The 109,080-nt window shown below is 74.8% G+C and carries 111 protein-coding genes and 1 pseudogene (2 of these 112 only partly in view); 54 read left to right on the forward strand and 58 right to left on the reverse strand.

Translation table 11 applies throughout. The features are described from left to right. Positions 1-769 carry the 5' portion of a DMT family transporter gene (locus ET526_RS00520; RefSeq protein WP_135465700.1) on the reverse strand. It extends 146 nt beyond the left edge of the window, so the window shows 769 of its 915 coding nt (coding positions 1-769); its start codon is at positions 767-769; its stop codon lies off the left edge, out of view. 47 nt (positions 770-816) lie between these two features. Continuing rightward, complete coding sequence (locus ET526_RS00525; protein WP_158295444.1) at positions 817-1,611, reverse strand: phosphodiesterase; 795 nt, start codon at positions 1,609-1,611, stop codon at positions 817-819. Between the two features lie 319 nt (positions 1,612-1,930). Here ET526_RS00525 and hemA point away from each other — a divergent pair, with 319 nt between their 5' ends. Beyond that, positions 1,931-3,163 carry a 5-aminolevulinate synthase gene (gene hemA, locus ET526_RS00530; protein ID WP_135465702.1) on the forward strand — a complete coding sequence of 411 codons (1,233 nt, stop codon included), beginning with the start codon at positions 1,931-1,933 and terminating at the stop codon, positions 3,161-3,163. 68 nt (positions 3,164-3,231) lie between these two features. Here the strand turns inward: hemA and ET526_RS00535 are convergent, their stop codons facing one another. Further along, the gene (locus ET526_RS00535; RefSeq protein WP_135465703.1) at positions 3,232-4,260 is read right to left on the reverse strand and encodes an NAD(P)/FAD-dependent oxidoreductase; all 1,029 of its coding nucleotides are present in this window, start codon (positions 4,258-4,260) and stop codon (positions 3,232-3,234) included. A 206-nt stretch (positions 4,261-4,466) separates the two neighbouring features. Here ET526_RS00535 and tsaE point away from each other — a divergent pair, with 206 nt between their 5' ends. The 7 genes from tsaE (at position 4,467) to ET526_RS00570 (ending at position 14,899) form a co-directional block, all read left to right on the forward strand. After that, on the forward strand, positions 4,467-4,928 hold the full coding sequence (gene tsaE, locus ET526_RS00540) for a tRNA (adenosine(37)-N6)-threonylcarbamoyltransferase complex ATPase subunit type 1 TsaE (RefSeq protein ID WP_135465704.1): 462 nt from the start codon (positions 4,467-4,469) through the stop codon (positions 4,926-4,928). Continuing rightward, positions 4,925-5,923 carry an aminoglycoside phosphotransferase family protein gene (locus tag ET526_RS00545; RefSeq protein WP_135465705.1) on the forward strand — a complete coding sequence of 333 codons (999 nt, stop codon included), beginning with the start codon at positions 4,925-4,927 and terminating at the stop codon, positions 5,921-5,923. Before tsaE ends, ET526_RS00545 begins: the two co-directional genes overlap by 4 nt. Continuing rightward, a complete protein-coding gene (locus ET526_RS00550; protein ID WP_135465706.1) occupies positions 5,920-6,648 on the forward strand; it encodes a nucleotidyltransferase family protein in 729 nt (242 codons plus the stop codon). The genes ET526_RS00545 and ET526_RS00550 overlap by 4 nt, the downstream gene beginning before the upstream one ends. After that, positions 6,648-9,797 carry a double-strand break repair protein AddB gene (gene addB / locus ET526_RS00555; protein ID WP_135465707.1) on the forward strand — a complete coding sequence of 1,050 codons (3,150 nt, stop codon included), beginning with the start codon at positions 6,648-6,650 and terminating at the stop codon, positions 9,795-9,797. The genes ET526_RS00550 and addB overlap by 1 nt, the downstream gene beginning before the upstream one ends. Then, a complete protein-coding gene (gene addA, locus ET526_RS00560) occupies positions 9,794-13,261 on the forward strand; it encodes a double-strand break repair helicase AddA (RefSeq protein ID WP_135465708.1) in 3,468 nt (1,155 codons plus the stop codon). The genes addB and addA overlap by 4 nt, the downstream gene beginning before the upstream one ends. Before the next feature lie 117 nt (positions 13,262-13,378). Then, positions 13,379-13,708: a thioredoxin TrxA gene (trxA, locus tag ET526_RS00565; RefSeq protein ID WP_135465709.1), complete on the forward strand. Its 330-nt coding sequence runs from the start codon at positions 13,379-13,381 to the stop codon at positions 13,706-13,708. Between the two features lie 54 nt (positions 13,709-13,762). After that, on the forward strand, positions 13,763-14,899 hold the full coding sequence (locus ET526_RS00570; protein ID WP_135465710.1) for a PQQ-dependent sugar dehydrogenase: 1,137 nt from the start codon (positions 13,763-13,765) through the stop codon (positions 14,897-14,899). A gap of 71 nt (positions 14,900-14,970) precedes the next feature. Here the strand turns inward: ET526_RS00570 and ET526_RS00575 are convergent, their stop codons facing one another. Then, on the reverse strand, positions 14,971-16,212 hold the full coding sequence (locus tag ET526_RS00575; RefSeq protein ID WP_135465711.1) for a hypothetical protein: 1,242 nt from the start codon (positions 16,210-16,212) through the stop codon (positions 14,971-14,973). A gap of 175 nt (positions 16,213-16,387) precedes the next feature. Between ET526_RS00575 and ET526_RS00580 the strand changes: the two genes are divergently transcribed. Genes ET526_RS00580 through ET526_RS00595 form a run of 4 tightly spaced genes read left to right on the forward strand, consistent with a single transcriptional unit; the run spans position 16,388 to position 20,046 of the window. Then, positions 16,388-17,506 (forward strand): ABC transporter permease, encoded by a 1,119-nt coding sequence (locus ET526_RS00580; RefSeq protein WP_135465712.1) that lies wholly within the window; start codon positions 16,388-16,390, stop codon positions 17,504-17,506. Beyond that, positions 17,506-18,264: an ABC transporter ATP-binding protein gene (locus ET526_RS00585; RefSeq protein WP_135465713.1), complete on the forward strand. Its 759-nt coding sequence runs from the start codon at positions 17,506-17,508 to the stop codon at positions 18,262-18,264. Before ET526_RS00580 ends, ET526_RS00585 begins: the two co-directional genes overlap by 1 nt. 37 nt (positions 18,265-18,301) lie before the next feature. Continuing rightward, entirely contained in the window at positions 18,302-19,414 is a 1,113-nt protein-coding gene (locus ET526_RS00590; protein ID WP_135465714.1) for an MlaD family protein, read from the forward strand. Then, positions 19,411-20,046, forward strand: coding sequence for an ABC-type transport auxiliary lipoprotein family protein (locus tag ET526_RS00595; RefSeq protein ID WP_135465715.1), 636 nt, complete (start codon positions 19,411-19,413; stop codon positions 20,044-20,046). The genes ET526_RS00590 and ET526_RS00595 overlap by 4 nt, the downstream gene beginning before the upstream one ends. Positions 20,047-20,298: 252 nt before the next feature. On the opposite strand, the gene ET526_RS00600 is transcribed toward ET526_RS00595, so the two are convergent. The 4 genes and pseudogenes from ET526_RS00600 to ET526_RS00610 form a co-directional block, all read right to left on the reverse strand. Then, a complete protein-coding gene (locus ET526_RS00600; protein ID WP_135465716.1) occupies positions 20,299-21,945 on the reverse strand; it encodes an alpha-amylase family glycosyl hydrolase in 1,647 nt (548 codons plus the stop codon). Between the two features lie 112 nt (positions 21,946-22,057). After that, positions 22,058-22,387: a cation transporter gene (locus ET526_RS22505; RefSeq protein WP_338025312.1), complete on the reverse strand. Its 330-nt coding sequence runs from the start codon at positions 22,385-22,387 to the stop codon at positions 22,058-22,060. Further along, positions 22,335-22,712, reverse strand: a pseudogene (locus tag ET526_RS21825) (MerR family transcriptional regulator); the annotation flags it as partial. The gene ET526_RS22505 and the pseudogene ET526_RS21825, both read right to left, overlap by 53 nt. Further along, a complete protein-coding gene (locus ET526_RS00610; protein ID WP_135465718.1) occupies positions 22,709-25,144 on the reverse strand; it encodes a heavy metal translocating P-type ATPase in 2,436 nt (811 codons plus the stop codon). The gene ET526_RS00610 and the pseudogene ET526_RS21825, both read right to left, overlap by 4 nt. Positions 25,145-25,275: 131 nt before the next feature. On the opposite strand from ET526_RS00610, the gene ET526_RS00615 reads away from it, so the two are divergent. Next, positions 25,276-26,304, forward strand: a complete 1,029-nt coding sequence (locus ET526_RS00615) for a trypsin-like peptidase domain-containing protein (RefSeq protein ID WP_240048194.1) — start codon at positions 25,276-25,278, stop codon at positions 26,302-26,304. A gap of 83 nt (positions 26,305-26,387) precedes the next feature. On the opposite strand, the gene ET526_RS00620 is transcribed toward ET526_RS00615, so the two are convergent. Together ET526_RS00620 and ET526_RS00625 are read right to left on the reverse strand one after the other, a co-directional pair. Beyond that, complete coding sequence (locus ET526_RS00620) at positions 26,388-26,849, reverse strand: DsrE family protein (RefSeq protein WP_135465720.1); 462 nt, start codon at positions 26,847-26,849, stop codon at positions 26,388-26,390. Then, a complete protein-coding gene (locus ET526_RS00625) occupies positions 26,846-28,426 on the reverse strand; it encodes a fused MFS/spermidine synthase (protein ID WP_135465721.1) in 1,581 nt (526 codons plus the stop codon). Before ET526_RS00625 ends, ET526_RS00620 begins: the two co-directional genes overlap by 4 nt. 56 nt (positions 28,427-28,482) lie before the next feature. On the opposite strand from ET526_RS00625, the gene ET526_RS00630 reads away from it, so the two are divergent. Continuing rightward, complete coding sequence (locus ET526_RS00630; RefSeq protein ID WP_135465722.1) at positions 28,483-29,058, forward strand: thioredoxin family protein; 576 nt, start codon at positions 28,483-28,485, stop codon at positions 29,056-29,058. 11 nt (positions 29,059-29,069) lie between these two features. Here the strand turns inward: ET526_RS00630 and ET526_RS00635 are convergent, their stop codons facing one another. From ET526_RS00635 to phnC, 14 genes are all read right to left on the reverse strand, one after another. Then, entirely contained in the window at positions 29,070-29,804 is a 735-nt protein-coding gene (locus ET526_RS00635; RefSeq protein WP_135465723.1) for a cytochrome c biogenesis CcdA family protein, read from the reverse strand. Between the two features lie 9 nt (positions 29,805-29,813). Further along, entirely contained in the window at positions 29,814-31,481 is a 1,668-nt protein-coding gene (soxB, locus tag ET526_RS00640; RefSeq protein WP_135465724.1) for a thiosulfohydrolase SoxB, read from the reverse strand. Between the two features lie 26 nt (positions 31,482-31,507). Beyond that, positions 31,508-32,335 (reverse strand): sulfur oxidation c-type cytochrome SoxA, encoded by an 828-nt coding sequence (gene soxA / locus ET526_RS00645; RefSeq protein ID WP_135465725.1) that lies wholly within the window; start codon positions 32,333-32,335, stop codon positions 31,508-31,510. An 8-nt stretch (positions 32,336-32,343) separates the two neighbouring features. Then, the gene (gene soxZ / locus ET526_RS00650) at positions 32,344-32,676 is read right to left on the reverse strand and encodes a thiosulfate oxidation carrier complex protein SoxZ (RefSeq protein ID WP_135465726.1); all 333 of its coding nucleotides are present in this window, start codon (positions 32,674-32,676) and stop codon (positions 32,344-32,346) included. A gap of 30 nt (positions 32,677-32,706) precedes the next feature. Beyond that, positions 32,707-33,171, reverse strand: a complete 465-nt coding sequence (locus ET526_RS00655; RefSeq protein WP_135465727.1) for a SoxY-related AACIE arm protein — start codon at positions 33,169-33,171, stop codon at positions 32,707-32,709. Between the two features lie 23 nt (positions 33,172-33,194). Continuing rightward, positions 33,195-33,656: a sulfur oxidation c-type cytochrome SoxX gene (gene soxX, locus ET526_RS00660; RefSeq protein ID WP_204623431.1), complete on the reverse strand. Its 462-nt coding sequence runs from the start codon at positions 33,654-33,656 to the stop codon at positions 33,195-33,197. Positions 33,657-33,676: 20 nt separating this feature from the next. Then, positions 33,677-34,543, reverse strand: a complete 867-nt coding sequence (locus ET526_RS21640) for an anti-sigma factor family protein (protein ID WP_204623432.1) — start codon at positions 34,541-34,543, stop codon at positions 33,677-33,679. Next, on the reverse strand, positions 34,540-35,082 hold the full coding sequence (locus ET526_RS00665; protein ID WP_135465729.1) for a sigma-70 family RNA polymerase sigma factor: 543 nt from the start codon (positions 35,080-35,082) through the stop codon (positions 34,540-34,542). Before ET526_RS00665 ends, ET526_RS21640 begins: the two co-directional genes overlap by 4 nt. A 107-nt stretch (positions 35,083-35,189) precedes the next feature. Next, the gene (locus tag ET526_RS00670; RefSeq protein WP_135465730.1) at positions 35,190-36,164 is read right to left on the reverse strand and encodes a Bug family tripartite tricarboxylate transporter substrate binding protein; all 975 of its coding nucleotides are present in this window, start codon (positions 36,162-36,164) and stop codon (positions 35,190-35,192) included. Positions 36,165-36,282: 118 nt separating this feature from the next. After that, positions 36,283-37,575, reverse strand: coding sequence for an HlyC/CorC family transporter (locus ET526_RS00675; protein ID WP_135465731.1), 1,293 nt, complete (start codon positions 37,573-37,575; stop codon positions 36,283-36,285). A 58-nt stretch (positions 37,576-37,633) separates the two neighbouring features. Next, the gene (gene phnE, locus ET526_RS00680; protein ID WP_135465732.1) at positions 37,634-38,470 is read right to left on the reverse strand and encodes a phosphonate ABC transporter, permease protein PhnE; all 837 of its coding nucleotides are present in this window, start codon (positions 38,468-38,470) and stop codon (positions 37,634-37,636) included. Next, entirely contained in the window at positions 38,467-39,345 is an 879-nt protein-coding gene (phnE, locus tag ET526_RS00685; protein ID WP_135465733.1) for a phosphonate ABC transporter, permease protein PhnE, read from the reverse strand. Before phnE (ET526_RS00685) ends, phnE (ET526_RS00680) begins: the two co-directional genes overlap by 4 nt. 8 nt (positions 39,346-39,353) lie before the next feature. Next, positions 39,354-40,331: a phosphate/phosphite/phosphonate ABC transporter substrate-binding protein gene (phnD, locus tag ET526_RS00690; protein WP_135465734.1), complete on the reverse strand. Its 978-nt coding sequence runs from the start codon at positions 40,329-40,331 to the stop codon at positions 39,354-39,356. A 76-nt stretch (positions 40,332-40,407) separates the two neighbouring features. Further along, on the reverse strand, positions 40,408-41,205 hold the full coding sequence (phnC, locus tag ET526_RS00695; protein WP_135465735.1) for a phosphonate ABC transporter ATP-binding protein: 798 nt from the start codon (positions 41,203-41,205) through the stop codon (positions 40,408-40,410). Between the two features lie 239 nt (positions 41,206-41,444). Between phnC and glpK the strand changes: the two genes are divergently transcribed. Genes glpK through ET526_RS00720 form a run of 5 tightly spaced genes read left to right on the forward strand, consistent with a single transcriptional unit; the run spans position 41,445 to position 46,977 of the window. Further along, a complete protein-coding gene (gene glpK / locus ET526_RS00700; RefSeq protein WP_135465736.1) occupies positions 41,445-42,956 on the forward strand; it encodes a glycerol kinase GlpK in 1,512 nt (503 codons plus the stop codon). Beyond that, positions 42,953-44,335 (forward strand): acyclic terpene utilization AtuA family protein, encoded by a 1,383-nt coding sequence (locus ET526_RS00705; protein WP_135465737.1) that lies wholly within the window; start codon positions 42,953-42,955, stop codon positions 44,333-44,335. Before glpK ends, ET526_RS00705 begins: the two co-directional genes overlap by 4 nt. Next, positions 44,332-44,697, forward strand: a complete 366-nt coding sequence (locus tag ET526_RS00710; protein WP_135465738.1) for an AtuA-related protein — start codon at positions 44,332-44,334, stop codon at positions 44,695-44,697. The genes ET526_RS00705 and ET526_RS00710 overlap by 4 nt, the downstream gene beginning before the upstream one ends. A gap of 57 nt (positions 44,698-44,754) precedes the next feature. Further along, positions 44,755-45,990, forward strand: coding sequence for a cytochrome P450 (locus ET526_RS00715; RefSeq protein ID WP_135465739.1), 1,236 nt, complete (start codon positions 44,755-44,757; stop codon positions 45,988-45,990). Positions 45,991-46,014: 24 nt separating this feature from the next. Further along, positions 46,015-46,977, forward strand: coding sequence for a Bug family tripartite tricarboxylate transporter substrate binding protein (locus ET526_RS00720; protein ID WP_135465740.1), 963 nt, complete (start codon positions 46,015-46,017; stop codon positions 46,975-46,977). 30 nt (positions 46,978-47,007) lie between these two features. Here ET526_RS00720 and ET526_RS00725 read toward each other — a convergent pair whose 3' ends face one another. Together ET526_RS00725 and ET526_RS00730 are read right to left on the reverse strand one after the other, a co-directional pair. Continuing rightward, complete coding sequence (locus tag ET526_RS00725) at positions 47,008-48,435, reverse strand: lactate utilization protein B (RefSeq protein ID WP_135465741.1); 1,428 nt, start codon at positions 48,433-48,435, stop codon at positions 47,008-47,010. 52 nt (positions 48,436-48,487) lie between these two features. Further along, positions 48,488-48,949: a MarR family winged helix-turn-helix transcriptional regulator gene (locus ET526_RS00730; protein WP_135465742.1), complete on the reverse strand. Its 462-nt coding sequence runs from the start codon at positions 48,947-48,949 to the stop codon at positions 48,488-48,490. 79 nt (positions 48,950-49,028) lie between these two features. Between ET526_RS00730 and ET526_RS00735 the strand changes: the two genes are divergently transcribed. The 3 genes from ET526_RS00735 to ET526_RS00745 all read left to right on the forward strand — a co-directional run bounded on the left by ET526_RS00735 (position 49,029) and on the right by ET526_RS00745 (position 51,236). Beyond that, positions 49,029-49,382 carry a DUF1428 domain-containing protein gene (locus ET526_RS00735; protein WP_135465743.1) on the forward strand — a complete coding sequence of 118 codons (354 nt, stop codon included), beginning with the start codon at positions 49,029-49,031 and terminating at the stop codon, positions 49,380-49,382. A gap of 38 nt (positions 49,383-49,420) precedes the next feature. Next, positions 49,421-49,903: a VOC family protein gene (locus ET526_RS00740; protein ID WP_135465744.1), complete on the forward strand. Its 483-nt coding sequence runs from the start codon at positions 49,421-49,423 to the stop codon at positions 49,901-49,903. Positions 49,904-49,985: 82 nt separating this feature from the next. Beyond that, the gene (locus ET526_RS00745; protein WP_204623433.1) at positions 49,986-51,236 is read left to right on the forward strand and encodes an alpha/beta fold hydrolase; all 1,251 of its coding nucleotides are present in this window, start codon (positions 49,986-49,988) and stop codon (positions 51,234-51,236) included. A 19-nt stretch (positions 51,237-51,255) separates the two neighbouring features. Here ET526_RS00745 and ET526_RS00750 read toward each other — a convergent pair whose 3' ends face one another. Then, positions 51,256-52,032, reverse strand: coding sequence for a 2-keto-4-pentenoate hydratase (locus ET526_RS00750; protein WP_135465745.1), 777 nt, complete (start codon positions 52,030-52,032; stop codon positions 51,256-51,258). Beyond that, positions 52,029-53,717, reverse strand: coding sequence for an acyl-CoA dehydrogenase family protein (locus ET526_RS00755; RefSeq protein WP_135465746.1), 1,689 nt, complete (start codon positions 53,715-53,717; stop codon positions 52,029-52,031). Before ET526_RS00755 ends, ET526_RS00750 begins: the two co-directional genes overlap by 4 nt. Before the next feature lie 120 nt (positions 53,718-53,837). Between ET526_RS00755 and ET526_RS00760 the strand changes: the two genes are divergently transcribed. Continuing rightward, on the forward strand, positions 53,838-54,788 hold the full coding sequence (locus ET526_RS00760; RefSeq protein WP_135465747.1) for an SMP-30/gluconolactonase/LRE family protein: 951 nt from the start codon (positions 53,838-53,840) through the stop codon (positions 54,786-54,788). Here the strand turns inward: ET526_RS00760 and ET526_RS22290 are convergent. Beyond that, entirely contained in the window at positions 54,775-56,358 is a 1,584-nt protein-coding gene (locus tag ET526_RS22290; protein ID WP_135465748.1) for a sensor histidine kinase, read from the reverse strand. The two genes, ET526_RS00760 and ET526_RS22290, sit on opposite strands and share 14 nt — an antisense overlap. A 124-nt stretch (positions 56,359-56,482) precedes the next feature. On the opposite strand from ET526_RS22290, the gene ET526_RS00770 reads away from it, so the two are divergent. The 5 genes from ET526_RS00770 to ET526_RS00790 all read left to right on the forward strand — a co-directional run bounded on the left by ET526_RS00770 (position 56,483) and on the right by ET526_RS00790 (position 59,926). Further along, positions 56,483-57,184: a LutC/YkgG family protein gene (locus ET526_RS00770; protein ID WP_135465749.1), complete on the forward strand. Its 702-nt coding sequence runs from the start codon at positions 56,483-56,485 to the stop codon at positions 57,182-57,184. Positions 57,185-57,194: 10 nt separating this feature from the next. Continuing rightward, the gene (locus tag ET526_RS00775; RefSeq protein ID WP_135465750.1) at positions 57,195-57,758 is read left to right on the forward strand and encodes a Smr/MutS family protein; all 564 of its coding nucleotides are present in this window, start codon (positions 57,195-57,197) and stop codon (positions 57,756-57,758) included. Continuing rightward, a complete protein-coding gene (locus ET526_RS00780) occupies positions 57,755-58,120 on the forward strand; it encodes a helix-turn-helix domain-containing protein (protein WP_135465751.1) in 366 nt (121 codons plus the stop codon). Before ET526_RS00775 ends, ET526_RS00780 begins: the two co-directional genes overlap by 4 nt. A 110-nt stretch (positions 58,121-58,230) precedes the next feature. Beyond that, positions 58,231-58,869: a lytic transglycosylase domain-containing protein gene (locus tag ET526_RS00785; protein ID WP_158295445.1), complete on the forward strand. Its 639-nt coding sequence runs from the start codon at positions 58,231-58,233 to the stop codon at positions 58,867-58,869. Positions 58,870-58,951: 82 nt separating this feature from the next. Further along, the gene (locus ET526_RS00790; protein WP_158295446.1) at positions 58,952-59,926 is read left to right on the forward strand and encodes a Bug family tripartite tricarboxylate transporter substrate binding protein; all 975 of its coding nucleotides are present in this window, start codon (positions 58,952-58,954) and stop codon (positions 59,924-59,926) included. A gap of 81 nt (positions 59,927-60,007) precedes the next feature. On the opposite strand, the gene ET526_RS00795 is transcribed toward ET526_RS00790, so the two are convergent. The 9 genes from ET526_RS00795 to ET526_RS00835 form a co-directional block, all read right to left on the reverse strand. Then, on the reverse strand, positions 60,008-60,688 hold the full coding sequence (locus ET526_RS00795; RefSeq protein ID WP_240048212.1) for a class I SAM-dependent methyltransferase: 681 nt from the start codon (positions 60,686-60,688) through the stop codon (positions 60,008-60,010). A 170-nt stretch (positions 60,689-60,858) separates the two neighbouring features. Then, positions 60,859-61,743 (reverse strand): DMT family transporter, encoded by an 885-nt coding sequence (locus ET526_RS00800; RefSeq protein WP_135465755.1) that lies wholly within the window; start codon positions 61,741-61,743, stop codon positions 60,859-60,861. Between the two features lie 87 nt (positions 61,744-61,830). Next, a complete protein-coding gene (locus ET526_RS00805) occupies positions 61,831-62,349 on the reverse strand; it encodes a GcrA family cell cycle regulator (RefSeq protein ID WP_135465756.1) in 519 nt (172 codons plus the stop codon). A gap of 480 nt (positions 62,350-62,829) precedes the next feature. Further along, entirely contained in the window at positions 62,830-63,792 is a 963-nt protein-coding gene (locus ET526_RS00810) for an acetamidase/formamidase family protein (protein ID WP_135465757.1), read from the reverse strand. Positions 63,793-63,926: 134 nt separating this feature from the next. After that, positions 63,927-64,913, reverse strand: coding sequence for a magnesium transporter CorA family protein (locus ET526_RS00815; RefSeq protein WP_135465758.1), 987 nt, complete (start codon positions 64,911-64,913; stop codon positions 63,927-63,929). 88 nt (positions 64,914-65,001) lie between these two features. Further along, positions 65,002-65,700, reverse strand: coding sequence for an acireductone synthase (gene mtnC / locus ET526_RS00820; protein WP_135465759.1), 699 nt, complete (start codon positions 65,698-65,700; stop codon positions 65,002-65,004). 25 nt (positions 65,701-65,725) lie between these two features. Beyond that, complete coding sequence (locus ET526_RS00825; protein WP_135465760.1) at positions 65,726-66,271, reverse strand: 1,2-dihydroxy-3-keto-5-methylthiopentene dioxygenase; 546 nt, start codon at positions 66,269-66,271, stop codon at positions 65,726-65,728. After that, positions 66,271-66,936 (reverse strand): methylthioribulose 1-phosphate dehydratase, encoded by a 666-nt coding sequence (locus ET526_RS00830; RefSeq protein ID WP_135465761.1) that lies wholly within the window; start codon positions 66,934-66,936, stop codon positions 66,271-66,273. Before ET526_RS00830 ends, ET526_RS00825 begins: the two co-directional genes overlap by 1 nt. 103 nt (positions 66,937-67,039) lie before the next feature. Then, the gene (locus ET526_RS00835; RefSeq protein WP_135465762.1) at positions 67,040-67,312 is read right to left on the reverse strand and encodes a twin-arginine translocase TatA/TatE family subunit; all 273 of its coding nucleotides are present in this window, start codon (positions 67,310-67,312) and stop codon (positions 67,040-67,042) included. A 351-nt stretch (positions 67,313-67,663) separates the two neighbouring features. Between ET526_RS00835 and ET526_RS00840 the strand changes: the two genes are divergently transcribed. Continuing rightward, a complete protein-coding gene (locus ET526_RS00840; RefSeq protein WP_408869750.1) occupies positions 67,664-68,650 on the forward strand; it encodes a TerC/Alx family metal homeostasis membrane protein in 987 nt (328 codons plus the stop codon). A gap of 49 nt (positions 68,651-68,699) precedes the next feature. Here ET526_RS00840 and ET526_RS00845 read toward each other — a convergent pair whose 3' ends face one another. Genes ET526_RS00845 through ET526_RS00860 form a run of 4 tightly spaced genes read right to left on the reverse strand, consistent with a single transcriptional unit; the run spans position 68,700 to position 72,293 of the window. Then, entirely contained in the window at positions 68,700-69,617 is a 918-nt protein-coding gene (locus ET526_RS00845; RefSeq protein WP_135465764.1) for a metal ABC transporter permease, read from the reverse strand. After that, the gene (locus tag ET526_RS00850; RefSeq protein ID WP_135465765.1) at positions 69,614-70,492 is read right to left on the reverse strand and encodes a metal ABC transporter permease; all 879 of its coding nucleotides are present in this window, start codon (positions 70,490-70,492) and stop codon (positions 69,614-69,616) included. Before ET526_RS00850 ends, ET526_RS00845 begins: the two co-directional genes overlap by 4 nt. Further along, positions 70,489-71,319 (reverse strand): metal ABC transporter ATP-binding protein, encoded by an 831-nt coding sequence (locus tag ET526_RS00855; protein WP_240048195.1) that lies wholly within the window; start codon positions 71,317-71,319, stop codon positions 70,489-70,491. Before ET526_RS00855 ends, ET526_RS00850 begins: the two co-directional genes overlap by 4 nt. Beyond that, on the reverse strand, positions 71,316-72,293 hold the full coding sequence (locus ET526_RS00860) for a metal ABC transporter solute-binding protein, Zn/Mn family (protein WP_135465766.1): 978 nt from the start codon (positions 72,291-72,293) through the stop codon (positions 71,316-71,318). The genes ET526_RS00855 and ET526_RS00860 overlap by 4 nt, the downstream gene beginning before the upstream one ends. Before the next feature lie 143 nt (positions 72,294-72,436). Between ET526_RS00860 and ET526_RS00865 the strand changes: the two genes are divergently transcribed. The 10 genes from ET526_RS00865 to ET526_RS00905 all read left to right on the forward strand — a co-directional run bounded on the left by ET526_RS00865 (position 72,437) and on the right by ET526_RS00905 (position 80,905). Next, on the forward strand, positions 72,437-72,757 hold the full coding sequence (locus ET526_RS00865) for an ArsR/SmtB family transcription factor (protein ID WP_135465767.1): 321 nt from the start codon (positions 72,437-72,439) through the stop codon (positions 72,755-72,757). Positions 72,758-73,011: 254 nt separating this feature from the next. Further along, complete coding sequence (coxB, locus tag ET526_RS00870) at positions 73,012-73,845, forward strand: cytochrome c oxidase subunit II (RefSeq protein WP_135465768.1); 834 nt, start codon at positions 73,012-73,014, stop codon at positions 73,843-73,845. Between the two features lie 47 nt (positions 73,846-73,892). Continuing rightward, positions 73,893-75,491: a cytochrome c oxidase subunit I gene (gene ctaD / locus ET526_RS00875; RefSeq protein WP_135465769.1), complete on the forward strand. Its 1,599-nt coding sequence runs from the start codon at positions 73,893-73,895 to the stop codon at positions 75,489-75,491. Between the two features lie 58 nt (positions 75,492-75,549). Beyond that, a complete protein-coding gene (locus tag ET526_RS00880; RefSeq protein WP_135465770.1) occupies positions 75,550-76,506 on the forward strand; it encodes a heme o synthase in 957 nt (318 codons plus the stop codon). After that, entirely contained in the window at positions 76,503-76,631 is a 129-nt protein-coding gene (locus ET526_RS22295; RefSeq protein ID WP_275668622.1) for a hypothetical protein, read from the forward strand. Before ET526_RS00880 ends, ET526_RS22295 begins: the two co-directional genes overlap by 4 nt. 41 nt (positions 76,632-76,672) lie before the next feature. Next, on the forward strand, positions 76,673-77,302 hold the full coding sequence (locus ET526_RS00885; RefSeq protein ID WP_135465771.1) for a cytochrome c oxidase assembly protein: 630 nt from the start codon (positions 76,673-76,675) through the stop codon (positions 77,300-77,302). A gap of 145 nt (positions 77,303-77,447) precedes the next feature. Then, positions 77,448-78,299, forward strand: a complete 852-nt coding sequence (locus ET526_RS00890) for a cytochrome c oxidase subunit 3 (RefSeq protein ID WP_135465772.1) — start codon at positions 77,448-77,450, stop codon at positions 78,297-78,299. A 37-nt stretch (positions 78,300-78,336) separates the two neighbouring features. After that, positions 78,337-78,699 carry a DUF983 domain-containing protein gene (locus ET526_RS00895; protein ID WP_204623435.1) on the forward strand — a complete coding sequence of 121 codons (363 nt, stop codon included), beginning with the start codon at positions 78,337-78,339 and terminating at the stop codon, positions 78,697-78,699. 5 nt (positions 78,700-78,704) lie between these two features. Beyond that, positions 78,705-79,427 (forward strand): SURF1 family protein, encoded by a 723-nt coding sequence (locus tag ET526_RS00900; protein ID WP_135465773.1) that lies wholly within the window; start codon positions 78,705-78,707, stop codon positions 79,425-79,427. Next, positions 79,424-80,905: a carboxypeptidase M32 gene (locus tag ET526_RS00905; protein ID WP_135465774.1), complete on the forward strand. Its 1,482-nt coding sequence runs from the start codon at positions 79,424-79,426 to the stop codon at positions 80,903-80,905. The genes ET526_RS00900 and ET526_RS00905 overlap by 4 nt, the downstream gene beginning before the upstream one ends. Positions 80,906-80,916: 11 nt before the next feature. Here ET526_RS00905 and ET526_RS00910 read toward each other — a convergent pair whose 3' ends face one another. Continuing rightward, on the reverse strand, positions 80,917-81,873 hold the full coding sequence (locus ET526_RS00910) for a threonine dehydratase (RefSeq protein WP_135465775.1): 957 nt from the start codon (positions 81,871-81,873) through the stop codon (positions 80,917-80,919). 74 nt (positions 81,874-81,947) lie between these two features. Between ET526_RS00910 and ET526_RS00915 the strand changes: the two genes are divergently transcribed. Beyond that, positions 81,948-82,508, forward strand: coding sequence for a hypothetical protein (locus ET526_RS00915; protein WP_135465776.1), 561 nt, complete (start codon positions 81,948-81,950; stop codon positions 82,506-82,508). A gap of 67 nt (positions 82,509-82,575) precedes the next feature. Here ET526_RS00915 and ET526_RS00920 read toward each other — a convergent pair whose 3' ends face one another. From ET526_RS00920 to groES, 3 genes are all read right to left on the reverse strand, one after another. Beyond that, positions 82,576-82,779: a cold-shock protein gene (locus tag ET526_RS00920; RefSeq protein WP_135465777.1), complete on the reverse strand. Its 204-nt coding sequence runs from the start codon at positions 82,777-82,779 to the stop codon at positions 82,576-82,578. A gap of 267 nt (positions 82,780-83,046) precedes the next feature. Continuing rightward, complete coding sequence (groL, locus tag ET526_RS00925; protein WP_135465778.1) at positions 83,047-84,681, reverse strand: chaperonin GroEL; 1,635 nt, start codon at positions 84,679-84,681, stop codon at positions 83,047-83,049. 105 nt (positions 84,682-84,786) lie between these two features. Next, positions 84,787-85,098 carry a co-chaperone GroES gene (gene groES / locus ET526_RS00930; protein WP_135465779.1) on the reverse strand — a complete coding sequence of 104 codons (312 nt, stop codon included), beginning with the start codon at positions 85,096-85,098 and terminating at the stop codon, positions 84,787-84,789. 371 nt (positions 85,099-85,469) lie between these two features. Here groES and ET526_RS00935 point away from each other — a divergent pair, with 371 nt between their 5' ends. Beyond that, a complete protein-coding gene (locus ET526_RS00935; protein ID WP_240048213.1) occupies positions 85,470-85,670 on the forward strand; it encodes an usg protein in 201 nt (66 codons plus the stop codon). A 27-nt stretch (positions 85,671-85,697) separates the two neighbouring features. Here ET526_RS00935 and ET526_RS00940 read toward each other — a convergent pair whose 3' ends face one another. After that, positions 85,698-86,423, reverse strand: coding sequence for a TVP38/TMEM64 family protein (locus ET526_RS00940; protein ID WP_135465780.1), 726 nt, complete (start codon positions 86,421-86,423; stop codon positions 85,698-85,700). Next, positions 86,420-87,226 (reverse strand): glycosyltransferase family 2 protein, encoded by an 807-nt coding sequence (locus ET526_RS00945; RefSeq protein WP_135465781.1) that lies wholly within the window; start codon positions 87,224-87,226, stop codon positions 86,420-86,422. The genes ET526_RS00940 and ET526_RS00945 overlap by 4 nt, the downstream gene beginning before the upstream one ends. 84 nt (positions 87,227-87,310) lie before the next feature. Here ET526_RS00945 and ET526_RS00950 point away from each other — a divergent pair, with 84 nt between their 5' ends. The 4 genes from ET526_RS00950 (at position 87,311) to ET526_RS00965 (ending at position 94,042) form a co-directional block, all read left to right on the forward strand. After that, entirely contained in the window at positions 87,311-88,399 is a 1,089-nt protein-coding gene (locus ET526_RS00950) for a COX15/CtaA family protein (RefSeq protein WP_135465782.1), read from the forward strand. A gap of 9 nt (positions 88,400-88,408) precedes the next feature. Next, positions 88,409-91,834: a PAS-domain containing protein gene (locus ET526_RS00955; protein ID WP_135465783.1), complete on the forward strand. Its 3,426-nt coding sequence runs from the start codon at positions 88,409-88,411 to the stop codon at positions 91,832-91,834. Between the two features lie 56 nt (positions 91,835-91,890). Beyond that, positions 91,891-93,327 carry a metalloprotease TldD gene (gene tldD, locus ET526_RS00960; protein WP_135465784.1) on the forward strand — a complete coding sequence of 479 codons (1,437 nt, stop codon included), beginning with the start codon at positions 91,891-91,893 and terminating at the stop codon, positions 93,325-93,327. Between the two features lie 73 nt (positions 93,328-93,400). Then, positions 93,401-94,042 (forward strand): glutathione S-transferase family protein, encoded by a 642-nt coding sequence (locus tag ET526_RS00965; RefSeq protein ID WP_135465785.1) that lies wholly within the window; start codon positions 93,401-93,403, stop codon positions 94,040-94,042. A 22-nt stretch (positions 94,043-94,064) separates the two neighbouring features. Here the strand turns inward: ET526_RS00965 and ET526_RS00970 are convergent, their stop codons facing one another. Together ET526_RS00970 and ET526_RS00975 are read right to left on the reverse strand one after the other, a co-directional pair. Further along, entirely contained in the window at positions 94,065-94,988 is a 924-nt protein-coding gene (locus ET526_RS00970) for a bifunctional riboflavin kinase/FAD synthetase (protein WP_135465786.1), read from the reverse strand. A 14-nt stretch (positions 94,989-95,002) separates the two neighbouring features. Then, positions 95,003-95,449 carry a MaoC family dehydratase gene (locus ET526_RS00975; RefSeq protein ID WP_135465787.1) on the reverse strand — a complete coding sequence of 149 codons (447 nt, stop codon included), beginning with the start codon at positions 95,447-95,449 and terminating at the stop codon, positions 95,003-95,005. Positions 95,450-95,569: 120 nt separating this feature from the next. On the opposite strand from ET526_RS00975, the gene ET526_RS00980 reads away from it, so the two are divergent. Beyond that, positions 95,570-96,703 carry a M20 family metallopeptidase gene (locus tag ET526_RS00980; protein WP_135465788.1) on the forward strand — a complete coding sequence of 378 codons (1,134 nt, stop codon included), beginning with the start codon at positions 95,570-95,572 and terminating at the stop codon, positions 96,701-96,703. 33 nt (positions 96,704-96,736) lie between these two features. On the opposite strand, the gene ET526_RS00985 is transcribed toward ET526_RS00980, so the two are convergent. After that, on the reverse strand, positions 96,737-97,468 hold the full coding sequence (locus ET526_RS00985; RefSeq protein WP_135465789.1) for a GntR family transcriptional regulator: 732 nt from the start codon (positions 97,466-97,468) through the stop codon (positions 96,737-96,739). Positions 97,469-97,728: 260 nt separating this feature from the next. Between ET526_RS00985 and ET526_RS00990 the strand changes: the two genes are divergently transcribed. The 5 genes from ET526_RS00990 to ET526_RS01010 are packed head-to-tail and all read left to right on the forward strand — an operon-like array spanning position 97,729 to position 99,915. Further along, entirely contained in the window at positions 97,729-98,460 is a 732-nt protein-coding gene (locus ET526_RS00990) for a TenA family transcriptional regulator (protein WP_135465790.1), read from the forward strand. A gap of 16 nt (positions 98,461-98,476) precedes the next feature. Next, positions 98,477-98,803: a 2Fe-2S iron-sulfur cluster-binding protein gene (locus tag ET526_RS00995; RefSeq protein ID WP_135465791.1), complete on the forward strand. Its 327-nt coding sequence runs from the start codon at positions 98,477-98,479 to the stop codon at positions 98,801-98,803. A 10-nt stretch (positions 98,804-98,813) separates the two neighbouring features. Continuing rightward, the gene (locus ET526_RS01000; RefSeq protein WP_135465792.1) at positions 98,814-99,116 is read left to right on the forward strand and encodes a ferredoxin; all 303 of its coding nucleotides are present in this window, start codon (positions 98,814-98,816) and stop codon (positions 99,114-99,116) included. Beyond that, entirely contained in the window at positions 99,113-99,439 is a 327-nt protein-coding gene (locus ET526_RS01005; protein WP_135465793.1) for a 2Fe-2S iron-sulfur cluster-binding protein, read from the forward strand. The genes ET526_RS01000 and ET526_RS01005 overlap by 4 nt, the downstream gene beginning before the upstream one ends. After that, entirely contained in the window at positions 99,436-99,915 is a 480-nt protein-coding gene (locus ET526_RS01010; RefSeq protein ID WP_135465794.1) for a GlcG/HbpS family heme-binding protein, read from the forward strand. Before ET526_RS01005 ends, ET526_RS01010 begins: the two co-directional genes overlap by 4 nt. A gap of 70 nt (positions 99,916-99,985) precedes the next feature. Here ET526_RS01010 and ET526_RS01015 read toward each other — a convergent pair whose 3' ends face one another. From ET526_RS01015 to ET526_RS01030, 4 genes are all read right to left on the reverse strand, one after another. Continuing rightward, complete coding sequence (locus ET526_RS01015; RefSeq protein ID WP_135465795.1) at positions 99,986-101,857, reverse strand: ABC transporter ATP-binding protein/permease; 1,872 nt, start codon at positions 101,855-101,857, stop codon at positions 99,986-99,988. Positions 101,858-101,864: 7 nt separating this feature from the next. Then, positions 101,865-102,533 carry a hypothetical protein gene (locus tag ET526_RS01020; protein WP_135465796.1) on the reverse strand — a complete coding sequence of 223 codons (669 nt, stop codon included), beginning with the start codon at positions 102,531-102,533 and terminating at the stop codon, positions 101,865-101,867. A gap of 12 nt (positions 102,534-102,545) precedes the next feature. Further along, the gene (locus ET526_RS01025) at positions 102,546-102,710 is read right to left on the reverse strand and encodes a DUF1328 domain-containing protein (RefSeq protein ID WP_135465797.1); all 165 of its coding nucleotides are present in this window, start codon (positions 102,708-102,710) and stop codon (positions 102,546-102,548) included. Between the two features lie 88 nt (positions 102,711-102,798). Continuing rightward, a complete protein-coding gene (locus ET526_RS01030; protein ID WP_135465798.1) occupies positions 102,799-103,548 on the reverse strand; it encodes a response regulator in 750 nt (249 codons plus the stop codon). Between the two features lie 68 nt (positions 103,549-103,616). On the opposite strand from ET526_RS01030, the gene ET526_RS01035 reads away from it, so the two are divergent. The 3 genes from ET526_RS01035 (at position 103,617) to ET526_RS01045 (ending at position 105,069) form a co-directional block, all read left to right on the forward strand. Next, a complete protein-coding gene (locus ET526_RS01035) occupies positions 103,617-104,123 on the forward strand; it encodes a sigma-70 family RNA polymerase sigma factor (protein WP_240048196.1) in 507 nt (168 codons plus the stop codon). A gap of 70 nt (positions 104,124-104,193) precedes the next feature. Continuing rightward, positions 104,194-104,799 carry a sigma-70 family RNA polymerase sigma factor gene (locus tag ET526_RS01040; protein WP_240048197.1) on the forward strand — a complete coding sequence of 202 codons (606 nt, stop codon included), beginning with the start codon at positions 104,194-104,196 and terminating at the stop codon, positions 104,797-104,799. A 6-nt stretch (positions 104,800-104,805) separates the two neighbouring features. Further along, positions 104,806-105,069, forward strand: a complete 264-nt coding sequence (locus ET526_RS01045) for a hypothetical protein (protein ID WP_135465800.1) — start codon at positions 104,806-104,808, stop codon at positions 105,067-105,069. Between the two features lie 42 nt (positions 105,070-105,111). Here the strand turns inward: ET526_RS01045 and ET526_RS01050 are convergent, their stop codons facing one another. From ET526_RS01050 to ET526_RS01060, 3 genes are all read right to left on the reverse strand, one after another. Further along, a complete protein-coding gene (locus ET526_RS01050; RefSeq protein WP_135465801.1) occupies positions 105,112-106,704 on the reverse strand; it encodes a 2-isopropylmalate synthase in 1,593 nt (530 codons plus the stop codon). A gap of 245 nt (positions 106,705-106,949) precedes the next feature. After that, positions 106,950-108,491 carry a sulfotransferase family protein gene (locus ET526_RS01055; RefSeq protein WP_240048214.1) on the reverse strand — a complete coding sequence of 514 codons (1,542 nt, stop codon included), beginning with the start codon at positions 108,489-108,491 and terminating at the stop codon, positions 106,950-106,952. A gap of 143 nt (positions 108,492-108,634) precedes the next feature. Continuing rightward, positions 108,635-109,080 carry the 3' portion of a tetratricopeptide repeat protein gene (locus ET526_RS01060; RefSeq protein WP_135465802.1) on the reverse strand. 1,402 nt of this gene lie beyond the right edge of the window, so 446 of the gene's 1,848 nt are visible here — the last part of the coding sequence; its start codon lies beyond the right edge, outside the window; its stop codon occupies positions 108,635-108,637.

Consider the following 109,080-nt stretch of genomic DNA (forward strand, 5'->3'; position numbering starts at 1 on the left):
CGACGGGAGCGAGGGCGAAGCCGGTGAACCAGCAGGCCGAGCCGCAGGCGGAGAGCGCGCCCACCTGCGCGCTGCTGCGCCAGGTGCGGAACACCGCCGGCACCTGCTCGGGCTCCCGCCACAGCAGCCAGCCGCCCTGCATCATCGTCTGCAGGACGTTGGTGACGACGAGCGTGACCAGCGCGCGCAGGATCGGGTCCTCGCCCGGCAGCTCCTGGTTCGCCGCCTTGATCAGCACCGCGGTGAGCGCGAAGAAGAAGCCCGAGGCGAGGCCGCACAGCGCCGCCGGCTGCACCGTGGCGCGCAGCACCTCCCCCGCGGAGCGCGCCTTGCCCGCGAGCGAGAGCCACAGCACCCCCGCCACGCTGATGCCGATGCCGACCCAGGCGAGCGCCGAGATCCGCTCGCCCAGCAGCACCAGCGCCAGCGCCGCCCCCTGCACCGCCTCGGTCTTGGCGTAGGCGGTGCCGACCGCGAAGCCGCGGTGGCCGAAGGCCATGATCAGCAGGTTGGTGCCGAGGATCTGCCCGAGCCCGCCGGCGGCGCAGAGCAGCAGGAACCAGGCCGTCGGCGCCGGCAGCGTGCCGCCCGCGAACAGCAGGTAGAGGGCGAGCAGCAGCGCCCCCACCGGGACGCCGTAGAGGTAGCGCACCACCGCGGCGGCGTTGACCGAAAGCTGGCCCCGCAATTTCTGCTGCAGCGCGGTGCGCCAGCACTGGAACAGCGCGGCCGCCAGCGTCACCGGCAGCCAGAGGGGGGAGAGGATCATCCGCCGGAAGGCTGCGGCGGCGTCCGGCCCCCGTCAACCGGACGGGATCAGGCCGTCCCCGCCAGCTCCTCGGTGTGCACCACGAGGTCCCCGCCCTCGAGGCGCGCGAGGGCGTAGCAGGGCGGCAGCCGGGCGCTGACCTCGGTCCGTCCGGAGGCGGAGGTGAGCGCCACCTCGAAGGCCGGGCCGCGATGCGAGGAGAGCGGGATGCCGCGCCAGGAGCCCGCGATCGGCCGGTGCAGGTGGCCGTGGAAGAGGTGCCGCAGCCGGGCGCGGTGCGGCGCCAGCACCTCCCACAGCGCCGCGCTCTCCCGCAGGCCGATCGCATCCATGCCGCCGATCCCGACCGGCAGCGGGGGGTGGTGCAGGAACAGCAGCACCGGCCCCTCGCTCTCCGCGAGCCGCGCCTCCAGCCAGGCGAGGCGGCGGTCGCAGAGCCGCCCCCCGGCCTGGCCCTGGTCGAGCGTGTCGAGCAGCAGGCAGAGCCCGGCCGGGCCCGGCAGGGCCTGCTGCACGAAGCCCTCCCCATCCGCCGGCGCGCCGGGGAAGGCGGCGCGGAAGGCGGCGCGGTCGTCGTGGTTGCCGAGCATCAGGTGCGCCGGGAAGGGAAGGCGGGCGAGCGCCTCGCGCAGGCGCCCATAGGCCGCCGCCTCGCCGTCCCGCGTCAGGTCGCCAGTGACGACGGCGAAGGCGGCCGGCAGCGGGCCCTGCGGGCCGTGGCGTTCGGCGATGGCCGCGAGCATCGCCTCGACCCGCGCCGCGACGTCGATGCCGCGCAGCAGCGCGCCGGGCGGGGGCATGTGCAGATCGGTGAGGTGCAGGAAGTGAAGGGGGGTCGTCATGCCCTGGGTCCCGGCGTGCGGCGCGGCGGCGGCCAACGGGGCGCCACCGGCGGAACGTTCCACGCCCTTCCCCGACGGTCTGTGCGCCGCCGCACAGCGCGGCGCACCGGCCGGCGGGCGGCGCGCCGCACCATGCCGCGGCGGGCCGCCCGCTTCAACCTCAAGGCGCGGATTGATCCCGATCATGGCGGCGCGCCCGCGCCGCGCTTTCCTGCGCGGCCGGAGCCTCCCCGCGCGGTGCGGGGTTGCGGCGCAGCGGCGGGACCAGTAGCCAACCATGCCGGACCTACCCATTTCCTGGACACGCCGGGGCCTGCCCATGAACCCGACCCGTGCCGCCTTCCGCGACCATTGCCGGGCCTCGCTCGACGGGCTGCGCCGCGAGGGCCGCTACCGCGAATTCGCCCGGCTGGAGAAGCTCGCCGGCGCCTTCCCCCGCTACCGCTGGCACGGGCCGCAGGGGGTGCGGGAGGTGACGGTCTGGTCCACCAACGACTATCTCGGCATGGGCAGCCACCCGGCGGTGCTGGAGGCGGCGCGGCGCGCGCTCGCCCAGCACGGGGCGGGGGCGGGCGGCACGCGCAACATCTCCGGCACCTCGCCCCTGCACGCGGCGCTCGAGGCCGAGCTCGCCTCGCTGCACGGCAAGGAGGCGGCGCTGCTGTTCGGCAGCGGCTACGTCGCCAACCAGGCGGCGCTCTCGGCGCTGCTGGAGGCGCTGCCGGGCTTCCACGTGTTCAGCGACGCCAAGAACCACGCCTCGATGATCGCGGGCATGCGCGGCGCCAAGGGCGCGGTGCGGCACATCTGGCGCCACAACGACCTCGGCCATCTGGAGGCGCTGCTGCGCGCCGCCCCGGCGGAGGCGCCGAAGCTGATCGCCTTCGAGAGCGTCTATTCCATGGACGGCGACATCGCCGACATCGGCGCCATCTGCGACCTGGCCGAGCGCCACGGCGCCATGACCTATCTCGACGAGGTGCACGCCGTCGGCCTCTACGGCGTCACCGGCGGCGGCATCAGCGAGCGCGACGGCGTGGCGGCGCGCGTGGACCTGATCGAGGGCACGCTCGCCAAGGGGTTCGGCGTGCTCGGCGGCTACGTCGCCGGGGAGGCGGCGGTGGTGGACTACATCCGCAGCGTCGCCGGCGGGCTGATCTTCACCACCGCCCTGCCGCCCGCCGTCGCCGCCGCCTCGCTCGAGAGCGTGCGCCTGCTGCGCCGCGATCCGGAGCGCCGCGCCCGCCTGGCGGAGCGCGCGGCGGCGCTGAAGGCGGCGCTGGACGCGGCCGGTCTGCCGCGCCTCGACGCGCCGAGCCACATCGTGCCGGTGATGGTGGGGGATGCCGCCCGCTGCCGCGAGGTGGCGCGCCGGCTGCTGGAGGAGCACGCGATCTACGCCACGCCCATCAACTACCCGACCGTGCCGCGGGGGACGGAGCGGCTGCGCCTCTGCGCCACGCCCTTCCACACCGACGCGATGATCGCCGAGCTGGTGGCGGCGCTCCGCGCCGTGCTGCCGGCGCGGAGCGCGGCGATGGCGGCGGCGTAGGGCGGATCGCCCGCCCGGGCGGGAGACCCCGGACGGGCGAGGATGCGCGCGCGATCGCCGCGCGCCCCCTACTCCGCCGCCGCGGTGCCCGGCACGCCCTTGGTGGTGGAGTATTCGAAGTGCAGCGCCTCGCCCGGGAAGACCCGCGGATGGATGGCGTGCGCGGCCATCGCCGCCTCCGAGAAGCCCTGCAGGATCAGCTTCAGCTTGCCAGGATAGGTGGCGATGTCGCCGATGGCGTAGACGCCGGGGATGGTGGTCTCGCAGGTCGCCGGCGTCACCGTGATGTGGTGGCGGTCGAGGCCGAGGCCCCACTGCGCGATCGGGCCGAGCTCCATGGACAGGCCGTAGAAGGGCAGCAGGTGGTCGGCCGGGATGGCGCGCGTCTCCCCCTTCAGCGTCGCCACCACCACCGCCGAGAGGCGCGTGCCGTCCCCTTCCAGCCCGTGGAGCTGGTAGGGGATCGCCATCTCCACCTCGCCGCGCGCGGCGGCCTGCTCCAGCCGCGCCACGCTCTCCGGCGCGGCGCGGAATTTCGGGCGGCGATGCACCACCGTCACCCTGGCGGCCACCTCCTTCAGCGACAGCGCCCAGTCCACCGCGGAATCGCCGCCGCCCGCGATCACCACCCGCCGGCCGCGGAAATCCTCCCGCCGCGCCACCATGTAGCGCACCGCGCCGGAGGCCTCGTAGCCGGCCAGGCCGGCGAGCGGCGGGCGGTTCGGGCCGAAGGCGCCGGCGCCGGCGGCGATCACCACCGCCTTCACGCGCAGCGTGTCGCCCTGGCTGGTGGTGAGGGTGAACTCGCCCTCCTGCTCCCGCAGCGTCTCCACCCGCCGGCCGAGCAGGTAGATCGGCGTGAAGGGCGCCGCCTGCCTCTCGAGCTGCGCCACCAGGTCCTGCGCGTCGATCGCCGGGTGGGCGGGGATGTCGAAGATCGGCTTCTCGGGGTAGAGGGCGGTGCACTGGCCGCCGATCGCGTCGAGCGCGTCCACCACCACGCACCGCATGCGCAGCATCCCGCATTCGAACACGGCGAACAGCCCCACGGGCCCCGCGCCGATGATCGCCACGTCGGTCTCGATGCTCGCCGTCATCGCTTTCCCCCCGAGCCGGGGGCGTCATAGAGGAGGCATGGGGCGCGGGCAAAATTTTGCCCGGGGCGGGGCGGCGGCCCCGCCGAGGGGGCGCCACGTCATGCCCGGCCGGAGGTGGTAACCGGATCAGACCGCGAACATCGCCCTTGCCCACGCGCCCCGCCGCCCCGCAGAGTCCACCCCGCCGCCCCCGAGTCGCGCCCCTCATGGAAGGCCCTCTCACCCTGCGCCTGCCGGACCCCGACGCCACCGCGCGCCTTGCCGCCCGCCTCGCCCCCGCGGCGCGGCCGGGCGACGCCGTGCTGCTGGAAGGCCCCCTCGGCGCCGGCAAGAGCGCCTTCGCCCGCGCCTTCCTGCGCGCGCTGGCCGGCGACCCGGCGCTCGAGGTGCCCTCGCCGAGCTTCACCCTGGTGCAGAGCTACGACCTGCCGGGCGGGGGGGAGGCGCACCATTTCGACCTCTACCGGCTGGAAGGCCCCGCCGACCTCGCGGAACTCGGCTGGGAGGAGGCGCTGCGGGGGATCGTGCTGGTGGAATGGCCCGACCGGCTCGGGGCGCTGCGGCCGGAGGGGGCGCTGACCGTGGCGCTGGCCCCCGGCGCGGCGGAGGAGGAGCGCATCGCCACCCTCTCCGGCTGGCCCGGGCGGCTGCGGGAGGCGCTGGCGTGACGCCACCCTCCCCCGAGGTCGCCGCCTTCCTCGCCGCGCAGGGCTTCGGCGCCGCCGAGCCCCGCCCGCTGCCGGGCGATGCCAGCTTCCGCCGCTATCTCCGCCTGGTGGGCGGGCCGCGCCCGGCGCTGCTGATGGAGGCGCCCCCGCCCGAGGATGTGCGCCCCTTCGCCCGCCTCGCCCGCCACCTGCTGGCCGCCGGCCTCTCCGCGCCGGAGATCCTGGCCGAGGACCCGGCGCGCGGCCTGCTGCTGATCGAGGATCTCGGCGAGGCGACCCACGCCGACCTGCTCGATGCCGGCGCCGATCCCGCCCCCCTCTACGCCGAGGCGGCGGAGGCGCTGGCGGCGCTGCACGCGGCGCCGCCCCCGGCGGACCTGCCCCCCTGGGACGCGGCGGCGATGGCGCGGGCGACGGCGGCGACCTTCCTCGACTGGTGGTGGCCCGCCGCCTTCGGCGCGCCCCCGGCGCCGGAGGTGCGGGCGGGGCTGGACGCGGCGCTGGCGGAGACGCTCGCCCCCTTCGCGGGCCAGCGCGGCCTCGTCCACCGCGACTACTTCCCGGCCAACCTGATGCGCCTGCCCGGGCGCGCCGGGCCGCGCCGCACCGGCATCCTGGACTTCCAGGACGCCGCGCTCGGCCACCCCGCCTACGATCTGGTCTCGCTGGTCGAGGATGCGCGGCGCGACGTCGCCCCGGCGGCGCGCGAGGCGGCGCTCCGCGCCTATCTCGCCCGCCGCCCCGGCCTCGACGCCGCATCGCTGGAGGCGGCGATGGCCGCGCATGGCGCGCAGCGGCACCTGCGCGTCGCCGCGCTCTGGGTGCGGCTGGCGCGGCGGGACGGCAAGCCGCGCTACCTGGCGCACGGGCCACGCTGCTGGGCGATGCTCGACCGCGCCCTCGCCCATCCCGCCTGCGCCCCGCTCGCCCGCTTCCTCGACCGGCACGTGCCGCGCGCGCTGCGGCGCAACCCCGTTCCGCTGGTGACCGCATGATCGCCCTGACCCGCGCCATGGTGCTCGCCGCCGGCCTCGGCACCCGCATGCGGCCGCTGACCGAGGCGAGGCCCAAGCCGCTGCTGATGCTGCACGGCCGCTCCCTGCTCGACCGCGCGCTCGACCGGCTGGAGGCGGCGGGGGTGGAGCGGGTGGTGGTGAACGCCCACTGGCTCGCGGACCAGGTGGCCGAGGCCGTCGCCCGGCGCCGCACCCCCGCCTGCCTGCTGCAGCACGAGGAGACGCTGCTGGAGACGGGCGGCGGCGTGCGCCGCGCCCTGCCGCATCTCGGCCCCGGCCCCTTCGCCGTGGTGAACGGCGACAGCGTCTGGCTGGACGGACCGACGCCCGCGCTCGCCCGCCTCGCCGCCGCCTTCGACCCGGAGCGGATGGACGGGCTGCTGCTGCTGGTGCGCAGCGCCCAGGTGGAGGGCGAGGTCGGCCGCGGCGACTTCCTGCTCGACCCGCTCGGCGCCGTGCGCCGGCCGAAGGAGCGGGAGATGGCGCCCTACGTCTTCGCCGGGGTGCAGATCCTGGTCCCGGACCTGTTCGAGGACATGCCGGAGGGGCCATTCAGCCTGAATCGCGCCTATGACCGCGCCATCGCGCGGGGGCGGCTGTTCGCGCTGGTGCATGACGGGGTGTGGTTCCACCTCTCCACCCCGGCCGACCTCGCGCGGGCGGAGGAGGCGATGCGCGCCGGGCTGGTGCGGGCGCCGTTCTGATGGCCGCGCCCCGTCCCGCGGAGCAGGGCAGCCTCGCCGCGCTGACCGCGCCCTTCTTCCGCCTCTACGACATCCCGGCCCACCTGCCGTTCCTGGACTGCCTCGCCGCCGGGGTGCTGCGCCTGATCCCCGGGGAGTCGCCGGAGCGGCTCTCCCGCGTCACCATCCTGCTGCCGACGCGCCGCTCCGCCCGCGCGCTGCGCGCCGCCTTCCTGCGCGCCGCCGAGGGACGGGCGCTGCTGCTGCCGCGCATGCGCGCGCTCGCCGGCCTTTCCACCGAGGATGCGGACGAGCTGGCGCTGCCCTCGCTGCTCGACCTGCCGCCGGCGGTGGAGCCGCTGCGCCGCCAGGCGGTGCTGGCGCGCATGATCCTCCGCCTCGATCCCAAGTATGGCGGGCCCGGCACGCCGGAGCAGGCCTGGTCGCTGGCCGGGGCGCTGGCGACGCTGCTCGACGAGATCGCGCTGGAGGAGCGCGACCTCGACCTGCTCGCCACCACCGCGCCGGAGGCGCTGGCCGAGCACTGGCTGGCGCGGCTGGAACTGCTGGTGCCGGAGCAGCACGCGACGCATTGGCAGATCACGCTGGCCTTCCTGCGCGGCGTGGTCGCGGAGTGGCAGGCCTGGCTCCGGCGGCACGGGCTGCTGGACATCGGCATGCGGCGCGTGCAGGCGCTGCGCGCGCAGACCGAGGCCTGGCGCCGCGCGCCGCCGCCCGATCCGGTGATCGCCGCCGGCATCGGGGTGGGCGGCACCATCCCCGCCGCCGCCGAGCTGCTCCGCGTCGTGGCCGAGGAGCTGCCGCGGGGCGCGGTGGTGCTGCACGGGGTGGACCAGCTCTCGGCCGAGACGGTGTGGGACGCGATCCGCGAGGCGCCGACCCACCCCTTCTGCGGCCAGCAGCGGCTGCTGGCGGCGCTCTCGGCGCGGCGGGAGGATGTGAAGCGCTGGCCCGGCTGCGCGCCCGAGGAGGCGGTGGCGCGCGCCGTGCCGCCCGGCCGCCCGGCGCTGCTCGGCATGGCGCTGCGCCCCGCCGCCGGCCTGCCCGCCTGGCAGTCCCGCCGCCCGCAGGAATGGCTGCCGGCGATCGAGGGCCTCTCGGTACTCAACGCGCCGGACGCGCAGGCCGAGGCGGTGGCGATCGCGCTGCTGCTGCGCGAGGCGCTGGAGGATCCGAAGGCGCGCGCCGCGCTGGTCACGCCCGACCGCGACCTCGCCCGCCGCGTCTCCGCCGAGCTGGCGCGGCACGGCGTGGTGGCGGACGATTCCGCCGGCGAGGCGCTGGGGCAGAGCCCGGCCGGCGCCTTCCTCCGCCTGCTCGCCCGTGCGGTCGCGGAGGGGCTGGCGCCGGTGCCGCTGCTCGCCCTGCTCAAGCATCCCCTGTGTGCGGGCGGGATGGACCGGGCGGACTGGATGCGCGCGGTCAGGCGCCTCGAACTCGCGGCGCTGCGCGGCCCGCGCCCGGCCCCCGGCATCGCCGGGCTGCGCGCCGCCCTGCCGGCGGATGCGCCGGCCGAGGCCGCGGCGCTGCTCGGCGCGCTCGAGGCATGCCTCGGCGAGTTCGCGGCGCTGCCGGAGGCGCCCGCGCGCCCCCCCGCGGCGCTGCTCGAGGCGCATCTCGCCGCCGCCGAGCGGCTCGCCTCCACCCGCGCCATGCCGGGCGGCCTCCGCCTCTATGCCGGGGAGGAGGGGGAGGTGCTGGCGCAGCACCTCGCCGGCCTCGCCCCGGCGATGGCGGAGATGGCCCCGCTCAGCCCCGCCTGCTGGCCCGCCCTGTTCGACGCGGCGATGGAGGGGGCGGCCGCGCCCTCCTTCCGCGGCAGCCGCGGGCGCGAGGGCGGGCCGCACCCGCGCGTCGAGATCCTGGGCCTGCTGGAGGCGCGGCTGCTCACCTTCGACCGCGTGGTGCTCGGCGCGCTGGACGAGACGGTCTGGCCGCTGGCCACCGACCCCGGCCCCTGGATGAGCCGCCCGATGCGCGCCGATTTCGGCCTGCCCGAGCCCGAGGCGCGCATCGGCCGCGTCTGCGCCGACTTCTTCCTCGCCGCCTGCAGCGCCCCCGTCGCCGTGCTGTCGCGCGCGGCGCGGCGCGGCGGGGCGCCGACCGTGCCGGCGCGCTGGCTGACGCGGCTTGAGACCTTCCTCGCCGGGCAGCGCGACGCGGCGCATCCGCAGGGGCTGCGCCTGCCGCCCTCCCCGGCGCTCGCCTGGGCGACGCGGCTCGACCGGCCGGAGGTGGTGCAGCCCTGCGCCCGGCCGGCGCCGCGCCCGCCCGCCGCGGCGCGGCCGGACCGCATCTCGGTGACCGAGATCGAGACGCTGATCGCCGACCCCTACGCCTTCTACGCCAGGCGCGTGCTCCGCCTCAGCCCGCTCGACCCGCTGGACGCCGAGGCGGGGGCGGCGGATTACGGCACCCTGGTGCACGCGGCGATGGCGCGCTTCGTCAGGCGCCTCGGCGACGGCCGCTGGCCCGGCCACGACGCCGCCATGGCGCTGTTCGAGGCGGCGGCCGAGGAGGCGCTGGCGCAGGCCGGCGCGCGCCCCGGCCTCGTCGCCTTCTGGCGCCCGCGGCTTGCCCGCATCGGCGCCTTCGTGGTGGCCGAGGAGGCGGCGGCGCGGCGCGGCGGGCGCATCCTGCGCAGCCTCACCGAGATCCGCGGCGAGCTGCCGCTGCGCATGGAGGACGGGCGCTGCGCCACCCTGACCGCGCGCGCCGACCGGCTGGACCTGCTGGCGGACGGGCGCGTCGCCATCCTCGACTACAAGACCGGCACCCCGCCCTCCGCCGCGCAGGTGAAGGAGGGGCACCGGCCGCAACTGCCGCTGGAGGCGGCGATGGCGGCGCGCGGCGCCTTCCCCGGCCTGCAGCCGGCGGACGCTGCGGCGCTCGCCTACTGGCGCCTGAGCGGCGGGCCGGAGCCGGGCGAGGTGCGGGTGGTGAGCCGGGAGGCGCAGGAGATCGCCCACCTGGCCGAGCAGGCGCTCGGGGAGCTGCGCCGCCTGGTCGGGCGCTACCTGCTCGGCGCCGCGCCCTTCACCGCCCGCCCGCATCCGGGGCGGCGGCCGGCCGGCACGGAATACGAGCACCTCTCGCGCCTCGGCGAATGGGCGGGGGCGGAGGACGCGGCGGAAGGGGGCGGGCCATGACCGTGGGCATCAGCGCGCGCGAGGAGGCGCAGATCGCCCAGCGCATCGCCTCCGACCCCGCCATCTCCGCCTGGGTCGGCGCCTCGGCCGGGTCGGGCAAGACCAAGGTGCTGACCGACCGCGTGCTGCGCCTGCTGCTGCAGGAGGGGCAGGCGGCGAACCGCATCCTCTGCCTCACCTTCACCCGCGCCGCGGCCGCCGAGATGCAGACGCGCCTCGCCCGCCGCCTCGGCGAATGGGCCTGCGCCGAGGACGACAGGCTCGCCGCCGACCTCGCCGCGCTCGGCTGCGAGCCGAGCCCCGCCCTGCTGCGCCGCGCCCGGCTGCTGTTCGCGGAGGTGCTGGAGCTGCCGGGGGGGATGCGCATCTCCACCATCCACTCCTTCTGCCAGTCCCTGCTCGGCGCCTTCCCGCTGGAGGCCGGGCTGCCGCCGCAATTCGCCGTGCTGGAGGATGCCGACGCCGCGGCGCTGCTCGCCGATGCGCGCGAGGCGGTGCTCTCGGGCGGCGCGGCGCCGCGGGAGAAGCTGGCGCTGCTCGCGGCGCTGGCGGGGGCGGAGGAGTTCTCCGCCGCCGTCGCCGCGCTGCTCGAGAAGCGCGACCGCCTCGCCGCTTGCCTCCGCGCGAGCAACGGCATGGCCGGGCTGCGCTTCCGCCTCGCACGCGCGCTCAGGCTCGACGACGGGGAGGACGAGGCGGCGGTGATCGCCTCCGCCTGCATGGTGCCGGACGCGGTGGCGCGGGAGGCGGCGGCCTGGATGAACCACCGCAACAAGCAGCCGCGCGAGCTGGCGGAGAAGGTGCGGGAATTCCTCGCCCTCGACCACGAGGGCCGGGCCACGCGCTGGGAGGAGTGGTGCGACCTCTTCCTCACCGCCAAGGGCGAGCCGCGCAAGGTCATCCTGGACAGCCCGGCGCTGGCCGCCGAGGCGCGGCGCATCCTCGGCCTGCGCGAGAAGCGCGCCGCCTGCCGGCTGCTCGAGGCGACGGAGGCGCTGCTGGCGCTGGCCGGCCCGGTGCTCGACCACTACGAGGCGCGCAAGCGCTCCGCTGGGCTGCTCGCCTACGACGACCTGATCGCCGTGGCCTCGCGCGTGCTGCGCGACCCGGGCAGCGCCTGGGTGCTGTTCAAGCTCGACGGCGGCCTGGATCACGTGCTGCTCGACGAGGCGCAGGACACCAACCCGGCGCAGTGGGAGATCGCCTCGGCGCTGACCGAGGAGTTCTTCGCCGGCTTCGGCGCCGAGCTGGCCGGGCGCGGGGAGCGGCTGCGCACCATCTTCGCGGTCGGCGACACCAAGCAGTCCATCTACGGCTTCCAGGGCGCGGACGCGCAGGGCTTCGGCACCTGGGAGGCGCGCTTCCGCAAGCGCGTCTCCGGCCGCGGCGGCGCCTCGGCCTTCCGCAAGGTGGACCTCAAGGTCTCCTTCCGCTCCACCGCGCCGGTGCTGGCGCTGGTGGACGCGGTGTTCGCCGAGGGCGCGGCGCGCGACGGCGTGGTGGCGGAGGGCGAGACGCTGGAGCACCGCCCCGACCGCGCCGGCCAGGCCGGCAGCGTCGAGCTCTGGCCGCTGCTGCGCCCGGCGGCGAAGCCGAAGCCCGCCGCCTGGGACATCCCGGAGGAGCCGCAGCGCGTCGCCGACGAGACGGCGCTGATGGCAGAAGCCCTGGCCGCGCGCATCGCCCGCATGGTGGCGGAGGAGACGCTGCCCGCCCGCGCCGTCCCCGGCCCGGACGGCGCGCCGCGCCCGCGCCGCATCCGCCCCGGCGACATCCTGGTGCTGGTGCGGCGCATCGCCAACGTGAAGCTGGTGCCGCTGCTGGTGCGCGCGCTGAAGGAGCGCGGCGTGCCGGTCGCCGGCGTCGGGCGCCTGAAGCTCGTCGAGCACATCGCGGTGCAGGACCTGCTGGCGCTGCTCGACGTGCTGCTGCTGCCCGAGGACGACCTGCAGCTCGCGGCCCTGCTGAAGAGCCCGCTGGTCGGCCTCTCCGAGGAGGAGCTGTTCGCGCTGGCGCACGGCCGCAGCGGCTCGCTGTGGTCGGCGCTGCTCGCCGAGCGCGGCGCCGACAGCGCGGCCGGGCGCGCGGCGGAGTGGATCGCCCGCCTCGCCGACCGCGCCGACCTCTGCACGCCGCACGCCCTGCTCGCCGAGGTGCTGGGCGAGCCCTGCCTGCTTGGCCCTGGCGGGCGGGCGCGGCTGCTGGCCCGCCTCGGCCCCGACGCGGCGGAACCGCTGGACGAGGTGCTGACCGCCGCCCTCGCCTATGAGCGCAAGCACCCGCCGAGCCTGCAGGGCTTCGTCCACTGGCTGCGCCGCGGCGGCGCCGAGGTGAAGCGCGAGGCCGAGAGCGGCGCCGACGCGGTGCGCATCATGACCGTGCACAACGCCAAGGGGCTGCAGGCGCCGGTGGTGATCCTGCCCGATGTCGGCGGCGGCGAGGGGCGGGAGGTGGTGCGCTGGGCCGAGGGCGACGGCACCGCCCTGCCGCTCTGGGCGCCGCGCAAGGAATTCCACGCCCCCGCCTATCTCGACACGGTGGCCGAGGATGCGCGCAAGCGCCAGCAGGAGGAGAACCGCCTGCTCTACGTGGCGCTGACCCGCGCCGAGGACCGCCTGCTGGTCTGCGGCTGGGGGGAGGAGCCGCGGGAGTGGTACCGCTTCGTCGCCGAGGGCTTCCGCCGCCTGGACGGGGCGCGGCAGGAGCCCTTCGACCCGGCGGCCTTCGGCGCCCCTCCCGCCTGCGACTTCGGCGGCGGGATGCTCTGGCGCCTCGACTGCCCGCAGCAGGCGGCGCCGGCCGAGGACCGCCCCGCCGCCGCCGACCTCGCCGCGGGGCCGCTGCCCCCCTGGGTCCACCGCCCCGCCCCGCCCGAGGCGCCGGAGGCCGCCATCGCCCCCTCCGCCCTGCCGGGGGAGCAGGAGACGCCCGCCGCCGCCCCGCATGGCGGCACCGACCCCGAGGGGCGCCGCTTCCGCCGCGGGCGGCTGGTGCACGCCCTGCTGCAGCACCTGCCCGGCCGGCCCGAGGCCGAGCGGCGCGAGGCCGGGCGCCGCTTCCTCGCCCGCCCCGGCCACGGCCTGTCGGCGGAGGAGCAGGCGGAGGTGCTGGAGGAGGTGCTGGCGCTGATCGGATCCCCCGCCATCGCCGAGGCCTTCGGCCCGGACAGCCTGGCCGAGGCGCCGATCGCCGGGCGGGTCGGCGGGCAGCTCGTGGCGGGGCAGGTGGACCGGCTGGTGGTGCGCCCGGACCGGGTGCTGGTGCTGGACTACAAGACCAACCGCCCCCCGCCGGCGCGGGCGGAGGAGGTGGCGCCACTCTACCTGCGGCAGATGGCCGCCTATCGCGCCGTGCTGCGCCAGGCCTTTCCCGGCCGCGCGGTGGCGTGCGCCCTGGTCTGGACCTACGGCGCCTCGCTGATGCCGCTGCCGGAGGCGTTGCTGGACGCGCACGCACCGGGCTGAGGCGCCCCGCGCCGGGCGCATGTCCGCCCCCCGCCCGCCCGATCCTTGACCCGGCGCCCGCGTCGCCCGACCTTTCGGCGACATCGTGGCGGGCCACCCCCGCCGACAGGAGACGCCATGAGCGAACTCACCAAAGCCGTCACGGACGAGACCTTCCGCCAGGAGGTGCTGGAGGCGCCCGGGCCCGTGCTGGTGGATTTCTGGGCCGAGTGGTGCGGGCCGTGCCGGATGGTGGCGCCGGTCCTCGACGAGATCGCCAGGGAATATGCGGGCCGGCTCACCGTCGCCAAGGTGAACATCGACGAGAACCCGATGACGCCGAACGAGTACGCGGTGCGCGGCATCCCGACCATGATGCTGTTCAAGGACGGCAAGCTGGTGGACACCAAGGTCGGCGCCCTGCCGAAGGGCGCGCTGCGCGACTGGATCGCCGGTAACATCGAGTGAAGCGCCGCGCCGCCGGGGGTTGAGGCGCGGCGGCCTCGGACCACCTGCGGCGGCATGCGCCGCTTCCTTCCCGCCGCCGCCCTCGCCCTGGCCCTTGCCGCCTGCGCGCCCGCGCGGGCCTCCGACGCGCCCGTCGCCTCGGAGCGCGCCACCTTCCGCGTCACCACCTTCGCCGAGGGGCTGGAGCGGCCCTGGGGCGGGGCCTTCCTGCCCGACGGGCGCCTGCTGGTGACCGAGCGGCCGGGGCGGATGCGCCTGATCGGTCCCGACGGCCGCGTCTCCGAACCGCTCTCCGGCGTGCCGCGGGTGGAGGCGGCCGGCCAGGGCGGGCTGCTGGACGTGGCCCTGGCGCCGGATTTCGCGCAGACGCGGGAGATCTACCTCTGCCAGGCGGCCGCGGTGCAGGGGGGCGTGCTGACCCGCCTGGTGCGCGCCCGCCTCTCCGCCGATGCGCGGGCGCTGGAGCAGGCGCGCCCGATCCTGGACGCGACGCCGCCCCAGGCGCAGGGGCGCAACCACTACGGCTGCCGCATCGCCTTCGGGCCGGAGGACGGCAAGCTCTACCTCTCCACCGGCGACCGCTTCGCGCGCAAGGAGCGGGCGCAGGACCTCTCCGACCTCGCCGGCAAGATCCTGCGGCTGGAGCGCGACGGCCGCCCGGCCGAGGGCAACCCCTGGCCGGACCGCGAGGGGGTGCGGCCGGAGATCTGGTCCTATGGCCACCGCAACCCGCAGGGCCTCGCCTTCAGCCCCCGGACCGGCGCGCTGTGGTCGGCGGAGTTCGGGCCGCTCGGCGGGGACGAGCTGAACCTCATCCGCCGCGGCGGGAATTACGGCTGGCCGGCGGTGACCCACGGGCGGAACTACGACGGCTCGGTCATCTCCGAGCGGAGTTCGGCGCCGGGGATGATCGACCCGGTGCGGGTGTGGACGCCGGTGATCAGCCCCTCCGGCATCGCCTTCTATGACGGCGAGGCCTTTCCCGGCTGGCGCGGCAGCCTGTTCCTGGCCGGGCTGAACCCGCCCGGGCTGGTGCGGCTCTCCATCGAGGGCGAACGGGTGACCGGGGAGGAGCGGCTGCTGCAGCGCGTGGCGCGCTTCCGCCACGTGATCCAGGGGCCGGACGGGCTGCTCTACATCCTCACCGACGAGCAGCGCGGGCGGGTGCTGCGGCTGGAGCCGGCGGGCTGAGCCGCGGGCGCCTTCCCGTGCCGGCGGCCCCCGTTCCTGCCCGGCCGCGCCAGGCATTCGGGCCGCCGAGGTCAATCGCCCACCACCACCCCCGTCATCGGCACGTTCAGCACCGATTGCGCCGTCCCTACCAGATGGACGAGGAAGGAGAAGGCCTCGCCCGAATGCCCGCCGGCCTCGCCGGCCGGGATGACATGGCGCCGCCCGTGCAGCGCGGTGGCGGCCAGGGCGGGCCGGCCGGGCGCCCAGGGCTCCACCACGAAGAGCGGCATCCGGGCGCCGTCCGCCCGCCGCACCATCGGGCCCCGCTCCGGGCCGAGCCGCACGAGGGCGCCGAGATAGTCGAGCATCTCGAGCGGCGAGCGCAGCTCGATCTCGATCCGCCCCTCCGCCCCGGCGTCGAAGACCACCGGCGAGGTGCCGCCGAAGGCGCGCGGGTCGCCGTGCTGGAAGCGCGGCCGCCACTCGCCCGGGGCGCCGCCGCAGCGGGCGAGCACCTTCAGCCTCTCCCGCGGCGCGGCGAAGCAGAAGCGCCGGCCCTCGTCGAGGCGGCGGAGCTGGAAGCGCCGCGTGCGCTCGCCCGGTTCGCGGGGGAGTTCCTCGGTCATCAGGCCCTCGCGCTGCGCGATGCCGAGCTCGCCGAGCACGGGCGTCTGGTCCAGCGGGAAGGGCGGGCTGACGTTGCGCACGAGGAGCGCCACCTCCGTCGTCAGCCCCTGGTCCATCAGGCGCTCCAGGCGCTGCTGGAAGGCGGCGAACCCGGCCGGGTTCTCGGGATCGTTGACGTAGCTCCGCGTTCCGGCCCCGTCGCGCCAGCGGATGCCGCCGATGGCGGTGGTCAGGATCGCCTCCCGGCTCCGGCCGGTGCGCAGGAAGGCGGCGAGCGTCTCCATGCTGACCGGCGCGCGCATCGGGCCCAGGAACTGGTCGTTGTAGAGCGTCGCGTAGTCGAAGCCGGGCCCGATCTCGGCCTCGACGGCGGGCTCGAAGAGGGTGCGCGCGTTGCCGCCGCGGCCGAAGGGCAGCGTCAGCCCGACGCTGGTGGTGAAGCGGTTGCGGCCGCGGATCAGCGGCAGGCTGGAGAAATGCGCCGGCTGGCCGGCGCTGCGCCGCAGGATGTTGCGCAGCACCATGTCGTCCTGCAGCGTCGCCACCTCGCGGTTCAGCGTCGCGGCGGCGCCGGAGAGCTGCGCGTAACCCGTCGAGCAGCCGCCGAGGGCGAGCAGGAGGAGCGCCAGGCAGACGGCCCGCGCCCGCGCGGCACGGAGAGGGGCGCCCCGGACCGGGCTGCACGCCGCAGGAATCCCAACCATATGCCACCTGTCTCCACTGCCCTTCTGCCGGCGCCGCCTGGCCGCGCGGAACCGGTGGTAGATTTTGCCGGGAGCCCATATACGAGCTTACGCCAGGGCCGCCCCGCCATGTGACGCGGCGGGAGAACCGCCGCCGCCCTGGCCCGCCCCCAACGCAGGAATTGCAGCAGCGTTGATGTTGCCCGACACCGACCGCCCGACGCGCTTCGCGGCCTCGCCGGAGGGTGGCGGCGTGCGCCTCGCCTTCGCCGGGCGGCTCGACGCCGCCGCGGTGGCGCGGCTCTGGCCCGAGGCGACGCGGGCGGTGCGGCCGGGGCAGCCGCTCATCCTCGACCTCTCCGGCCTCTCCGGCCTCGACACCGCCGGCGCGGTGCTGCTGCTGCGCCTCGAGCGCCACGCCGGGGAGGCGCGCTGGGAAGGCCCCGCCGAGCCCGCCCTGCGGGCGATGCTCGACCGCACCCGCCAGGCCCTGCTCGTCCCGCCCCCCGCCCCGCCGCCCCGCCTGCCCTGGCTCGGCCTGCTCGGGCGGGCGACGCTGCGGCGGGGCGAGGGGCTGCTCGGCCAGCTCGCCTTCCTCGGCGAGGCGGTGATCGCCGGCCTCGGCACCCTGCGCCGCCCCTGGCGGCTGCGCGCAAGCGAGGTGCTGCGCCACCTGGACGAGGCGGGGCTGCGCGCCTTCCCCCTCGCCCTGCTGCTCGGCGTGCTGATCGGGCTGATCCTCGCCTTCCAGTCCTCGGTGCCGATGCGCCAGTTCGGGGCCGAGGTGTTCATCCCGATGCTGGTCGGCATCTCCCTGCTGCGCGAACTCGGGCCGCTGATGGCCGCCGTGATCCTGGCCGGGCGCACCGGCAGCGCCTATGCCGCCGAGCTCGGCACCATGACGGTGAACGAGGAGGTGGACGCGCTGCGCGTGATGGGCATCGAGCCCATCGCCTGGCTGGTGCTGCCGCGGGTGCTGGCGGCGATGCTGGTGATGCCGGTGCTGGCGCTGGTGCTGAACCTGGCGGGGCTGGTCGGCATGGGGGGGGTGATGGCCACCCTCGGCTTCCCGCCCGTGGCGGTGGTGAACCAGCTCCGCGAGGCGCTCTCCCTCGGCGACCTGCTCGGGGGGCTGTTCAAGGCGGCGGTGTTCGGCCTCGCCATCGGCTTCATCGGCTGCCGCGCCGGGCTCGCCGCCGGGCGCGGCCCGCGGGCGGTGGGCGATGCGGCGACCGCGGCGGTGGTCGGCGGCATCGTCGGCATCGTGGTGCTGGACGGGGTCTTCGCCGTGCTGTTCTTCCGGCTGGGTCTGTGATGGCGGGGGCGGAGCCGGTGATCCGCGTGCGCGACCTCGCCGCCCGCTTCGGCGGCAACACGGTGTTCGAGCACGTCTCCTTCGAGGTGCGCCGCGGCGAGGTGTTCGTCATCCTCGGCGGCTCTGGCTGCGGCAAGTCCACCCTGCTCAAGCACATGATCGGCCTCTACCCGCCGGCCGAGGGCACGGTGGAGATCCTCGGCCAGGACCTCGCCGCGCTGGCCGGCGAGGCGCGCCGGGCGCTGCTGCGGCGCATCGGGGTGATGTGGCAGTCGGGCGCGCTGTTCGGCTCCCTCACCCTGGCCGAGAACGTGGAGGTGCCGCTCGAGGAGCACACCGCCCTGCCGGCCGAGGCCCGCGCCCTGGTGGCGCGCGCCAAGCTCGGCCTCGTCGGCCTCGCCGACGCCGCGGGGCGGCTGCCGGCGGAGATCTCGGGCGGCATGGCCAAGCGCGCCGGCATCGCCCGGGCGATGGCGCTCGACCCGCCGATCCTGTTCCTCGACGAGCCCTCGGCCGGGCTCGACCCGATCACCTCGGCCGGCCTCGACGCGCTGATCCTCGAGCTCGCGCGCGAGCTCGGCACCACCTTCGTCGTGGTGACGCACGAGCTGCAGTCCATCCTGGCGATCGGCGACCGCTGCATCATGCTGGACAAGGCGGCGCGCGGCGTGATCGCCGAGGGCGATCCGCGCGCGCTGCGCGAGACCAGCACCGACCCCGTGGTCCGCGCCTTCTTCCGGCGGGAGGCGATGGCATGAGCGGGCGGCGCCCCCGAACCCCTGACGAGGGATAGCCATGCCGCAAACGCAGCGCCTCTATCTGCGCGTGGGCACGCTGGTGGTCGCCGGGCTGGCGCTGGCGGTGGGCTTCGTGCTGTTCCTCACCGCCGACCGCTTCGCGCGCGGCGCCGAGATCTACGAGACCTACATCCAGGAATCGGTGCAGGGGCTCGATGTCGGCGCCGCGGTGCGCTACCGCGGCGTCGCCGTCGGCCGGGTGGCCGAGATCGGCCTGGTCTCGGCCGAGTACCGCCGGCCCGAGGGCGGCCCCTTCCTCGCCGCCTTCCAGCGCGTGCTGGTGCGCTTCACCGTGGACAACACGCGCATCGGCGCCGGCGCGCCCTCGCTCGAGGAGGCGGTGCGCATCGGCCTGCGCGCCCGCCTCGCCGCGCAGGGCATCACCGGGGTGAACTACATCGAGCTCGACTTCGTGGATCCGGAGCGGTTCCCGCCGCCGCCGCCGCCGCCCTGGACGCCGCGCTTCCCCTACATCCCCTCCATCCCCTCCACCGTGGCGCAGGTGCAGGACGCGGCGCAGGTGCTGCTGCAGCGCCTGGACGCGGCGGACCTGCCCGGGCTGCTCGCCAACATCAACGGCTTCGTCACCGAGCTGCGCGAGCAGACGCGGGAGGGCGAGCTGGCGGTGGTGGTGCGCGAGGCCGCGGAGCTGCTGCGCGACCTGCGGGGCGAGGTGGAGCGCGCCGACATCCCCGCCACCCTCGCCGAGCTGCGCGGCGTCGCCGCGGAGGCGCGCGCCCTGCTGGCGAGCGAGGAGGTGCACGCCACCCTGGCCAGTGCCGCCGAGGCGATGGCCGAGCTGCGCGCCGCCGCCGCCGGGGCGCGGGCGGTCGCGGAAAGCGAGGAGCTGCGCCAGCTTCTCGCCAACGCCTCGGCCGCGGCGGCGGAGCTGCGCCGGGCGGCGCAGCGCCTGCCGGCCACCCTCGCCTCGATCGAGGCCGGGGTGCGCACGGCGCGGTCCGCCTCCACCGACCTGCAGGCCGACCTGGTGCCGATTCTGCGCGACATGCGCACCGCCATCGGCAACCTGCGCGACGCGACCGAGTTGCTGCGCCGCTACCCGGGCCAGGCGATCTTCGGGGCGCCGCCCCCGCCGGAAGGACGACGATGAGAGACAAGACGCGCCGCGCCGCCCTGCTGCTGCCGCTCGCCCTCGGCGCCTGCACCGTGCTGCCGCAGCGCCCCTACCAGGAGGTGCGCCGCTTCGCGCTCGAGGTGGAGCGGCCGGAGCGGGTGCCGCCCCCCTCCGGCGCGCCGGTGCTGCTGGTGCGCTCGCTGCGCGGCGCGCCCGGGCTCGACGCGCGAGGGCTGCAGATCGCCCGGCCGGACGGCACGGTGACGACGGAGTTCTGGAGCGAATGGGCCGCCCCGCCCGCCGAGCTGGCGGAGGAGGCGCTGCGCCGCTGGCTCGCCGCGAGCGGCCTGTTCTCGGCCGTGGTCGTTCCCGGCTCCCGCCTACGCCCGGACCTGACCATGGAGGGGGAGCTGATCCGCCTGCAGGCCGACCCCGCCGCCGGGGTGGCCCGCGCCGGCCTGTCGCTGCTGCTGCTGCAGGGCGGCGAGGGGGGGCAGGAGGTGCGCATCCGCGGCCAGTTCCTGCCCGAGGGAACGGCGCCGCTGCCGGGCGGCGCCGCGGAGCGGGTGGCCCCGGCCGATGCCGCGGCGGCGATGACGGCAGCCTTCGCCGATGCGCTCGCCCGGCTGGAGGCGGAGCTGCGCAGCACCCTGCGTCGCGGGCGCTAGAGCGGATCCCGTTCGGGCGGCCTCGCCTGAACGGGTGAGGATGCCCGCACGATCGACGAGCCGGAGCATTGGCCGTGAGCCAGGGCGAACGGAACATGCCCTGGCGCCCGATCCGCGCGGGCGGGAGCGGCGCTCGGCCGCCCGATGAAGGACGGAAGCCTGATCCGCCGAAGCGGAGCACGCTGCAGGGCCGTTTTCCCTCGGGCGCGCCCGCGGAGACGGCTTGAGGCCCCCGTCGCGGGGCGGAAGCCCTCAGCCTGTCAGCGCGCCTTCCGGCACCGGCCACGCCGCCGCGGCCTGCGAGACCGGGGCGAGGATGGCGAAGCCGAAAGGCGGCAGCGCCGACCCCTCCACCGCCCCGGCCAGCGGCGCAAGGCCGTGCAGCGTCGGCGGCAGCGGCACCGTCTCGGGCGAGAGGTTGCACAGCACTGTCAGGCTGCGTGCCGCCTCGCGGCGGACGAAGCCGAGCAGCGGCGCCCGCAGCGCCAGCGGCACCGCCTCGCCCCGGCGCAGCGCCGGCTCGGCGCGGCGCAGCGCCAGCAGGTGGCGGCAGAAGTGCAAGGTGCTGTGCGGATCCGCCTCCTGCGCCGCCGCGGCCATGGCGCGGTGCGCCTCCGGCACCGGCAGCCAGGGGGTGCCGGTGGTGAAGCCGGCATGCGGCGCGTCCGGCCGCCAGGGCATGGGCGTGCGGCTGCCGTCGCGGCCCTTGAACTCCGGCCAGTAAGTCATGCCGAAGGGGTCGCGAATCTCCTCCTCGCGCAGCACCGCGTCGGGCAGGCCGAGCTCCTCGCCCTGGTAGAGGCAGACGCTGCCCGGCAGGCTCAGCAGCAGGCCGAGGGCGAGGCGGGTGAAGCGCGGGTCGGCCACGCCGCCCGGCGCCCAGCGGCTGGCGGCGCGCTCCACGTCGTGGTTGGAGAAGGAGAGGCAGGGCCAGCCGCGCGCGCAGGTGGCGATGGCGTCCTGCAGCAGTGCCGCCACCGTCGGATGGTCGAAGCCGTTGCGCAGCGGGCGCAGCGTGTAGGCCATGTGCAGGTGCGCATCGCCCTCCGTGTAGGCGGCGATGCGCTCGAACGCGCCCTCCTGCGAGGAGACCTCGCCCAGCGCCACCGCGCCCGGATAGGCGTCGAGCAGCGCGCGCAGCCGGCGCAGCAGCGCGAAGGCGGCCGGGTGCATCATGTCGTGCAGGTGCTGCTGCAGGCCGAACAGCTTGGCCGGCACCCCGCCCGCCGGCGGCAGCGGCGGGTTGCTGCGCAGCGCCGGGTCATGGGCCAGGAAATCCACCGCGTCGATGCGGAAGCCGTCGGCGCCGCGCTCCAGCCAGAAGCGGGCGATGCCGAGCAGGGCCTCCACCACCGCCTCGTTGTGCAGGTTGAGCGTCGGCTGGCTGGCGAGGAAATGGTGCAGGTAGTACTGCCGCCGCCGCGGCTCCCACGCCCAGGCGGAGCCGCCGAAGACGCTGAGCCAGTTGTTGGGCGGCGTGCCGTCCGGCGCCGGATCGGCCCAGACGTACCAGTCGGCGGTGGGCGCGGAGCGGCTGCGCCGGCTGGCCTCGAACCAGGGGTGGTGGTCCGAGGTGTGCCCGCCCACCAGGTCGAGCAGCACGCGCAGCCCCCGCGCATGGGCCGCCTCGATCAGCCGGTCGGCGTCGGCGAGCGAGCCGAAGGCCGGGTCCACCGCGCAGTGGTCGGCCACGTCGTAGCCGAAATCCCGCTGCGGCGAGGGGTAGAAGGGGCAGACCCAGATCGCGTCCACGCCGAGCGAGGCGATGTGGTCGAGCCGCCCGATCAGCCCCGGCAGGTCGCCGATGCCGTCCCCGTTCGAATCGGCGAAGCTTCGAGGATAGACTTGGTAGATGACCGCGCCGCGCCACCACGCGATGGCGCCGCCCCCCCTCACCATGGCATTCCCCCCAAGGCCGGAAGGTCCCGGCAGGGCTCAACCATTAGTATCGCGAAGGCGTGAGAATCAAGCGCCGCGACACGGAAGGGCGCGGCTTTCCGGCGCGGTGGGTTCAGCCGGCCACGGTGTAGCCTTCCGCCGCCACCGCCGCCGCCACCGCCTCACGCGGCAGGCTGGTCTCGGCGTGCACGGTGCCGGCCGCGAGATCCACCCGCACCTCGGCCGCCGGGTCCCGTTCCCGTATGGCGGCGGTGATCGCCCGCACGCAGTGCTGGCAGCTCATGCCTTCGACCTTCAGCGCAACCGTCGCCATGGCGTCCTTCCAGCTCGTCGAGGATGGGGCAGTCGGGCCGCTCGTCGCCGTGGCAGTGCTCGGCCAGGTGACGCAGCGAGGCGGCGACGGCGGAGAGGGAGCGCGCCTTCGCCTCCAGCGCCTCCACATGGTCGAGGGCGATGCGCCGCACGTCGGCGCTGGCCCGGCCGCGGTCCCGCCACAGCGCCAGCAGCCGGCGCACGTCCTCGAGCGGGAAGGCGAGTTCGCGGGCATGGCGGATGAAGCGCAGCACCGCGACATCCGCGGGGGTGTAGAGGCGGTATCCCCCGGCGCTGCGCGCCGGGTGCAGGAGATGGATCGCCTCGTAGTGGCGGATCATCTTCTCCGAGACGCCGGAGGCGCGGGCGGCCTCTCCGATGGTCATGGCGGATCCCCCTTCATCCTGTGCGTCATCCCGTCCATGCGTCGTGCCGGCCCGCGGGCGGGCGGTCATGGCGCCCCCTCCGCCCGCGGCCTCCAGCGGGACAGCAGCAGGGCATTGCCCAGCACGGAGACGGAGGAAAGCGCCATCGCCGCCCCGGCGACAAGCGGGGAAAGGAAGCCGAGGGCGGCCAGGGGGATGCCGAGGGTGTTGTAGGCGAAGGCCCAGACCAGGTTCTGGCGGATCTTGGCGTAGGTCCGCCGCGTCACCCGGATCGCCGCCGGAACCAGCGCCGGGTCGCCGCGCAGCAGGGTGATGCCCGCGGCCTCGATCGCCACGTCCGTCCCCGTGCCCATGGCGATGCCAAGATCGGCGGCGGCGAGCGCCGGGGCGTCGTTCACCCCGTCGCCCACCATGGCGACGCGGTGGCCCTGGCGCTTCCAGGCCGCCACCCGCGCGGCCTTGTCCGCCGGCAGCACCTCGGCGGCGACGTCGTCGAGGCCGAGCCGCCGCGCCACCGCCTCCGCCGCCGCCCGGCTGTCGCCGCTGACCATCGCGACGCGCAGGCCGAGCCGCCGCAGCCCGGCGACGGCGGCGGCCGCGCCGGGCCTCTCCGCGTCCTCGAAGGCGAGCAGGGCCAGCACGCGCGGGGCGGCCCCGTCCGCAGCCTCCACCAGCCAGGCGGTGGTGCGGCCCTGCGCCGCCTCCGCTTCGGCCGCCTCGGCGAGGGGGCCGGGCTCGGCGCCGCTCTCCCCGAGCAGGCGCGGGCTGCCGAGCAGCAGGCGCCGCCCGGCCACGCTGCCGGACACGCCGCGGCCGGGCAGGGCGCGGAACTCCTCGGCGCGCGGCGGCGCGGCGTCGCCGAGGCGCTCCAGCACCGCCCGTGCCAGCGGGTGCTCGCTGCCCGCCTGCAGCGCGGCGGCGAGGGAGAGCGCCTCCGCCGCGGCGATGCCGGGCGCCGGGTGCAGCGCGGCGAGGCGCGGCCGGCCTTCGGTCAGCGTGCCGGTCTTGTCGAAGGCGACGAGCGTTACGTCGTGCGCCCGCTCGATCGCCTCGGCGTCGCGCAGCAGGATGCCGGCCCGCGCCGCCGCCCCCGTCCCCGCCATGATGGCGGCCGGGGTGGCAAGGCCGAGGGCGCAGGGGCAGGCGATGACCAGCACCGCCACGGCATTCAGCACCGCCGCCTCCACCCCCGCCCCGGTCAGCCACCAGCCGAGGAAGGCAAGCGCCGCGACCGCCACCACCGCCGGGACGAAGACCGCGCTCACCCGGTCCACCAGCTTCTGCACCGGCGCCCGGCTCGCCTGCGCCGCGGCGACGAGGGCGGCGACGCGGGCCAGCACCGTCTCGGCGCCGATCGCCCGCGCCTCGATCACGAGGCGCCCGTCGAGGGCGATGGAGCCGGTGGCGACGCGGTCGCCCGGCTCCTTCTCGACGGCGCGGCTCTCGCCGGTGAGCGGGCTCTCATCCACCCCGGCGCGGCCCTCCAGCACCACGCCGTCGGCCGGGATGCGCTCGCCGGGGCGGACCACGACGCGGTCGCCGACGGCGAGCAGCGCGCTGTCCACCTCCTCCTCCCGCCCCTCCGCGCCGAGGCGGCGGGCGGTGCGCGGGCGCAGTTCCAGCAGGGCGCGGATGGCCGCGCCGGTGGCGCGCTTCGCCCGCGCCTCCAGGTGCTTGCCGAGCAGCACGAACAGGATGATGACCGCGCTCGCCTCGTAATAGAGGTGGTGCTTGGCGTGCGCGCCCTGGGTCAGCAGCACCCAGGTGGAGAGGCCCCAGGCGGCGGTGGTGCCCATCGCCACCAGCAGGTCCATGTTGCCCGTGCCGGCGCGCAGCGCCGCCCAGCCGGCGCGGTAGAAGCGGGCGCCGAGCCAGAACTGCACCGGGCTCGCCAGGGCGAGCTGCACCCACCCGTTCGGCATCCAGTCCCGCCCCAGCGCCATGCCGAGCATGCCCGCCAGGAAGGGGGCGGTGAGCAGCGCGGCGAGGAGGAGATCGCGGCGCTGGCGGCGGTGGCGCGCGGCCTCCGCCTCCTCCCCCTGCGCCTCGGCCCGCAGCACCCGGTAACCGGCGCGGGCCACCGCGGCGGCGAGCGCCGCCTCGTCCACGCCGCGCAGGGCGCGGATATGGGCGCGCTCGGCGGCGAGGTTCACCCGCGCCTCCAGCACGCCGGGCACGCGGGCGAGCGCGCGCTCCACCCGCCCGGCGCAGCTCGCGCAGGTCATGCCGCCGATCGCGAGGTCGAGGCGCGTCTCCGGCACCGCGTAGCCGGCCTTCGCCACCGCCTCGACCAGCGCCGGCAGCGGCGCGTCGCCCGTCACCTCCGCCCGCTCGGCGGCGAGGTTCACCCGCGCCTCCGCCACGCCGGGCACGCGGGCGAGCGCGCGCTCCACCCGCCCGGCGCAGCTCGCGCAGGTCATGCCCTCCACCGGCAGGGAGAGGGCCGGGAGCGTTCGATCCGGCGGCCGGCGGGAAGGGGCGAGGGTTGCGGCTTCGGGCATGGCGTGGTCCTGATCCTCCGCCGCGTCAGGTGAGGGTTCCCATTATGGGAGGGTCAAGCCCCCGTCCAGCCCGGCGGCCGGCCCGGGGGCGGATTGACGCCGCCGGCCCGCATCCCGACATGGGCGCCGCCATGCGTCGCCGCCTGATCGCCGCCCTGATCGCCTTCTCCTGCCTCGCCGCCACGGGGGCGGCGGCGCAGGAGGCCGAGCCCTTCCGCATCCTCAACCGCACCGGGCAGGAGGCGACGGCGCTCCATGCCGTGCGCTCCCCGCGCGGGGCGCAGGGCGATTGGGGGCCGAACCTCCTGCGCCCGGACCGGCCGCTCGGTGCCGAGGCGGGGTTCCGCGTGCGCCCCGGCCCCGGCACGGGCTGCCGCTTCGACCTGCGCCTGGTGCTGGCGGACGGGCGCGAATCCATCCTGCGCGACCGCGACATCTGCGCCGAGCCGGAGGTGACGATGGCCACCACCATCGCCCGCCCCGCCGCCCCCGCGGTGGCGGAGCAGCGGCCGAACCCGCGGGCGCGCGCCGTCTCCACCGGCAGCGGCTTCCTGGTGGCGCCCGAGCGGGTGCTGACCAACCAGCACGTGGTGAACGGCTGCAACCGCGTGGTGCTGCGCGCCCCGGACGGACGCTGGCTCGGCGCCGTGCCGCCGGTGCGGGTGGATGCCGAACTCGACCTGGCGCTGCTCTCCGTGCCCGGGCTGGAGGGGCCGGCCCTCGCCTTCCGGTCGGCGCCGCCGGTGCGCCGCGGCGAGGGGGTGGTGGCCTATGGCTTCCCGCTGGCCGGGCTGCTCTCCTCCGACCCCAAGCTGACGCGGGGCGAGGTGAACGGCCTTGCCGGAATCGGCAACAACCGCAGCCACTACCAGATCAGCGCCCCGGTGCAGCCGGGCAATTCCGGCGGCCCGCTGCTCGACCTGCACGGCCATGTGGTGGGGGTGGTGGTCTCGAAGCTCGACGCGCAGCGCGTGGCGCAGCGCATCGGCGACATCGCGCAGAACGTGAACTTCGCCGTGCAGGGCGAGGCGGCCCTCGCCTTCCTGCGCCGCGCCGGGGTGCAGCCCGCCCTGGCGGAGAGCCGCGGGGCGGAGCGCGGCGCCGCCGATGTCGGCGAGATCGCCGACCGCAGCACCGTCTTCATCCGCTGCGAGCGCTAGAGCGGATCGCGGACGTCTGGAAGATGCTCCGGCTCGCCGGTCGTGCGGGCCTCTGCACCCGTCCAGGCCGGACGGGGCATGCCCTACGGCCGCAGGTGGATCCAGCCCATGAGCTGGCGCTCCACCACCTCCGGCAGGCCGTTCTGCACCACCTGCACGCCGTCGAGCACCGCCTCCGGCCCCAGGCCGAGCGTGTCGAGCGTGGCGCCGCAGGCGACGAAGGCGATGTCGTAGGCCTGCAGGCTGGCCACCCGCTCCGCCACTTGGCTCCGCTCGCGCAGCAGGTGGCGCACTCCGGGGCCGTAGGCGACGACCATGATCTCCACCAGGTCCTGGCCGTAGAAGCCCTGGATGTTCACCAGGTTGGAGAACACCGCGTTGGCCCGCTCCGGATCGCCCTCCGACAGCGAGACGACGATGCGCCGCGGCGCCTCGATCGTCGGCCTCGGCTCGGCGAGCGGCGTCTCCCGCACGCCCGAGGCGACCAGCGGAACCGCCGCCAGCGCCGCCAGGATCGCGCGCCGCGTGCGCCCCTGCCTCGTCATCGTCCGCTCCCTTCCCTGCTCAGGATCAGATGCGCCATCAGCCGGTCCACCGGCGCGTAGTCGTCGGTCAGCACCGGCACGCCCGAGGCGGCGATGCGCGCGGCGACGAAGCCGGGCGGCAGCCGCGCCCAGCCGCGCTCCGGCCCGCGCCGGGCGGCCAGCCGCGCGACGGGGCTCGGCGTGTCGGAGGCGAGCAGCAGGTAGGTCACGCGCCGCCCCGGCGCCTCGGCCATCTCCACCCACACCTCCACCACCGGGAAGTCGAGCGCCAGGGTGCGCGCCAGCGCCAGCAGGAAGCGCGGCTCGCGCTTGTCCTCCATCACGTTCGCCACATAGGCGCCGCCGGGCGCGAGGCGCGCGCGCACCGCGCGGTGCCACTCGCGCGTCGCCAGGTGCACCGGCATGGCGATGTCGTGGAAGGCGTCGGCGAGGATGAGGTCGAAGCGCGGCCCCTCCGGCAGCGCCTGCAGGGCCGCCCTGCCGTCGGCGGCGAGCACGGTGAGCGCCGGGCTGTCCCCGAGCCAGAAGTCGCGCCGCGCCGTCTCGGCCACCACGGGGTCGAGCTCGGCGACCAGGAAGCGTCCCTCGGGGTGGTCGGCGGCCCAGGCGCGCGGCAGGGTGAAGGCGCCGCCGCCGAGGAAGAAGGCCGCCGGCCGCTCCGGCAGGCCGCGCGCCGCCATCAGCTCGTCCACCAGGTGCAGATAGGGCTGCACCAGCAGCGTCGGGTCGTCGCGCACATTGGCGCCATGCGCGAGGTGGTCGAGCACCATCAGCCGCGCCGGCTGGCCGACCGCCTCCGCCAGATCCACGACGCGGATGCAGAAATAGGCGCTCTCGCGGTCGCAGGGGCTGGCGAAGGGGGGAAGGCGCGCCGCCCCCGCCGGCAGCAGCAGCGCCGCGAGCGCCGCCGCGGCGCCGAGGCGCAGCCCCGCGGCGGCGCGCCGCGCCAGCGCCGCCGCCGCCCCGGCATGGCCCGCCGCCAGCAGGCCGTAGAGCGCGGCGCAGGCGAGCATAGTGCCGGCCGAGCCGATCCAGGCGACGAACAGGAAGCCCGCGGCCAGCGTGCCCGCGATCGCCCCCAGCGCCGAAAGGGCGAACAGCCGCCCAAGCACCGGCCCGACCCGGCCCGGCGGCGCCTCCTCCACGGCGAGCTTGGTGACGATGGGCGAGACGGCGCCGACCAGCAGGCTCGGGGCGAAGAAGGCGGCGAGCGCCAGGCCGAGGATGGCGGCAAGCGGGTGCACCCCCTCGCCGCCGAGCAGCGGCGCGGCGAAGCGCAGCGCCGGCACGGCGGCGAGCGTCGCCGCCGCCGAGCCCGCGAGCAGAAGGGCGAGGCGGCGGTGCCCCGTGCGCCGGTCGCAGCCCGGGCCGGCGAGCCGCCCGCCCCACCAGTGGCCGAGCGAGAAGCCGCCCAGCACCACGGCGATGATCGCCGTCCAGGTGTGCAGCGACATGCCGACATGCGGCGCCAGCAGCCGCCCCGCCACGATTTCCACCACCAGCCCGAGCGCGGAGGCGAGCAGGATGGTGGCGCCGTCGCCGAGCGCACGCAGGCGCGAGGGGCGCGGCGCGGTCATTGACCCCTCCCGCCGCCGCCATGACATGCTGGCGCGACGATGCGCGGGAGGATGCCATGAACCCCTTCGCCGCGACGCTGCGGCGTCGCTCCCTCGCCCTGCTGGCGCTCGCCGCGCTGCCGGCGCGCGCCGCGCCGGTGCGCACCGAGCACGGCTACACCCAGGACTGGTTCGCCGAGACCTTCCTGAACCTGCCCGAGGACCTGGAGGAGGCGCGGGCCGCCGGGCTGCGCCTCGGCGTGGTGTTCGAGCAGCGTGGCTGCCCCTACTGCCACGAGATGCACACCGACCACCTGGCGCAACCCGGGATCGAGGGCTTCATCCGCCCCCGCTTCCGCCTGATCCAGCTCGACCTGCACGGCGCCCGCCCCGTCACCGACCTCGACGGCGAGGTGCTGGAGGAGCGGGCGCTGGCGCGCAAGTGGCGCGTGACCTTCACCCCCACCATCGTCTTCCTTCCCGAGGCGCCGCCGCCCGCCCCGCGGCCGGGGCACGAGGCGGAGGTCGCGCGCATGCACGGGCTGCTGCGCAAGCCGGAATTCCTCGGCCTCTTCACCTACGTCGCCGAGCGGGGCTACGCCGACGGCACGCCCTTCCGCACCTGGTGGCGCCGCCGCAACGGGGCGGGGTAGCGCCCCCGGCCTCATCCGAAGCGCCCGAGCCCCGGCCAGCGGTCCAGCATCCAGGCGCCGATCTCCTGGAAGCCGCCGGTCATCACCAGCACCCCGGTCAGCACCAGGAGCGCGCCGACCGCCACCTCCACGGCGCGGAAATGCCGGCGGAAGCGGCCGAGGAAGCGCAGGAAGGGGGTGGCGAAGGCGGCGGCCAGCAGGAAGGGGACGCCGATCCCCATCGCGTAGGCGAAGAGCAGGAGCGCCCCCTCCGCCACGCTGTCGCGCCCCGCGGCCAGGGTCAGGATGCCCGCCAGCACCGGGCCGACGCAGGGGGTCCAGCCGAAGGCGAAGGCGAGGCCCACCGCATAGGCGCCGAGCGGCGAGACCGGCCGCGCCTTCGGGTGGAAGCGCCGCTCGTAGTTCAGCAGGCCGATGCGCAGGACGCCCGCGAAATGCAGGCCGAACAGGATCAGCACCGCGCCGGCGAGGAGGGCGAGCGTGTCCATGTGCGCGGCGAGCAGGCGCGACAGCGCGCTCGCCGTCGCGCCGAGCGCGGTGAAGACGGTGGCGAAGCCGAGCACGAAGAACAGCGCCGCCCCCAGCACCCGGCCGCGGTGCGGCACCTCGGCCACCGCCCCGCCGGGGGCGGCCCGCAGCGTCACGCCGCCGAGGAAGCCGAGATAGGGGATGACCAGCGGCAGCACGCAGGGGCTGAGGAAGGACAGCGCCCCCGCCAGCACCGCGCCGGCCAGGCCGACTTCCATCGCCCTGCCTCACGCCCCCTTCAGGCGGAGATGCGGGTTGGGTTCGGCGCGCACCGGCCCCTCGGCCAGGTGGCGGAACACCACCTCCCACACCGGCGGCCCTTCCGTGCCCTGGTTCACCGAGGCCCAGCCGGCCACGACGTAGTCCCGCGCCGCCTCGATGGGCTCGCCGGTGCGCAGCAGCGTCAGGCCGGAGATGCGCCGCCCCGCCGGCGCGGCGACGTCGAGCGTCCAGCCGAGGCCGCCGACGCGCACCATGTCCCCGCCCTGCTGGTAGTAGGGGTCGGGGTTGAACAGGTTGTCCGCCACATCCTCGAGGATCGTCTTCAGCATCTCCCCGGTCATGGTGGTGCGGTAGGCGGCCGGGTAGGTGATGGCGGTGTGCGCCCAGACGTCCTCGGCGGTGATGTCGCTGCCCGGCAGCAGCGTGTAGCCCCAGCGGAAGCCGGGGGAGAGGGCGATCTCGGCGTCGCGCTGGCGCATCAGCGCGGCGCAGATCACGTCGTCCATGGTGCCGTTCAGGTTGCCGCGGCGCGTCAGCAGGCTCTCGGTGCGGCCGACCACGCGGGAGAGGTCGGCGGCGAAGGGGGCGCGCAGCCGCCGCACCAGGGCGGCGGCCTCCTCGTCCGGCACGATGCTCTCGGCGAAGATCGGGATCAGGGCGTGGCGGTGCTCCGCCACCCGCCCGCCCTCGATGCGGAGGTCGAGGCGGGAGACGAACTTGCCGTGGCAGCCGCTGGCCACCAGCAGGGTGTCGCCGACGCGCAGCGGCTCCGGCAGCGCGTCGTGGGTGTGGCCGGTCAGGATCACGTCGATGCCCGGCACCCGCGCGGCGAGCTTGCGATCCACGTCGAAGCCGTTGTGCGAGAGCAGCACGACGAGCTGCGCGCCCTCCGCCCGCGCCGCGCGCACCCGCTCGGCCAGCCTCTCCTCGCGGATGCCGAAGGACCAGTCCGGGATCAGCCAGCGCGGATTGGCGATCGGCGTGTAGGGGAAGGCCTGGCCGATCACCGCCACCCTCACCCCGCCGCGCTCGAACATCCGCGTGTGCTCGAACACGTCCTCGTTCCACTCCGTGTCCTGCACGTTGCCGGCGAGGAAGGGGCAGGGCAGGGCGGCCACCAGCTCCTTCACCCGCTCCGCGCCGTAGGTGAACTCCCAGTGGCCGGTGGTGGCGTCGGCGGTCAGGGCGCCGAGCGCCTCCGCCATGTCGGCGCCGCGGGTCTGCAGGCTGGTCCAGCTTCCCTGCAGCGTGTCGCCGCCGTCGAGCACCAGGGTGTTGTCCGGCCGCTCCGCGCGGATCGCGCGGATGACCGCGACGATGCGGTCGAGCCCGCCCATCGGTCCGTAGGCGCGGGCGAGGCGCTCGAAGTCGAGGTCGGTCAGGGCGTGCGCCATCGGCGTGCCGGGGGCGATGCGGTAATGGGCGAGCAGCGCCTCCCCGGTCAGGTGCGGCACCTGGCCGCGCGCCTCGCCGACGCCGACGTTCAGCGTCGCCTCGCGGAAATGCATCGGCACGAGCTGGGCGTGCAGGTCGGTCACGTGCACGAGCGTGACCTGGCCGAGCGGATCGAAGCGCAGCAGCGCCTCCTGGGTCGGGCGCTCCTGGGCGCGGGCGGGCAGGCCGGCCGCCGCCAGCGCGGCGGCGGCGGCCATCAGGTCGCGGCGGGTGATCATGCGGTCTCCTCCCGGTCCCCCTCCGCTCAGCGGCGGACGGAGGGCGTCTCCACCGGCAGCCCCTGGGCCCGCCAGGCGAGGTAGAATTCGAGGTTGGTGAACTCCTCGCCGCCCATCGGCGGCGCCTCCCCGCGCACGTCGTTGACGCAGCCCTGCAGGCGGAACTGCAGGCTGATGACGCGCTGCTCCTTCAGCCGGTAGGTGGGGAAGCCGTTGCTCATGCCCTGGCTGAGCAGATCGGCGCGCAGGTAGCGGCCGTAATTGTCCTCGTGGCAGCTCCCGCAGCGCATGTCGAGCTGCCCGCGCCGCGTGTTGTAGAAGCGCTCGCCGGCGTCGAAGAAGGGCCGCGCCGGGCCGGAGATGTCCACCTGCACCGGCATGCCGCGCGACTGCAGGCCGATGAAGGCGGTCATGGCGTTGAGCGGGCGGCTGTCGATGCGCAGCGGCGGCGCGCCCATGTGCTCCTCGCGGCAGATGTTCACCCGCTGCTCCAGCGTGACGACGCGGCCCTTCTTCGCGTCGTAGGCCGGGTAGCGGGCGCGCACGCCGCGCATGCTCTCGGCCGCGTTGCCGTGGCAGGAGGCGCAGGACTTCCCGGCCGCGCCCTCCGGGTGGTTCCAGGCCTGCTCGCCTTCCTCCACCCAGAGGAAGGCGGGGTTCTGGAAGTCGTCCTCCTGGATCGCCCGCGTCTCCGGCGTGGTGAATTCGAGGCCCGACTGGGGGTCGGGGATGGCCCGCACCGGCTCGGCGGCGGGGGCCTCCCCGCCGCCCTGCGCCAGCGCCGCCGCCACGGCGAGGGCGAGCACCGCCGCCGCGCCGGCCGGGAGCGCCGCGGCGCCCCGCCACCCGCGCATGGCCGGCCTCACGCCAGCTTCAGCTCGGCGGTCGCCTTGCGCTCCTCGCCGGCGTCGTTGGTCCAGGTGAACTCGAAGGTGCCGGGCTTTTCCGCCTTGAAGGGGAAGGCGATGTAGGGGTTGGCGGAGATCGCCGGCGCCAGGTCCATGGCGAAGACCTGCTCGCCCTCGAAGCGCGCGACGAAGCGCTTGATGATGTCGCGCGGGATGACGTTGCCCTGCTGGTCGCGCCGCTGCCCGGTCTCCATGGCGTGGGAGATCAGGGTACGGATCTCGATCACCTCGCCCGCCCGCACCTGGGCCGGCAGGCGCACGCGGGGCTGTCCGATGGGGGCTGCCATGTCGCTTCCTCCTGCTTGCTGCTTGCCGTCTCAGCCGCCGCAGCCGCCGATGGTCACCTTCACCTCGGTGCGGCCCATCCAGAGCGAGCCGTCGCTCATCTCCGCCACCGCGATCACGTCCTGGGTCTGGCCGAGGCGCATGCGCGTGTCCGCCTGGGCGCGGCCCATGGCGGGGGTGAAGTGGAAGGTGGCGACGTCGGGCGTCGGGTTCCTGTCGGCGAACAGGTGCACCGTCTTCACGTGGTCGGCCGCGGTCATCGGGCTGTCCACGCTGACCGTGACGGGAACGGTGTTGCCGTTCTCCGCGATCGGCGGCAGGCGCAGCGTCACCCGGCCCTCCTGCGGCGTCTTGCCGCCGGTGACCTTGCGGATCGCCTCCGTGGTCGCCGGCTGCATCTCGGCGCCCGCGGCGCGGGGCAGGGCGGCGATCGCCACGCCCCCCGCGGCGGCGGCGAGGAGGTGGCGGCGCCGGATGGTGGTGGGCCCTGTCTTCATGGCGTCTCCCTTCCCGGTTGGGGTCACTTCAGGGTCATCAGCCAGGCGAGCACGTCCTCGACCTCCTGCGCCTCCAGCATCGGCTTGCCGAGCCAGTCGCGGCGCACGGCGGTGAGGCCCTCCACCCGGTAGTAGGAGGGCATGTTGCTCTCCGGGTTGATGCGCTTGCTGTCCACGAGGCGCAGCCGCAGCTCGCCCTCGGTGTAGCGGTCCGCCACGCCGGCGAGCGGCGGGCCGAGATTGCCCTGGAAATCCGCCTCCACCGGCATTTCGTGGCAGGTGACGCAGTTGCCCTTGGAACGGTTGAGCGCCAGCGCGCGCCCGCGCTCCGGATCGCCCGGGCGGTCGGTCAGCGGGCGGGGGATCGCGTCGTCCACCACCTCGTAGGGCACCAGCGCGGTGCCGCCCTGCGCCGGCGCCGGGCCGGGAATGGCGAGGCCGAGCGCCAGCACCACCGCTCCGCACCGCCCCGTCCTGTTCCTCACGACCGTTCCTCCCCCCTTCCTCAGCCGATGTTGTTCGGGCAGGGCCGCGGCTGCTGGGCGGCGATCCGTGGCCCCTCCTGCCGCGGCGGCCGCGGGCCGGCGCGCACCTCGCGCTCGGCGAGGAAGGCGATGCCGCGCAGCCGCTCGCGCGGCATCGCCGCCGTCACCGCGTAGCCGAAGCGCCCGTCGAACCAGTAGTAGGTGAGGCGCCCGCCCGGATGGTCGGCGCATTTCAGCTTCGCCGCCGGCGTGTCGGGGGCGGGGCGCATGTAGAAGGAAAGCCGTGTCCCGTCGGTCAGGCGCTCGTACACCACCATCGCCGCGGTGCCCCAGGCCGAGGGCATCAGATGCGCGGTGAGCGGGCGGAAGCCGGCGTCGAGCAGGTCGGGCACCACCACCGGCGTGCCGAGCCGCTCGGCGAGCCAGCCCTCCAGCGCCTCCGGCACCGTCGCCGCCAGCATGGCGAGGGCGCGCGTCTCGGCGGCGAAGATGCGGTGCGCCTCGGCGGCCTCGGCCATCGGCGGGGCGGCGGGCGGCGGCGCGCCGCCCTCGATCTGGCCATGGGCGAGCCAGCCGGCCGCGCCGCCCACCAGCAGGAGGAGCAGGGCGGCGGCCATGTGGCGCAGCCGCTGCCAGCGCCGGGCGCGCAGCCCGGCCCGGATGTGGGCGAGGCGCAGCCGCGCCGGGATCGGCGCGCTCGCCTTCGGCGCCAGCGCCGTGCGCAGGGCGTCGCGCTGCGTGGCGAAGGCGCGCACCCGCGCCGCCGCCTCCGGGTGCTCCTCGAGGTAGCGGCGCACCAGGGCGAGGCGCGCGGCGTCCAGCCGCTCGTCCACGAAGGCCTGCAGGTCGTCCTCGCCGATCGGGGGATGGGCGCGCGGATCCGTCATGGCTGTTCCGTCCCCTGCCCGACCACGCGCAGCCGCCGCACGGAGGATGACGGCGCGCCCCCGCCCTCGGTCAGGCGGCGCAGGCGCTCGCGCCCGCGGCTCAGCCGCGACATCACCGTGCCGACCGGCACGCCGAGGATGCGGGCCGTCTCCTCGTAGCCGAGCCCCTCCACCCCCACCAGCAGCAGCACCGCCTGCTGCTCCTCGGGCAGGGTGGAGAGGTGGCGCAGCACCTCGGCGCAGTGCACCGCGCCCTCCGGCGCCTCCGCCCCCGTCGCGGTCTCGGCGAGGCCGGCCGCCTCCTCAGCGAGGCGGGTGCGCCTCGCCTCGCGGCGGCGGCCGCTGATGTGGGCGTTGTAGAGGATGGCGAACAGCCAGGCCTTCAGGTCCCCCCCCGGCCGGCGGAGATGCCAGCTTCCGAGCGCGCGCTCGAGGCAGTCCTGCACCAGGTCGTCCGCCGCGTGCTGGTCGCGCAGCAGCGACCAGGCGAAGCGGCGGAGCGCCGGGATCGTGGCCTCGATGCTCGCATCGCGGTCCATCGGGGGTTGTCCTCTCGCGCGGGTGCTCCGGCCGGCGGGGCGGCGGATCGGTCCCTCGCGCGTAGGACGCCCCGCGGCGGGGCGTTATTCCCGCCGCGGCGTGCGGCTCAGCTTTCCGGGCGGATGCCGAGGCGGCGGATCAGCGGGCCCCAGCGGGCGATCTCCTCGGCGACGAAGCGGCGCAGCGTTTCGGAATCCGAGCCCACCGTCTCGAAGCCCGCGGCCTGCATGGCGCGCGCGGTCTCCGGCGCGGCCAGCGCCCGGCCCGCCTCCTCCGCCAGGCGCCGCACCCGCGCCTCCGGCGTGCCGGGCGGGGCGAAGAGGGCGATCCAGCCATAGGCGGGCTCCCCCTCCCCCTGTTCGGACAGGGTCGGGATGTCCGGCGCGGCGGGGAAGCGGCCGTCGGAGGAGATGCCGAGCGCCCGCACCGACCCCTCCCGCACCTGGCCGAGCACGGCGCCGGAGGCGGCGGCCATCACCTGGATCCGCCCCGCCACCACCTCCAGCACCCCCTGCGGCACGCTGCGGAAGGGGACATGGGTCATCTCCAGCCCGTGCCGCGCCGCCAGCTCCGCCACCAGCAGGTGGCCGAGCGTGCCGGCGCCGACCGAGCCGTAATTCAGCCTGCCGGGGTTGGCCCTGGCATGCGCCACCAGCTCGGCCACGCTGGTGGCCGGCACCGAGGGATGCACCACCAGCACGAAGGGCAGGCGCGTCAGCAGCGAGACGGGCACGAGGTCGGTCGCCGGGTCGTAGCCGAGCTGCGGGTTCAGGATCCGCGCCGTGCTGGCCGGCCCGCCGATGGAGATGCCGAGGGTGTGGCCGTCCGTCGCCTTCGCCACCGCCTCGGTGCCGATGGCGCCGCCGGCGCCGGCGCGGTTCTCCGGCACGAAGGGCTGGCCGAAGACCTGCGCGAAATGCTGCGCCACCGCGCGCCCGGCGAGGTCGGGGGTGGAGCCGGGGGGGAAGGCGATCACCACCCGCACCGGCCGCTCCGGCCAAGCGGGGCCCTGGGCGCCGGCGGCGGCGGGCAGGAGGGTGGCGGCGGTGGCGCCGAGAAGGGCGCGGCGGGGCAGCGTCATGGCGGCGGATCCTCCATGGCCGGCTTGCAGCACGCCCGCCTCGCCGCGTCCAGCGTCGGCGGGCGCCGCGGCGCGATCCATCGTGGTGGACCGCGCTTCCGGCCCTGCGCGATCCGCCCTAGCCCGCCTCCTCCGGCGGGGCCAGGCGGCGGATCGCCAGCCGGTCGAGCCGCCAGCCGCGGCGCTCCACCACCCGAATGGCGTAGCCGTCTATCGTCACCTCGGTGCCGACGGGCGGAATGGCGCGCAGGCGCGAGACCACGAGGCCGCCCACCGTCGCCGCCTCCTCCTCCGGCAGGTCCCAGTCCAGCTCGCGGTTCAGGTCGCGCACCCGGATGTCGCCGCGCACCTCGGCCACCCCGTCGCCGGCCGCCTCGGCGAGGATCGGCTCGCCGCGCTGGGCGATCTGGCCGACGATCACCTCCACCACGTCCTCGAGCGTCACCAGCCCCTGCAGCGCGCCGTACTCGTCCACCACCAGCGCCATCTTCAGGTGGGCGCGGCGGAACTCCTGGAGCTGCTCGCGCAGCGGCCGGCCCTCCGGCACGAACACGGCCGGGGCGGCGAAGGGGCGGAGATCGAGCCGCGCCGCCTCGCCCCCGACCGCGCGCAGCGCCTGCAGCGCGGCGCGGGCGTCCACGATGCCGAGCACCTCCTCCCCGCCGCGGCACCACAGCGGCAGGCGGGCGTGCGGCGAGGCGAGCAGCCGCTCGAGCTGCACCTCGGGCGGCGCCTCGGCGTCCAGGGCGCGGATGCGGGCGCGGTGGGTCATCACGTCGCCGACGGTGAGGTCGTCGAGCGCCAGCACGCCGCGCAGCATCCGCCGCTCCTCGCGCGCCGCCGCCTCCGCCTCGCCGCGCTCCCCCGCGCCGTGCAGCTCGATGGCGCCGAGCAGCTCGTCCTCGGTGATGCCGGGGCGCTCGGCCTCGGCGGCGCGGACGCCGAACAGGCCGAGGGTGCGCAGCACCAGCCAGTTCACCGCCGCCGCCAGCGGCCCGAGCAGGCGCATGGTGGCGGAGAGCAGCGGCACGGCGCGCAGCGCCGTCCGGTCGGGCTGGCGCAGGGCGTAGGTCTTCGGCAGCACCTCGGCGAACACCACGAGCAGCGCCGTCATGACCAGGGAGGCATAGACCACGCCGCCCTCGCCGAACCAGGCGATCAGCAGGCCGGAGGCGAGCGCGGTGGCGGTGGTGTTGACCAGGTTGTTGCCGACCAGGATGGCGGCGATCAGCCGGTCCTTGCGCTCGCGCAGCCGCACCAGCAGGCCGGCGCGGCGGTCCCCCTCCCGCGCGCGGCGGGTGACGAAGGCCCGGCTCGCCGCGGTGAAGGCCGTCTCGGTGCCCGAGAAGACGGCGGAGAGGATCAGCAGCAGCAGGATGCCGCCCAGCGCCGCCAGCGTGCCCGCGTCCATGGGGTCAGACAGTCTCCTTCTTCATGCCGCGCCGGGGAGAACGGGGCGCCATGGGCGGCTACCGGCCGCCGATCAGCCGCCGCCTGAGCCGGGCGGAGAGCGCGTCCATCGCTGCCACGGTCGCGATCAGCAGCAGGATGATGAAGGCCACCTCGTCCCAGTGGCGCACGCGGATCCGCTCGGCGATCTGCAGCCCGATCCCGCCCGCGCCCACCACGCCGAGGATCGCCGCCGAGCGGGTGTTGCTCTCGAGGAAGTAGAGCGCCTGGGCAAGCATCACCGGCAGCACCTGCGGCAGCACGCCGAAGCGCAGCCGCGCCAGCGCCCCGCCGCCGGCCGCCGTCACCCCCTCCACCTGGCGCCTCTCGACGTTCTCGATCGCCTCGGCGTAGAGCTTGGCGAGCACCGCGACGTCGGCGCTGGCGATGGCGAGCACGCCGGCCAGCGGCCCGAGGCCGACCGCGCGCACATAGGCGAGCGCCCAGATGAGCTGGTCTATGCCGCGCATCCCGTCGAACAGCCGCCGCACCGAGAAGCGCAGCAGCGTCGCCGTCACCACGTTGCGCGCGCCGAGCATGCCGAGCGGCACCGCGAGCAGCGCGGCGAGGAAGGTGCCGAGGAAGGCCATGGCGACGCTCTCGGCCAGGCCGCGCAGGATGTCCGCCCACAGCTCGCCCGGCGAGGGCGGGATCATCAGGCGGATGATGACGAGAAGGCCCGACAGCCCGTTCCAGATCCGCCGCGGCGAGAAGCCGAACCACCACAGCACCGCGCCGAGCCAGGCGAGGAAGGCGGCCCACAGGACGAGGCGCAGCGCCCGCCGCCCCGGCCCCGGCCCGAAGGCCGTGGGGAGGCGGGCGCGGAGCGCCGCGATCTCGGCCGGGGAGGGCTTCACCGCGCCGCCCCGATCACGTGGTGGCGGAGCCGTTCCGAGAGCAGGTCTATGGCGGCGACGCAGAGGATGATCAGCAGCACGATGGCGCTGATCTCCTCGTAGTGGTTGAAGGCGATCACCGTGTAGAGCTCCTCGCCGATGCCGCCGGCGCCGACGAAGCCGATCACGCTCGCCGCGCGCAGGTTGATCTCGAAGCGCAGCAGCGCGTAGCTCAGCAGGTTGGGCAGCACCTGCGGCAGCAGGCCGAAGCGGCAGGCCTCGGCCCAGCCGCCGCCGGCGGCGCGCACCGCCTCCCACGGCCCGGCCCCGGCGTTCTCCACCGCCTCGGCGAAGAGCTTGCCGAGCGCGCCGGTGCTGTGCAGCGCGATCGCCAGGATGCCCGCCAGCGGGCCGACGCCGAAGGCCCAGACCAGGATCAGCGCGAAGACGATCTCCGGCACCGTGCGCAGCGCCTCGAGCAGCCGCCGCGTCGCCAGGGCGAGGGGCCGGGGCGCGCCGGCGTTGCGCGCCGCCACGAAGCAGAGCGCGAGCGCCGCCGCGGCGCCCATCAGCGTCGCCAGGGCGGCCATGTTCGCCGTCTCGAACAGCAGCCAGGCCCAGGAATCCAGGCGGTAGAACCAGAAGGCCAGGCTGCCCTCCGTCTCCGCGCCGGCGAACAGCGCCTCCCGGCGCAGCGTCGGCAGGATGCGGTGGAAATACTCGCCGATGCGCGGCAGCCCCTCCAGCAGCCTCGCCGGATGCGCTTCCGCCACCCAGGCGGAGGCGAGCAGGCAGGCGAGCAGCACCGCGAGGCCGAGCAGCGTCGCCGCGCGCCTCTGCCGCCGCGCCGCGCGGAAGGCGGCCTCCATGCGGAGGGGCGCGGCGCCGGCGGCCATCGGCGGCGTCAGCCGCGGCGGCGGCGCTCCGCCGCCTCCTCGCGCCGCATCGCCACCATCAGCTCGTAGTCGGCGTGCGAGACCTCGCGGTAGCCGGCGCCGCCGCCGCGCTCGATCTGGCGGTAGATGGCGGGGTGCGCCTTGGGCAGCGCCAGGTGGAAGAGCCTCATGTCCTCCTTGAAGGCGTCGGGCAGGTCGGCGCGCACCGTCTGCGGGCCGTTGATGATCGGCTCGCTGCGCCAGATGATGCGGAGGTCGTCCATGTTCAGCATGCCCTTCTCCACCATCGCGCGCAGCGTGCCGCGGGTGAAGCCCCGCGACTCGTCGCCGATGCCGGAGGCCCAGGTCACGGCGGCGTCGTACTGGCGCTGCAGCACGGCGACGATCGCCTGCTCGTGCCCGCCGCCGAAGCCGGTGCGGCCGAAGAACCGCTCGGGGCTGATGCCCTGGCGGCGCAGCGCGAAGCGCGGGATCAGGTAGCCCGAGGCGCTGTTCGGGTCGGACCAGGCGATGGAGCGACCGCGCATCTCCTCGAGGCTGGTGATGCCGCTGTCCGCCCGCACCACCATCACCGCGACGTAGCTGATGGTGCCGTCCTCCTCCTCCGTCACCACCAGCGGCTCGACGCCGCCCCGCGTGTCCAGCCAGGCGCCGGCGTAGGCGGAGGGGCTCATGCTGGCGAGCTCCACCTGCCGCGCGCCGAAGGCCTGGATCACCCCGGCGTAGTCGCCGGCGGGGTAGAGCCGCACCGGCACGGCGAAGGTGCGCTCCATCAGCGCCCGGTACTCGCCGAAGCGCCCGAGCCGGTCGGCCTCGTTCTCGCCGCCGAGCAGGCCGATGCGGATCTGCGGCACCTCCGCTGCCCAGGCGCGGCGCCCGGCCTCGGGGAAGACGACGTCGGGGTCCTGGGTGCGGCGCGGCGCGCGGGCCGCCGCGGGCAGGGCGGCGAGCAGCGGCAGGCCGAGGAGGAGAAGGCGGCGGTGCATGCGGCGTTCCGTTCCGGTGGCTGGCTCCGCGCCTGATTAGAGCAGATCGCCGAAGCGGCTCCAGGGCGGCCGCGGCTCAGTGGACCAGGGCGGCGCGGGCAGGCGCGCCCTCGGCGGCGAGCACCGCCTCGGGGATGCCGTAGATCGCCTCCACCCGCGCCGGGGTCAGCTCGGCGGGCGGGCCGTCGAACGCCACGCGCCCGGCCTGCAGGGCGAGGATGCGGTCGCAGTAGTGCCGGGCGGCGGCGAGGTCGTGCAGGTTGCACAGCACCGTCAGCCCCTGCCCGCGGTTCACCTCCCGCAGCGCCTCCATCACGGCGCGGGCATTGGCGGGGTCGAGGCTGGCGATCGGCTCGTCGGCCAGGATCAGGCGGGGCTCCTGCATCAGGGCGCGGCAGATGGCGACGCGCTGCTGCTGCCCGCCAGAGAGGGTCTCGGCGCGCTGCAGCGCCGTCTCCGCCAGGCCGAAGCGGTCGAGCAGGGCGAGCGCCATCGCCCGCTCCTCCGCCGTGAACAGGCCGAGCAGGGCGCCGAGCCGGGCGAGCGGCCCGCGGCGGCGGCTCAGCCGGCCGATCAGCACGTTGGTCAGCACGTCGAGGCGCTGCACCAGGTTGAACTGCTGGAAGATCATGGCGCAGTCGGCGCGCCAGGCGCGCAGCGCCCGGCCGGAAAGGGCGGTGATGTCCCGCCCGTCATGCAGGATGCGCCCGGCGGAGGGCTCGGTCAGGCGGTTGATCATGCGCAGCAGGGTGGACTTGCCGGCGCCGGAGCGGCCGATGATGCCGAGCATCTGCCCCTCGGGGACGGAGAGGCTGACCCTGTCCACCGCCGTCACGGCGCCGAAGCGCCGCGTCAGGCCCTGAAGCTCGAGCATCGGCCCCCCGCCCTCTCCGCTCCCCTATGTCGGAGCGGCGCCGGGGGCGTCAAACCCCCACCCGCGCCGGGGCGGAACGGGGGCGGGGGCCGCTCCGGCGATGCCGCCCCCGCGGATCGGGCACCGGGGCCGTTTCCATTCGGCCGTGAACGCGGACACGGCTCTCGCCCGTTGCTTGTGGAGCGGAGGCACGCTCCCGGCCGTTTCCAGCCCTCCGCGATCCGCTCTAGGCTCGCGGCATGAGCGAGACCGGCCCGCTGCTGCTCGCCCTCGACCAGGGCACCACCTCCACCCGCGCCATCCTGTTCGGCCCGGACCTGCTGCCGCGCGCCGCCGCCCAGCAGGAGCTGCCGCAGCACTTTCCCGCCCCGGGCTGGGTGGAGCACGAGCCGGAGGACATCTGGCAGGGCGCGCTTGCCACCCTGCGCGAGGCGATGGCGCGGGCCGGCGCGGCGCCGCGCGACATCGCCGGCATCGGCATCACCAACCAGCGCGAGACGGTGGTGCTGTGGGAGCGCGCCACCGGCCGCCCCGTGCACCGCGCCATCGTCTGGCAGGACCGCCGCACCGCGGAGGCCTGCGCCGCGCTGCGCGCGCGGGGGGAGGAGGCGCTGCTCACCGAGCGCACCGGGCTGCTCGCCGATCCCTACTTCTCCGCCACCAAGCTCGCCTGGCTGCTCGACAACGTCGCAGGGGCACGGGCGGCGGCGGAGCGCGGCGCGCTCTGCTTCGGCACGGTGGACAGCTTCCTGCTGCACCGCCTGACCGGCGGGCGGGTGCACGCCACCGACGCGACCAACGCCGCGCGCACCCTGCTCTACGACATCCGCCGCGGCGCCTGGGACGAGGAGCTGCTGCGCCTGTTCCGCATCCCGGCCGCCATCCTGCCCGAGGTGCGGGACTGCGCCGCCGAGTTCGGCGCCACCGAGGCGGCGCTGCTCGGCGCGCCGGCGGCGATCCGCGGCATCGCCGGGGACCAGCAGGCGGCGACCATGGGGCAGGCCTGCTTCGCGCCGGGGATGCTGAAATCCACCTACGGCACCGGCTGCTTCGCCCTGCTCAACACCGGCGAGACGCCGGTCGCCTCGCGCCGCCGGCTGCTCACCACCGTGGCCTGGCAGCTCGGCGGCCGGCGCACCTACGCGCTCGAGGGCGCGATCTTCGTCGCCGGCGCGGCGGTGCAGTGGCTGCGCGACGGGCTCGGCATCATCGCCTCGGCCGCCGAGACGGGGGCGCTGGCGGAACGGGCCGATCCGGCCCAGGCGGTGCATCTGGTGCCGGCCTTCGTCGGCCTCGGCGCGCCCTGGTGGGACGCGGAGGCGCGCGGCGCGATCTTCGGCCTGACGCGCGCCACGGGGCGGGCGGAGCTGGCCCGCGCGGCGCTGGAGAGCGTGGCCTTCCAGACCAAGGACCTGCTCGACGCCATGCGCGCCGACTGGCCGGAGATGGGCGAGACCGTGCTGCGCGTGGACGGCGGCATGGTGGGGAGCGACTGGACCATGCAGTTTCTCGCCGATCTGCTCGGCGCGCCGGTGGACCGGCCGGTGGTGCGGGAGACGACGGCGCTCGGCGCCGCCTGGCTCGCCGGGCTGCAGGCGGGGCTGCTGCCCCCGCCCGGCGCCGCCGCGACCCACTGGCGGCTGGAACGCCGCTTCCTGCCGCGCATGGCGCGGGAGGAGGCGGCGCGGCGCCACGCCGGCTGGCTGGACGCGGTGCGCCGCACCCTGAGCGGCGGGGAGGCGGGGCGATGAGCGGCACCTTCCTGGTCGGCAACGGTGCCGGCTTCTCCGGCGACCGGGTGGACGCGCCGATCCCGGTGGTGCGCACCCTGGTGCGGCGCGGCCTGCCGGCCGCGCTGTTCTTCGAGACGCTCGGCGAGCGCACCGTGGCGCTGGCCCAGCTCGAACGCCGCCGCGACCCGGAGGCCGGCTACGAGCCCATGCTCGAACGCCTGCTGGAGCCGATCCTGGAGGCGTGCTTCCGCCACCGCATCCCGATCCTCGGCAATTTCGGCGCCGCCAACCCGCCGGCGGCGGCGCGGCTGGTGGCGCGGCTGGCGCTGCGCCTTGGCCTGCCCGACCTCCGCATCGGCCTCGTCGCCGGCGACGACGTGATGGGGCGCATCGCCCTCGACCAGCTTCCGGTGCACGAGGCGGATGGCAGCCTGGACATGCGCACCGCGCGCCTCGTCGCCGCCAACGCCTATATCGGCGCGCGGCCGCTGGCCGAGGCGCTGGCCCGGGGCGCCGACGTGGTGGTGGCGGGGCGCACCTCGGACCCCGCGCTCGCCATCGCGCCGCTCGCGCACCATTTCGGCTGGGCCTGGGACGACTGGGAGAAGCTGGCGCTCGGCGCCGCCTGCGGCCACCTGCTGGAATGCGGCAGCCAGGTCACGGGCGGCGTGTTCTGGGACCCCGGCGTCAAGGACATCCCCGACCCCGCCGACATCGGCTTCCCGATCGCCGAGGTGACGGCGGCGGGCGGCCTCATCGTCACCAAGGCGGAGGACACGGGCGGGGTCTTGGACCTGCGCACGGTGAAGGAGCAGCTCCTCTACGAGCTGCACGACCCGGCGCGCTACGTCACCCCCGACGTGGTGCTCGACATCACGGAGTGCACGCTGGAGCAGGCGGGGCGCGACCGCGTGGCGGTGCGCGGCCTCATCGGCCACCCGGCGCCCGAGACGCTGAAGGTGACGGCGAGCTTCGAGGGAAGCTGGCTCGGGGAGGGCGAGGTCTCGGTCGCCGGCCCCAACGCGCTGGCCCGTGCCCGCGCCACGGCCGATGTGCTGCTGCAGCGCCTGGAGCGGCGCGGCCTGCCGGTGCGCGCGCGGGTGGACCTGATCGGCGTCGCCTCGGTGCACGATTCAGACGCGGGCGCGCTGTGGCGGAGCTACCGGGGGCCGGAGCCGCCGGAAGTGCGCATCCGCCTCGCCGCGGAGGGCGCCGACCGGGACGCGGTGGACCAGGCGGCGCGGGAGGTGCTGGCGCTGCTGTGCTGCGGCACGGCGGGCACGGGCGGGGCGCGCTGGCGCGTGACGCCGCGCATCCTGACCCGCAGCTACCTGGTGCTGCGCGAGCGCGTGCCCACCACCGTCAGCGTGGCGACGGCACGGGAGATGGCGGCATGAGCGGATCGCCTTCGGGGGCGGAGGGCGGGCTGGTGGAGGTGCCCCTGCACGTCCTCGCGCACAGCCGCGCCGGGGACAAGGGCAACCGCCTCAACCTGTCGCTCATCCCCTACCGGCCGGAACTCTACCCGATCCTCGCGGAGCAGGTGACGGAGGCGCGGGTGCTGGCGCTGTTCCGCCACCGTGGCGCGACGCGCTGCACGCGCTACGACCTGCCGCGCCTCGGCGCCTTCAACTTCGTGGTGGACGACGTGCTGGAGGGGGGCGTGAACGGCAGCCTGAACCTCGACGGCCACGGCAAGACCCACTCCTTCCGCCTGCTGTCGCTGACGGTGCGGGTGCCGGGGGCGCTGGCGCCATGAGGAGGCGGGTTGCGCCGCCCCCGGCGGCCACGTAACGTCCAAGGCGGGAGACGCCCGATGGAAGCGCAGGCCGATGCCGCGGAGCTGGCAGAGAGGTTCGACCTCGCCGCGCTGCCCCTCGCTTTCTACGAGGACCCCTACCCGACCTACCGCGCGCTGCGCGCCCGCGCGCCGGTGAAGCGCCTGCCGGACGGCTCGGTGTTCCTGACGCGCTGGGCCGACCTCGACCGCGTCTATCGCGACACGCGCACCTTCCTCTCCGACAAGACGGTGGAATTCGCGCCGAAATTCGGCGTCGGCACGCCGCTCTACGAGCACCACACCACCTCCCTGGTGTTCAACGACCCGCCGCTGCACACCCGCGTGCGGCGCCTGATCATGGGTGCGCTGACGCCGCGCGCCATTGCCGGCATGGAGCCGGCGCTCACCCGCTTGGTGGACGGGCTGCTGGACCGGATGCAGGCGAGGGGCCCGCGCGCCGACCTGATCGAGGACTACGCGGCGGCGATTCCGGTCGAGGTGATCGGCAACCTGCTCGGCGTGCCGCATGAGGAGCGGGGGCCGCTGCGCGAATGGTCGCTCGCCATCCTCGGCGCGCTGGAGCCGGTGCTGTCGCCGGAGGCGGAGGCGCGCGGCAACCGGGCGGTGGCGGCGTTCCTCGACTACCTGCGCGGCCTGGTGGCGCGCCGCCGCGCCGCGCCCGGGGACCCGCAGACCGACGTGCTCACCCGGCTGATCCAGGGCGAGGCGGGCGGCGAGCGGCTGACCGAGCGGGAGCTGCTGCACAACTGCATCTTCCTGCTCAACGCCGGGCACGAGACCACCACCAACCTGATCGGCAACGGACTGGAGCTGCTGCTCCGCTTCCCCGGGGAGCGCGCGCGCCTCCTGGCCGAGCCCGGCCTGATCCGGACGGCGGTGGAGGAGTTCCTGCGCTACGAGAGTTCCAACCAGCTCGGCAACCGCCGCCTGGCGGCGGAGGCGGAGATCGGCGGCACGACGCTGCCGGCAGGCACCTACCTGCATCTCTGCATCGGCGCGGCCAACCGCGACCCGGCGCAGTTCCCGGATCCGGAGCGGCTGGACATCGCCCGCCAGCCCAACCGCCACCTCGCCTTCGGCGCCGGCGCGCACCAGTGCGCGGGCCTCGCCCTCGCCCGCCTCGAGGGGCAGGTGGCGATCGCCCGCTTCCTCGCCCGCTTCCCGCGCTACGCGGCGGAGGGGAAGCCGGTGCGCGGCGGCCGCGCGCGCTTCCGCGGCTTCCTCTCCCTGCCCGTTCGGCTCTGGCCCTGACCCCCTCTCGGAGACGTCCCCGCGATGCACCGCCGCACGCTCCTCGCCGCCGCCCTGGCCTCCCTGCCCGCCGCCGCCCTGGCTGCCTGGCCCGAGCGGCCGCTGCGCTGGCTGGTGGGCTACCCGGCGGGCGGGGGGACGGACGTGCTGGCGCGGCTGCTCGCCGCCTCGCTCTCGCGGCGCCTCGGCCAGCCGGTGGTGGTGGAGAACCGCCCCGGCGCCGCCACCAACATCGCCGCCGAGGCCGCGGCACGCGCGGAGCCCGACGGCTACACCGTGTTCACCGCCGGCAACGAGACGCTGGTGTTCAACCCGGCGCTCTACCGGACCCTCGCCTTCGACGTGGACCGCGACCTCCGCCCGCTCGGCCTGATGGCGCGCTTCCACCTGGTTCTGGCGGCGCAGCCGGGCAGCGCGATCGGCTCGGCGCGGGACTTCGTGGAGGCGGCGCGGGCGCAGGAGGGGCGGCTGACCTACGGCAGCCCCGGCATCGGCAGCCCGCACCACTTGGCGATGGAGCGGTTGACGCGCGACCTCGGCATCCGCCTGACGCACGTGCCCTACCGCGGCATGGCGCCGGTGATGAACGACCTGATGGCCGGCGTGGTGGAGTGCGGCATCGTGGACATCGCCGCGGGCGGCGCCGTGCTGCGCGCCGGGCGCATCCGCCCGCTCGCCCTCTGCTCCGAGGCGCGGCACCCGAGCCTGCCGGAAGTGCCGACGGTGGCCGAGGCGCTTGGCCTGCAGGGCTTCACCGCCTTCGCCTGGCAGGGGCTGACGGCGCCCGCGCGCACGCCGGACGCGATCGCGGCGCGGCTGACCGAGGCGCTGGCCGCCGCTCTGGCCGAGCCCGCGGTGCAGGCGCGCATGGGCGAGATCGGCCTGGAACCCCTCTCGGGCGGCCCGTCGGAATACCGCGCCATGATCGAGGCCGAGCGCGCCATCTACTGGCCGCTGATCCGCGACCTCGGCCTCAGGCTGGACTGACCCCGCGGCCGGGCGGAGGCGGCCCCGCCGTCAGAGGCGTCGCGCGCGCCGCGCCTTCGCGTATTCCGCCATGAAGGTGCGCCCCTGCGGCACCGGCAAATCCCGCCCCCTGGTCCAGCCCCCCGCGAGGGGGAACGAGCGGAACGCGCCGCGGCCGCGGCCGAGCAGGCCAAGCAGGCCCGCCGCCGCGCGCGTCGCCAGCCGGTACAGCGCCGGGCGGCGCGCGAGGAAGCCCCAGAGGGCGAGGTTCGAGCGCACCGCCGCCGGCACCAGGTGGCGCTCGAACTCGCGCTCGCGCCAGTGGCGCATCATCTTCGGCAGCGGGATCTTCATCGGGCAGACGCTCTCGCAGCGGCCGCAGAAGGTGGAGGCGTTGGGCAGGTGCCCGGCCTTGTCCACGCCGATCAGCGAGGGGGTGAGCACCGCGCCCATCGGCCCCGGATAGACCCAGCCGTAGGAGTGCCCGCCCACCGCGCCATAGACCGGGCAGTGGTTCATGCAGGCGGCGCAGCGGATGCAGCGCAGCATCTCCTGGAACTCGGTGCCGATCATGTTGGACCGGCCGTTGTCCACCAGCACCACGTGGTACTCCTCGGGCCCGTCGAGGTCGCCCGGGCGCCGCGCGCCGGTGGAGAAGGTGGTGTAGACGGAGAAGTCCTGGCCCGTGGCGCTGCGCGCGAGCAGGCGCAGCAGCGCGCAGCAATCCTCGAGCGTCGGGACCACCTTCTCGATGCTGGCGAGCACGACATGGACGCGCGGCAGGGTCTGCGTCAGGTCGCCATTGCCCTCGTTGGTGACGATGACGCTGCTGCCGGTCTCGGCGATCAGGAAATTGGCGCCGGTGATGCCGACATCGGCGGCGAGGAAGCGGTCGCGCAGCCGCGTCCGCGCCTCGGTCAGGATGTCGCGCCGCTCGGCGAACACCCGGTCGGCGGGCAGGTCGGTGTGGGAGCGGCGGAAGCTCTCCTCCCAGTCCTCGCGGTTGAGGTGGAAGGCGGGGGCGATGATGTGGGAGGGCGGCTCGCGCCGGAGCTGGAGGATGTACTCGCCGAGGTCGGTCTCCACCGGGGTGATGCCGTTGGCCTCCAGGTGGTCGTTGATCCCGAGCTCCTCGGAGATCATGGACTTGCCCTTGGTGACGGTGCGCGCGCCGGCGGCGCGGCAGATCGCGAGCACGGCGGCGCGGGCGTCCTCGGCCGTGGCGCACCAGTGCACCGTCCCGCCGGCCTTCTCGACATTGGCGGCGTAGGTCTCGAGGTAGAAGTCGAGGTTGGCCAGGGTGTGGTTCTTGATGTCGCGCCCGATCTCGCGCAGCCGCTCGAACTCCGGCAGGCCGGCGACGGCGGCGGCGCGGCGCGCGAGGAAGGCGCCCTTGGCGGTGCCGAGCGCCTTCTGCAGCCCGGCATCGGCCAGGGCGCGCGCGGCGTTCTCCTTGAAGCGGGGCGAGGTGACGTGCACGGGCGGGGGCGCTCCTGTCTCGGCGCGAATGTAGCGCGCCGCGCGGGGCGGGTCAGGGGGCGGGCCCGCTTCCCTGGGAGAGGGCGCGCAGCGCGCCCCGCAGCGCGTCGGGGCTCAGTCCCGGCAGCCCGGCCTCGACGGCCTGATGCACCGCGCGCCAGATCGGCACGGCCGCCGCCAGCACGCTGCGGCCGCTGTCGGTCAGGGCGAGGAGGCGGCTGCGGCGGTCGGCGGGATCGGCCGCGATCGCCACCAGGCCGTCGCGGACGAGCGGCTTCAGCGCCGCGGTCAGGGTGGTGCGGTCCATCGCCAGCAGCCGCGCGACCGGGCCCATCGCCACCGGCGCGGGCCGGTTCAGCGCCATCAGCAGTGAGAACTGCCCGTTGGTCAGGCCGACCGGCCGCAGCGCCTCGTCGAACCGCCGCGCCAGCGCCCGCGCCGCGCGCTGGACGTGCAGGCAGAGGCAGGTGTCGCGCACCTCCAGCGTGGTCTCGAACGGGAGGGCGGTTGACATGGGCCAGATATGTTGATATCAACTCATCCCGTCAAGGACGGCCGGACGCCGCCGGTCCAGCAAGGGGAGAAGGACGGAAATGACCTATGTGGACGGGTTCGTGGTGGCCGTGCCTGCCGCCAACCGGGAAAGCTACCGCCGCTTCGCCGCCGAGGCCGCGCCCCTGTTCAAGGAATTCGGCGCCACCCGCTTCGTCGAGTGCTGGGGCGACGACGTGCCCGAGGGCAAGCTCACGGATTTCCGGCGCGCCGTGCAGGCGAAGGACGACGAGGTCGTGGTGTTCAGCTGGATCGAATACCCCTCCAAGGAGGTCCGCGACGCCGCGCACGCGCGGATGAAGGAGGATCCGCGCATGGGGGCGATGGGCGGGGAGATGCCCTTCGACGGCAAGCGGATGATCTTCGGCGGCTTCCTGCCGATCCTCGACGTCTGAGGGGCACGGCCCGGCCCGCGGGCGAGGGAGGAGCCGGGATGGCGAGGATCACGCAGCACCTCTGGTTCGAGAAGGACATGGAGGCGGCCGTCCGCTTCTATGCCGCGCTCATTCCCGGCTCCTCGGTGGAATGGATCTCCGCCCTGCCGGCCGACACGCCCGCCGGGCCCGCGGGCAGCGTCCGCATCGCCTCCTTCACCCTCGGCGACCAGCGCTACATGGCGATCGAGGCCGGCCCGCTCGACGCGTTCAACCACAGCTTCTCCGTCCTGGTCGAATGCGACACCCAGGCCGAGATCGACCGCCTGTGGGAGGCGCTGGCGGACGGCGGCTCGGTCGAGCAGTGCGGCTGGCTGCGCGACCGCTGGGGCCTCTGCTGGCAGATCGCGCCGAGGCGCCTGGGCGAGCTGCTGCGCGATCCCGACCGCGGCAGGGCGCGGCGCGTCGCCGAAGCAATGCTCGGCATGACGAAGCTCGACCTCGGCGCGCTGGAGGCGGCGGCCCGGGTCGGGCCCGGCTGAGCCGGGGTCGCGCTCCCGCCCGGTTCCGGCCCGCCGCCATCTGTCCTAGCCTTGCGCCCCGCGGAACAGGAGGGGACGCGCCATGGACCTGCCGGTGGAACGCCTGCCCGAGCGCGTGGCCGCCGCGCCCGGCCTCGCCCGCTGGGGCCGCCAGCTGGACGCCGAGTGGCTGCTCGAGGTCGGGCCGCGCGCTTGGCTGCTCAGCCTGCGCGACGGACAGGTGGCGGCGGTGCGGCGCGGCCCCTTCCTCATGCCCGCCTGCACCATCGCGCTGCGCATCGAGGCGGAGGCGATGGCGCGCTTCCTCGCCCCCCGTCCGGAGCCGGGCTGGCAGGACCTGCTCGCCCTCTCCCGCCATGGCGCGCTCACGGTCGAGGGCGACGTCGCCGCCTTCTTCGCGCACCTGATGTGGTTCAAGGGCGCGCTCGCCCTGCTGCGCGAGGCGCCGCCGCCCGCCCCGCCGGCGCCCGCGCCGCCCTGGGGCGGGGTGACGGCTGAACCCATCATCGGCCGCTACCTGCGCCTGGACATCGCCGGCCGCCCGCACCGTCTCTATGTCGAGGAGGCCGGCGAGGGCGTGCCGCTGCTGCTGCTGCACACCGCGGGCAGCGACGGGCGGCAGTGGCGCGACCTGCTGAACGACGCCGACCTCACCGCGCGCTTCCGCTGCATCGCCTTCGACATGCCCTGGCACGGCAAGTCCTCGCCCCCGCCGGGCTGGCAGCACGAGGAATACCGCCTGACCACCGCCGCCTATACGGGGCTGGTGATGACGGTGGCGCGCGCGCTCGGGCTGGACCGGCCGATCGTCATCGGCTGCTCCATCGGCGGGCGCATCGTGCTCGACCTCGCCGCCGGGCACGCGGAGAGCCTGCGCGGCGTGATCGGCCTGCAGGGCAGCGCCTTCACCGGGCGCTATTACGACCTCTCCGTGCTGCACCACCCGCGCATCCATGGCGGCGAGGTCGCTGCCGCCGCAGTCTCCGGCCTGGTCTCGCCGACGGCGCCGGAGGCGGGGCGGTGGGAGACGCTGTGGCACTACATGCAGGGCGGACCCGGCGTGTTCCGCGGCGACCTGCATTTCTACGCCGAGGAGGGCGACCTGCGCCCGAAGCTCGCGCGCATCGACACGGCGCGCTGCCCCGTCGCGCTGCTGACCGGGGAGTACGACTATTCCTGCCGGCCCGAGGACACGCTGGCGACCGCCGCCGCCATCCCCGGCGCGAAGGCGGTGATCATGCCCGGCCTCGGCCATTTCCCGATGAGCGAGGATTTTGCCGCGCTGAAGCCGCACCTGATGCCGGTGCTGGAGGAGATGGCGGCGCGCGGGTGACGGCGGGGGCGGCCCGGCCTCAGTCGAAGGCCACCTCCACCACGCCGGCCTCGCCGAAGCGCGCGGTCACCGTCTCGCCCGGCCGCGGCAGCAGCATGCCGGTGCAGGTGCCGCTGCTGACCCACTCCCCCGCGCGCAGCCCGTCACCGAGCGCGTTGCGCCGGTTCGCCAGCCACACCACCGAGAGCAGCGGGTCGCCCATCACCTCCGCCCCGAGGCCGGTGCGGCGGACGCGCCCATCCACCGCGACCGTCACCGGGAGGGCGGCGAGATCGGTGCCGGGCGGGATCTCCGGCCCCGGCACGTACCGCCCGCTGGCGCTGCCATCGGCGAGGATCGCCGTGGGGGGCGGCAGGGCGGCCATGGGGAAGCGGCACTCCGCCACCTCGATGCCGGCGTGGATGGCGGCGACCGCCCCCGCCACCTCCGCCCGCGTCCAGGGCGCGCCGCGCGGCGGCAGGTCGGCGCCGAGGCGGAACAGGATCTCCGCCTCGACGATCGGGTCGAGCAGCCCGGCATGGCGCAGCCGCGCCGGCGAGGGGTGCAGGAAGGGCGCGAAGCTGCGGCCTAGGATGGGTTCCGGCATGCGCAGCCGCCGCCGCATCTCCGGGTTCGTCCCCGCCACCTTCCACCCGAGCGGCGCCCAGCCGAGCAGCGCCGCCACCCGGTCCTGCACCGCATAGGCCTCGTCCGCGTCCGCGGGCACCAGCTCCGCCGGCAGGCTCGCGACCTGCCGCCGCTCGCGCCGCGCCGCGGCGAGCATCCGCGCCAGCGTCTCGCGCGCCGCCGGCGTCATGCGGCGAGGCGGGCGGGGTCGGGCAGCAGCGCGTCCGGCACCGCCTCCTCCTCCGCCGCCAGCGGGTCGCGCGGCAGCAGGCGGTGGCGCAGCGCCATCCGCGCCAGCGCCGCGCGGGCGGGGTCGCCGATCCGCGCCGCCTCCCAGGCCATCACGGCGGCGCTGGTCAGGTGGTAGAGCGCGCTTGCCGCCTGCCGCGCCAGCGCCGGTTCCCGCTGCGCACGCTCGGCGAGCGCCGCGGCGCGGTCGAGCAGCGGCGGCAGTTCGGCGAGGCCGCCCTCCTCCGCCATGCGCAGCGCATGCGCGCGCAGCACGGGCAGCGAGCCCTCGCGCTCGGCGGCGCGCAGCACGTCGAGGGCGACGATGTTGCTCGTGCCCTCCCAGATGCTGCCGAGATGGCTGTCGCGCAGCAGCCGCGCATCGGCCCATTCCTCGATGTAGCCGCAGCCGCCGCGCACCTCCATCGCGTCGCCGGTGACGCGCCGCGCGTCGCGGCAGGCGCGGAACTTCAGCAGCGGCGTCAGGATGCGCGTCAGCGCATAGGCGCCGGGCTCGCCGGCATCGGCGCGGCGCAGCGCCTCGGCCGCCTGGAACACCATGCTGCGCGCCTGCTCCGTCGGCACCAGCAGCTTGGCGAGCTGGCGCCGCATCAGCGGCATCTCGATCAGGCGCCGGCCGAAGGCGACGCGGCGGTGGGCGATGAACAGCGCCTCGGTCGCGGCGCGGCGCATCATCCCCGCCGCGCGCATGCCGTTGGAGAGGCGGGAGTTGTTCACCATGTCCGCCATCTGGCGGAAGCCGGCCTCCGGGTCGCCGACCAGGAAGGCGGTCGCGCCCTCCAGCCGGATCTCGCCCGAGGCCATGCTGCGCGTGCCGAGCTTGTCCTTCAGCCGCAGGATCCGGTAGGCGTTGCGCGACCCGTCCGGACGCTCCCGCGGCAGCAGGAAGAGCGAGACACCCCTGAGGCCGGGCGGCCCGCCCTCGCGCCGCGCCAGCACCAGCGCCACCCCGGCATCGGGGTTGGAGCAGAACCACTTGTCGCCCGTGAGGCGCCAAGTGCCGTCCGGCTGCGGGGCCGCCATGACGGCGGTGGCGGCGATGTCCGAGCCCGCGCCCTGCTCGGTCATGAACATCGCGCCCTGGCGCAGCGCATCGAGGTCGGTCGCGGTCAGCCCCGGCAGGTAGCGCGCGACCAGGCCGGGATCGCCGAATTTCTGCAGCGTGCGCGCCAGGCTGTCGGTCATGGAGAGCGGGCAGCACAGGCCGAACTCGGCCTGCACGAAGAGGTAGGTCAGCGCGTATTTCGCCGCCGGCGGCATCGGCTCCGGCCAGCCGAGCACGCCGCCCCGGTGCGACATGGCGGCGAGGCCGTACTCGCCGAAGGCGATGCGCTCCATCTCGCGGTAGGCGGGGTGCTTCTCGACCGTCTCCAGATCCTCGCCGCGGCGGGTGCGGGGGTGCAGCACGGGCGGGTTGCGGTCCGCGGCGCCCGCCATCTCGTCGAGCGGCCCGCCGGCCAGCGCGCCCATGCGGTCGAGATGCGGCAGCAGGTGCGCGGCCAGGTCGGGCGGCAGGTAAAGTCCGAGCAGCGCGCGGTGCCACGGATCGGCGCGGAATAGGTTGAGGCCGCGGCTGTCGGGGATGGCATCGGCGCCGGCCGGCGGGGCGCTCGGGCGGATGTGCATGGCGATCTCCTCTCCGGCCCATCCTGCGCCCGCCGGCGGCGCGGGTCAGCCCCCCCCTTCCGCGCCCGGTGCCCTGCCGGCAGGATCGCGCGACGGCCACCCCGAGGGAGGAAACCGCCCATGCCCGAACCCTGGCGCCCGAGCGAACGCTACCCCGACCCCGCGATCCGCGCCCTGGATCCCGCCTTCCGCCGGTATCACCTGCCGCTCTCGGCCGTGGAGCGGCTGTGGCAGGGCTCGCGCTGGGGGGAGGGGCCGGTCTGGCTCGGCGACATCCGCTGCCTGCTGTGGTCCGACATTCCGAACGACCGCGTGCTGAAGTGGGAGGAGGAAACCGGCGCCGTCTCGGTCTGGCGCAGGCCCTCCAACAACGCCAACGGCCACACGCGGGACCGCCAGGGCCGCATCATCGCCTGCGAGCATGCCGGGCGGCGCGTGGTGCGCTTCGAGTATGACGGCGCCATCACCGTGATCGCCGACAGCTACCGGGGCAGGCGGCTGAACTCGCCGAACGACGTGGTGGTGAAGTCCGACGGCTCGATCTGGTTCACCGACCCGCCCTTCGGCACCTACGCCTTCTACGAGGGCGCGAAGGTGCAGGCCGAGCTGCCGCACACCAACACCTACCGCGTGGACGGGCAGACCGGGGAGATCACCCTCGTCGCCGACGACGTGGACCACCCGAACGGCCTCGCCTTCAGCCCCGACGAGGCGATCCTCTACGTCATCGAGAGCCGCAGCGACCCGCGCAACATCCTCGCCTACGACGTCGGGCCGGACGGCCGCACGCTCCGCAACCGCCGCGTCCTCTACCGCTGCCAGCCCGGCGAGACGCCGGACGGGTTCCGCGTGGACATCGACGGCAACCTCTGGTGCGGCTGGGGGATGACGGCGGAGTTCGACGGGGTGCGCGTGCTCAACGCCGCCGGCGCGCCGATCGGGCACATCCACCTGCCGGAGCGCTGCGCCAATGTCTGCTTCGGCGGGCGCAACCGGAACCGGCTGTTCATGGCCGCGGCGCAGTCGCTGTACTCGCTCTACGTGAACACGCAGGGCGTCAAGGGCGGCTGACAGGGCCGGCGGCGGCGCCGGGCACCGCCGCGCGCGCGGCCGCCGGGATCCCGTCGCGGCCGGACGGCGCCGCAGCGGCGAGGACCCGCCGGGCCGGGAAGCGCATCTCGCAGGCCAGCCCCTCGGGCCGCCAGTCGCAGGCGATCCGCCCGCCGAGCTGGTCGCGCACCGTCGCCTCCAGCACGCGGGTGCCGAAGCCGCGCCGTGCCGGCGGGCCGGGCAGCGGCGGCCCGCCCGTCTCCGCCCAGCGCAGCCGGAACTCCTCCTCCTCCACCGTCCAGCGCAGCGCCACGGCGCCGCCGGGCCGCGACAGCGCCCCGTGCTTCACGGCGTTGGTGGCCAGCTCGTGCAGCACCATGGAGAGGGGCTGCGCCGCCTGGGTGGCGAGCAGCACCGGCGGGCCCTCCAGATGCGCCTGCGCCGCCCCCGGCTCCCCGGCCAGGCCGAGGAAGGGGCGCAGCTCGCCCTCGGCGAGGCGCCGCAGCTCCGCCCCCTGCCAGCGGCTGGCCGCGAGCAGCGACAGGGCGCGGGCGAGCGCGGTGACGCGCCCCTCCACCGTGCGCGCGAAGGCCTCCGGATCCTCCCGCGGCGTCAGGCGCAGCGCCGCCTGCACCACGGCGAGGGCGTTCTTGGCGCGGTGGTCCACCTCGCGCGCCAGCAGCGCCTGGCGCTCCTCGGCGCGGCGGCGCTCGGTGATGTCGCGCAGCACCCCGCGCACCTCCCAGGCGGGCACGCCGGCCTGCACCTCCCCGGCCACCTCCACCCAGGCGGCGCGCCCCTCGGCGGAGAGCACGCGGAACTCGGCGCGGAGCGGCCCGCCCGCCGCGGCCAGGCGGGCCGCCGCCGCCTCCAGCGCCGGCCGGTCCTCCGGGTGGGCGAGCACCGGCGCCCCGCCAAGGAAGAGCGGCGCCTCCGGGTCGAGGCCGAGGACCCGGCGCAGCGCCGCCCCCGGCTCACCCCCGCTCTCGAAGGCGAGCACCCCGGCCGCCTCCTGCGCCCGGCGCAGCCGCGCCTCGGCCGCCGCCGCCTCCCGCGCCAGCCGGGCCTGCAGGCGCAGCTCCAGCTCGTCCACCGCCATGGCGGCGAGGCTCGTCAGCCGCCGCCGCTCGGCGGGGCGCAGGCCGCGCGGGCGTGGCCTCGGCGAGAGCACGGCGAGGGTGCCGATGCGGTGGCCCTCCGGCGTGCGCAGCGGCGCCCCGGCGTAGAAGCGGATGCGCAGCCCCCCCGCGACCAGCGGGCTCGCGGCGAAGCGCGGGTCGGAGGCGGCGTCGCGCACCACGAACACCCCGTCCTGGCGGATGGCGTGGTCGCAGAAGGCGAAGGCCCGCGGCAGCTCGCGGATGCCGACGCCGAGATGCGCCTTCCACCACTGGCGCGTCTCGTCCACCAGCGAGACCAGGGCGATCGGCGTGCCGAACAGCTCCCGCGCCAGCAGCGCCAGGCGGTCGAAGGCCTCCTCCTCCGGCGTGTCGAGGATCCGGTAGCGGTGGAGGGCGTCGAGGCGGGCGGCCTCGCCCGCCTCCGCCGGGTTCCGCGCCCCGGTCTCCGCCGCGCCGCCGGCACCCCGCATGAGCCCCCAGCCTTGGTTGCAGTGCGGTAGTATAGCATTCGGTTACATTGCGATGGAACAATCCGGGCCGCTGGCGCGGATGACGCGCGGGCCCCATATACCGGCCCTCCCAGGGGTTGATGCGATGTCGAAGGACGCCATCCTCGGCGCGATCCGCCGCGGCCTGCGGCGCGGCCCACTGCCGCCCGACCAGGCGGCGATGCTGACCGGGCGGCTGGAGCGTCATCCGCGCCACCTGATCCCGGCGCGCTCCCGCCTGCCGCGCCCGGCGCAGGTGGCGCTGTTCGTGCGCAACGCCGAGAAGGAGTTCGCCACCGTCGAGCGGGTGCCCGACCTCGCCGCCGTGCCCGCCGCGCTCGCCGACTACCTGGCGGCGCAGAACCTTCCCACCCGCCTCGTCATGGCCCCGCATCCGGAGCTGCGGGCGATCCCCTGGCAGGACCGGCCGCTGCTGCAGATCGAGGCGCGCCGCGCCGAGGCGACGGACCTCGTCGGCGTGCAGCACGGCTTCGCCGGCATCGCCGAGACCGGCACGCTGATGCTGCCCTCCGACCCGGCGCGGCCGACCACGCTGAACCTCCTGCCGGACACGGCGGTGGTGGTGCTGCGCGCCTCCCGCATCCTCGGCGCGTACGAGGAGGGCTGGGACCTGCTGCGGGCCGAGGGTGGCGGGGCGATGCCGCGCGCCGTCATGCTGGTCACCGGCCCCTCGCGCAGCGCCGACATCGAGCAGACGCTGGAGCTCGGCGCCCACGGCCCGCGCCGCCTGCACATCCTGCTGGTGGAGGACGACCCGGCGGCGCTCGGCCCCGTCGCGGAGGGGTGAGGCCCCGACGATGTCCCTCCGCCGCTCCCGCCAAGGCCCGAGCGAGGCCGAACGCGCGCTGTGGCACGCCTGGGCGGCGCGTGCCGGCGTGGTGCCGCTGCCCGGCCGCGCCCCGCCGGCGCCGGCCCCCGCACCGACCGCCCCGGCGGCGCCCGTCTCCGCCGCCGTTCCCCCGCTGCCCCGCCCAGCCTCGGCGCCGCTGCCGGAGCTGCGCGTCGGCCAGGCCCCGGGCGGGCTCGACGCGCGGCGCTGGCGGGACCTGCGGCGCGGCCGCACCCGGCCCGAGCGCACGCTCGACCTGCACGGGGTGCGGGCGCAGGAGGCGCATGCGGCGGTGCACCGCTTCCTGCTCGGGGCCCGGGCCGAGGGGCTGCGCTGCGTGGCCATCGTCACCGGCCGCGGCTCCTCGCCCGAGGGGGGCGTGCTGCGGCGGGAGCTGCCGCACTGGCTGAACGGGCCGGAGCTGCGCCCGCTGCTGCTCGGCGCCGCGCATCCGCACGCCGCCAATCCCGGCGCGGTGCACCTGCTGCTGCGCCGCGCCCCCGCCGCGGACCGGGGGCGGGGCGGGCGATGACCCCCTTCGGAGCGCGGCTGCGGGCGCTGCGCGAGGCGCGCGGCGTCTCCCTCACCGAACTCGCCGCGGCGCTGCATGTCTCCCCCGCCTACCTCTCGGCGCTGGAGCACGGGCACCGCGGCCGCCCTTCGGCCGGGCTGGTGCACCAGGTGAACGAGTTCTTCGGCCTGATCTGGGACGACGCGGAGGAGATGGTGCGCCTCGCCCGCCTGTCGCATCCGCGCGTGGTGCTCGACACCTCCGGCCTCAGCCCGGAGGCGACCGCCTTCGCCAACCGCCTCGCCCGCGAGATCCGCCGCCTGCCCCCGGAGACGATCGCGGCCCTGGCCGCGGTGCTGGACCGGCTGCCGCCGGAGGGCTGAGACGGCCGGCGGCATCGCCGCGGCCAAGCGGGTCGGGAAATGCGGCCGCCGGCATCAGCCCGCGCCGGGACATGGTTGACGGGCCGGGCCCGGCGCCATCACCTCGCGGCATGAGGCGCCTCCCTGCCCTGGCCGCCTGGCTCGCCCTGCTCGCCGCCCCTGCCGCCGCGGCGCCCGACCCCTGGCGCGCCTGCGGTCAGGCGATCGCGCGGGTGGAGCCGGGCTCGGGCCTGCCACCGGGGCTGCTCGGCGCCATCGCGCAGGTGGAGAGCGGCCGCCCCGACGCCCGCGGCCGCAGGGTGCCCTGGCCCTGGGCCTACAACGCCCAGGGCGAAGGGCGCTGGCCCGAGACGGAGGCGGCGGCGCGGGCCGAGGTGGCGGCGCTGCTCGCGGCAGGCGTGCGCTCCGTGGATGTCGGCTGCATGCAGGTCAACCTGCTGCACCACCCCGCAGCCTTCGCGAGCCTCGAGGAGGCCTTCGATCCGGAGGCGAACATCCGCTACGCCGCCCGCCTGCTGCGCTCCCTGCACGCGCGGAGCGGCAACTGGGCGGAGGCGATCGCCCTCTACCACTCGGCGCGGCCGGAGCACGGGCTGCCCTATCACCGCCGGGTCGCGCTGGCGCGGCTCGGCACCAGCCTCGATGCCGCGCGCAGCCTGTGCGCGCCAGGCCTCTCGCCGGCGCTCGCGCTGCGCGGCACGCCGGCCCGCCCGCGGGTGGTCTGCCGCCGGCCGGGGCGCCCGGGGTGAGCGCCCGCCGCAGGGTCACGCTCCCGTTCGGTTCCGATCCCCGGCGATCCGCTCTATCGTCCGCGGGACCAAGGAGGACGCCATGCTCGATCGTCGCGCGCTGCTCGGCGGCGCCGCCCTGCTGCCATTCGCCGCCCGGGCCCAGACCCAGCCCGCCTGGCGGCCGCAGGGGCCGGTGCGCATCATCGTGCCCTTCCCGCCCGGCGGCACCGTGGACCCGATCGCGCGGCTGGTGCAGCCGCATCTGCAGCAGATGCTCGGCCAGCCGATCGTGATCGACAACCGCCCGGGCGCTGGCGGCACGGTCGGCACCGCCCTCGCCGCGCGCGCGGCGCCGGACGGGCAGACCTTCCTGTTCGTCTTCGACACCCATGCGGTGAACCCGTTCCTGATGCCGAACCTGCCCTACGACACGAAGCGGGATCTGGCGCCGCTGATGCTGATCGGCACCGCCCCGAACGTGATCGCCACCGGGGCGAACAAGCCCTGGCGCACCGGCCAGGAGCTGATCGAGGCGGCGCGGGCGCGGCCCAACACCATCGCCTGCGGCTCGATCGGCAATGGCAGCCTCGGCCACCTGACGCTGATGCTGATGCAGGAGCACGGCAACGTCCGGCTGATCCACGTGCCCTATCGCGGCGGCGGCCCCGCCACGGCGGACGCGATCGGCGGGCACATCGACACGGTGATCGGCTCGCTGGCGCTGATCGCGCCGCACGCCGCGGGCGGGGCGCTGCGGCCGCTGATCCAGACCGGGGCCGAGCGCTCGCCGCTGATGCCGGAAGTGCCGACGCTCGGCGAGCTCGGCATCCCCAACGTGGTCTCGATCGCCTTCTGGGGCGCGCTGGCGCCGGCCGGCACGCCGCAGCCGGCGCTCGAGGGTTTCCACGCCGCGCTCGCCCGCGCGCTGCGGATGCCGGAGGTGGAGCGGCAGCTCACCGAGATGCAGGGGATGCGGCTCGTGGTCTCCTCGCCCGAGGAGTTCGGCCGCTTCCTCGACGAGCAGATGGAGCAGTGGGGCGCGGTGGTGCGGCGCTACAATATCCGGCCCGACTGATCGGGGCGCCGCCCCCCGTCCGGGGCCGGCCCTTGGAGCAGATCCCGTTCGGGTGGCCTCACCCGAACGGGTGAAGTGGCCCTAGCCTCCGGCCGGCCGGTTCGGCACCCGCACCAGGGTGAACAGGCCGAAGGGCGGGCAGGGGGTGATCTCCGTCGCCGCGGCCGGGTTCTCGAGCAGGTCGCCGAGGGTGAAGTCCGGGTGCCAGCCGAGCACGCGCGACAGCGGGGCGAGGGTGCGCTCGGCCCACCAGCGCAGCCCGCCCTCGGCGGCGAAGTGGTTGACGAAGAGCAGCTCGCCCCCCGGCCGCACCACCCGCCGCATCTCCCGGTAGAGGCGGCGCGCATCGGGCACCACGGTGGCGGTGAACATGGCCACCGCGATGTCGAAGCTGCCATCGGCGAAGCCCATGCACTCCGCGTCGCCCTCGACCAGGCCGGCGACGTTGCCGAGGCGCCGCTCGGCCACGCGGGCGCGGGCGCGGCTCAGCATCTCGCGCGAGAGGTCGATGCCCACCACGCGCTTCTCCGGCGCGTAGTGCGGCAGGGCGAGGCCGGTGCCGACGCCGACCTCGAGCACCCTGGTGCCGGGCATAGCGTTCACCGCCGCCACGGCGCGCAGGCGCCCGGCGCGCGAGACGGCGCCGAACACCTCGTCATAGACCCCCGCCCAGCGCCGGTAGGCCTGCCGCACCGCCTCCGCATCCAGCGCGGCACGCGGGTGGCCGGGCCGGGTGTCATGGTAGAGCCCGGTATCCGGAATGGCTTGTCTCCCTCTCCGTGCGGTGGACGGGCGCCCCTGTTGCGGGTTCTCCCGTGATGGCGGATCACGCGCCGGGGCGGCGGAGCCCCTTCCCGATCGTCCGCGAGGGGGGATGCGCTAGACCCTTCGCGCGCCCGGCGCAAGGCACCACGGCGCCCCGGACAGGAGCGTTACGCCCGCGTCCTGCCCGCCGCCCGGGTCCGTTCCGGCAGCGCCACCAGAACGCCGCCCAGGGCGATGACGGCGGCGCCAAGCAGCGTCGCCGCGTCCGGCCATTCGGCGAAGACCACCATGCCGGCGAGCATCGCCCAGACGAGCTGGCTGTAGGAGAGGGGTGCGAGCAGGCTGGCCGGCGCCCTGGCATAGGCGAGCACCAGCAGCCCGTGCCCGGCCCCTCCGAGCAGGCCGAGCAGCGCGAGCAGCGCCCAGTCCGCCGCCGCCGGCGGGGTCCAGACCAGGGGCTGGGCGAGGGAGGTGGCGAGCGTCGCGGCAAGGCTGGTGTGCAGGATGGTGGTGCGCGGATCGTCCACCGTGGCGAGCCGGCGCGTCAGGATCTGGTACACCGCGAAGGCGGCGGCGGTACCGAGCGGCAGCAGCGCCGCCCAGTGCATCGGCGCCCCGCCGGTCAGGAAGGGCGGGCGGAGCGCGATCAGCACCCCCACCAGGCCGACGCCGACGCCGAGCCAGCGCCGCCAGCCCACCCGCTCCTTCAGCCAGGCGGCGGCCAGCGCCACGGTCAGCAGCGGCGAGGCGAAGCCGATCGCCGTGGTGTCGGCAAGCGGCAGATGCACGAGGGCGGTCGAGAACATCAGGTTGCAGGCGGCGAGCAGCAGGCTGCGCACCGCCTGCAGCCCGGGCGCGCGGCTGCGCCAGGGCAGGTGGCCGGTGAGCAGGCGCAGCGCCAGGGCCATGACCAGGAGCCCGAACAGGAAGCGCGCCCACATGAGCTGCGGCACTGCGTACTGCGCCGCCAGCGCCTTCACCAGCGTGTCCATGCAGACGAACAGGATCAGCGCGGCGAGGTGCAGCGCGACGCCGAGAAGCGTGCCGCTCATGGGGCGCGGCGGTCCTGGGGCATGGGGCGGCCTCGCCGCTCGGGGGCGGCGCGCGGGGCGCCGCCGGCCACGGCGGTCAGGCGGGGATCAGGCGGCGTCCTCGCGCCGGTCGCGCAGCCGCACATAGGCGACCGCGGCGTGGTCGGGGCAGTAGGGCTTGCCGGCGAGCGCCTCGGCCTCGCAGAAGCGGAATTCCGGCGTGCCAGGCTCGCCAAGGGGCCAGCAGCAGCTCCGCAGGCCGGCGCGGGGGAAGGGCCGCACCACGGCGGCGGGCGCGGCGGCCGGCGGCGGCGCCGCCTCCGGCCGGGGTGCGGTGGCCTGCGGCGTCGCCGGCTGGCCGGGTGGTGCGAGGCGGCGTAGCGGCGTCGGCGCGCGCGGCGCGGTGGCAGGGCGCGGCGCAGCGACGGAGTTCGGCGCGGCGACGGGGCGGGGCTCCGCCGCGGCGTCGCGGCGGATCGGGCTCGGCCGGGCGGGAAGGTTCAGCCGGTGGGCCTTGCCCACCACGGCATTCTTGGAGATGCCCATGCGCCGGCCGATCTCAGCGGTCGAGTGGCCTTCAGCCCAGAGGGCGCGAAGCTGATCCACCGCGTCCGATGTCCACTCCATGTGGTTCTCCCTGGCCCAAACCTACCAGATCTCGTGGCCCGCAAGATACGGTAGGTCAACGCAGGCTGGCACCACAAGTTCTGGAAAGGCACCGGGCGCAAAAAAGATGTGGAAAACTGACCTGAAATCACCTTGAGGTTGAGAGCGTATACTCTTCCCGCCACGCCCAGCCAAGGGCCCAAGCGTGGTCGCGGCACGGAATTCGCAGGCGGGGCTGCCCGCGAGGGGGCTGCCCGCGAGGGGGCGGCCGGGCTGGGGTGGATCCTCGGCGGCAGGATACGCCCCCAATGATGAAGATACCGTCAAGACGCCGGGGCCGAAGCGCCGGCGCCGCCCTTGCGGGTTTCGCCGGGAGCCGGGGCGAACGGACAACGCCCTAGAGCAGATCGCGGACGGTTGGAAACAGCCGGGAGCGTGACTCTGCTTCTACAAACAATGGGCTGGGGCCGTTTCCGCGTTCATGGCCAAATCGAAACGATCCTAGAACAGCAGCCCTTTGCGCAACATCCCGTGCACGCCCTTCTCGCCGTTCACCGTCTGGGTCACGTGGAAATCCACGGCGAGCGAGCAGAGCTGGTAGGCATCGGCGGCGGAGAGGTTGGCGCGCGCGGCGATGAAGCCGATCATCTCGCGCAGCGCCTGCTTCATGGCGAGGTCGAGATCCTCGTGCATCCCCATGCTGATGAAGTGCGTCGCCGTCTCGGCGCGGGGGAAGCGCAGCACCGGGTCCCGCGGGCCGCCGCCCTTCTCGATCTCCAGGCGGAACCGGCCGGTGAGGCACATCTCGAGCGCGTTGATGCACACCTCCCCGTCGCCCTGCACGCCGTGCCCGTCCCCGGCGGAGAACAGCGCGCCCTCCTGGAACACCGGCAGGTAGAGGATGGCGCCCTCCCCGAGTTCCTTGTTGTCCAGGTTGCCGCCATGGGCGCGCGGCTCCTTGGTGGAGATCTGCCCCCATTCGGCGGGCGGCGCCACGCCCATCACCCCGAAGAAGGGGGCGAGGGGCAGGGTGATGCCGGGCCCGACCGGCACGGTGCAGGTGCGCGCGGCGCGGTCCACCGGGATGTGCAGCACGCGGCGGTAGGGGAAGTCCTCCGGCAGGGTGCCGACCAGCGGGCGGAAGCCGCAGAAGCCCCAATCGGCGCCGAGCTCGATGCTCTCCACATGCACCGCCAGGCAGTCGCCCGGCTCGGCGCCCCTGACCGCCACCGGCCCGGTGAGGATGTGCGGGCCGAGGCGCGGCACGGCGTCGTGGATCGCCAGCAGCTTCGGCGGGATGGCGAAAGGCCCGTCGCGGGGTGGGATCTGCTCCGGCCCGCCGGAGACGCATTCCAGCACCACCGCATCGCCCGGCTCGACCGTGGCGACGGGCGGGAAGGCGGCGTCGAAGGCGCCCCAGCGCACGGTCTGCGGCGTGGCCTCGATGCGGTGGATGGCGGGCATGCGGTCGGTCCCCCTGGTCCTGGCGGCGCCATGCTTGCGCGCCCCACCGCCGCCGGGTCAATCCCGCGCTGTGGCGGCGGGACAGCGGGGCCGGGCCCGGCCCGGGGTTCCGCGCCCCGGCCGGCGCGCCGGCCTCACAGCCAGCCCTTGCGCTTGAAGTACACGATCGGCAGCACCGCCGAGACCACCATCAGCCCGAGCGCGAGGGGGTAGCCGACCTTCCAGTGCAGCTCCGGCATCAGGTCGAAATTCATGCCGTAGATGCTGGCGATCAGGGTCGGCGGCATCAGCGCCACCGAGGCCACGGTGAAGGTCTTGATGATCGCGCTCTGCTCCACGCTGATGATGCCGAGCACCGCGTCGAGCAGGAAGTTCGCCTTGCTGTTCAGGAAGTTCGCGTGCTCGACCAGGGAGCGCACGTCGCGCACCAGGGATTTCAGCAGCGGCTGGTTGTCGCGCCGCACGGCGTGCGCCTTCTCGGCGCCGGTGAAGGTGAGGATGCGCGAGAGGCCGAGCAGCGTGTCGTTGGCGCGCGCCGTCACCTCCCCCACCTGGCCGAGGGTGATCAGCACCCCGCGCAGGTCGGCGCTGCGCGCGCTGGCCTTGGCCTTGGCGCGGGCGTCGCGGAAGGTCGCCTGGCTCGCGCGGTCCATGTCGGCGCCGACGCGCTCCAGGATGTCGGCGATGCGGTCCACCACCTGCTCGAACAGGTGCAGCATCACCGCGTCGGGGCTGGCCAGCAGCATCGCCGGGCTGCGCCGGCAGCGGGCGATGAAGATGTCGAAGGCCCGCGGCGTGGCGTGGCGCACCGTCACCAGGTTGGCGGCGCCGAGCACGAAGGTGATGGGGGTGGAGCCCATCTCCCCGGACTCCACGCCATGCAGGAAGGAGGCGGTGAGGAACAGGGCCTCCCCCTCCCGGTAGAGGCGGGAGGTGCTCTCGATCTCCTGCATCTCCTCCCGCGTCGGGATCTCGAGGCCGAGCGCCCGGCGCAGCGCCTGCGCCTCCTCCGCCGTCGGGTGCAGCAGGTCTATCCACACCGCGCGGCGCAGCGCCTCAGGCTCGGCCACGCCCTCGCGCACCGCGAGCCGGCCATCCTCGACGGTGTAGCTGGTCATCATGCGGCAGGGGGCTCCGGGCGCCGGTCGGGCGCGCCGGTTCTATCCCCCGCCCCGGGCGAAGTCACGCGGCGGGCGGCGCCCGCCCAGGCTAGCCGCAGGGCAGCGAGAACAGCCGCGCCACGGCGGGGAAGTCCTCCGCCTCCGGGTGGCGGCCGGAGGGGCGGGTGCCGTCGGCGGCGCGCACCACCTGGCAGGTGCGCATCCCGGCGGCGGCGGCGGCGTCCAGCTCCTCCGTCACGTCGGAGAGGAACAGCACCCCGCCCGGCGCCAGGCCGAGCTTCACGGCGATCGCGGCGTAGCTCGGGCTTTCCCGCTTGGAGCCGACACGCGTGTCGAAGAAGGCGGTGAAGAGCGGCGTCAGGTCGCCCGCCTCGCTGTGCCCGAAGAGCAGGCGCTGCGCCTCCACCGAGCCGGAGGAGAAGACGGCGAGGCGGAGCCCCGCCGCGCTCCAGGCGCGCAGGCAGGGCGCGACGTCCGGCCACAGGTGGCCCTTGAGCCGCCCGTCCAGGTAGCCCTGGCGCCAGATCAGCCCCTGCAGCGCCTTGAGCGGGGTGACCTTGGCGTCCTCCGCCATCCAGGCGCGCAGCGTCGCGCGCGGCTCCTGGCCCGGCGCGTAGGCGCGCACCTCCTCGAGCAGCGCCGCCACCTCGGGCTCCGCGCCATGGCGGTCGAGGAAGGCGTCGAGCGCCGCCTCCGCGAAGGGGAAGAGGCGGTCCTTCACGAAGGCGATGGCGGTGGTGGTGCCCTCGATGTCGGTCAGCACCGCGAAGGGACGGCCGGGGTTCATCGCTGCGCGTCCTCTCCCTTCCCGCTCAGGCCGTGACTGGGAACCGCTCCGCGATGTCGCTGCCGGTGTAGTGCGGCACCCAGCCCGAGGTGTCGAGGAACACGCGCAGCGCGATGAAGCGCGGCTCGGTCCCGGCGTCGAACCAGTGGCGGGTGTTGGCGGGCACGCTGATCAGGTCGCCCTGCTCGCAGCGCGCGTCCCATACCTTGCCGTCCACATGCATGACGAAATTGCCGCCGCCCCGCACGAAGAAGCGGATCTCGTCCTCGGTGTGGACGTGCTCCTGCAGGAATTTGGCGCGCAGCGCCTCCTTCTGCGGGTGCTCGGGCGTCAGGCTGATGACGTCGGCGCTGCCTGCCGCGCCGAGGCCCATGCCGGCCATCAGCGCGTCGAGATGCGGACGGTAGGCGGCCAGGATCTCCTCGGGGCCGGCGCCGTCCGGCACCTCCACCCCCTCCCAGCGCTCGAAGCGCACGCCGATGCCGCGGAGCGCCTCGGCGATGCGGGCGGGGTCCTCGGTGCGCAGCACCTCCTCGCGGGTCTCGGCGTCCCAGACGGTCAGGCGGCTCATCAGGCGACCCTCCTCTCCTCGGCGGCCGGCGCGATCCGGTTCCCGAGGCCGAGCCTCAGGGTCTCCAGCTCGCTGGCCAGCATGAATTCCAGGGCCTCCAGCCGCGCCAGCGCGGCCGGCATGTCGGCGCCCCACACATAGAGCCCGTGGCCGCGGATCAAGTAGCCCGGCACCACGGGGACGGGCATGGCGTCCCAGCGCCGCTCCACCGCCGCCTGCAGGCGGGCGATGTCCTGGTCGTTGTCGAGCACCGGCACCTCCGCCGAGGCCTCGTGCGTCGGCAGGCCCGGAAAGGCCTTCAGCAGCTCGTAGCCGCCGAGACGGAGGCTCCGCCCCGCGGCGCGGGAGAGCACGGTGGCCGGCACGGAATGGCCATGCAGCACCGCTCCGGCCTCCGGGAAGCGGCGGTAGATGCCGCAATGCAGCCCGGTCTCGGCCGAGGGGCGCGCGGCGGGGTCCTCCGGCCGGCCGGCGAGGTCCACCACCATCACCCCGGAGGCGTCGAGGAACCCCTTGTGCCCCCCGGAGCGCGTGATGGCGACCCTGCCGCCGGGCAGGCGGAGGGAGATGTTGCCGGCGGTGGCCGGCACCCAGCCGAGGCGGTCCATGCGCCGCCCGGCCTCGACGATCTGGGCCGCGGCGGCGGCGAGGGCGAGGTCGGTCATCGTTCGGACAGGTCCGGCGAAAGGGCGCCCACCCCTTGCGGGATGCGCGCCCCTCTGCGCGTCGGGTTGTTCGGTGAGGGCGGGCGCGGCGCGCCCGGACGCCTCAGGCCGCCGGACGGCTGGCCTGGGTGCTGGCCTGGCTCTGCGCCGTCTGCGACCCGGCGGGGCCGGGGATGCTGCCCGCGGGCCCGGTGCCGGGCGCGGGCGGCGCGCTCTCGGCCAGGGAGGCGTCCTTCTCGTCCTCCTTGATGTTCTGCTTGAAGGCCTTGATCCCCTTGGCGAGGTCGCCCATCAGCCCGCTGATCTTGCCGCTGCCGAACAGCAGCAGGATGACCAGCAGCACGACGAGCCAGTGCCAGATGCTGAAGGTGCCCATGTGCAGCCTCGATGACCTTGTTGTGCCCGCCACCCCTCGGGCGCGGAACGACCAGTGCTGGCGGCCGGCGGACCTTCCCCCCGCCACCCGATGACCGGGGAGGACAGTAGAGCCCCACCCCCGGCGACGCAAACCCGAGATGGCGAGGCAGGGGCCCCGAGACAACGGGGTTGAATCCCGAAATCGCCACTGCCATACAGGCGGCCGATCCGGGCCCCTCTGGTCGCGGGGCCGGGCGTCGTGGCGGCAGAGCCGCCGCGCCGTCCCACCCGCGGCGATGTCGGATCGCGTGCAACCATCGCGCGATCGGGCCCGGTCTCTCGGCGCAGGACCCGACCGCGTCGGAGAGGAGTGGCTCCCTTGGAAGCCTCCATATGGTTCTGGGTCGCCTTCAACGCGGCGGTGGTCGGGCTGTTGCTGCTCGACCTCGGGGTGTTCGCGAAGAAGGACCGCAACGGCGACCCGCTGCCGGTGCCGGTCTCCACCGCCCTGCTCAAATCCGGCGCCTACTTCCTGCTGGCCATGGCCTTCTGCGCCTGGATCTGGCTCGGCTACGGCGCGTCGCCGGAGGTGCGCCAGACCAAGGCGCTGGAATTCCTCACCGGCTACCTGATCGAGTGGTCGCTCTCGGTCGACAACATCTTCGTCTTCGTCCTGATCTTCGCCCGCTTCGGCGTGCCCGCCGCCTACCAGCACCGGGTGCTGTTCTGGGGCATCCTCGGCGCGCTGGCGATGCGCGGCGCGATGATCCTGCTCGGCACCGCGCTGCTGCGCGAGTTCGACTGGATCATGATCCTGTTCGGCCTGTTCCTGGTCTGGTCGGGCTGGAAGATGCTGCGCTCGGTCGGCGAGGAGGAGCCCGACCCGGCCAACAACCCGGTCCTGAAGTGGATGCGCCGCCGCTTTCCCGTGACCGACGGCTACCGCGGCAACCGCTTCACCTGGCGGGAGGGCGGGAAGCTGTTCCTCACCCCGCTCGCGCTGGTGCTGGTGCTGGTGGAGCTGACCGACCTGATCTTCGCCCTCGACTCCATCCCCGCGATCTTCGCCGTCTCGACCGACCCCTTCATCGTCTACACCGCCAACGTCTTCGCCATCCTCGGCCTGCGGGCGATGTACTTCGCGCTGGCCGGCATCATCCACCGCTTCCGCTACCTCAAGCACGGGCTGTCGCTGGTGCTGATGATCGTGGGCGCGAAGATGCTCGCCAACTGGTTCGCCGGCGGCAAGGCGGTGCCGGTGGAGTACGCGCTGGCGGCGACGGGCACGATCATCCTCGGCTCGATCGCGCTGTCGCTGTGGCGGACCCGCGGCGAGAACCGGCCGCGCCACGCCTGAGGGCGGCGGCCCGGAGGCGCTCGCCTCCGGGCCCTTGCCTCCGCCGAGGTCATGCGGGGACGGCGCGCCGCCCCCGCGCGGCGAGGGCGGCCGCGGCCACGGCCAGCCCGCCCAGGGTCCCGATCACCCCCCCGGCGCTGAGGGAGAGGGGAAGGCCGAGCGCCGCCGGCAGCGGCCCGGCGAGGGCGTAGCCGAGCGCCGCCAGCGCGGCGCCGAGCGCCGCCCCGCCCAGCACCTGCGCGGCGTAGCGCTCCGTCGCCAGCCGCACCGCCGCCGCCGGGCAGACCAGCAGCGCCACCACCAGGATGCTGCCCACCGCCTCGAAGGCCGCCACCGCCGCCGCCGCCACCAGCAGCGACAGCGCCGTCTCCAGCCGCCGCACCGGCAGGCCGAGCACCCGCGCATAGCCCGGATCGAAGCAGAGGAGCTGCAGCGGCCGCCACAGCAGCGCCACCACGAGCGCGCTCGCCGCCGCCACGCCCGCGAGCAGGCCGAGCTGGCGCGGCAGCGCCGCCAGCGCCGCCGGGTCGCGCAGGGAGTGCCAGCCCGTCGCCGCCGGCCAGACCAGCGTCTCGAGCTGGCCGAACAGCACGCAGTCGAGGTCGAGGTCCACCGCCCGCGCCCCCGTCGCCTCCAGCAGCACCAGGCCGAGGGCGAAGAAGACGGTGAACACCGCCCCCGTCGCCGCGCCGGGCTCCAGCCGCGCGGCGCGGCGGACCAGGCCGATCGCGCCCACCGCCAGCAGCGCCGCGACCAGGGCGCCGGCCAGCATCGGCAGCCCGGCGCGCAGCCCGGTGAGCGCGAAGCCGAGCACGATGCCCGGCAGCACGGCATGGGCCAGCGCATCGCCCACCAGGCTCTCCCGGCGCAGCACCAGGAAGCTGCCGAGCAGCCCGCAAGTGCCGCCCGCCAGCAGCGCCGCGAGCAGCGGCGGCAGGTCGAGCTGCAGGAACGCCGCCGCGCTCACGCCGCCACCTCCCGCCGGCGCCGCCGCCGTGCCGCCGCCGGCGATTCCGGCCCGGCCAGCATGGACAGGCCGAGCAGCGCGCCGCCGGCCAGCACCACCGCCGCCCCGGTCGGCAGCCCCGGCCAGATCGCGGAGGCCGCCGCCCCGGCCAGCGCCGACGCCGCGCCGCAGGCGCCCGAGAGCAGCAGCATCGGCCCGAGCCGCGCCGTCCAGAGCCGGGCCGCGGCCGGGGGCAGCACCAGCAGCGCCACCACCAGCACCAGCCCCACCGCCTGCAGCCCGGCGACGCAGACCACCACCATCAGCCCGAGCAGGGCGAGGTCCACGAGCCCCGTGCGCAGCCCCTGCACGCGGGCGAACTCGGCGTCGAAGCAGGCGGCGCGCAGCGGGTGGTAGAGGGCGAGGCAGGCGGCGACGCAGCCGAGCGCGACCAGGCCGGCGAGCTGCGCATCCGCCGCCCGCAGCGCCGCCGCTTGGCCGAGGATGAAGCGCGCGAGCCCCGCCTGCGCCGCCTCCGGCACCGTCTGCACGTAGGAGAGCAGCGCCACCCCGGCGGCGTAGAAGGCGGAGAGCACCACGGCGATCGCTGCGTCCTCGCGGATGCGCCGGGTGCGGGAGAGCGCCTGCACCGCCAGCACGCCGAGCACCCCGCTGGCCGCCGCCCCGGCCAGCAGCGGCGGCAGCGACCGCGCCTCCGCCCCGAGCAGCGCCGCGGCCAGCGCGCCGAGTGCGACGCCGGGCAGCGCCGCATGGCCCACCGCATCGGCCACCAGCGCCCGCCCGCGCAGCAGCGCGAAGCAGCCGACCGTGCCGGCGGCAAGCCCGAGCAGGCCGCAGCCGAGAAGCACCACCAGCGTGTTGTGGCCGAGGCTCATCCGCCCGGCTCCGCCAGCACCGCCGTCTCGCCGAAGCGCAGCAGCCGCCCGCCATAGGCCGCCGCCACGGCCTGCGGCGTGAAGGCCTCGGCCACCGGCCCGGCGGCGACGACGCGGCGGTTCAGCAGCAGCACCTGGTCGAAATAAGCTGGCACGGTCGCAAGATCGTGATGCACGGCGACGACGCTGCGCCCCTCGGCGGCGAGGCGGCGCAGCACGGCGACGATCGCCGCCTCGGTCGCCGCGTCCACGGCGGCGAAGGGCTCGTCCATCAGCAGCAGCGCCGCCTCCTGGGCCAGGGCGCGGGCGAGAAAGACGCGCTGCTGCTGCCCGCCGGAGAGGCGGCCGATCTGGCGGTCGGCGTGATCGGCCATGCCGACCTCGGCGAGGGCGGCGCGCGCCGCCTCGCGCTCCCGCCGCGGCATCGGGCCGAACCAGCGGATGCGCGGGGCGCGCGCCATCGCCACCACGTCGAGGGCGGAGGCGGGGAAGTCCCAGTCCACGGCGGCGCGCTGTGGCAGCCAGCCAACGCGCCCGCGCATCGCCGCCGCCGGGGCGCCGAGCAGGCGCACCTCGCCGCGCTGCGCCGGGGTCAGGCCGAGGATGGCGCGCAGCAGGGTGGACTTGCCCGCCCCGTTCGGACCGACGATGGCGGTCAGGCCCGGCGCGGCGGTCCAGGTGATGTCCTCGAGCGCCGGGCGGTCGCCGTAGGAGACCCAGAGGCCGCGGATCTCGACGGGCGGCGGCCCGCCGGGGCGGCGCGACGCGCCGGGCAGGGCGAGCGCCAGCCCCGCCCCGCCGGCATGGCCGCCATCGGGCGGGTTCACGCGGCGAGGCGGCCGTTCAGGCCGCCCGCCGGGACGCGACCGCCGAGCGCCCGGACGATGGTGGTGATGTTGTGATCGAGCATCCCCTCATAGGTGCCCTCATAGGTGCCGGGGCGCCCCATGGCGTCGGAGAACAGCGCCCCGCCGAGCGCCACCCGGTGGCCGCGCGCCCGTGCTCCCTCGATCAGCGCCAGCACGGCGCGGTCGGGCACGCTGGTCTCGGTGAAGACCGCCGGGACGCGGCGGGCGACCAGCAGGGCGACCAGGCGCTCCACATGGGCGAGGCTCGCCTCGGATTCGGTGGAGAGGCCCTGCAGGCTCTCCACCTCGAGGCCGTAGCGGGCGGCGAAGTAGCCGAAGGCGTCGTGCGCGGTGACCAGCAGGCGCTGCCCCTCCGGGATGGTGGCGACCGCCTCCCGCGCATAGGCGTCGAGCCGGGCGAGGCGGGCGCGGAAGGCGGCCAGCCGGGTGCGCACCGCCTCGTCCGCCTCGGGGGCGAGGCGCAGCACCGCCTCCGCCACCGGCCCGGCCGCCTCGGCCCAGAGCACCGGATCCATCCAGATGTGCGGATCGGCGGAATCGGCGTAGTCGGGGTGGGCGCGCAGCCGCTCGCGCGGCAGCGCCTCGGCCACCGCCAGCACCGGGCGGCCGGCGGCGCGCAGCCGCTCGAACACGTCGCCCATCCGCCCCTCCAGCCGGTGGCCGATGGCGAAGACCGCATCGGCGCCGAGCAGGCGGGCGATGTCGGCGCGGGTGGGGCGGAACAGGTGCGGGTCCACGCCCTCGCCCATCAGCGTCTCGACCGCCAGCGCCTCGCCGGCGATGGCCTGCAGCATGTCGCCGAGCATGGCGACGGTGGCGACGGCGCGGCGGGGTGTGGCCGCGCGGTCCCTGGCCTGAGCCGCCGGCAGCGCCGCGAGCCCGGTGGCGAGGCCGAGAAGGGCGCGGCGGCCAACGGCTGAACAGGTCTTCATCTCTTCATTTGTCCCTTGTTTTTCAGTAGGTTAGCCGCTACACCTCGGCAGGTGTCCCCGCCTGCGGCCGATGTCAAGCGCCGCTTGCGGCCGCGCCCCGCCGGCGCGAGCCTGTCGGGGCGGCAAGGGAGGCAGGGCGGCGCATGCGCGGCAGGATCGGTGAGGACCAGGTGGTCGAGCTGGCGGAGATGTTCCGCCTGATGAGCGACCCGACGCGGCTGCGCATCATCCTCGCCTGCCTCGACCAGCCGGCGGCGGTGGGCGAGATGGCCGAGCGGCTCGGCATCTCCGCCTCGCTCGTGTCGCACCACCTGCGCCTTCTGCGCGCGGCGCGGCTGCTGCAGGCGGAGCGGCGCGGGCGGCAGGTGTTCTACGCCGTGGGCGACGAGCACATCCGCTCGATGCTCTCGGACATGGTGGACCACGTGGCGGAGGGCGAGGCCGATGCCGAGGCGGGCGGCTGAGGCCGACGCTCCCCTTGCCTTTCTTTAGCGATACCTCACTTGTGCGGGGCCATGCCGCGCGACTATGGTCCGCCCGCGCCGCCGCCCCGCTCCGCGGGTGGCGCGGCGCACCGGCGGCCCTGGGCCGGCGGGTTCGGGATCAGGCGGCGCGCATGGCGCGCCCGGCAGGATACGGGATGCGGCGGGTGATCGGTCGGTGGTTCGGCAGGGCAACGGGCCCGGTCTTGACGATCCTTTTCTGGGCGTGCGCCGCGATGGCGCCGGCCACGGCGCAGCAGGCGGACGGCCCGCCGGGCATGGTCGGCGCGCCGACGCCCTGGGGGGTCGCGCTCCAGCCCTCGGGCGGCATCATCAAGACCGAGATCAACAGCTTCAACAACCTGATCCTCTGGATCATGATCGGCATCGTCGCCTTCGTGCTGGCGCTGATCATCTACTGCGTGTGGCGCTTCCGCGAGAGCGCGAACCCGGTGCCCTCGCGCACCAGCCACAACACGCTGCTCGAGGTGGCCTGGACGGTGGTGCCGGTGCTGATCCTGGTGGTGATCGCCATTCCCTCCTTCCGGCTGATCTACTTCCAGGACCGGGCGCGCGACGCCGACCTCACCATCAACGTGCAGGGGCGGCAGTGGTACTGGCACTACCAGTACCCGGATCACGGCAATTTCGCCTTCGACAGCCGGCCCATCCCGGATGACGAGATCGGCCCGGGCCAGCTTCGCACGCTGTCGGTGGACGAGCCGATGGTGGTGCCGGTCGGGGCGAATGTGCGCATCCTGACCACGGGCCAGGACGTGATCCACAGCTTCTTCGTGCCCTCGCTCGGCGTGCAGAAATACACCATCCCCGGCCGCACGCTGGAGACCTGGTTCCGCGCCGACCGCGAGGGCGTGTTCTACGGGCAGTGCAACAACATCTGCGGCGTGAACCACTGGTTCATGCCGATCGAGGTGCGCGCCGTCTCGCCGGAGCGCTTCGAGGCCTGGGTGGCCGAGGCGCGTCAGCGATTCGCGCGGGCCGACGGCACGCCGCCCGCGGTGGCCGCGGCCCCGGCCGCGGAGCGGCAGCTTGCCGAAACCCGCCGCTGATCCGGCGGGAAGGCTGAGGACGAACACGGACGAGCGGGACGGACACCATGGCGACCGCGACTGACGCGCATCACGGCCACCACGACCACGACCACAAGCCGGGCTTCGTGGCGCGGTGGCTGTTCTCCACCAACCACAAGGACATCGGCACCCTCTACCTGATCTTCTCCGTCGTCGCGGGCCTGATCGGCGGCGCGATCTCGGTGATGATGCGCATGGAGCTGCAGAGCCCCGGCCTGCAGTTCTTCGCCGACGGGCAGAGCTGGAACGCCTGGGTCAGCGCGCACGGGCTGATCATGGTGTTCTTCGTGGTCATGCCGGCGCTGATCGGCGGGTTCGGCAACTGGTTCGTGCCGCTGATGATCGGCGCGCCGGACATGGCCTTCCCGCGCATGAACAACATCTCGTTCTGGCTGCTGGTGCCGGCCTTCATCCTGCTGGTGGCCAGCCTGTTCGTGGGCAGCGGGCCCGGGACGGGCTGGACGATCTACACGCCGCTGTCGGATTCCACCTACCATCCCGGGCCGTCGGTGGACCTCGCGCTGTTCTCGCTGCACCTGGCGGGGGCGAGCTCGATCATGGGCGCGGCGAACTTCATCACCACCATCCTGAACATGCGCGCCCCCGGCATGACGCTGCACAAGATGCCGCTCTTCGTGTGGTCCATGCTGGTCACCGCCTTCCTGCTGCTGCTGGCGGTGCCGGTGCTGGCCGGCGCCATCACCATGCTGATCACCGACCGCAACTTCGGCACCGCCTTCTTCGACCCGGCGGGCGGCGGCGACCCGGTGCTGTTCCAGCACCTGTTCTGGTTCTTCGGACACCCCGAAGTCTACATCATGATCCTGCCGGCCTTCGGGATCATCAGCCACATCGTCTCCACCTTCAGCCGCAAGCCGGTGTTCGGCTACCTCGGCATGGCCTACGCGATGGTGGCGATCGGCTTCGTCGGCTTCATCGTGTGGGCGCACCACATGTTCACCTCGGGCATCTCGGTGGACACGCGCGCCTACTTCATGGCGGCCACGATGGTCATCGCGGTGCCGACGGGCATCAAGGTGTTCTCCTGGATCGCCACCATGTGGGGCGGCTCCATCCGCTTCACCACGCCGATGCTGTTCGCCATCGGCTTCATCTTCCTGTTCACGGTGGGCGGCGTCTCGGGCGTGAAGCTGGCCAACGCCCCGGTGACGCAGATCCTGCACCACACCTACTACGTGGTGGCGCACTTCCACTACGTGCTGAGCCTCGGCGCCGTGTTCGGCATCTTCGCCGGCTTCTACTACTGGATCGGCAAGATGAGCGGCAAGCCCTACCCCGAGTTCTGGGGCAAGGTGCACTTCTGGATGTTCTTCATCGGCGCCAACATCACCTTCTTCCCCCAGCACTTCCTGGGCGCGCAGGGCATGCCGCGGCGCTTCCCGGACTACCCGGACGCGTTCTGGGGCTGGAACATGATCTCCTCGCTCGGCTCCTACATCTCGGCCGCCTCGGTGCTCGTGTTCCTCTACGTCTGCTGGCGCATCTTCACGAGCACGGAGAGGGTGCCGGCCAACCAGTGGGGCGAAGGCGCGACCACGCTGGAGTGGCAGGTCAGCTCGCCGCCGCCCTTCCACACCTTCGAGGAGCTGCCGCGCATCCGCTAGCGCGGCGGCCGCACCGCCGGCGCGCCCCCGGGCCGCGCCGGCCCGCAGGGGCCATGCCATGAGCGACATCACAGCCGAGACGAGAGGGGGCGCCGCCGCTCCCCTCACGCTTGCCGGAAGCCAGGACCTGTCCGAGGTCCGCGACTGGATCGCGCTGCTCAAGCCGCGGGTGGTCTCCCTCGTCGTGTTCACCGGCGTGGTCGGGATGCTGGTCGCGCCCGGCGCGCTGCCGCCGGCGCTCGCGGTGGCGGCGGTGCTCTGCATCGGCCTCGGCGCCGGCGCGGCGGGCGCGATCAACATGTGGTACGACCACGACATAGACGCGCGCATGCGCCGTACCGCGCAGCGCCCGATCCCGGCCGGGCGGATCGAGCCGGGCGCGGCGCTCGGCTTCGGCCTGGCGCTCGCCACCCTCTCGGTCGCCGTGATGGGGCTCGCCACCAACTGGGTGGCGGCGGGGGTACTGGCGCTCTCGATCGGCTTCTACGTCCTCGTCTACACCATGTGGCTGAAGCGCCGGACGCCGCAGAACATCGTCATCGGCGGCGCCGCCGGCGCCTTCCCGCCGGTGATCGGCTGGGCCGCCGTGACCGGCGACATCGCCCTGCCGCCGCTGGTGCTGTTCGCCATCATCTTCCTCTGGACCCCGCCGCACTTCTGGTCGCTCAGCCTCTGGGCGCACGCCGACTACGCCCGCGTCGGCGTGCCGATGCTCCCCGTCACCCATGGGGCGCGGGAGACGCGGCGTCAGGTGCTGGTCTACACGCTGCTGCTGGTGCCGCTGACGCTGCTGCCTTGGGCGCTGGGGTTCGCGGGCCCGGCTTACCTCGCCGCGGCGCTGCTGCTCGGCGCCGGCTTCCTCTGGCACGCCTGGGCGGTGTGGCGGGACCGCCAGGACGCGGCCGGCCGCAGCCTGACCGGAGACCGCCCGGCGCGGCGCGCCTTCCGCTTCTCCCTGCTCTACCTGGCGTTGCTGTTCGCGGCGCTGGCCGCGGACCGGCTGCTGCTCGCATGACGCCGGAGGAGCGCAAGCTGTTCGAGCGCCGGCGCCGGCAGCGGAACTGGGCGCTGCTCGCCGTGCTGTTCGGGCTGGTGGTGCTGTTCTACTTCATCAGCGCGGCGCGGGTCCTGTCCGGCTGATCCTTGCCCGAAGCCGCGCGTGCTGCCAGTGAAGGGATGCCATGGACGCGACGAGACCCTCCCCGGCCGATGCCCTGCGGCGCCGCAACCGCCTGATGGCGGGGGCGGTGGGCGGCGTGGTGCTCGGCATGCTCGGCCTCTCCTTCGCCGCCGTGCCGCTCTACGACCTGTTCTGCCGCGTCACCGGCTACGGCGGGACGGTGCAGGTGGGCGGCGGCGCCGCGCCGGGGGCGGGCGAGCAGGTGGTGACGGTGCGCTTCAACGCGGTGACGCACCCGAGCCTGCCCTGGCGCTTCGCCCCCGCCCAGCCCTCGATGCAGCTGCATGTCGGGGAGGAGGGGCTCGGCTTCTACCAGGCGCGCAACCTCGCGGACACGCCGGTGACCGGGGTGGCCACCTACAACGTCACGCCCGAGGTGGTGGGAAGATACTTCCACAAGGTGGCCTGCTTCTGCTTCGAGCAGCAGACGCTCGAACCGGGGCAGGAGGTGGACATGCCGCTCTCCTTCTGGGTGGACCCGCGGATCGCCGAGGACCCGAACACCCGCGGCATCCGCACCATCACCGTCAACTACAGCTTCTTCCGCAGCCTGGACGACGCCGCGCGCGCGGGCGCGCTGGCCAGCGCCGGGCCGCATGTGGGTCCGGCGCGGGACCGGGCCACGCCATGATCCGCGGGAGCGCAGCATGAGCGACCGGCCGCACGGGCTTGATCCCCACCCGGATTTGGGGATTGATGCCCCCCGATCGGGGGGCTCCCGGCCTTCCCCCGGAGCGGCCGCCGCCGCCCCGGCAGGCTTTGCACCAGGACAGGCGATGGATATCACCACCACACGGACGGCGCAGGACGAGCCCGCGCCGCTGCACAAGCACCCCTACCACCTGGTGGATCCCTCGCCATGGCCGCTGGTCGGCGCCTTCGCCGGCGGGGCGCTGGTGCTCGGCATCATCCTGTTCGCCCATTACGGCGACCGGATCGTGCTCACCATCGGCATTCTCGGCACGCTCGCCACCATGTTCTTCTGGTGGCGCGACGTGATCAGGGAAAGCCGCACGCCCGGCCTGCACACCCCGGTGGTGCGCATCGGCCTGCGCTACGGCATGGCGCTGTTCATCGCCTCCGAGGTGATGTTCTTCGTCGCCTTCTTCTGGGCCTTCTTCCACTACGCGCTGTTCCCCGAGCACGTCTCCGGCGCCGAGACGGCGATCTGGCCGCCGCAGGGCATCTACACCTTCGATCCGTGGCACCTGCCCTTCCTCAACACCCTGATCCTGCTGCTCTCCGGCAGCACCCTGACCTGGTCGCACCACGCGCTGCTGCACGGCGACCGGCAGGCGATGCTCACCGGCCTCGGCCTCACCATCTTCCTCGGCATCTGCTTCACCGCCTTCCAGGCCTACGAGTACTCGGTGGCGCCCTTCCCCTTCACCGGCGGCGTCTATCCCTCCACCTTCTACCTCGCCACCGGCTTCCACGGCTTCCACGTCATCGTCGGCACCACCTTCCTGATCGTCTGCTTCTTCCGCGCGCTGAGGGGCCACTTCACGCCGCAGCGCCATTTCGGCTTCGAGGCGGCGGCCTGGTACTGGCACTTCGTGGACGTGGTCTGGCTGTTCCTCTTCGTCTGCATCTACTGGTGGGGCGCCGGGGAGATCGCGGAGCACTGAGCCGCTTGCCCCCGCACGACGCGCCGGCGGGGGCGCGATGAGCGCCCCGCGGGCCGCGCCGCTGGCACAGGTGGCGCTGCTCGGCCGCTGCCCGCGCTGCGGGCGCGGCCCACTCTTCTCGGGCCTGCTTGCCATCCGCGACACCTGCCCCGCCTGCGGGCTGGACCTCAGCCGCCACGACGCGGGCGACGGGCCGGCGGTGGCCGGCATCTTCGTGGTCGGCACCCTCGCCGTCATCGGCGCCCTGGTGGTGGATGCCCGCTACCAGCCGCCGCTTTGGCTGCACGCGCTGCTGTGGCCGGCGGTGGTGCTGCCGCTCTCCATCTACGTGATGCGCGTGGCCAAGGCGGCGCTGGCGGGGCTGCAGTACCGCCACCGCCGGGACGAGGCCGGCAGCTAGCCGGGATGCTCCCGCGCCGCCGGCTCCTGCTCCTGCTGCTCGCCCTGCCGGTGCTGGCGGTGCTGCTGGCGCTCGGCACCTGGCAGGTGCAGCGGCTGCACTGGAAGACCGATCTGCTGGAGCGTATCGCCGCGGCCGAGGCCGGCCCGCCTCTGCCGCTCGGCGTCGCGCCGCCGCCCGACTTCGCCAAGGTCGAGGCCAGGGGCCGCTTCGACCATGAGCGGGAGGCGCTGCTCGGCCTCGAGGTGCGCGGCACCACCATGGGGGCGCGGCTGCTGACCCCGCTGCTCCGCCCCGGCGCCCCGGCGCTGCTGGTGGAGCGCGGCTGGGTGCCGCTGGAGCGGACCGAGGGCCTGGACCGGCCCGAGGGGGAGGTCGCCGTCACCGGCTACGTCCGCCCCCCCGACCCGCGCACCCTCTTCTCGCCGCGCGACGACACCGCCGGGCGGCGCTTCTACACCTTCGACCCGGAGGCGATCGGCCAGGCGCTCGGCCTCGAGGCGGTCGCGCCCTTCGGCCTGGTCGCCCTGGCCGGGCCCGACACGCCGCCCGGTGCCCTGCCGGCGCCGGCGCGCAGCCTGCCACGGCCGAACAACCCCCATCTCGGCTACGCGATCACCTGGTACGGGCTGGCGGCGGCGCTGGTCGGCGTGCTGATCGCCTTCCTGCGTCGCCGCCCCGCCCCGGCCGATCGCCGCCCGCCGCCGGAGGATCCCGCCGCCCCATGAACGCCGCCTATGCCCGCCTGAAGACCCGCTTCGCCCGCCACGCCGCACTCGGCGAGGCGGCGGCGATGCTGCACTGGGATGCCAGCGCCATGATGCCGCCGGGCGGCGCCGCGGCGCGGGCCGAGCAGCTCGCCACCCTCGCCGGGCTGCAGCACGAGCTGCTGACCGCGCCCGAGGTGGCCGAGGATCTGGCGGTGGCGACGGCGGAAGGCGAATGGGACCGCGCCAACCTCGCCCTGATGCGCCGCGCCCATGCCCGCGCCACCGCCCTGCCGACCGCGCTGGTCGAGGCGATGGCGCGCGCCAACAGCGCCTGCGAGACGGTCTGGCGCAGGGCCAAGGCGACGTCCGACTTCGCCCTGGTCCGCCCGCGCCTCGAGGAGGTGGTGCGGCTGCAGCGCGAGGCGGCGCAGGGGCTTGGCGCCGCGCTCGGCATGGACCCCTATGACGCGCTGATGGACGGCTACCAGCCCGGCGTCACCGCCGCCGAGGTGGAGCCGGTCTTCGCCGCCTACGAGGCGTTCCTGCGCGACGCGCTGCCGCGCGCCGAGGCGGCGCAGGCCCGCCGCCCCGCCCCCGTGCCGCTGCGCGGCCCCTTCCCGGTGGCGGCGCAGCGGGCGCTGTGCCGGCGCCTCTCCGAGCGCATCGGGCTCGACTACGGCCATGCGCGCCTGGATGAGAGCCTGCACCCCTTCTGCGGCGGCACGCCCTCCGACATCCGCATCACCACCTTCTATGCCGAGGACAGGGTGGAGAAATCCCTGCTCGGCGTGCTGCACGAGACCGGCCACGCCCTCTATGAGCGCGGCCTGCCCCGGGAATGGGCGCGCCAGCCGGTGGGCGAGGCGGCGGGCATGGCGGTGCACGAATCCCAGAGCCTGATCGTGGAGATGCAGGCCTGCCGCTCCGACGCCTTCCTCGCCTTCCTCGGCCCCGAGCTGCACGCCGCCTTCGGCGGCGATCCCGCCCCCTACGCGCCGGAGAACTTGGCCCGGCTGTGGCGGCGCGTGGAGCGCGGCCTGATCCGCGTGGACGCCGACGAGCTGACCTACCCCGCTCACGTCATCCTGCGCTTCCGGCTGGAGCGGGCGCTGATCGGCGGCGGCCTCGCCGTCGCCGACCTGCCCGGCGCCTGGGCCGAGGGGCTTCGCGACCTGCTCGGCATCGTTCCGCCCGACGACGCGCATGGCTGCCTGCAGGACATCCACTGGCACGACGGCGCCTTCGGCTACTTCCCGAGCTACACGCTGGGCGCCATGGCGGCGGCGCAGCTCATGCGCGCGGCGCGGCACGATATCCCGGCCCTCGACGAGGAGCTGGCCCGCGGCGAGATGCTGCCGCTCATCGCCTGGCTGCGCGAGCGGGTGCATGCGCAGGGGGCGCGCCTCGGCTTCCAGGACCTGCTGCGTCATGCCACGGGCCGGCCGCTCGACCCGCGGGACTTCATGGAGCACCTGCGGCAGCGCTATCTGGAGTAGCGCCCGGGCGCTCAGCCGCCCAGCACCCAGTCCTGGAACAGGGCGAGGTCTATGTTGCCCCCGCTCAGCACCAGCCCCACGCGCCGGCCGCGCATCCGCCCGCGCTCGGCCAGCAGGGCGGCGAGCGGGGCCGCGCCCGCCCCCTCGGCCAGGTTGTGCGTGTCCTGCCAGTAGGCGCGGATCGCCGCGGCGATGGCCTCCTCCCCGACCGTGACGATGCGCGCGGCCCCGGCGCGGATGATCTCCAGCGCCGCCGGATCCGGGATGCGGGTGGCCATGCCGTCGGCGCGGGTCTCCGCGCTCGGCGTCGTCACCACCCGCCCCTCGGCGAAGGAGAGCGCGTAGGCGGGCGCCGCGGCGCTCTGCACGCCCACGATCTCGGTGCGAAGGCCGAGCAGGTCGCGCGCCAGGATGCAGCCGCAGATGCCGCTGCCGAGGCCGATCGGCACGTAGAGCGCATCGAGGGGCGGGGCGGCGCGGAACAGCTCGAGCGCGTAGGTGGCGACGCCGAGCACCAGCTCGGGCGCGAAGGAGGGGGCGAATTCCAGCCCCTGCGCCGCGGCGAGCCGCGCCGCCTCCTCCCGCGCCGCATCGAAATCCGCCCCGTGCTCGACGAGGCGGGCGCCGAAGGCGCGCATCGCGGCGTTCTTCTCCGTGCTGTTGCCGTGCGGCACCACGATCGTCACCGGCACGCCCGCCCGGGCGCCGGCCCAGGCGAGGCTCTGCCCGTGATTGCCGCGGGTGGCGGAGACCACGCCGCGCACGCCGGGCCGCGCGCGCCGCAGCCGGTCCATATAGACGAGGCCGCCGCGCAGCTTGAAGGCGCCGGTGGGGGTGTGGTTCTCATGCTTCACCCAGACCTCGCAGCCGGCGCGCTCCGCGAGCAGCGGCCAGGCATGTTGCGGCGTCGGCGGAAAGGCGCGGTGCACGAGGCGCGCGGCCTCCTCCAGCGCGGGCAGGTCGAACATCCCGGGGGCTCCCTCTACGGAACAAACGCGCCGGGTAGGCGTTGTCCCGCCCGAGAGTAGCGGAGGACCGCGCCATGGCCATCGAGGCGAACAGCGAGGGCTGGACCGGGCAGCACACGGAGCCGGTGGCGCCGCAGGTGTGCGGCGAGTTCCACAGCAAGGACAAGCTGGACGAGGCGCTGTCGCGTCTGGAAGGCAGCTACTTCCAGCATGCCGACCTTTCGATCCGCATTCCGAAGCGGGAGGACCCCTCGGCCACCTCGACCGAGGAGGAGCCGCTGCGCGAGGACGAGGTGCGCAACCTGCGCCAGCTCGGCATCGGCATCAGCACCTACCTCGTCGCTGCTGTGGCGGGCGGCGCGGCGGTGGTGGCAACCGGTGGCGCGATGCTGCCGGCCGTGGCCGCGGCGGCCGCGGCGGGGGGCGCGACGGCGGCGGCGGGTACGGCGGTCGGGCAATCGGTGGCGCCAGGCGGCGAGGCGGAGCACCACCAGGCGGCCGAGACGACGGGCGTGATCCTGATGGTGCACGCCGATACGCCGGAGCGCCAGGCCAAGGCCGAGGAGCTGCTGCGGGCCTGCGGCGCGACGCGGGTGTGGATCCAGGGAAGCGCGGCGGAGACGCGGACCGGCTGAGCCCGGCGGGGACGGCGGCTTCGGCGCATGGAAGCGGCACCGGCCCTGGGCCGGTGCCGTATCGTTTTCAGACGGGCTTGAGATTCACCGCCGCGGCCTTGCCGCGCTCCATCGTGACCTCGTAGCTGAGCCGCTGATTCTCGTTCAGGCCCTGAAGCCCCGCCTTCTGCACGGCGGTGATGTGGACGAACACGTCCTTGCCGCCATCCTCAGGGACGATGAAGCCGTATCCCTTGGTGGCGTTGAACCATTTCACGGTGCCGATCGCCATGCGACGCACCCTCCTCTGCCAGGGCGCAGGCGCCGATCGCCCACGCGGTATCAACCGGGCTGGATCGGCTTGAAGGCGCCCGGGAGGAGCCCCGGGTAGGCACGGCAAGGCGGGCCAAGAACGGTTGGCCCGCCCATGGGCGCAGATTGGCAGGGGGAAGTCAACGCAAAGCGGTTCTCGATCCCGTGATTCCGGGTCCGGCGCAGATACGAAAAAGGGGCGGGCCCTGCGGCCCGCCCCCGTTCCGGTCGCCGCGCGACGGGCGGCTCAGAAGTCCATGTCGCCCATGCCGCCGCCCGGGGCCGCCGGCGCCGGCTTCTTCTCCGGCCGCTCGGCCACCATGGCCTCGGTGGTGATCAGCAGGCCGGCCACCGAGGCGGCGTCCTGCAGGGCGGTGCGCACGACCTTGGTCGGGTCGATGATGCCGGCGGCGACGAGGTCCTTGAACTCGTCGTTCTGGGCATCGTAGCCCCACTCGTACTTGTCGTTGCGCAGCACCTCGCCGGCGACCACGGCGCCGTCCTTGCCGGCGTTCTCCGCGATCTGGCGCAGCGGCGTCTGGATCGCGCGGCGCACGATCTCGATGCCGACCTCCTGGTCGCGGTTCTCGCCCTTCAGGCTGGCGAGCACCTTGGTCGCGCGGGCCAGCGCCACGCCGCCGCCGGGGACGATGCCCTCCTCCACCGCGGCGCGGGTGGCGTGCAGCGCGTCGTCCACGCGGTCCTTGCGCTCCTTCACCTCGACCTCGGTCGAGCCGCCGACGCGGATCACGGCGACGCCGCCGGCGAGCTTCGCCAGGCGCTCCTGCAGCTTCTCGCGGTCGTAGTCCGAGGTGGTCTCCTCGATCTGCGCCTTGATCTGCTCGCAGCGGCCCTTGATCTCGTCCTTGGAGCCGGCGCCGTCCACGATCGTGGTGTTCTCCTTCTCGATCCGCACCTTCTTGGCGCGGCCGAGCATGTTCAGCGAGACGTTCTCGAGCTTGATGCCGAGATCCTCGCTGATCACCTGGCCGCCGGTGAGGATCGCGATGTCCTCGAGCATCGCCTTGCGGCGGTCGCCGAAGCCCGGCGCCTTCACCGCCGCGACCTTGAGGCCGCCGCGCAGCTTGTTCACCACCAGCGTGGCCAGCGCCTCGCCCTCGACGTCCTCGGCGATGATCACCAGCGGACGGCCGGACTGCACCACCGCCTCGAGCAGCGGCAGCATCGGCTGCAGGCCGGAGAGCTTCTTCTCGTGGATCAGGATGTAGGGATCATCCAGCTCCGCGATCATCTTCTCCGCGTTGGTGATGAAGTAGGGGGAGACGTAGCCGCGGTCGAACTGCATGCCCTCGACGACGTCGAGCTCGGTCTGGATGGACTTCGCCTCCTCGACCGTGATGACGCCCTCGTTGCCCACCTTCTCCATCGCCTTGGCGATCATCTCGCCGATTTCCTTCTCGCCGTTGGCGGAAAGGGTGCCGACCTGGGCGACCTCGGCGGAGGTGGTGATCTTCTTGGTGCGGGCCTCGAGCTCCTTCACGACCTCGGCCACGGCCTTGTCGATGCCGCGCTTGAGATCCATCGGGTTCATGCCGGCGGCGACCGCCTTGGCGCCCTCGCGGACGATGGCCTGGGCGAGCACGGTCGCGGTGGTGGTGCCGTCGCCGGCGACGTCGTTGGTCTTCGACGCCACCTCGCGCACCATCTGCGCGCCCATGTTCTCGAACTTGTCGGCGAGCTCGATCTCCTTGGCGACGGTCACGCCGTCCTTGGTGATGCGCGGCGCGCCGAAGCTCTTGTCGAGCACGACGTTGCGGCCCTTGGGGCCGAGGGTGACCTTCACCGCGTTGGCCAGGATGTCCACGCCGTGCAGCATGCGCTCGCGGGCGGAAGCGCCGAACTTGACGTCCTTCGCAGCCATGTGTCGTTGCCTCTATCTGGTCGTGCGGTTCCGCTCAGGGCACGGGCCTTGCGCCGTCGCCCCGCCGCGAACCGCCTGGATTGACGATGAGCCGGAGCCCGGGCCTCAGGCCGCCTTGGCGACGGAAGGGTTCTCGATGATGCCCATGATGTCGGACTCCTTCATGATCAGCAGCTCCTCGCCGCCGATCTTGACCTCGGTGCCCGACCACTTGCCGAACAGCACGCGGTCGCCCGGCTTGACGTCCAGCGGGCGGAGCTCGCCCTTGTCGTTCAGCGTGCCGGCGCCGACGGCGATCACCTCGCCCTCCTGCGGCTTCTCCTTGGCGGTGTCGGGAATGATGATGCCGCCCGCCGTCTTCTCCTCCGCGTTGACGCGGCGGACCAGAACGCGGTCATGCAGGGGCCGGAACTTCATGCGGTCCTCTCCTGACGCCTTCGCTGTGCAGTGTCCGATACTCGCCCCGGGCGGGTCCCCCCTGGCCTTCCCGCGCGGATGGCGGCCGGCCGTTAGCACTCCCCCCGAAGGAGTGCTAGCGATCTAGGCCAGCCCCGCGCCGACGTCAAGGGCGGCAGCACTCGGGGATGGCGAGTGCTAACAGCCTGATATCGCACGATTTTTCTTGATCGGAACCCGGAACGCCATGGCATGCTTCCCTTCCAGGCGAAGGGGGCTCCCGCGCCCCCGCCCGCCACAGACGAGGAAGGGTGACGCGCTTGCTGCAGGAGATCGCACACTTCGTCCGGATCCCCGACTGGCGGCTGACCACCGCCGAGATCCTCTACCACATGCCGGACCATCCCGGCGTGCTGCAGACCTTCATCTGGCAGAAGCTGGACCTGGCGCCGGAATTCCCGGAGCTGATGCGCTTCCTGGACTTCTGGCGGCGCGAGATCGAAGGGCCGCTGCACTCGGTGCGGGTCGCCTCCTCGGCCCTCATCCGCCCGGCCGAGCTGCGCTACGCCAACGGGCAGTTCCTGCTGCACTGAGGAAGGCGCGGCAAGGGCGGGCGGCTGTCAGCGCCCTGCCTCGCCCTCCAGCGCCCGCCCCGCCCGGTGCCGCCGCAGCAGCCCGAGCCCGATGCCGACCGAGAGGAGCAGCAGCAGGAGGGAGAGGCCGAGCTGCCACGCTCCGTCCACCCGCACCCCCTTGCCGAGCAAGGCGAAGACCACCGTCTGCGGCAGGTAGCCGAGGGCGGAGGCGGCGAGGAAGGGCAGGGCCGGCAGCGCCGCCATCCCGGCCAGCAGGTTCAGCGCCAGGTTGTTGCCCACCGGCAGCAGGCGCAGCGCCAGGGTGGCGCCGAAGGGGCTGCCCGCCAGCGCGTCGCGCAGCGGGCGCAGCCTGTGCCCGAAGCGCCCAGCCAGGCGGCGTTCCGCCCAGGCCCGCCCCACCAGTCGCGCCCATCCATAGGAGAGCGTGCAGCCGAGAAGCTGCGCGGCGAGGGCAAGCCCAGTACCGAGCGCGGTGCCGAAGGCATAGCCGGCGAGGAAGGCCACCGCCTGCCGCGGCACCCCGGCCGCGGTCAGCGCCGCGCCGATGCCGAGGAACACCGCCTCCCCCCACAGGCCCTGGCCGCGCACCAGCCGGTCCACCCATTCGGTGCCCGGCGCCACCCCGGCAGTGCGCAGCACCCAGCCCGCAGCGGCAAGGCCGAGCGCGAGCAGCGCCAGCTTCGCCAGCGCCCTGCGGCGAGAGCGGGGCGCCGCCTCCCCGCCGCCGGCGGCGAGGGCGGGGGCGCTCACGGCTTCTCCACCACCGGGCGCTTCCAGCGCCGCTGCAGCCAGGCGACGCCGACGAGGTCGAACAGGCTGACCGCCAGACGGTCCAGCGTGCCGTAGTTGGAGCGCCCGCGCAGCCGCGGGCGGTGGCCGACCGGCTCGCTCACCACCCGCCCGCCCTGGCGCAGCACCAGCGCCGGCAGGTAGCGGTGCATGTGGTCGAAATGCGGCAGTTCCAGGAACAGGGCGCGGGGAAACACCTTGAGGCCGCAGCCCGTATCCGGCGTCGCATCGCCGAGCAGGCGGGCGCGGACCGCGTTGGCGATGCGGCTGGTGACGCGCTTCACCGCCCCGTCCCGGCGGCGGACCCGGTGGCCGGCCACCAGCACCGGCCCGCCCGCGGCCTCCTCCGCCCGCGCGCGGGCGAGCAGGCGGGGGATGTCGGCCGGGTCGTTCTGCCCGTCCCCGTCGAGGGTGGCGATCCAGGCGCCGCGCGCCGCCTTCACCCCGGTGACGATGGCCGCGGACTGGCCGCAGCTCGCGCGGTGGCGCAGGTGACGCAGCGGCGCCCGGGCCGCCGCCGCGCGCAGCGCCGCCGGCGTGTCGTCGGTGGAGCCGTCGTCCACGTAGACGATCTCGTGCGCCACGCCGGCCAGGGCGGCCTCGATCTCGTCCACCAGCGGGGCGATGTTCGGCCCCTCGTTGCGGACCGGGACGACGACGGAGAGCAGCGGCGGATCGTCCGGCGGCGCGGCGCCGGGGACCGCGCCCGCGGCCGGCCCCGGGGGGACGCCGCCAACGGGCGCCGCATCGAGGGCGGGTGGCATGCGGCGGCTGCGGTAGCAGCCCGCCCCGCCGGCGGCAAGCGGCGCCTGCTGCGCGCCGGGCCGGGCGGCCGTATATGGTCGGCCATGCCCTTCGATCTCCGCTCCCCCCACCCGGCCACCGCGCAGCATGCCGGAGGGAACCCGCGCGCCATCGCCTGGTGGCTGCTCGGCGTTGCCGCCATGGTCTGGATCATGGTGGCGATCGGTGGCGCCACGCGCCTGACCGGCTCGGGCCTGTCCATCATGGAATGGGCGCCGATCTCGGGCATCCTGCCGCCGCTGACCGAAGCCGAGTGGCGGCGCCTCTACGACCTCTACCGCACCATCCCGCAATACGAGCTGGTCAACCGCGGCTTCGGCCTGGAAGGCTTCAAGCAGATCTTCTGGCTGGAATGGATCCACCGCCTCTGGGGGCGGCTGATCGGTCTCGCCTACCTGCTGCCGCTGGCCTGGTTCTGGGCCAGCGGGCGGATCCCGCCGGGCTACCGGTGGCGGCTGCTCGGGCTGCTGGCGCTCGGGGGGCTGCAGGGGGTGGTCGGGTGGTTCATGGTCGCCTCGGGCTTCGAGCCGGAGCGCACCGCCGTGTCCCCCTACCGTCTCGTCCTGCATCTCGGCCTCGCGCTCGTGCTCTACGCGGCGCTGCTCTGGACCGCGCTGACACTGCTGCGCCCCGCCCCCGCCCCGGTGGGGGCGGAGGAGCGCGCGGCGCGGCTGGGGGTCCGCCGGGCGGTGGTGCTCGCCACCTGGCTGCTGGTGGCGGCGATGCTGGCGGGCGGATTTGTCGCGGGACTCCGGGCTGGTTTCGACTACAATACGTTCCCGCTGATGGACGGCCGGCTGGTGCCGGAGGGTTATGCCATGCTCTCGCCCTTCTGGCGGAACATGACGGGGAATGTCGCCGCGGTGCAGTTCAACCACAGGCTCCTGGCCACCCTGGCCGGCCTTGCCGCCCTCGGCGCCGCGGCGCTGGCCTGGTGCCGCCTGCCGCCGGGGCGGGCGCGGCTGGCCTGCCTCGCCCTCGGGGGTGCGACCCTGCTGCAATACGCGCTCGGCGTCGCCACGCTGCTGCTCGTCGTGCCGGTCTGGCTCGGCACGCTGCACCAAGCGACGGCGGTGCTGGTGCTGAGCGCGGCGCTCCTCGCGCTGCACGCGCTGCGCGCCCCGGCGCGGTAGGGGGAGGCGGTGCAGCAGCCGGGCACCCTTCAGGCCGCCGCGCTCGACGCCCTGCCCTGCGCGGTCTGGATCTTCGACGCGGCGCACCGGCTGGTGGGGGCCAACCCCGCCGCCTTCGCCCTGATCGGCGCGGCGCCGGAGCGGCTGCCGCCCGGCACGCCGCTCGAGGAGGTGGTGCGCCTCGCCGCCTGGCGCGGCGCCTTCGGGCCGGGCGACCCCGCCGCGCTCGCCGAGCGGCAGCTTCGCCTCGACCGCGGGCGCCGGCTGCGGCGCCTGCTGCGCCACGCCGACGGCACCAGCCACGAGCTGCACAGCGCGCCCCTGCCGGGCGGCGGCTTCTGCAGCGTCCTCCTCGACGTCTCGCCCCATGTCGCCGCCGCCGACGAGGCCATGGCCGCGGCGCGCCGGCTGGAGACGATGCTCGCCCACCTGCATGGCGGCGTGGCGCTGTACGACGCGCGGCGCACCCTCGTCGCCGCCAACCGCGGCTACGAGGACCTGCTCGGCCTGCCCCGCGGCACGGTGCGGCCGGGGCAGGCGGAGGAGGCGCTGCTGCGCCTGCTCGCCGCGCGGGGGGAGTTCCTCAACGGCGAGGCCGAGGCGCAGATCGCCGCCTGCGCCGGCCTCGACCGCACCACCCCCCAGGCCTACACGCATGAGCGGCCGAACGGGACGGTGCTGCGCTTCGAGAGCCAGCCCATGCCGGAAGGCGGCTACCTGGTCGAGATCGCCGACGTCACCGCGCTGCGCCGCGCCGAGGACGAGGCGCGGCGCCGCGCCGCGGTGCTCGACGGCGTGCTGGCCGCGCTGCCGCACGGCGTGCTGGTGATCGGGCCGGACCACCGGGTGGCGATGGCGAACGCCGCCTACCAGGCGATCATGGAAGGGGCGCCGGTCGGCCTCGGCGAGCATCGCGCCGAGATCGCCCTGCGCCGCGCCCTCGCCGGCGAGTACGGGCCCGGCCCCTATGCGCCGGGCGACGCGGAGGAGCTGGTCCGCCGCCACCTCGCCCCACCCCCGGCCAAGGCGCCGGAGCGGCGCTGGCACCGCCGCCCCAACGGCACGGTGGTGGACATCCGCTACGCCCCCCTGCCGGATGGCGGCTACGTCCAGGTCGTCACCGACATCACCGCGCTGCACGAGGCCCAGGCCGAGGCGAGCGATCGCGCGGCAACGCTCGAGGCGATGCTCGACAACACCCGCCACGGCATCGCCCTCTACGGGCCGGACCGGCGGCTGCGCGTGGCCAACCGCCTCGCCCCCGCCCTCGCCGGCCTGCTGCCGGAGGAGATGGCGCCGGGGCAGAGCCTGGAGGCGCTGGTGCGGCTGCAGCGGGCGCGCGGCGCCCTCGGCGAGGGGGAGGAGGCGGAGGCCCTCGCCGCCTCGCTGATCGGCCTCGACCGCAGCCTCGCGCACCGCTGGCAGCGCGTGCGCCCGGACGGGCGCATCATCGAGATGGCCTCCGACCCGGTGCCGGATGGCGGCTTCGTCGTCACCTGGACCGATGTCACCGCCCGTGCCCGCGCCGAGGAGGAGGCGCGGCGCCAGGCGGCGGTGCTGCGCGCCACCCTCGACAACGTGCGCCACGGCATCGCCATGTACGGCCCCGACCACCGCCTGGTCGCGGCCAACCGTCTCGCCGGACCGGATTACGGCCTGCCGGCGATGGAGAGCCGCGTCGGCGAGCGCTTCGAGACCCTGGTGCGCGAGCAGCTCGCCCAGGGGCTGTTCGGCGCGGGCGAGGAGGCCGAGCGCCGCTGCGCCGAGGTGCTGGCGATGGACCGCACGCGGGCGCACCGCTACCAGCGGCGCATCCCGGGCGGCAGGGTCATCGAGGTCGAGTCCCACCCCACGCCGGATGGCGGCTTCATCATCACCCACAGCGACGTCAGCGCCCTGGTGCGCATGCAGGCCGAGGCCTCGCAGCGCGCCGCGATGCTGCAGGTGATGCTCGACAACATGCGCCACGGCATCTGCTATTTCGGGCCGGACCGGCGCGTCATCGCGGCCAACCGGCTGGCGGAGGAGCTCGGCGGCCACCCGCCGGGCTTCCTCCGTCCCGGGCGCAGCTTCGAGGAGGTGGTGGCGGCGCAGCTCCGCCACGGCGCCGTGGGCGGCGATTCCGGGACCCTGGCGGAGATGGCCCTCGCCCTCGACCGCGGCCGGCCGCACCGCTACGCGCGGCCGAACCGGGACGGGCGCATGATCGAGGTCACCTCCGACCCGACGCCGGATGGCGGCTTCGTCGTCACCTGGACCGACGTCACCCTGCTGACCGAGGCGGAGGCCGAGGCGAAGCGCCGCGCCGGCATCCAGCAGGTGATGCTCGACAACATCCGCCACGGCATCTGCCTGGTGGACGGGGGGGGGCGCGTGGTGGCGGCCAACCCGGTGCTGCGCCAGATGCTCGACCTGCCCGAGGAGGTGATCGCCCCCGGCCGCTCCTACGACGACTTCGTGCGCTGGCTGCAGGCGCGCGGCGAATACGGGGAGGGCGAGGCCGGCGCCGCCGCGGCGGCGGCGATCCTCGGCCGCGACCGCGCCCGCTCCCACCGCTCGGTGCGCAGCCGGCCGGACGGGCGGGTGCTCGAGGTGGTCTCCGATCCGACGCCGGATGGCGGCTTCGTCCTCACCTTCACCGACGTCACCGAGGACCGGCGCATCCGCTCCGAGCTCGAGCGGGCCAAGGAGGCGGCGGAGGCGGCGAACCGGGCCAAGTCCCGCTTCCTCGCCACCATGAGCCACGAGCTGCGCACGCCGCTCAACGCCGTCATCGGCTTCTCCGAGGCGCTGCTCTCCGGCGCCGATCCCGAGACGGCGCGCGGCTTCGCCCGCTCGATCGAGGAGGCGGGGCGCCATCTGCTCTCCCTGATAGACGACATCCTGGACGCGACGCGGGTGGAGACCTCGGGCTTCCAGGTGGCCGAGGCCGAGCTCGACCTCGCCGCACTGGCCGCGAGCACGCTCCGCTTCGTCGGCGGCGCCGCGGCAGCGGGGGGCGTGGCGCTGCGCGCCGAGCTGCCCCCCGCCCTGCCGCTGGTGCGCGGCGACGAGCGGCGGCTGCGCCAGGTGCTGCTGAACCTGCTCTCCAACGCGGTGAAATTCACCCCGGCCGGCGGCTCCGTCACCGTCTCGGCGGCGGCGGAGCCGGATGGCGCGCTGCTGCTCAGGGTGCGGGACACCGGCATCGGCATGCGGCCGGAGGACATCCCGCGCGCCTTCGAGGCCTTCACCCAGCTCGACTCCTCCCTCTCCCGCCAGTTCCAGGGCCTCGGCCTCGGTCTCTACCTCGCCCGTGCGCTGGCCGCGGCGCAGGGGGTGGCGCTGAGCCTGGAGAGCGCGCCCGGGGCGGGCACCACGGCGCTGCTGCGCTTCCCGCCCGACCGGCTGGTCCCCCTGTCGCCGGCCGATCCGGCGCCCCATCTGGAGGAATGAGGCCGCGGCCGGCCCGGCCGCGGCGCCCCCATCCACCCCGATCCGGCGGAGGCCCGATGCCGCTCGACACCCCGCTTGCCGTCACCGACCGGCTGTTCTTCGCCGAGCTCGACCAGGGCGCCGCCCGGCGCGTGGTCGAGGAGGCGCTCGCCGGCGCCGAGGACGGGGAGCTGTTCCTGGAATACCGCGAGAGCGAGGCGCTCTCCCTCGACGACGGGCGCATCCGCGCCGCCTCCTTCGACGCCACGCGCGGCTTCGGCCTGCGCGCCGTGCTGGGCGAGGCGGCGGGCTACGCCCATGCGGGCGAGATCTCCGAGGCGGCGCTCCGGCGCGCGGCGGAGACGGTGAAGGCGGTGCGCCAGGGCCGCTCCGGCACGCTGGATGTCGGCCCGCGCCCGACCAATGCCCGGCTCTACGAGGGGGACAACCCGCTCTCGCGGCTCGACTTCGCCGCCAAGACCAGGCTGCTCGCCGAGATGGACGCCTATGCGCGCGGGCGCGATCCGCGCGTCAGGCAGGTGATGGCCTCGCTCACCGGGGAGTGGCAGGCGGTGCAGATCCTGCGCCCGGACGGCACGCGCGTCGCCGACCTCCGCCCGCTGGTGCGGCTGAACGTCAGCGTGGTGGTGGAGCGGAACGGCCGGCGCGAGACCGGCAGCCACGGCATGGGCGGCCGCTTCGCCTACGGGCGGATCGTGGAGGAGACGGCCTGGAAGGCGGCGGTGGAGGAGGCGCTGCGCCAAGCGCTGGTGAACCTCGAGAGCGTGCCCGCCCCGGCCGGGGAGATGGAGGTGGTGCTCGGCCCCGGCTGGCCCGGCATCCTGCTGCACGAGGCGATCGGGCATGGGCTGGAGGGCGACTTCAACCGCAAGAAGACCTCGGCCTTCGCCGGGCTGGTCGGGCAGCGCATCGCCGCGCCGGGGGTGACAGTGGTGGACGACGGCACCCTCCCCGACCGCCGCGGCTCCATCACCGTGGACGACGAGGGCACCCCCTCCGGCCGCACCGTGCTGATCGAGGACGGCATCCTCAGGGGCTTCATCCAGGACCGGCAGAACGCCCGGCTGATGGGCGTCGTCCCCACCGGCAACGGGCGGCGCCAGTCCTACGCCCACATCCCGATGCCGCGCATGACCAACACGGTGATGCTGAACGGCGGCCAGGCGCCGGAGGAGATCATCCGCAGCGTCAGGCGCGGCCTCTACGCGGTGAATTTCGGCGGCGGCCAGGTGGACATCACCAGCGGCAAGTTCGTCTTCTCCGCCGCCGAGGCCTATCTGATCGAGGACGGCAAGGTGGGCGCGCCGGTGAAGGGCGCGACGCTGATCGGCAACGGGCCGGACGCGCTGACGCGGGTGTCCATGGTCGGCAACGACATGGCGCTCGATCCCGGGATCGGCACCTGCGGCAAGAACGGGCAGGGCGTGCCGGTGGGGGTGGGGCAGCCGACGATCAAGCTTGCGGGGCTGACGGTGGGCGGCACCGCGGTCTGATCCCTCGCCTCCGGCGGGCCCGGCTGGCATCCTGCCGCTGCCGGCCCGGCCGGCGAGGGAGAGGAGGCACGCCATGTCCGTCGTCCTGCACGGCCCGTCCTACAGCACCTATGCCCGCACCGTGCGCATGGTGCTGGAGGAGAAGGGCATCCCCTACACGCTGCACGAGGTGGACCTGCTCAGGGGCGAGGGCCAGTCGCCCGAGCACCTTGCCCGCCACCCCTGGGGCAAGGTGCCGGTGCTGGAGCATGACGGCTTCGCCCTCTACGAGACCTTTGCGATCGGCCGCTACCTGGACGAGGCCTTCCCCGGCCCCCGCCTGCAGCCCGAGGAGGTGCGGGCGCGGGCGCGCATGACGCAGATCTGCGGCATCATCGACAGCTACGCCTATGGTGCCGCGATCGGGAAGGTGTTCTGGCAGGCGGCGGTGGTGCCGATGCAGGGCGGCACGCCGGACCAGGCGGTGGTCGCGCAGGGCCTCGAGCAGTCCGCCCGCGCCTTCCGCGCGCTGGAGGCGCTGATGCCGGGCGAGGAGGGCTTCCTCTGCGGCGGCGGGCTGACGCTTGCCGACCTGCACCTGGTGCCGGTGGTGGACTACTTCGCCATGGTCCCGCCCGGCCGGTCGGCGCTGGAGGGCCATCCGCGCCTCTCCGCCTGGTGGCGCCGCATCGCGGAGCGGCCGAGCGTGGTGAAGACGAAGCCGCGGCTGGGGTAGGGCGGCTGCCGTTCGGGCGGGGTCAGCCCAGCGCCCGCCGCGCCGCCTCCGCATCCGCCGCGATCGCCTCCCGCAGCGCCTCGAGGTCCGGGAAGCGGGCGTCGGGGCGCAGGAAGTGGCGCATGCGCACGCGGATCTCCTGCCCGTAGAGGTCGCCCGCGAAGTCGAACAGGTGCACCTCGAGCCGCGTCTCCGGGTCGCCGCCGAGGGTGGGGCGGCGGCCGACATTGGCCACCCCCTTCGCCTCCCGCCCGTCCGGCAGCGCCACCGTCACGGCATAGACGCCGCGCGCCGGCTCCAGGTGCCGGCCGAGCCAGAGATTGGCGGTCGGCCAGCCCAGCACCCGGCCGAGCTTGTCGCCATGCGCCACCTCGCCGCGGATCTCCCAGGGGCGGCCGAGCATCTCGTTGGCCCGTTCCGGGTAGCCGTCCTGCAGCAGGCGGCGGATGCGGGTGGAGGAGATGGGGCCGGCGACGTCCGTCACCGGCGGCACCACGGTAAGGCCGATGCCGCGATCCTCCGCCATGCGCGCGAGCAGGGTGGTGTCGCCGCCGCGGCGGTGGCCGAAGGCGAAGTCGGTGCCGCAGGCCAGGTGCTGCGCGCCGATGCCCTTGTGCAGCACCTCCTCGACGAAGGCCTCGGCCGGCATGGCGGCGAGCGCCGCGTCGAAGGGGAGGGCATAGACGATGGAGACCCCCGCCGCGCCCATCGCCTCGGCCTTGGCCGGCAGCAGGGTGAGGCGGAAGGGCGGGTCGTCGGGGCGGAAATGCTCGCGCGGATGCGGCTCGAAGGTGAGCGCCGCGAGCGGGGCCTGCGGCCGCGCCGCGTGCGCCGCCCGCAGCACGGCGAGATGGCCGAGATGCACCCCGTCCATGTTGCCGAGCGCCACCGTGGCGCCGCGCAGCTCCTGCGGCAGGTCGCGCCAGCCGGCGACGATGCGGGGCATGGCGCCCGGCGGGGTCACTCGGCCGCGGCGGCGTGGCGCATGGCGCGGCTGGGAACGGAGACGAAGGCCTCGCCCTCCAGCACCGGCTGGCCGGCCACGGTGCAGACGGTGCGCAGCGTCGCGCGGTGCTTGTCGGGGTGCAGGGCCACCACCTCCACCGTCGCGGTCACGGTCTGGCCGATGCGGACGGGGGCGCGGAATTTCAGCGACTGGGAGAGGTAGATGGTCCCCGGGCCGGGAAGCTGGGTGCCGAGCACCTTGGTGATCAGCCCCGCCGCCAGCATGCCGTGGGCGATCCGCTCCTTGAAGATGGTGTCCCTGGCGTATTCGGCGTTGAGATGCATCGGGTTGGTGTCGCCGGTGACGGCGGCGAACAGCACGATGTCGGCCTCGGTGATGGTCTTGCCGAAGCTCGCCTTCTGCCCGACCTCGAGATCCTCGAAGAAGGTTCCTTCCGACATCCGCCGCCCGCTCCTGCTGCGCCGCACCAACGATCCGGTCTAGCGGCGGCGGCGGCGGTGGACAAGCGGCCGGGCGGACGCGACAAGGTCCGCATCCAGAACGTCGCACGGAAGCCACACATGCCCCGCACCACCATCGGCAGCTCGCACCGCCTGCTCGAGGAGCTGCGCGCCTGGGTCGAACGCGAGACCCCCTCCACCGACGCCGCGGCGGTGAACGGGCTGCTCGACCTGGCCGAGGCCGGGCTGCGCGCGGCGGGTGCCGCGGTCGAGCGGCTGCCGGGGCGGGACGGCTTCGGCGACACGCTGATCGCCCGCACCCCGGGCGAGGGCCCGCCGGTGGTGGTGGCGGGCCATGTGGACACGGTCTGGGACCACGGCACGCTCGCCGGCGCCATGCCCTTCCGGGTGGAGGGGGAGCGCGCCTACGGCCCCGGCATCTACGACATGAAGGCCGGCAGCTTCATGGCCTTCCACTGCGTGCGCGAGATCCTGCGCCAGGGCACGCCCACCCGCCGCCCCGTCACCCTGCTGCTGACGCCGGACGAGGAGGTGGGCAGCCCGACCAGCCGCGCCGCGATCGAGCGCGAGGCGAGGGGCGCGGCCGCGGTGCTGATCCCCGAGCCGGCGGCCGGCCCGCGCGGCGCCTGCGTCACCGAGCGCAAGGGCACCGGCGGCTTCACCCTGCGCGTCACCGGCCGCAGCGCCCATGCCGGGGGCAATTGGAGCGAGGGGCGCAGCGCCGTCGTCGCCCTGTCCCGCGCCGTGCTGGCGATCCATGCGCTGACCGACCTCGACCGCGGCGTGACCACCAATTGCGCCCCCGTCTGGGGCGGCACGCGGCCGAACGTGATCCCGGCCGAGGCCGGCTGCCGGGTGGATTTCCGCGTTCCCTCGCTCGCGGAGGGGGAGAGGGTGGTGGCCGCCATCCGCGCCCTGGCGGGCTCGCCCGAGGAGGGGATCGCGATCGAGGTGACGGGGGGGATGAACCGACCGCCCTTCCCGGAGACGCCGGCGGGGCTCGCCCTCTATGCCCGCGCGCGGGAGATCGCGGCGCGCCAGGGCTACGAGTTGCCGAAGCAGCCCCGCGGCGGCGGCTCGGACGGCAATTTCACCGCGGCCATGGGCATCCCGACGCTCGACGGGCTCGGCTGCCCCGGCGCCGGCGCCCATGCGCCGGAGGAGCACATCCGCTGGACCGAGCTGGCGCCGCGCTGCGCCACGCTGTGCGAGCTGCTGGAGACGCTGGAATAGACCGGCCGCGGCCCCCGGACGGCCGGGGCGCGCTCAGGACCTGCCCGCCGCCTCGCGCTGCGCCACCTCGGCCAGGGCGGCGGCGCCGGCGCGGCGCACATGGCGGGTGGCGAGCAGCGCCGCCAGCTCCTCGTCGCCTTCCGCCACGGCGGTGAGGATCATGGCGTGCTCCTGCCAGTCGAGCACGGCGCGGGCGGTGCCGTTGCGGCGGAACAGCAGCTCGGTGCGTTCGCGCAGAGGGCGCATCAGCTCCTGCAGCGCGCGGTTGGCGCCGGCGACCGCGAGCAGGTCGTGGAACTCGGCGTTCAGGGCGGCGAGGTCCTGGCGTGGGGCGCCGGAGGCGGCGAGCGCCTCGCCCCGAGCGAGCAGGGCGCGGATGCGCTCGAGCGTCGCCGGGTCGCGGCGGCGGGCGGCGAGGCGCGCGGTCAGCCCCTCCAGCACGGCGCGGACCTCGACCAGGTCGCGGGCGAATTCGGCGGTGACGGCGGCGACCCGGGCGCCGCGGCCGCCCGCCGCGCCCTCCGCCGGCACGGCGAGGCCTTCGGCGAGGAGCTGGCGGATCGCCTCGCGGATCGGCACGCGGGACATGCCGAGCTCGGCGGAGAGTCGCTCCTCCACCAGCCGCTCGCCCGGGGCGAGGCGCCCGGAGAGGATCGCCTCGCGCAGCGCCTGCAGCGCCTGCTGGCTAAGCCGCGCCTGGCTGGCGCCGCGGCCCGGGCCACGGGCTTCGGCGGCGGGGTGGGAGAGATGCGGGACGTTGGTCATGGCAAGGCGAGTATCGGGCCAGGGCTTGTATACGGCGAATGGGGAGGGGCGGCCCTGATGGCAAGCCCCTCTTGTGCCGGCAGGGCGAAATTGCCGGGTTCTCGGCCATGGCAAGGCCGGATGACGTCCTCGACGGACCATGCCGGACAATTCACCTTGACCAAGCGGGCCTTGACTTCGGCCGTCTTGTATACGAGCTTGGCCGCACAGCCGGGTGGCGGAGCCGCGCCCGGAAGCCCCCCGTCGAGAAGGAGACCACCATGGCCGCGCTGATGAACCCGGAGGAGTTCCGCGCCGCGCTCGAGAACGCCATCAAGGGCAAGAGCGCGAACAAGTCGCCCTTCAGCATCGCCTGGGCGAGCGGCCGGCTCTCGCGGGAGCACCTCGCGCGCTGGGCGGAGAACCACTACCACTACGTCGGCCCCTTCGCCGACTACCTCGGCTACGTCTATGCCCGCATGCCCGCCGAGTACCAGGAGGCGAAGGACTTCCTGCTCGCCAACATGTACGAGGAGGAGATCGGCGGCGACCGCCACACCGACCTGCTGATCCGCTTCGCCGAGGCCTGCGGCACCACCCGCGAACGGGTGATGGACCCCGACAACATGTCCCCCACCACTCGCGGCCTGCAGAGCTGGTGCTACGCCGTGGCGATGCGCGAGGACCCGATCGTCGCCGTCGCCGGCCTGGTGGTGGGGCTGGAATCCCAGGTGCCCTCCATCTACCGCCGGCAGACGCCGATCATGCGCGAGAAGTACGGCTTCACCGACGAGGAGCTGGAGTTCTTCGACCTGCACATCGTCTCCGACGAGATCCACGGCGAGCGCGGCTACCAGATCGTGCTCGAGCACGCCAACACGCCGGAGCTGCAGCGCCGCTGCCTGAAGATCTGCGAAATCGGGGCGGAGATGCGCCTGCTCTACACCACCGCCCTCTACCGCGACTACGTCGAGAAGGACCTGTCGCTGCGGGACCTCGACCTCGCGGCCTGAGGAACGGGCGCCCGGCATGCCGATCGTCACCTTCCACAAGGACGGGCAGGCGCACAGCGAGGAGGTGGCGGACAACACCAATCTCGTGGTCCGCGCCGGCATCCGCAAATTCCCCTTCCCGCACCTGCGCTACGGCTGCGGCATGGGGAAGTGCGGGAAGTGCGCCAGCCGCATCCTCGCCGGCGCCGAGCACCTGCCCGAGCCGAACTGGAAGGAGAGGAAGGTGCTGGGCGAGATGCTGGAGCAGGGCTGCCGCCTGGCCTGCCAGCTCTGGCTGCACCACGACCTGGCGCTGACGCAGGACGGGGTGGCGCCGCCGCGCCCGGCACGCAGCGCCGCCTGAGGAGGGCATCGTGTACGTCATCCTGACCAGCAAGCCGGGGCAGTTCCGCACCGAGACCTCGGAGGGGCTGCGCCCGGTGGAGGCCTACGACTACGTCTTCTGCGGCAGGAAGCGGGCCCGCTTCGTCATCGCCGAACTGGAGCAGGAGACGCGGCTGCGCATCGTGGACGAGGCGCCGCCCGAGGTGGTGAACCTGGTGCCGTCCAAATTCCTGCAGCGCTACGACAGCCTGGACGACGCGCGGCAGGAGCTGCGCCACCTCGTCTCCTTCGGCAGCATGCCGATGGCGCTGGAGCCGGCGCCGCTCGCATGATCGAGGTCACCTTCCTGAGCGGCGGGGGCAGGACCGTCACCGCGCCCGAGAACACCAACCTGCTGCGCCTCTCCATCCGCGAGAAGGGCGGCATCCCGTTCAAGTGCGGCGGCGGGATCTGCGGCACCTGCCGCTGCCGCATCGAGCAGGGCATCGAGAACACCGACGCGATCAAGCCCAAGGAGCGCAAGCACCTGACCGAGGCGCAATTCGCCGAGGGCTGGCGCATGGCCTGCCAGACTTTCGTGCTGCGCGGCAAGGTCAGCGTCTCCTGGCCGCCGCGCCCGGCCGCGACCACGGCGAGGACCGAGGTTCAGGCATGAAAGCGGCCCTCAAGCTCGAACTCCGCGAGGCGCGCACCATGGTGGCGGCGGCCACCGCCAGGGCCGCCGCGCTCGGCGTGGCGCAGACCGTCTGCGTCGCCGACGAGGCCGGCATCCCGCTGCTGATCGAGCGCATGGACGGCGCCCGCGTCACCGGCCCGCAGATCGCCTGGAACAAGGCCTTCACCGCGGCCGGGCACAAGCGCTCCACCCACCTCTTCAACACTCCGCCCGGCGGGCCGGCCCTGCCGGGCAACGAGGCCTTCGGCATCCAGTGGAGTTTCGAAGGCCGCTTCGCCACCTTCGTCGGCGGCTTCCCCATCGTCGTGGACGGCGCCGTCATCGGCGGCATCGGCCTCAGCGGCGGCAATGGCGAGCAGGACACCGCCTGCGGCCTCGCGGGGCTGCAGGCGCTCGCCGACCTGCTCGGACCGGAAGGCCATGCGGTGCGGGTGGAGGCGGACATCCGCCTTTAGGACGGATCGCGGCCGGCCGGGAGCGTGAAGCCGCTCCAAGGGCGTCCCGGCCAAGCCGCCTGCTGCGGCGTCACCCCGTGCCGGGGCGGCGCCGCAGCAGGCGGCGCAGCGCGCCGCGTCCGGCAGCGACTACCGGGCGCGGCGCGCGCTCGCCCGCGGGGCGGCGGCGGCGCGCGGTGAGCCTCGCGCCGTCCGGGGCCCGTACCAGGGTCAGCGTGCGGTCATGATAGGCATCGAGGCCCGGGCGGTGCCCGATCGAGATCAAGGCGGACTCCGCCAGCTCCTCGCGGAACAGGCCCATCAGCATGTCCTGGTTGGCCTCGTCCAGCGCCGCCGTCGCCTCGTCCATGAACACCCAGCGCGGGCGGTGCAGCAGCAGCCGCGCGAAGGCAAGGCGCTGCTGCTCGCCGAGCGAGAGGATCTGGTCCCAGCGCTCCTCCTGGTCGAGGCGCGCGACGAGGTGGGCGAGGCCGCAGCGCTCCAGCGCCGCCGCCACCGCCTGGTCCGGGAAGCGGCGGGGCTCCGCCGGGTAGGCCACGGCGGCGCGCAGCGTGCCGAGCGGCAGATAGGGGCGCTGCGGCATGAACATGATGTGCTCGCGCGGCGGGATGCGGATGCGCCCCGAGCCCCAGGGCCACAGGCCGGCGATGGCGCGGAACAGGGTGGACTTGCCCGAGCCGCTCTCCCCCACGATCAGCACCTTCTCGCCTGCCGCGATTTCCGCATTGGCTTCCTGGATCACCACGGCGCCGTCGAAATGCGCGATCTGCAGGTCCTCGAAGGCGAGCACCTCGCGCCCGTCGGGCAGGGGCCCCTCCTCGATCCCGATCACGCTGTCCGCCTCCATCTGCTCGGCGGTGTCGAGCGCCTCCTCGAGGTGGAGCACGCGCTCCACATGGCTGCGCCAGTCGGCGAGGCGGGGGAAATTGTCCACGAACCAGTTCAGCGCCGTCGTCACCTGGTAGAAGGCCTGGGTGATCTGCATCAGCACGCCGAGGGTGATGGCGCCGGCGAAGTAGCGCGGGCTGGCGACGAGGGCCGGAAACACCGAGAGCAGCATGCCGTAGGCGGACGTCAGCCACATCAGGTGCCGCTCGCTGCGCATCAGCCGCCGCATCACCTGCACCACCTCGCCGAAGGCGCGCTTCAGGCCCCGCTCCTCGTCCGCCTCGCCGCGGATCATGGCGATGCCCTCGCTGCTCTCGCGCAGCCGCACCAGGGCGAAGCGGTGGTCGCTCTCCGCCTGGTTGCGGCGGAGGTTGATCTCGACCATCGGCCGCCCGATCAGCCAGGTGAGGCCCGAGCCGATGCCGGCGTAGAGCAGCGCGGCCCAGACCATGTAGCCGGGGATGGCGAACTCCGTCGTGCCGAGGCTGACATGCAGGGGGCCGGAGAGCGTCCACAGGATGCCGACGAAGGAGACCAGCATCAGCACCGACTGCAGCAGCCCCACCACGAGGTCCACGGCGATGGCGGTCGCCCAGCGCGTGTTCTCGCTGATGCGCTGGTCCGGGTTGTCCGGCGCGTCGGGCAGGAACTGCATCTGGTAGTGCCGCCCGCTTTCCAGCCACCGGCGCTGCAGCCGCTGCACCATCCAGCGCCGCCAGTAGAGCTGCAGCATCTGCCGGACGTAGAGCTGGAACACCGCCGTCACCATGCTCGCCGCGGCGAGCAGGACGAAGAGGTAGGTCTGCCCGTAGAAGGCCGCCTTGTCGCGCACCTCCAGGGCGTTGAAGAAGTCGCGGTTCCAGATGTTGAAGCGGATCTGGATGAAGATCTGCAGCAGCGTCAGCACCACCACGCCGGCGGCGAGGCCGCGGGCGTGCCAGCGCTCCTCGCCGTTGAAGTAGAGCAGCGCGAGGCGTCCGAAGCGGCGCAGGAAGCCCCGGCTGGGTGGCTGGGGCTCCTCTGCTGCGGAAGGCTGCCCGTGGTTCTCGGCCACCTGGGTCTCAGCGCGGGGTGTTGGCGGGGGCGGAGGGGCGAAGAGCGTCGGGCTCGGGGCCGATCCGCTCGGCGAGCAGCGCCCGGCCCGTCTCCGTCGCCGTTCCGAGGCCGGTGGCGGCGAGCCGCGCGCCCGGGCGCAGCAGCTCGCCGAACTCGTCGGAGGCGTTCCGGGGCAGCAGGATCACGGTACCGTCCTCGAGAATGGCGCCGGCCACCGCGCCCTGCGGCGCATAGTAGGGCTGGCGAACCTTGCCCGACGCCTCGAGCGGCACCATGCGCTCTTGCGGCTCGCGGCCCGAGGGCTGCCAGTAGAGCCGCTCCATCAGCCGCGGCGTCGCCTCCTGGCTGCGGGCGAAGGCGAGCGCCGTGATGACCGGCGCCTGACGGGCGCGGATGCCCCAGACGATGAGCGTGCCACCGAGCGGCGCCTCCCGCTGCACCGCGGCCGCCATGGTCGGGGGGAAGACGACCTGCGGCCCCTCGCGGAACAGCAGCGCGTCGGTCTCCCCGGCGGGGTTGGTCAGGTAGCGCTCGACCGTGCCCGTGAAGGAGGGAAGCTGCGTCGGATCGAACCAGAGCTCCGCCGGCCGTGCCGGCGCGTTCGCCACCGCGGCGGCGCCCGCGGCGAGGAGCAGCGCCAGAGCCAGGAGCAGCGGGGCGGCGGCGAAGGGCATGTCCCTGGCCGCTCAGAAGCCTTGCACCAGGCCGAAGACCAGCGAGACCAGAAACAGCACGAGGAAGATGGCGAACAGCACCTTGGCGATGCTGGCGAAGGCGGAGGCGAGGCCCCCGAAACCGAAAAGCGCGGCCACCAGAGCGAGCACCAGGAAGACCAGCGACCAGTAGAGCATGGGACGGGACCTCTGCTGCCGGGCGCCCCGCAGAACGTCCGCCGGGCGCGGCGGTTGCAGAGGCTCAACGATGTCCCCTGCCGGGCGCTCAGACCGGCAGCACGCCCCGCGTGACCGCCTGGTAGGTCGCGACCGCGAGAGTCGTCGGGTCGAAGGGCTTGGTGATGACGAAGGCGGGTTCCATCGCCTCGCCGGTCAGCAGCCGCTCGGGATAGGCGGTGACGAAGATCACCGGCGCCGGCACGTCGCGCAGGATGCGTGCCACGGCATGAACGCCGTCGCCGCCGGCGCCGAGATTGATGTCGGCCAGCACCAGGCCCGGCCGCTCGGCCCGCGCGATCTCCACCGCCTCGGTCTCGGTGGTGGCGATGCCGACCACGCTGTGGCCGCAGCGCTCCACCAGCTCCTGGATGTCGAGGGCGATGATCGGCTCGTCCTCGATGATCAGGACGCGCGTCGCCGTGCTGGAGCGCAGCGCCTCCCGCGCGAGGCGCAGCTCCAGCTCGGCGGTGTCGGGCGAGATGCGGCAGGCGGCGGCGGCGGCGGAGAGGGGCTGCTCCTCCAGCGCGGTCAGGAGCAGCAGCTTGCGCTGCAACGGGGAGGCGTCGCCGCCCTCCGGGCCCAGGAACCTGTCGGCGAGATCGCCGACGGCGGCGTAGAGGGCAAGGCGCGCGCCGGCATCGCTCGCCAGATCCTCCTGCTGCGGTGCGGCGAGCACGCGTTTCAGCGCCTCCGCGACCATGGAATCGCCTGCCGCCTGGCTGCCGGCCAGCGCCCGGGCGTAACGGCGCGCGTAGGGCAGGGCCCTGATCAGGGCGGCGCGGTCCATCGCGCTCATCGCCTTTTCATCCTTCGCATGCGCGGCGCACCTCCCGGCCAACACTGGCTGTTAGTATGGAGGAAGTTGTGGACACACAAGCCTCCGGCCCCGACCTGCGCCAGTCCCTCGCGCTGTTGTTGCCGGAGCTTCGCGCCTTCGCGCGGTTCCTTGTCGGCTCCTCGACAGAAGCGGACGACCTGGTGCAGGAGGCGCTGCTGCGGGCGCTGCGCGGCCTGGATGGCGGCGGCCGGGAGGTGGCGCTGCGGCCCTGGTGCTTGGCGATCGTGCGGAACGTCTTCTACGAGCAGGTGCGCGCACGGCGCCGCGAGGCGGCGCACCGCCAGGAGCAGGCGCCGTCCGTCGAGCCGGGCGCGGCGCCGCGGCAGGAGCAGCAGGGCGAGCTGCGCGACCTCGCGCGTGCGCTGCACCGCCTGCCCCCGCTGCTGCGGGAGGCGCTGGTGCTGGTGGGGGCGCAGGGCCTCTCCTACGAGGAGGCGGCGGCGGTGTGCGGCGTGCCGGCGGGCACGATGAAGGCGCGCGTCTCGCGCGCGCGCAGGCAGCTCGCCGAATCTCTCGACACCGTGACGGGGTAACGCCCCCGCGATGCAACCGCCCCGCGCCGGGGATCATTTCCCCACGTAGGATCCAGAAGGGGATTTGCGTATGCACGGAACGATGGGCATGGAGCGGCAGCGGGACGAGGCCCGCCGTGCGCAGCAGGACTTTCACGACCTGCTGGTGGCGCTGCTGCCGAAGCTCCGGGTCCAGGCGCTGGCGCTGACGCGCAACCGCGCCGCCGCGGAGGATCTGGTGCAGGATGCGGTGGCGAACGCGCTGGCGGCGCAGGACAGTTTCACGCCGGGCACCAACTTCGCGGCCTGGATGCATCGCATCCTGCGCAACCGCTTCATCAGCACGCTGCGCAAGCAGCGCGAGACCACCGACATCGAGGACCTGCCGACCTCCGCCTTCGCGGTCGGGGCGGCGCATGAGGACCGCATGGTCCTCAAGGAGCTGTCGCGCGCGCTCGGCCGGCTGCCGGCCGACCAGCGCGAGGCGCTGTTCATGGTGGTGCTGCAGGGGCTCTCCTACGAGGAGGTGGCGAGCGCGACCGGCTGCGCCGTGGGCACGGCGAAGAGCCGCGTCTTCCGCGCCCGCCGTCAGCTCCAGGCTTGGCTTCTGGGCGAGGAGCGCCCCGCGGCGCCGGCGGCGCGGTCCGCCCATCCCGCGATGCGCGCCATGCTTGGCGAGGCTCACGGCGGAGTGTAGCTTGCGATGATGCGGTACGCGGCGGCGCGGCTCGCCGCCGCCTATCCGCCCGTAGCGGTCGGGGCGATGGGCGACAGAGAGCAACGGCGGAAGACCGGCGGCGGCCGGCAGAGGGACGGATTGGGCGAGGACGGTGCGGAGGCGGCCTTCGACCTCTGGCTGCAGCGCAACCTGCACCAGCTTTACGACAACGTCGCCCAGGAGCCTCTGCCCCCCGAGCTGCTCCGGCTGATCGAGGAGGACCGGAAGAACCGGAACAAGTCCTCCTGAGGCCGGGGGCGGCGCCGTGCCGCCCCCCGAACGAAACGGCCTTCAGGCCGAGAGCATGGTTCGGAGATCCGCCGGCGCGGTGCGCTCCCGCTTCACCAGCAGCTTGTTCAGCGCGTGCACATAGGCGCGGGCCGAGGCGACGATGGTGTCCGTGTCCGCGCCCTGCCCGTCCACCAGCTTGCCGCCCTCCTCCAGCCGCACCGTCACCCGCGCCTGGGCGTCGGTGCCGCCGGTAACGCTCTGCACCGCGTAGAGCTTGAGCGTGACATCGTGCGGGAAGGCGTTGCGGATGGCGTTGAAGGTGGCGTCCACCGCGCCGTCGCCCGTCGCCATGCCGTCGCGCCGCTCGCCATCCACCTCGAGCGCCAGGGTGGCCATCGGCTTGGCGCCGAGGCCGGTGGCGACGGTCAGCGCCACCAGCCTCACCCGGTCGTGGTCGCGCACGATCTCGTCGTCCACCAGCGCCACGATGTCCTCGTCGTAGACCACCTTCTTGCGGTCGGCGAGGTCCTTGAAGCGACGGAAGGCGTCGTTGAGCTGGTTGTCGCCGACCTCGCCGTAGCCCAGCGCCCGCAGCTTGTCGCGGAAGGCGGCGCGGCCGGAATGCTTGCCGAGCACCAGCGAGTTGGTGGTCCAGCCGACGCTCTCCGGCGTCATGATCTCGTAGGTGGAGGCGTCCTTCAGCACGCCGTCCTGGTGGATGCCGCTCTCGTGCGCGAAGGCGTTGCGGCCGACGATCGCCTTGTTGGGCTGCACGTCGAAGCCGGTGATGGTCGCCAGCAGGCGGCTGGTGCGCAGGATGTTGCGGGTGACGATGTTGTTCCGGGCCGGGATCGCGTCGTGGCGCGTGCGCAGCGCCATCACGATCTCCTCGAGGCTGGCGTTGCCCGCGCGCTCGCCGATGCCGTTGATCGTGCTTTCCACCTGGCGTACGCCGGCGCGGATGGCAGCAAGGGTGTTGGCGACGGCGAGGCCGAGGTCGTTGTGGTTGTGCGCGGAGAGCACCACCTGGTCGGCGCCCGGCACCCGCTCCCGGATCATGGTGAAGATGCGGGCCATGTCCTCGGGCAGCGCGTAGCCAACCGTGTCCGGGATGTTGATGGTGGTGGCGCCGGCCTTGATCGCGGCCTCGACGCAGCGGCAGAGGAAGTCGGGCTCGGTGCGCGTGCCGTCCTCGGCCGACCACTCGACGTCCTCGGCGTGCTGGCGCGCCAGGCTGACGCTGCTGGTGACGAGCTCCAGCACCTCCTCCGGCCGCAGGCGCAGCTTGACGCGCATGTGCAGCGGCGAGGTGGAGACGAAGGTGTGGATGCGCCGGCGCGCCGCCGGCCGCACCGCCTCGGCGGCGCGCAGGATGTCGGCCGGCGCGGTGCGGGCGAGGCCGCAGATCACCGGCCCGTCCTTGGCGAAGCGCCTGGCGATCGCCTGCACGCTCTCGAAGTCGCCGGGCGAGGCGATGGGGAAGCCCGCCTCCATCACGTCCACGCCGAGCTCGGCCAGCGCCTCGGCCATGCGCAGCTTCTCCTCGAGGTTCATGGAGAAGCCGGGGGACTGCTCACCGTCGCGCAGCGTGGTGTCGAAGATGATGATGCGGTCGTCGTCCAGCCTGCCGAAGCTGGGATGGGTGATGGCCATGGTCGTGGTCCTTCGCAGCCGTTCTGGGCGCGCGGAGGCGCGCGGAGGGTCCTCAGGCTCCCCTGAGCGGTGCCGGCCGTGCCCGGCCGGGCGTCACGCCCAGGGGCGGCTAAGTCGAAGGAGGAGCGGCAGGCACGCGCCGGCGGCGGAGGGGCCGCGGATCAGGCCGGAGGCGGGCGCGTGGCGGATCATGACGGAAAACCCTAGCCCACCAGGCCGCCCGGGGCAAGCGGGGCGCCGCTCCCTCAGGCCGTCAGCCGGCGCATCAGCCCCTCCGGGATCGCCCCGGCGGGGCAGAGGCCGCTCTCGTAGCCCAGCGCGTGCAGCGCCGTGAAGGCGGCGAACCAGTCGCCATGGGCGCTGCGCCGGGCGAATTCCTCGACCTGCGCCTCCTGCTCGGCGCGGCGGCGGATGCTCTCCACCGAGATCCGCTCCGGGTTGCGGGCCACGTTCAGGTCGCCGCGCACCTTCCGCCTGTCCACGTGCCGCTCGAATTCGAGCTGCTGCGGCTCGACCTCGAAGCCGATGGCGGCGGCGAGCCGCCTCAGCATCGCGCCGGGATCCTCGGCCAAGCGCTCGTAGCAGACCAGCAAGCCGCCGGCGCGGTCGAGCAGCGCCAGCATGTCGCGCACCGCCTTGCGGCTCTTGGCGCACCAGAGGTCGAATTGCTGCGCGTCCAGCGCCACGTTGTCGCCCCACCACTCGTTGCGGCGGTCTATCTCCGACAGGAAGGTATGCGCGGGGCGGCGGCACAGCATCAGCACCTGGCGGTCGAGCGGCAGCGCCATGCTGTCGTAGAGGCGCGCCATGTGGTCGATGTAGCGCGTATCCGCCGCCGTCTCCTTGACGAACAGGAACCGCCCCGGGTCGCGGCGGAGGCCGAGCCGGTCGAGCAGCGTCTCGAGCGCCGCGTCCTCGGGGCCGGCCAGCGCCCTGGCGTTCCAGGGCTCGAACACCGCATCGAAGCGGCTGTGCACGTCGAACAGCGCGGTCAGCAGGGTGGTGCCCGAGCGCGGCAGCGCCACCAGCAGGCACACCTTCCCCGGCAGCGGGTGGTCCTCCGCCGCGCCGAGCAGGTGCCGCGCCCCGCCTTCGGGCCGTTCCCCGGCGGCGACGAGGATGAAGACGCCCGGCAGCCCGCTCGCCGCGATGCCGTGGCGGGAGGAGGCGACCAGCACCATGGCGGCCCGCGACCAGCCCGCCTCGCGCAGCGCGTCGAGGATCTCCCACCCTGCCGCCTGGCCGGGCTGCGCCCCCTGCCGCCCCGGATGGAAGCGGGGGCTCGCCACCAGGACCCCGCCGGGCCGCACCACGCGCCGCATCTCGCGCCAGGCGGCGTTCCGGTCCTCCACGAAGTCCAGCGCGTCGGCGACGACGAGCGCGTCCGCCGCCCCGTCCGGCAGGGCGATGGCCTGCAGCCCCCCACCCTGCCTCGCCACCGGCCCGGGCGCCGGAAAGATCTCGGCCAGCACTCGCGCCGTGCGCAGGCCGCCCTCGGGCGCATGGACCACGGGGGCGGCCTCCCCGCCGCGCCCATGCAGGGCGACGCCGAGGGTGAGCAACAGCGCCCGCTTGCGCGCGTTCATCTCGGCCGCGCTCAGCGATTCGCCGAGATTCTCGAGGTTGGTGGAAATCTCGGCCGGGCGGCGGCGGATCCCGGTGAGGGGCTCGACCAGGCCGCTGCCGCCCACCTCGGCCGCGATGGCGGCGCCGAGGCCGGCCATGGCGGGGCGGTGCTGCCCGATCCACGCGTCCCAGGCGGCCCTGCTGCCGAACGGGATCATCATCTCGGGCAAGATTCGCCTCCGCGCAGGATTCGCTCGCCGGGCTTCCCGCCGGGGCCGCCCAAACAACCGGTAGAACACGAGCGGAGACGAAGCAAGGTTTGGTTGGAATTCCTCCTCCAACCCGCGCGGAACCTGTCGGAAGGTCAGCAGGCCCGCGCCGTCCGGCCGGCGCCGGGATGCAGCCAGTGCCGTTCTGTCCGCCGGTAGGGGGCGTGGCAGCCGATCGCCACGGCGCGGAACAGCCGCGCCGCCGGCAGGACCACCCGGCCGCGCAGCCACGCCTCCGGGGCGCCCTCCCAGGCGGCGAGGGTCCGGGCGAAGGCGCGGCTCAGCAGGCCGGGCCCGGTGGCGAGCCAGAGACTGTCCTGGTCGCCCCGGTTCACCGCCTCCACCGCCAACGCCAGGGCGAGGCGGATCACCGGCTCGTCCGGCACCGCGCCGAGCAGGTTGTTGCCGAGGGAGGCCAGGGGCTCCTGATAGGCGAGGAACCGCGCCCCCGCGAGCGGCAGGGTCTCGAGCGGCGCCAGGCAGCGGTCGTCCGCATCCGCCCAGACGCCGCCCTCCCGCGCCAGCCAGGCCAGCCGAAGGA

Origin of the sequence: Crenalkalicoccus roseus, assembly GCF_004761865.1 — a bacterium.
Lineage (GTDB): Bacteria > Pseudomonadota > Alphaproteobacteria > Acetobacterales > Acetobacteraceae > Crenalkalicoccus > Crenalkalicoccus roseus.

Bases quoted from the DNA above. Each gene is read 5' to 3' on its own strand.
- ET526_RS00525 (WP_158295444.1), bottom strand. From the start codon at position 1,611: ATGACGACCCCCCTTCACTTCCTGCACCTCACCGATCTGCACATGCCC.
- hemA (WP_135465702.1), top strand. From the start codon at position 1,931: ATGAACCCGACCCGTGCCGCCTTCCGCGACCATTGCCGGGCCTCGCTC.
- ET526_RS00535 (WP_135465703.1), bottom strand. From the start codon at position 4,260: ATGACGGCGAGCATCGAGACCGACGTGGCGATCATCGGCGCGGGGCCC.
- tsaE (WP_135465704.1), top strand. From the start codon at position 4,467: ATGGAAGGCCCTCTCACCCTGCGCCTGCCGGACCCCGACGCCACCGCG.
- ET526_RS00550 (WP_135465706.1), top strand. From the start codon at position 5,920: ATGATCGCCCTGACCCGCGCCATGGTGCTCGCCGCCGGCCTCGGCACC.
- addB (WP_135465707.1), top strand. From the start codon at position 6,648: ATGGCCGCGCCCCGTCCCGCGGAGCAGGGCAGCCTCGCCGCGCTGACC.
- addA (WP_135465708.1), top strand. From the start codon at position 9,794: ATGACCGTGGGCATCAGCGCGCGCGAGGAGGCGCAGATCGCCCAGCGC.
- trxA (WP_135465709.1), top strand. From the start codon at position 13,379: ATGAGCGAACTCACCAAAGCCGTCACGGACGAGACCTTCCGCCAGGAG.
- ET526_RS00570 (WP_135465710.1), top strand. From the start codon at position 13,763: ATGCGCCGCTTCCTTCCCGCCGCCGCCCTCGCCCTGGCCCTTGCCGCC.
- ET526_RS00575 (WP_135465711.1), bottom strand. From the start codon at position 16,212: ATGGTTGGGATTCCTGCGGCGTGCAGCCCGGTCCGGGGCGCCCCTCTC.
- ET526_RS00580 (WP_135465712.1), top strand. From the start codon at position 16,388: ATGTTGCCCGACACCGACCGCCCGACGCGCTTCGCGGCCTCGCCGGAG.
- ET526_RS00585 (WP_135465713.1), top strand. From the start codon at position 17,506: ATGGCGGGGGCGGAGCCGGTGATCCGCGTGCGCGACCTCGCCGCCCGC.
- ET526_RS00590 (WP_135465714.1), top strand. From the start codon at position 18,302: ATGCCGCAAACGCAGCGCCTCTATCTGCGCGTGGGCACGCTGGTGGTC.
- ET526_RS00595 (WP_135465715.1), top strand. From the start codon at position 19,411: ATGAGAGACAAGACGCGCCGCGCCGCCCTGCTGCTGCCGCTCGCCCTC.
- ET526_RS00600 (WP_135465716.1), bottom strand. From the start codon at position 21,945: ATGGTGAGGGGGGGCGGCGCCATCGCGTGGTGGCGCGGCGCGGTCATC.
- ET526_RS22505 (WP_338025312.1), bottom strand. From the start codon at position 22,387: ATGTGGAGGCGCTGGAGGCGAAGGCGCGCTCCCTCTCCGCCGTCGCCG.
- ET526_RS00610 (WP_135465718.1), bottom strand. From the start codon at position 25,144: ATGCCCGAAGCCGCAACCCTCGCCCCTTCCCGCCGGCCGCCGGATCGA.
- ET526_RS00615 (WP_240048194.1), top strand. From the start codon at position 25,276: ATGCGTCGCCGCCTGATCGCCGCCCTGATCGCCTTCTCCTGCCTCGCC.
- ET526_RS00620 (WP_135465720.1), bottom strand. From the start codon at position 26,849: ATGACGAGGCAGGGGCGCACGCGGCGCGCGATCCTGGCGGCGCTGGCG.
- ET526_RS00625 (WP_135465721.1), bottom strand. From the start codon at position 28,426: ATGACCGCGCCGCGCCCCTCGCGCCTGCGTGCGCTCGGCGACGGCGCC.
- ET526_RS00630 (WP_135465722.1), top strand. From the start codon at position 28,483: ATGAACCCCTTCGCCGCGACGCTGCGGCGTCGCTCCCTCGCCCTGCTG.
- ET526_RS00635 (WP_135465723.1), bottom strand. From the start codon at position 29,804: ATGGAAGTCGGCCTGGCCGGCGCGGTGCTGGCGGGGGCGCTGTCCTTC.
- soxB (WP_135465724.1), bottom strand. From the start codon at position 31,481: ATGATCACCCGCCGCGACCTGATGGCCGCCGCCGCCGCGCTGGCGGCG.
- soxA (WP_135465725.1), bottom strand. From the start codon at position 32,335: ATGCGCGGGTGGCGGGGCGCCGCGGCGCTCCCGGCCGGCGCGGCGGCG.
- soxZ (WP_135465726.1), bottom strand. From the start codon at position 32,676: ATGGCAGCCCCCATCGGACAGCCCCGCGTGCGCCTGCCGGCCCAGGTG.
- ET526_RS00655 (WP_135465727.1), bottom strand. From the start codon at position 33,171: ATGAAGACAGGGCCCACCACCATCCGGCGCCGCCACCTCCTCGCCGCC.
- ET526_RS21640 (WP_204623432.1), bottom strand. From the start codon at position 34,543: ATGACGGATCCGCGCGCCCATCCCCCGATCGGCGAGGACGACCTGCAG.
- ET526_RS00665 (WP_135465729.1), bottom strand. From the start codon at position 35,082: ATGGACCGCGATGCGAGCATCGAGGCCACGATCCCGGCGCTCCGCCGC.
- ET526_RS00670 (WP_135465730.1), bottom strand. From the start codon at position 36,164: ATGACGCTGCCCCGCCGCGCCCTTCTCGGCGCCACCGCCGCCACCCTC.
- ET526_RS00675 (WP_135465731.1), bottom strand. From the start codon at position 37,575: ATGGACGCGGGCACGCTGGCGGCGCTGGGCGGCATCCTGCTGCTGCTG.
- phnE (WP_135465733.1), bottom strand. From the start codon at position 39,345: ATGGCCGCCGGCGCCGCGCCCCTCCGCATGGAGGCCGCCTTCCGCGCG.
- phnD (WP_135465734.1), bottom strand. From the start codon at position 40,331: ATGCACCGCCGCCTTCTCCTCCTCGGCCTGCCGCTGCTCGCCGCCCTG.
- phnC (WP_135465735.1), bottom strand. From the start codon at position 41,205: ATGCTCGAGCTTCAGGGCCTGACGCGGCGCTTCGGCGCCGTGACGGCG.
- glpK (WP_135465736.1), top strand. From the start codon at position 41,445: ATGAGCGAGACCGGCCCGCTGCTGCTCGCCCTCGACCAGGGCACCACC.
- ET526_RS00705 (WP_135465737.1), top strand. From the start codon at position 42,953: ATGAGCGGCACCTTCCTGGTCGGCAACGGTGCCGGCTTCTCCGGCGAC.
- ET526_RS00710 (WP_135465738.1), top strand. From the start codon at position 44,332: ATGAGCGGATCGCCTTCGGGGGCGGAGGGCGGGCTGGTGGAGGTGCCC.
- ET526_RS00715 (WP_135465739.1), top strand. From the start codon at position 44,755: ATGGAAGCGCAGGCCGATGCCGCGGAGCTGGCAGAGAGGTTCGACCTC.
- ET526_RS00720 (WP_135465740.1), top strand. From the start codon at position 46,015: ATGCACCGCCGCACGCTCCTCGCCGCCGCCCTGGCCTCCCTGCCCGCC.
- ET526_RS00730 (WP_135465742.1), bottom strand. From the start codon at position 48,949: ATGTCAACCGCCCTCCCGTTCGAGACCACGCTGGAGGTGCGCGACACC.
- ET526_RS00735 (WP_135465743.1), top strand. From the start codon at position 49,029: ATGACCTATGTGGACGGGTTCGTGGTGGCCGTGCCTGCCGCCAACCGG.
- ET526_RS00740 (WP_135465744.1), top strand. From the start codon at position 49,421: ATGGCGAGGATCACGCAGCACCTCTGGTTCGAGAAGGACATGGAGGCG.
- ET526_RS00745 (WP_204623433.1), top strand. From the start codon at position 49,986: ATGGACCTGCCGGTGGAACGCCTGCCCGAGCGCGTGGCCGCCGCGCCC.
- ET526_RS00750 (WP_135465745.1), bottom strand. From the start codon at position 52,032: ATGACGCCGGCGGCGCGCGAGACGCTGGCGCGGATGCTCGCCGCGGCG.
- ET526_RS00755 (WP_135465746.1), bottom strand. From the start codon at position 53,717: ATGCACATCCGCCCGAGCGCCCCGCCGGCCGGCGCCGATGCCATCCCC.
- ET526_RS00760 (WP_135465747.1), top strand. From the start codon at position 53,838: ATGCCCGAACCCTGGCGCCCGAGCGAACGCTACCCCGACCCCGCGATC.
- ET526_RS22290 (WP_135465748.1), bottom strand. From the start codon at position 56,358: ATGCGGGGTGCCGGCGGCGCGGCGGAGACCGGGGCGCGGAACCCGGCG.
- ET526_RS00770 (WP_135465749.1), top strand. From the start codon at position 56,483: ATGTCGAAGGACGCCATCCTCGGCGCGATCCGCCGCGGCCTGCGGCGC.
- ET526_RS00775 (WP_135465750.1), top strand. From the start codon at position 57,195: ATGTCCCTCCGCCGCTCCCGCCAAGGCCCGAGCGAGGCCGAACGCGCG.
- ET526_RS00780 (WP_135465751.1), top strand. From the start codon at position 57,755: ATGACCCCCTTCGGAGCGCGGCTGCGGGCGCTGCGCGAGGCGCGCGGC.
- ET526_RS00785 (WP_158295445.1), top strand. From the start codon at position 58,231: ATGAGGCGCCTCCCTGCCCTGGCCGCCTGGCTCGCCCTGCTCGCCGCC.
- ET526_RS00790 (WP_158295446.1), top strand. From the start codon at position 58,952: ATGCTCGATCGTCGCGCGCTGCTCGGCGGCGCCGCCCTGCTGCCATTC.
- ET526_RS00800 (WP_135465755.1), bottom strand. From the start codon at position 61,743: ATGAGCGGCACGCTTCTCGGCGTCGCGCTGCACCTCGCCGCGCTGATC.
- ET526_RS00805 (WP_135465756.1), bottom strand. From the start codon at position 62,349: ATGGAGTGGACATCGGACGCGGTGGATCAGCTTCGCGCCCTCTGGGCT.
- ET526_RS00810 (WP_135465757.1), bottom strand. From the start codon at position 63,792: ATGCCCGCCATCCACCGCATCGAGGCCACGCCGCAGACCGTGCGCTGG.
- ET526_RS00815 (WP_135465758.1), bottom strand. From the start codon at position 64,913: ATGATGACCAGCTACACCGTCGAGGATGGCCGGCTCGCGGTGCGCGAG.
- mtnC (WP_135465759.1), bottom strand. From the start codon at position 65,700: ATGAACCCCGGCCGTCCCTTCGCGGTGCTGACCGACATCGAGGGCACC.
- ET526_RS00825 (WP_135465760.1), bottom strand. From the start codon at position 66,271: ATGAGCCGCCTGACCGTCTGGGACGCCGAGACCCGCGAGGAGGTGCTG.
- ET526_RS00830 (WP_135465761.1), bottom strand. From the start codon at position 66,936: ATGACCGACCTCGCCCTCGCCGCCGCCGCGGCCCAGATCGTCGAGGCC.
- ET526_RS00835 (WP_135465762.1), bottom strand. From the start codon at position 67,312: ATGGGCACCTTCAGCATCTGGCACTGGCTCGTCGTGCTGCTGGTCATC.
- ET526_RS00850 (WP_135465765.1), bottom strand. From the start codon at position 70,492: ATGAGCCTCGGCCACAACACGCTGGTGGTGCTTCTCGGCTGCGGCCTG.
- ET526_RS00860 (WP_135465766.1), bottom strand. From the start codon at position 72,293: ATGAAGACCTGTTCAGCCGTTGGCCGCCGCGCCCTTCTCGGCCTCGCC.
- ET526_RS00865 (WP_135465767.1), top strand. From the start codon at position 72,437: ATGCGCGGCAGGATCGGTGAGGACCAGGTGGTCGAGCTGGCGGAGATG.
- coxB (WP_135465768.1), top strand. From the start codon at position 73,012: ATGGCGCCGGCCACGGCGCAGCAGGCGGACGGCCCGCCGGGCATGGTC.
- ctaD (WP_135465769.1), top strand. From the start codon at position 73,893: ATGGCGACCGCGACTGACGCGCATCACGGCCACCACGACCACGACCAC.
- ET526_RS00880 (WP_135465770.1), top strand. From the start codon at position 75,550: ATGAGCGACATCACAGCCGAGACGAGAGGGGGCGCCGCCGCTCCCCTC.
- ET526_RS22295 (WP_275668622.1), top strand. From the start codon at position 76,503: ATGACGCCGGAGGAGCGCAAGCTGTTCGAGCGCCGGCGCCGGCAGCGG.
- ET526_RS00885 (WP_135465771.1), top strand. From the start codon at position 76,673: ATGGACGCGACGAGACCCTCCCCGGCCGATGCCCTGCGGCGCCGCAAC.
- ET526_RS00890 (WP_135465772.1), top strand. From the start codon at position 77,448: ATGGATATCACCACCACACGGACGGCGCAGGACGAGCCCGCGCCGCTG.
- ET526_RS00895 (WP_204623435.1), top strand. From the start codon at position 78,337: ATGAGCGCCCCGCGGGCCGCGCCGCTGGCACAGGTGGCGCTGCTCGGC.
- ET526_RS00900 (WP_135465773.1), top strand. From the start codon at position 78,705: ATGCTCCCGCGCCGCCGGCTCCTGCTCCTGCTGCTCGCCCTGCCGGTG.
- ET526_RS00905 (WP_135465774.1), top strand. From the start codon at position 79,424: ATGAACGCCGCCTATGCCCGCCTGAAGACCCGCTTCGCCCGCCACGCC.
- ET526_RS00910 (WP_135465775.1), bottom strand. From the start codon at position 81,873: ATGTTCGACCTGCCCGCGCTGGAGGAGGCCGCGCGCCTCGTGCACCGC.
- ET526_RS00915 (WP_135465776.1), top strand. From the start codon at position 81,948: ATGGCCATCGAGGCGAACAGCGAGGGCTGGACCGGGCAGCACACGGAG.
- ET526_RS00920 (WP_135465777.1), bottom strand. From the start codon at position 82,779: ATGGCGATCGGCACCGTGAAATGGTTCAACGCCACCAAGGGATACGGC.
- groL (WP_135465778.1), bottom strand. From the start codon at position 84,681: ATGGCTGCGAAGGACGTCAAGTTCGGCGCTTCCGCCCGCGAGCGCATG.
- groES (WP_135465779.1), bottom strand. From the start codon at position 85,098: ATGAAGTTCCGGCCCCTGCATGACCGCGTTCTGGTCCGCCGCGTCAAC.
- ET526_RS00935 (WP_240048213.1), top strand. From the start codon at position 85,470: ATGCCGGACCATCCCGGCGTGCTGCAGACCTTCATCTGGCAGAAGCTG.
- ET526_RS00945 (WP_135465781.1), bottom strand. From the start codon at position 87,226: ATGCCACCCGCCCTCGATGCGGCGCCCGTTGGCGGCGTCCCCCCGGGG.
- ET526_RS00950 (WP_135465782.1), top strand. From the start codon at position 87,311: ATGCCCTTCGATCTCCGCTCCCCCCACCCGGCCACCGCGCAGCATGCC.
- tldD (WP_135465784.1), top strand. From the start codon at position 91,891: ATGCCGCTCGACACCCCGCTTGCCGTCACCGACCGGCTGTTCTTCGCC.
- ET526_RS00965 (WP_135465785.1), top strand. From the start codon at position 93,401: ATGTCCGTCGTCCTGCACGGCCCGTCCTACAGCACCTATGCCCGCACC.
- ET526_RS00970 (WP_135465786.1), bottom strand. From the start codon at position 94,988: ATGCCCCGCATCGTCGCCGGCTGGCGCGACCTGCCGCAGGAGCTGCGC.
- ET526_RS00975 (WP_135465787.1), bottom strand. From the start codon at position 95,449: ATGTCGGAAGGAACCTTCTTCGAGGATCTCGAGGTCGGGCAGAAGGCG.
- ET526_RS00980 (WP_135465788.1), top strand. From the start codon at position 95,570: ATGCCCCGCACCACCATCGGCAGCTCGCACCGCCTGCTCGAGGAGCTG.
- ET526_RS00985 (WP_135465789.1), bottom strand. From the start codon at position 97,468: ATGACCAACGTCCCGCATCTCTCCCACCCCGCCGCCGAAGCCCGTGGC.
- ET526_RS00990 (WP_135465790.1), top strand. From the start codon at position 97,729: ATGGCCGCGCTGATGAACCCGGAGGAGTTCCGCGCCGCGCTCGAGAAC.
- ET526_RS00995 (WP_135465791.1), top strand. From the start codon at position 98,477: ATGCCGATCGTCACCTTCCACAAGGACGGGCAGGCGCACAGCGAGGAG.
- ET526_RS01005 (WP_135465793.1), top strand. From the start codon at position 99,113: ATGATCGAGGTCACCTTCCTGAGCGGCGGGGGCAGGACCGTCACCGCG.
- ET526_RS01010 (WP_135465794.1), top strand. From the start codon at position 99,436: ATGAAAGCGGCCCTCAAGCTCGAACTCCGCGAGGCGCGCACCATGGTG.
- ET526_RS01020 (WP_135465796.1), bottom strand. From the start codon at position 102,533: ATGCCCTTCGCCGCCGCCCCGCTGCTCCTGGCTCTGGCGCTGCTCCTC.
- ET526_RS01025 (WP_135465797.1), bottom strand. From the start codon at position 102,710: ATGCTCTACTGGTCGCTGGTCTTCCTGGTGCTCGCTCTGGTGGCCGCG.
- ET526_RS01030 (WP_135465798.1), bottom strand. From the start codon at position 103,548: ATGAGCGCGATGGACCGCGCCGCCCTGATCAGGGCCCTGCCCTACGCG.
- ET526_RS01040 (WP_240048197.1), top strand. From the start codon at position 104,194: ATGCACGGAACGATGGGCATGGAGCGGCAGCGGGACGAGGCCCGCCGT.
- ET526_RS01045 (WP_135465800.1), top strand. From the start codon at position 104,806: ATGATGCGGTACGCGGCGGCGCGGCTCGCCGCCGCCTATCCGCCCGTA.
- ET526_RS01050 (WP_135465801.1), bottom strand. From the start codon at position 106,704: ATGGCCATCACCCATCCCAGCTTCGGCAGGCTGGACGACGACCGCATC.
- ET526_RS01055 (WP_240048214.1), bottom strand. From the start codon at position 108,491: ATGATGATCCCGTTCGGCAGCAGGGCCGCCTGGGACGCGTGGATCGGG.